Here is a 114,195-nt window from a genome sequence, read left to right on the forward strand (position 1 = left end):
GGTGCACCCAGGGGGCGAGCAGGTTGCGGGTCAGTTCGTGCAGTTGATAGAGCATGCCGACCGAATATGTATGGTCATATGTTGCCTCGCAGCATATCCCATCCCAGTGTCCCGCGGGTTAAGTTGGCTGAAAAAAATGAATCCGGATTCACATCCTTTCCAGCGCCGCCGCCTCGCCGGCCAACCCGGGGCCCAGCCACAGGTGCGAACCCACGGCCTGCAGGCCCTGGCGGGCCAGCTCGCGCCGGTACCAGCGCGCCGGGCGGGCCTGGAAGCCCTCGTGGTCGCCGTCGAATTCATCCTCGGCGGCGAAGGTTTCCAGGAAGGCCACGCCAGCGGTCAGCTCGGCCAGGCCGGCCAGGCCGGCGCGCAGCTCGCGGTCGGGCACGTAATGCATCACGTCCGAGCACACCAGCAGGTCGACCGGAGCGCAGGGCCGCAGCCAGGCGAAATCGCCGAATGCGGCCAGGTGCAGGTTGCGGGTACGGCCGTAGCGGCGCACAGCGTACTCGCTGCTGTCGAAGCCAAGGTATTGGACCTTCGGACGCAGTTTCAGCAGCGGTGCGCGCCAGGCGCCTTCGCCGCAGCCGATATCCAGCACGCTGCGGATCGGCCGTTCCAGGTAGTACTCGGCGCTGGCCACGGCCAGGGCCACCTTGCGGGCCAGACGGGCGCTGCCGCCGATATCGGCGCGGCGGTACCAGCGTTGGAAGTAGGCGGCGTCGTAAGTTTTGTCCATGGGCAGGGCACGGTGATGAAAGCGGCGCCTATCGTACGGTGTCGCGGCCACGGGTGCGTCGATTGGCCGCGGCAGCCACCCATGGGGTGGCTCTGCTGCGACAATAGCCCCTTCCCGCCAGCCGCCGGAGCGAGCGCATGCAGAGCTACTACTGGGTCAAGACCTTCCACATCGTCTTCGTGGTGGCCTGGATGGCCACGGTCTTTTACCTGCCGCGCATCCTGGTGAACCTGGCCGAGACGACCGGGCAACCGGCGGTGCTGGCGCGCCTGCAGCTGATGGGAATGCGCCTGTACCGCTTCGGCCATTCCATGTTCGGCCTGGCCTTCGTGCTGGGCCTGGTGCTGTGGCTGGGCTACAAGGTCATTCCGGACTTCCCGACCATGGTCGCGCCGGGCGGTGCCGGCTGGCTGCACGCCAAGCTGGGCCTGGTGGTACTGCTGCTGGCGTACTTCATCTGGACCGGCCGCCTGCTGAAGGGTGTGGCCAAGGGCCGCGCACTGCCGTCCTCGCGCGCGCTGCGCTGGATCAACGAGATTCCGCTGCTGGCCTTCATCCCGATCGTCTGGCTGGTGCTGGCCAAGCCGTTCTGACCGGTAGATCCACGCCATGCGTGGATAAGCTCTTTGTAGAGTCGAGCCATGCTCGACTGATTCGATCAACAGCAGTCGAGCATGGCTCAACCCTACAGACAGACAACGCGGCCGATCAGGCCGCGTCGCACCGGCCTGATCAGGCCGCTTCGTACGTACCGTAGCTGCGCAGGCGCGCGTAGCGCTGCTCGATCAGCTGTTCGGTGGACAGCGTGTCCAGCGCGTCCAGCTCGTTCAGCAGCACGGCCTTCAGGCGCTTGGCCATCTGGGTCGGGTTGCGGTGGGCACCGCCGGTCGGCTCACGCACCACCTTGTCCACCAGGCCCAGGCTCTTCAGGCGCGGCGCGGTCAGGCCCAGCTGTTCAGCGGCATCCTTGGCCTTGCCGGCGTCCTTCCACAGGATCGAGGCGCAGCCTTCCGGGGTGATGGTCGAATACACCGCGTATTCCAGCATGACGGTGCGGTCGCCCACGCCCAGCGCCAGCGCGCCGCCGGAACCGCCTTCGCCGATCACCGTGCAGATCACCGGCACCTTCAGTTCGGCCATCTCCATCAGGTTGCGGGCAATGGCTTCGGACTGGCCGCGCGATTCGGCATCGATGCCCGGCCAGGCGCCGGCGGTGTCGATCAGGGTCAGCACCGGCAGGCCGAAGCGTTCGGCCATCTTCATCAGGCGCAGGGCTTTGCGGTAGCCCTCCGGCTTGGGCATGCCGAAGTTGCGCTTGATCTTCTCCTTGGTGTCGCGGCCCTTCTGGTGGCCGATCACCATCACCGAGCGGCCATTGATGCGGGCCAGGCCGCCCATGATGGCCTTGTCGTCGGCAAACGCGCGGTCGCCGGCCAGTTCCTGGAACTCATCGCAGATGATGCGGATGTAGTCGGCGGTGTACGGGCGCGACGGGTGGCGGGCCAGCTGCAGCACCTGCCACGAGGTCAGGTTGCGGAAGATCTGCGCGGTGCGCATGCGCAGCTTGTCCTGCAGCGCGTGCACTTCGGCCTCGACATTGACCGCCGGACCGGCACTGGCGTTGCGCAGTTCCTGGATCTTGGCTTCCAGGTCGGCGATGGGTTGCTCGAAGTCGAGGTAGTTCGGATTCATCGGAAGCCGTCGTGTAAAGAAGAGGGGAATTCTAGCCGAATGCGCCGGAACGCCCCGTACGCCTTCGTCTGGAAGGCGACGGTAACCCAGCCGGGCAGGCCGCGCCAGTCAGCGCGGCAGGCAATCAGGGGGCGTCAGGGCATGACCAGCGCGCTGCGCGCCATCTCGGTGCTGCGGATCGTCACGAAGTCGTTGTAGGCCTCGTTGGCGGCCACCGGCAGGGTCGAGCCCAGGGTCATGGTGGCCTGGGTGAAGGCCATGCTGACCTTGAAGTCTTCCTTGCGCAGGGCTTTCTGCTCCGAGGCGGTGCTGGCCTTCAGCCAGCGCGCATACAGATCGCGCATCGGGCCGGCATGGGCCTCGAAGGCGGGGTCCAGCGCGGGCAGGGTGGCCGGGGCCGGTTCCAGCGTGTAGACCGGGGCCACGTAGCCGGCCGGCTGCTCACGCTTGAAGGCACCCGGTTCGCCCATGCTCTGTTCCACGTAGTCGATGAAGTCCGGGGCGGTGAACACCTTGGTGCTGATCTTGCCGCCGCTGGCATCCACGTGGGCCACGATCTGTTCTTCCGGGAACGGCTGGCGCACGCCGAAGTTCCAGTTCTTGTCGATGAACAGGCCGTGGTGCTTCTCGTACGGGCCCTTGAACTGCACCCCGCCCAGTTCCATGCCCAGGCCGCTGCTGCCGAAGTTCTTCAGCTTGTCCTCGCCGGTCACGTAGATCTCGCGCGCGGTCACGTACTCGCTCAGGGTCGGGTTGATCAGACCGCCACGGCCGTCGGCATACACGATGAAACGCACATCGCCCAGGCGTTCGGTGTGCAGGTGGTGCTCACCCGGGGCCAGGCTGATCGCACGCGATGCGTTGGCGGCCACCGGCAGGTCCTTGCCGTCGATGCTGATGGCCAGCGGCGTGGCGGTGGGGTTGTCGATCTCGAAATCGACCTTGGACGAGCATGCGGACAGCGCCAGCGCAGCGACGAGGGGGAACAACAGCGTTTTCATGACGGGAAATCGTCCTTGATACAGACAACGGAAAAGAAAATCAGGTGTGCGCTCAGTTGGCCCACGGCGGGCTGTAGCGCACCTTCAGCGTGCGCACCGCCGGGTCGGCGCGCAGCGCCTCCATCAGCTTGGAATCGATGCGCACCGCGCTCTGCCCGGACACGTCGAGCATGCCGGCCACGCCGCCCTGCGGGCTCTTCAGCAGCAGGTCCAGGCGCAGCGGCGTGCGCCCGGGGCGATGGCGGTCGAGCACGGCATTCACGCGTTCCCAGACCGGGCGCTGCTGGCGCAGGTCCAGGCGCAGCGACAGGCGCGTGGCGTAGTTGGCGCAGACTTCATCGAAGTCCCAGCACTGACGGATGCGCAGGGCGAAACCGCCGTTGAATTCGTCCTCGCGCAGGCCGCCCTTGACCACCAGGATGCGGTCCTTGGTCATCAGGTGGCCGAACTCGGCCATGGCATCGGAAAACGCGCTGCATTCGACCCGGCCGCGGCCGTCTTCCAGCTGGATGAAGATCTGGCTTTCGCCCTTGCGGCGCACGCCCACCACCTGGCCGGCCAGCACGGTCTGCACTTCCGGGCGCCAGCGCTTTTCGCCGCCGCCACCGCCGCCACCGCTGTTGGCGCTCCAGATCTTTTCCACCGCGCCCAGATCGTTGCCGACCAGGTCGCGCACGTCGTCGCGCCACGGGTCGAACGGGTGGCCGCTCAGGTAGAAGCCCAGGGTGTCGCGCTCCCCGTTCAGACGCTGCAGCAGCGGCCATTCCTCGGCTTCGGGCAGGTCCAGCTGGATGCTGGCCGTGCTCGGGTCAGGGCCGCCGAACAGCGAGTTCTGGCCCGAGGCGCGCTCGCGTGCCATCTGGTCAGTGGCCTTGATCACTTCCGGCAACTGCAGCATCAGCGAGGCGCGGTTGTGGCCCAGTTCGTCCAGCGCGCCGCAGTTGATCATCGCTTCCAGCGTGCGCCGGTTCAGCTTGGCCGAACCCACGCGCGTGCAGAAGTCCAGCAGGTCCTTGTAGTCGCCGCCCTTCAGGCGTTCGTCCACCACCGCTTCGCAGGCACCCTGGCCCACGCCCTTGATCGCGCCCAGACCGTACTGGATGGTGTCCGGGGTGACCGCTTCGAACATGAAGGCCGAGTGGTTCACCTTCGGCGGCAGCACGGTCAGGCCGAGGTTGCGCACCTCGTCCAGGAAGCCGACCACCTTCTCGGTGTTGTCCAGGTCCGAGGACAGCGTGGCTGCCATGAACTCAGCCGGGTAGTGGCGCTTCAGCCACGCGGTCTGGTAGCTGACCAGCGCGTACGCGGCGGCGTGCGATTTGTTGAAACCGTAGCCGGCGAACTTTTCCATCAGGTCGAAGATCGCATCGGCCTTGGCTTCGTCCACGCCATCCTTGGCCGCACCCTCGCGGAAGATCTCGCGGTGCTTGGCCATTTCCGCCGGCACCTTCTTGCCCATCGCGCGGCGCAGCAGGTCGGCGCCGCCCAGCGAGTAGCCGCCGACGATCTGCGCCATCTGCATCACCTGCTCCTGGTACACCATGATGCCGTAGGTGTCTTTCAGGATCGCTTCGGTGCGCGGATCGGGATAGATGATTTCTTCCTGGCCGTGCTTACGCGCGTTGAACGATGGAATCAGGTCCATCGGGCCCGGTCGGTACAGCGACACCAGGGCGATGAGGTCTTCGAAACGGTCGGGGCGCGCGTCCTTCAGCAGGCGGCGCATGCCCGAGGATTCGAACTGGAACACCGCGCCGGTGTTGCCGTTGGCGAAGATGTCCTTGTAGGTGGGCGCATCGTCCAGCGGGATCGCGGCGATATCCACCGGCGGAATGCCGGCGCGCTCGTGGCGCTTGTTGATCGCCTTCACCGCCCAGTCGATGATGGTCAGCGTGCGCAGGCCCAGGAAGTCGAACTTCACCAGGCCCACTTCTTCCACGTCGTTCTTGTCGAACTGGGTGACCGGGTTCTTGCCCAGGCCGTTCTCATCGTGTTCGGCGTACAACGGGCAGAACTCGCTCAGCGGCTCGGGCCCGATCACCACGCCACCGGCGTGCTTGCCGGCGTTGCGGGTCAGGTCTTCCAGCTGCAGGGCCAGGTCGATCAGGTCGCGGACATCGTCCTCGGTCTCGTAGCGCTGGATCAGTTCCGGCGAGGCCATTTCCGAGCTGGGGCCTTCCTTGCCCTTGCCCAGCGCATCCTTCAGGTGGATGCCCAGGATGTTCGGAATCAGCTTGGAAACGCCGTCGACCAGGCCATACGGGAAGCCCAGCACGCGGCCGGAGTCGCGCACCACCGCCTTGGCCGCCATGGTGCCGTAGGTGATGATCTGGCTGACACGTTCGCGCCCGTACTTGCGCGCCACGTAGTCGATCACCTCGTCGCGGCGGTCCATGCAGAAGTCGATGTCGAAGTCGGGCATCGACACGCGTTCGGGGTTCAGGAAGCGCTCGAACAGCAGGTTGTACGGCAGCGGGTCCAGATCGGTGATCTTCAGCGCCCACGCCACCAGCGAACCGGCACCGGAACCACGGCCGGGGCCGATGGGAATGCCCTGGTTCTTGCCCCACTGGATGAAGTCGGCCACGATCAGGAAGTAGCCGGGGAAGCCCATCTTGATGATGGTGTTGAGCTCGAACTCCAGGCGCTCGAAGTAGTCCTCGCGGGTCTTGCCCGGCGCCAGCGGATTCTTTTCCAGGCGCTCGGTCAGGCCGTCGCGCGACATCTTCTGGATCCAGGTGTCCAGCGTTTCGTCGTCGGGTACCGGGTAGTTGGGCAGGAAGTAGGTGCCCAGGCGCATTTCGATGTTGCAGCGCTCGGCCAGTGCCAGCGTGTTGTCGATCGCATCGGGAATGTCGGCGAACAGCGCGCACATTTCCTCGGCCGACTTCAGGTACTGCTGGTCGCTGTAGTCGCGCGGGCGCTTGGGGTCATCCAGCACGCGGCCGGTGGAAATGCACACGCGAGCTTCGTGCGCGCTGAAGTCGGTCGGCGCCAGGAAGCGCACGTCATTGCTGGCGATCACCGGCAGGCCGCGCTGGCCGGCGGCCATCAGCGCGAAGCGGTTGAAGGTTTCCTCGCCTTCGCGGCCGGTGCGGGTCAGTTCCAGGTGCAGGCCATCGCCGAACACGCGCTGCCAGTCGGCCAGCTGCTGCTCGGCCAGGTCGTGCTTGCCATCCAGCGCCAGCCGTCCGGCCAGGCTTTCGCGCCCGGCCAGGGCGAACAGGCTGGCGTTGCCGGCCTTCAGCCAGTCCGGGTGCACGGCCACGCCACCTTCGGCGCGGTGGCCTTCCATCCAGGCGCGGGTCAGCAATCGCGACAGGCTCAGGTAGCCCTCGCGGTCGCGGCACAGCAGGGTCATCCGCCACGGGTCCTGGCCTTCCTCGGCAATCATCACGTCGGCGCCTGCAATGGGCTTGATGCCCACGCCTTCGGCGGCCTTGTAGAACTTCACCAGGGCGAACAGGTTGTTCAGGTCGGTGACCGCCAGGGCGGGCAGGCCGAGCTCCACCGAGCGCGACAGCAGGTTGGCCTGCTTGGCTTTTTTCGGGTCCGCCTGGTCGGGCTTGGCCGGCACGCGGATGGTCGAGTCCGCCAGCGAGAACTCGGTGTGGACGTGGAGATGTACGAAGCGAGAGTTGGACATGCCGGACCAGGTTGGAGCGCGCGGGCCCCGGGAGCTGACGGGGAATCGTCGCCGGGGTCGGAATGCGCTGGAATGCCCGGTCAGGGTACCGAGGGCAGGGGGTGGCGACAAGGACTTGACGGGGGGGGATAGCGCATTCGCGCTATCGCCCCCCACGGTTCGCACGCGAAACGCGGGCCCCGTCTTACCACGCTCCCAGACCCCCGCGCCGTTGGCGCGTCCCCCTGACTCAGGGGGACTCTGCTCCAGACGGGTTGCGTGCGATGTTCAGGCAATCGCGGCGCTGGCCGGCGGCGCGGATTCCAGGCAGTCACGCACCGGGGCGAAACTGCGCCGGTGCTCGGCGCAGGGGCCGTGCGCACGCAGCGCGGCCAGATGCGCCGGGGTGCCGTAGCCCTTGTGCTGGTCGAAGCCATATTCAGGATGGCGCGCATGCAGATCCTGCATGTAGCGGTCGCGCGAGACCTTGGCCAGGATCGAAGCGGCCATGATGGCGCGGTCGATGCCATCGCCGCCCACCAGCGCCTGTGCCGGCAGCAGCAGGCCCTTGGGCACGACGTTGCCATCGATGCGGGCGAAGCCGGCCACGTGGGCCACTGCGGCCACCACATCGCGCATGCCCTGCAGGGTGGCCTGGTAGATGTTCAGCCGATCAATGGCCTGCACATCCACCAGCACCACGTGCCAGGCCAGTGCCCGTTCCATGATGCGGTCGTACAGCTGGTCGCGGCGCGCGGCGGTCAACTGCTTGGAATCGTCCAGGCCGTTGATGCGCGGGCGCGACGGGTCGAACACCACCGCCGCGACCGCCACCGGGCCGGCCAACGGGCCGCGGCCGGCCTCGTCCACGCCGGCCACCAGGCGTTCGGGCTCGACCACCGCCGCGCCGTCGAACAGCGCCAGACTGGCCGCAGCGGCCGCACGGCGGCTCATGCGGCTTCCAGCTTGCGCAGCAGCAGCTCGCCCACCGCGTCGGCCGCCCGGGCCGAGGCATTGCGGCGCAGGCGTTCATGCAGGCGGGCATAGGTATCCTGCAGGTCGGCCACCCGCTGCGGGTGGTCGAACCATTGCTGCACGGCCGCCGCCAGCGCGTCGGGCGTGCAGTCGTGCTGCATCAGCTCCGGTGCCAGGTCCTGCCCGGCCAGGATGTTGGGCAGGGCGAAACGATCCACCTTGATCAGGCCCAGCGCCTTCACCAGGCGATAGGTCAGTTCGTTCACCCGGTAACCGACCACCATCGGCCGCTTCACCAGCATCGCTTCCAGGGTGGCCGTGCCCGAGGCCAGCACCACGACGTCGGCGGCGATCATCGCCGCACGCGCCTGGCCATCGAGCACATGCGAATAGGCCACCGGCAGCGCCGAGCGGGACAGCTGCTCTTCGATCAGACGGCGGCAGGCCGCATTGGCGGCGGGCACCACCACGTGCAGGCCCGGAATGCGTTCGGAGACCTGCCAGGCGGCTTCGAAGAACGGCTCGCCCAGGCGCGAGATCTCGCCCAGGCGGCTGCCAGGCAATACCGCCAGCACCTTGGCCGAGGCCGGCAGGCCCAGCTCTGCACGCGCCGCATCGCGATCGCCGTGCAGCGGAATATCGTCGGCCATCGGGTGGCCGACGAAGCGCGCGTCGATGCCATGCCGGGCATAGATGGGCGGTTCCATCGGGAACAGGCACAGCACCAGGTCGGCGCTGCTGCCGATCTTTTCGGCACGCTTCTCGCGCCAGGCCCAGACCGAGGGGCTGACGTAATGCACGGTGGGCACGCCACGCTGCTTCAGCCAGCGCTCGATGCCCAGGTTGAAGTCGGGCGCGTCGATGCCGATGAACACGTCCGGCTGCCATTCCAGCGCACGCTGGCGGAAGGCCGAGCGCAGCTTCAGCAGGCGCGGCAGGTGGCGCAGCACTTCGGTCAGGCCCATCACCGCCAGTTCGCTGGCATCGTGCCAGGTCTGGCAGCCGGCGTTGCGCATGGCATCGCCGCCGATGCCGGCGAATTCGGCATGCGGGAAGCGCGCCTTCAGCTCGCGCACCAGACCGGCACCGAGCAGGTCGCCGGAAGCCTCACCGGCCACCAGCGCGATGCGCAACGGGCGCTCGCTGAGCACCCGCTGTGCAGGCACGCTGCCGGCCATCGAGGCCAGCGGGATCACGTCGGCGCCGGCCGGCGCCTGGCCGGTCGTGCTGCTCATCGCAGCAGGGGCCTCTCGGCATGCTCGATGAAGTCCAGCATGGCCTTCACGTCGTCGCTGCCCTGTGCCTGTTCGGCCAGCTGCTGCTTGGCCTCGGCCAGCGGCAGGCCCGCCACGTACAGCGTACGGTAGGCACGCTTGATGGCGGTGATGCGGCCGGCATCGAAGCCGCGGCGCTTCAGGCCTTCGCTGTTGATGCCGCGCGGGCGGCCCAGCGAATCGGTGCCGACCATGGTGAACGGCGGCACATCGCCATTGGTCAGCGCACCCATGCCCAGGAAGGCATGCGCGCCGATACGGCAGAACTGGTGCGCACCGGCGAAGCCGCTGATGATCACGTAGTCGCCCACGGTCACGTGGCCGGCCAGGGTGGTGTTGTTGGAAAACACGCAGAAATTGCCGACGTGGCAGTCATGCGCCACGTGCGTGTAGGCCAGCATCCAGTTGTCGTTGCCGATGGTGGTGATGCCACCGCCGCCGCCGGTGCCGCGGTTCAGGGTCACGAACTCGCGGAACACGTTGCGGTCGCCGATCACCAGTTCGGTGCGTTCGCCGCTGAACTTCTTGTCCTGCGGTTCGCCGCCCACGGCCACGTGGCCGATGAAACGGTTGTCGCGGCCGATCCGGGTCGGGCCGTGCACGCTGCAGTGCGGACCGATCTCGGTGCCGGCGCCGATTTCGACATCGGCGCCGATGAGGGTGAACGCACCCACGCGCACATCGTCGGCCAGGCGCGCCGAGGGATCGATCACGGCGGTGGGATGGATCAGGGGGGCGTTGTCGCTCATCTAGCTCCTCCGGCCAGGGTTATTCGCGGGTGCCGGCGCACAGCACCTCGGCGCAGGCGACCACTTCGCCATCGACCTTGGCCACGCAGTCGTACACGGCCATGTTGCGGATCACGCGCTTGATCTCCACGTGCATTTCCAGCACGTCGCCCGGCACCACCTGCTTGGTGAAGCGGGCCTTGTCCACCTTCACCATGTAGAACAGCTTAGACTGCGAATCGCGGCCCAGAGTGAGCTGGGTCAGCACGCCACCGGCCTGGGCCATGGCTTCGATGATCAGCACGCCCGGCATGATCGGCTGGTTGGGGAAGTGGCCCTGGAAGAACGGCTCGTTGATGCTGACGTTCTTGGTCGCCACGATGGTGCGCTTTTCGTAGTCGATCGACAGCACCTTGTCCACCAGCAGGAACGGGTAGCGGTGCGGCAGCAGGGCCTGGATCTGCGTCATGTCCGGCAGGGTCTGGGTCTGGCTCATTCTTTCTCCTTGCTTACAGACAGGATGCGGCGGGCCAGTGCATCAAGCTGCTTGAAGCGCGCGGCGTTCTTGCGCCACGTGCGGTTGTCGGTGAGGGGGGTGCCGGACGAGTATTCGCCCGGTTCGGTAATGGAGTTGCGGACCACCGATTTGCCGGTGATCACGACCTTGTCGCAGATTTCCAGGTGGCCGACCACGCCGACAGCGCCGCCAAGCAGGCAGTAGCGGCCGATCTTGGCGCTGCCGGCAATGCCGGTGCAGCCGGCGATGGCCGAGTGCGCGCCGATCTGCACGTTGTGGGCGATCTGCACCAGGTTGTCCAGGCGCACGTCTTCGGCCAGCACGGTGTCTTCCAGCGCGCCACGGTCGACGCAGGTATTGGCGCCGATCTCGCAGTCATCGCCGATACGCACGCCGCCCAGCTGCGGCACCTTGATCCACTTGCCGGCATCCATGGCCAGGCCGAAGCCATCGGCGCCCAGCACGGCGCCGGGGTGGATGCGCACGCGCTTGCCCAGCTTCACCCGGGTGACCAGGGTGACCCGGGCAATCAGTTCACAGCCGCTGTCCAGGCTGCAGTCTTCGCCGATGATGCTGCCGGCGCCGACGATGCAGTTCTCGCCCACCACGCTGCGTGCGCCGATGGTGACGAACGGGCCGATGTGGGCGCTGGCAGCCACCTGCGCCTGCGGGTCGATGACCGCGCTGGGGTGGATGCCGGGCTCGCGCAGCGGCGCGCTGTCGAACAGCGCGGCGATCTTGGCGAAGGTGGTGTAGGGATCCTTGGCGATCAGTGCCGCGCCGGGGGCGGCCTCGGCATCGTCGGCACGCAGCACGACCAGCGAGGCGTGGCTGTCGGCCAGCTGGGCGCGGTAGCGCGGATTGGCAAGGAAGGTCAGCTGGCCGGCACCGGCATGGGCGAGGGTGGCCACGCCATGGATGGCGGTGGCGGGGTCGCCATGGACCTGCAGGCCGAACTGATCGGCGAGTTGCTGGGCGGTGTAGGTAGGAGTATTCACGGCGGGAGTTTACCGTGTGACGCCAATCCAGTCATGCGGGGCGGTTCTGCGGCCAACGCCAGGGGCCCTCGTGGGCTGTCGCACAAGGCTCCGTGGCAGGGTCGGACGGGTGGGGCCAGCGGGGGGCGGCGCAAGTACCTCCATGTAGCCTTGGTCGCCGCATCCATGCGGCTCACACCCCCGCCGGTCCCACCCGTCCGACCCCCGACAGTCTGGCGCGAGTGCCAGCCACGGAAAGACAGAAAAAATCAAAAGCAGCTCGCCCGCAGCGTGCGCGCTGTCCCCACAAGCGAAAACGCCGGGCAGAGCCCGGCGCTTCGTAACCCGTCTGGTGGCGCGCCCCCCTTCTGTTAAGGGGGGCGCGCCAGCGGCGCGGGAGATAGGTGGAATGCGGGGGCAGTTCTGGCGAACCGCCACGCGGTTCGTCAGAACTGCCCGCCGAAGGTGAACTGCAGGCGTTCGATTTCGTCGCCGTCTTCCTTCTTCAGCGGGAACGCGTAGCTGATCGAGATCGGGCCGACCGGGGCGCGCCACAGCAGGGCCACACCGGTGGACACGCGCAGCTCGTTGGCCTTGAAGTTGTCCACGCCGTTGTAGACGTTGCCGAAGTCGACGAAGGCCGACACGCGTGCCGACGGGCTGTCGAACAGGCGCGGGAAGTAGGCTTCGATCGAACCGACGGTCTTCAGCGAACCACCCAGCGGCTGGCCGTCGGGGTAGCTCAGGGTCACTTCGCGCGGGCCCAGGGTGTTGTCTTCGAAGCCGCGCACCGAGTTGGTGCCGCCGGCGTAGAAGTTCTCGTAGAACGGCAGGCCCGATGCGGTCACTTCGCGCATGTTGCCTTCGGCATCCGGCACGATGGCGGTCTTGTCCTTGCCATAGCTGTCGCCATAGCCGATTTCGGCGCGGGTGTTGATGACCAGCGACGGAATGATCGGCCAGTACTTGCTGATCTGGTAGTTCAGCTTGAAGTACTCGACGGTCGAGCCGGGCAGGGTGGTTTCCAGGCCCACGCGCTGGTAGGTACCGCGGGTCGGCATGAAGTAGTCGTTGCGCGAATCGCGGGCCCAGCCCAGTTCCGTGCGCCAGGCATGGAAGGTCTTGCTGCCCATCACGTTGATGTAGTCAACGATCGACTGCGGGGTGGTGCCGGTGTAGGTGGTGATCTGGTTGCTGTCGATGCCGAACATCAGCGAGACGGTGTCGGTCTCGGTGAGCGGCACGCCGAACACCACCTGCGCGGCACCGTTGGTGCTGTTGTACTGCGCGGTGTTGAAGTCGGAGTAGTCCAGTTCGCGCCAGGACAGGTTGTAGCCCAGCGACACGCCGTCATCGGTGAAGTACGGGTTGGTGTAGCTGAAGCCGTAACGCTGCAGGTAGCTGCTGCGCGAAGCTTCCACCGACACGCGGTTGCCGCCGCCCAGGAAGTTGTTCTGCGACAGCTGCACCGAGGTGGTCATGCCGTAGGACTGCGAATAGCCCAGGCCGAACACGAAGCTGCCCGACGTGGTTTCCTTCACGTTGTAGACCACGTCCACCTGGTCGTTGCTGCCGCTGACCGCCGGGGTTTCCACGTCCACCGATTCAAAGTAGCCCAGGCGCTGCAGGCGGATCTTGGAACGGTCGATGGCGGCCTGCGAATACCAGGTGTTCTCGAACTGGCGCATTTCGCGACGCATCACTTCGTCGGAGGTGCGGGTGTTGCCCTTGAAGATGATGCGGCGCACCGACACGCGCGGGCCCGGCACGACCTGCATGTTCACCGCCACGGTCTGCTCGGCGCGGTTGGTGGTCGGGATCGGGTTCACCTTGGCGAACGCGTAACCGATGTTGGACAGCGAGTTGGTGATCGAGTCGGAGCTGAACTCCAGCAGGGCGCGCGAGAACGTATCGCCGGCCTTCTGCACGACCATGCGCTCGACATCTTCCTGCGGCAGGATGGTGTCGCCGCTGACCTTGATGTCGGAGATCTTGTACTGGTTGCCCTCGGTCACGCCGGCCGTCACGAACATGTCGCGCTTGTCCGGGCTGATCGAGACCTGGGTGGAGTCGATGCTGAAATCGACGTAGCCACGGTCCAGGTACCAGGAATTGAGCTTTTCCAGGTCGCCGGACAGTTTTTCCTTGGAGTACTGGTCATCGCGGCGGTACCACGAGGCCCAGTTGTGCTCCTTCGATTCCCAGATTTCCAGGATGTCGCGGGCATCGTACTTTTCGGTACCGACCAGGTTGACGTGGCGGATCTTGGCCGCCTTGCCTTCCTTGATGGCGATGGCGATGTCCACGCGGTTGCGGTCCAGCGGGCTCACCGTCGGGGTGATTTCCACGTTGTACTTGCCGCGGTCGTTGTACTGGCGACGAAGTTCCTGGGTCACGCGGTCCAGGCTCAGGCGGTCGAAGGTGCCGCCTTCGGTCAGGCCGATGTCGGACAGGCCCTTCAACAGCTGGTCGCTCTTGATGTCCTTGTTGCCGGTGACGGTCAGCTTGTTGATCGCCGGGCGTTCCTTCACGGTCACCACCAGGATGCTGCCCTGGCGGTCCAGCTGCACGTCCTCGAAGAAGCCGGTCTTGTACAGGGCGCGGATGGTGTCGCCGATCTTGCTGTCGGTCACCGTCTCGCCGCGTTCCACCGGCAGGTAGGTGAACACCGTGCCCGAGCTGATGCGCTGCAGGCCGTCGACGCGGATGTCGCTGACAGTGAAGGGCTCGGCAGCCTGGGCCAGCACGGGGGCGCCGGTGACGGCGGCGAGGGCGAGGGCCAGCAGGCGGCGATTGGGGAGTCGCGTCATGTCACGTCCGGTAGGAAGGTCGATTTCATTGGTGCGGGATGCCGACGCTGTAGACGGCAACAACGTGGAAAAGTTCATCGCGGGACCAGGCCGAGGATGTCGTTGTAGAACGCCAGTCCCATCAGCCCGGCCAGCAGCGCCAGACCGATGTACTGTCCGGCGGCGATGGCACGCTCGCTCAGCGGGCTGCCCTTGACCAACTCAATAAGGTAATACAGCAGGTGCCCGCCGTCCAAGATGGGAATGGGCAGCAGGTTGATGATGCACAGGCTGAGCGACAGCAGCGCCAGGAACTGCAGGAACCAATCGAAGCCGCGCTTGGCCGAGATGTTGGCCACGCGGGCGATGGTGACCGGCCCGGAAACGTTCTGCAGCGAGGCCTTGCCGGTGACGATGCGGGCCATCATGGCCAGCGAATCGGCACCCAGGCGGCCGGTTTCGCGCACCGCGGCGGTCACCGCATCCAGCGGGCCATAGCGCATCAGGGTGTCGTAGGGCGGGCTGTAGGTGCTGGCGAAGCCCACGCCGATCTGCCACTGCGGCTGGCCCTTGCCGTCCTTGCCCTGGCGCGGGGTGACTTCCAGTGCCAAGCGCTCGCCACCGCGCAGGACTTCAATCATGCCCGGGCCGCCATGGCGACCCAGCGCCTGGATTTCCGGGCTGACCTGTTCGGCGCTGTCGATGCGCTGGCCGTCGATGGCCACGATCAGGTCGCCGGCCTGCAGCTGCCCGGCCACGGCCGAATCGGCGGTCAGGCTGTCCACCAGCGCCGGCTGCATCCACGCCTGCCAGTGCAGGCCGGCCAGCAGTGGCACGCGGCGTTCGTCGAAACCGGCTGGCAGCTGCGACAGCGGCAGGGTGCGGGTCTGCACCTGGTCGGCCAGGTCGACCACCTCCAGCGTCACGTCGCGGCGGTCCATCGCAGCGGCGGTCAGCGCCATGCTGGCCTCGCCCAGGGTGACCACGCTGCGGTCATCCACGCGCAGCAGGCGGTCGCCGCTGACCAGCCCTGCGGTGGCAGCCATGCCGGTGGCGCGGCCCAGGGTGGCCGAATAGTCCTGCTTGCCGATCACGAACATCGCCCATAGCAGCAGGATGCACAGCAGCAGGTTGGCGGCGGGACCGGCGGCGACGATGGCGATGCGCTGCCATACGGTCTTGTGGTTGAAGGCCTGGCCGCGCTCGTGCGGGTGCACTTCCACCTCGCGCTCGTCCAGGAACTTCACGTAGCCGCCCAGCGGCAGGGCGGCGATGGCGAATTCGGTGCCGTGCCTGTCGCGGCGCGACCACAGCGGCCGCCCGAAGCCGACCGAGAAGCGCAGCACCTTCACCCCGCACATCCGGCCCACCCAGTAGTGGCCGAACTCGTGGAAGGTGACCAGCAGCCCGAGGCTGACAATCATCCACCAGACCGATCCGATGAAGTCAGTCATGCAGGCTCACAGTGGCGGACAAGTTCGGAAGCGTCATGCGGTTCGTCGAGGCGTTCAGGCTGCGGCGATGGCGTTCAGGGTGAGCTGGCGTGCCCGCTGGTCGGCGGACAACAGGCCCTCCAGTGTATCGGCTGGCTCGCTGGGCAGTGTTGAAAGAGCGTTAGCAACCAGCGCCGGAATGGTCAGGAAACCGATCCGGCCCTGAAGAAACGCTGAAACCGCCTCTTCGTTGGCGGCGTTCAGCACTGCCGGGGCGGTGCCGCCGGCCTGCATGGCCTGCCAGGCCAGAGCCAGGCAGGGGAAGGCTTCGGTATCGGGGGCCTCGAAATCCAGCCGGCCCTGGGCCAGCAGATCCAGCCCGCCCACGCCCGATTCGATGCGCTGCGGCCAGCCCAGGCCCACGGCCAGGGTGGTGCGCATGTCCGGCAGGCCCAGCTGGGCCAGGGTTGAGCCGTCGACGAATTCGACCAGCGAATGCACCAGGCTCTGCGGGTGCACCAGCACCTCGATGCGCTCGCCCGGCACGGCGAACAGGTGGTGGGCCTCGATCACTTCCAGGCCCTTGTTCATCAAGGTGGCCGAATCGACCGAGATCTTCGGGCCCATCGACCACTTCGGGTGCGCTACGGCCTGGGCCGGGGTGACCTGGGCCAGCTCGGCGCGGCTGCGGCCACGGAACGGGCCGCCCGAGGCGGTCAGCAGGATGCGGCGCACGCCGGCGCCGTCCAGGCTGGCATCGCGCGAGCGCAGGCACTGGAAGATGGCGCTGTGTTCGCTGTCGATGGGGATGATTTCCGCGCCGGCCTGCTCGGCGGTGCGGGTCAGCAGTTCGCCGGCCAGCACCAGCGATTCCTTGTTGGCCAGCAGGATGCGCTTGCCGGCGGCAGCCGCGGCCAAGGTCGAGGACAGCCCGGCGGCGCCGACAATGGCGGCCACCACGGTATCGCAGGCGTCGCTGGCGGCCAGCTGGTCCAGGGCAGCGGCACCGGCGTGCGCCTCGGTGGCCAGGCCGGCCTCGCGCAGGCCGTCGCGCAGCGGCGCGAACAGGGTCTCATCGGCAATGACCGCGTGCGCCGGGCGGTGCACCCGGCACAGCGCCAGCAGCGCCTCTACCTGGCGGCCGGCGGCCAGCACAGTGGCCTGGTACTGCTGCGGGTGGCGGGCGATCACGTCCAGCGTGGAGGCGCCGATGGAGCCGGTGGCGCCGAACACGGCGACCCGGCGGGGGTGTGCAGCAACGTCCATGGTCAGAACCCGAAGATTTCCTTGCCCAGCGCGAACACCGGCAGGGCGGCCAGCACGCCGTCGATGCGGTCCAGCACGCCGCCGTGGCCCGGAATGAGGTGGCCCGAATCCTTGGCACCGGCGTGGCGCTTGATCAGGCTTTCATACAGATCGCCCAGCACCGAGGCGAACACAGCCACCACCGCCGTGACCAGCAGGCCCGGCAGGTGCGCGGTGTCGATCCCGGCCAGCAGGCCCAGGCCGACGGCGACGGCCACGCCGGCCACCAGCCCGCCCAGCAGGCCTTCCCAGGTCTTGTTGGGGCTGATGCGCGGGGCCAGCTTGTGCTTGCCGAAGCGGCGGCCGGCGAAGTACGCACCGGAATCGGCGGCCCAGACCAGGGCCAGCGCGGCGAACAGCCACAGATGGCCGTTGCCGCTGCGCGTGGAGTCAACATCGCCACCGGCGTGGATGAGCACCAGCGCCGCCCACGACGGCACGATGGCCAGGGTGCCGGCCAGCAGCTTCAGGATGCGGGCCGGGCTGCCCGGCTGCGCGCCGAACTGGTAGAAGCGCAGCCACAGCAGGGCGCACAGCCACCAGCCCACGCCCACCAGGGTGGCGATCTGGTACAGCACCAGGCTGCCGGCATCGGCCCAGACCAGCAGCACCATCAGCAGCAGGTTCAGCACCAGCAGCACGGTGCGGGCCAGGGTGTCTTCCACGTCGGCCAGCTTCAGCCATTCCCACAGGCCGACAAGGAACACGGCGGCCGCGGCGGCGGCCAGCCACTGCGTGGGCAGCAGCAGGATCGCGGCGATGGCGACCGGCGCCATGATCAGCGCGGCGAGGACTCGGGTCTTGGTCATGGGTTGGACGTCTCGGTGGCCATGGCGGCGATCTGGGCGCTGGTCAGGCCGAAGCGGCGCTCACGGCTGGCATAGGCGTCCAGCGCCTGTTGCAGCAGGGCGGCGTCGAAATCCGGCCACAGCGCTTCGGTGAACCACAGCTCGGTATACGCCAGCTGCCACAGCAGGAAATTGCTGATCCGGGTGTCGCCACCGGTACGGATGAACAGATCCGGCGGCGGCAGGTCGGCCAGGGCGACCTGGCGGCCCAGCAGCGCTTCGTCGATCTGCTCGGGCAACAGGCGGCCGGCGGCCACTTCCACCGCCAGTGCGCGGGCGGCACGGGCGATGTCCTGGCGCCCGCCGTAGCTGGCGGCGATGGACAGGGTCAGGGTGGTGTTGTCGGCGGTGCGCTGTTCGGCCAGCTGCATGCGGCTGACCAGCCCGGCGCCGAAGCGCTCGCGTTCGCCGATGAAGCGCACGCGCACGCCGCGCCGATGCAGCTCGTCCACTTCGCGATCAAGCGCGCCGAGGAAGAGCTTCATCAGGGCATCGACTTCGTCCTGCGGCCGGCCCCAGTTCTCGCTGGAAAACGCGAACAGGGTCAGCGCCGGAATGCCCAGTTCAAGGCAGCGCTCGATGGTGCGGTTGACCGCGCGGGCGCCGGCACGGTGGCCGATGACGCGCGGACGACGGCGCTGCTGTGCCCAGCGCCCGTTGCCATCCATGATGATGGCAACGTGGCGGGGCAGGGCGGCCGGCAGAGGTGGCGGGACTGAAGGCATCGACTTCAGACCGACAGCAGTTCCTTTTCCTTGTCGGCCACGACTTTGTCGACATCCTTGATGTTGCTGTCGGTCAGCTTCTGGATGTCGTCTTCGCCGCGCTTCTTCTCGTCTTCGCTGATCGCCTTGTCCTTGACCAGCTTGGCGATTTCCTTGTTCGCATCCTGGCGGATGTTGCGGATGGCGATCTTGGCGCCTTCGCCTTCCTTCTGCACCTGCTTGGCCAGTTCCTTGCGACGCTCTTCGGTCGGCGGCGGCATGTTGATGCGGATCGCGGTGCCCAGGGTGTTCGGGGTGAACTCGGCGTTGTACAGGCCCTTCTCGATCTCCTTGATCATGCTCTTGTCGAAGGGCGTGACCAGCAGGGAGTGGGCGTCGGCATTGGAAATGGACGCGACCTGGTTCAGCGGGGTGCTGGCATTGCCGTAGGCATTGACCGTCACGCGGTCCAGCAGGGCCGGCGTGGCGCGGCCGGTGCGGATGGAGGTGAGGGTGTGCTTCAGAGCGTCGATGCTCTTGGCCATGCGCGTCTGCGCGTTGTTCTTGATGTCGTTGAGCATCGCCCGGGTCCTGGATGTAACTGGAATCGGGCGATTATAGGCGAATACGGGACGCTGCCGGGCCTGGATCGGCCCGGGGCCCGGTTGCCGCTCAGGCTCAGGCCGGGTCGCGGCCCTGCACCAGGGTGCCGATGTTGGCGCCGTTGAGGATCTTCAGCAGTTCGCCGGGCTGGCCCATGTCGAACACGCGCATCGGCAGGTCGCTGTCGCGGGCCAGGGCAAAGGCGGCGGTATCCATCACTTCCAGGCCGCGACGGATCACTTCGTCGTAGCTCAGGCTGTCAAAGCGCACCGCGTCGCTGTACTTGTTCGGGTCCTTGTCGTACACGCCATCGACCTTGGTCGCCTTCAGCAGCAGGTCGGCGCCGATTTCGATGGCGCGCAGGGCGGCACCCGAATCGGTGGTGAAGAACGGGCTGCCGACGCCGGCAGCGAAGATCACCAGGCGACCCTTTTCCAGGTGGCGGATGGCGCGGCGGCGGATGTAGTCCTCGCACACGTCGTTGATCTTGATGGCGCTCATCACGCGGGCCTTGGCGCCCAGCTTTTCCAGCGCGTCCTGCATGGCCAGGGCGTTGATGACCGTGGCCAGCATGCCCATCTGGTCGCCGGTGACCCGGTCCATGCCGCCTGCGGCCAGGCCGGCGCCACGGAAGATGTTGCCGCCGCCGATCACCAGGGCCACTTCGGCACCGGCCTGCTGGGCCTCGATCACTTCACGGGCCAGGCGGTTGATGATCTTCGGGTCGATGCCGTAGTCCTCATCTCCCATCAGCGCCTCCCCGGACAGTTTCAGAAGGATGCGGCGATAGGCGAGCTTGGACATGAGGACCTCGGGTGCGTGGAAATCGCGGGCGATTCTACGCGCATGCAGCGCGCGGCCAAAGCGTTTTGTGCGCTGCGGCGCGATTTGGCGTGATCCCCCGGCCCGGGCCAGGGGATCCATTCAGCCAAGCTCGAGGCCCGCAGTCGCCGACAGCTCATCATGCCCCAGTTCGCCGGGCGAGCGGGCGATGACCCGGTTGCGGCCCAGGTTCTTGGAGCGGTACAGCACGTCATCGGCCGCGCGCAGCAGGTCCTGCACGGTGGCAAAGCGCTCGTAGCCGCCCTGGGTGGCCACGCCGGCGGAGAAGGTCACGAACAGGGGCCCGCTTTCGGCTTCGGTCATCGGGGTGGCCACGATGTTCGCCAGCACCCGGCGGATCACGTCCAGGGCCATCGCTTCGCTGGTGTTGGGCAGCAGGGCCACGAATTCCTCGCCGCCGAAGCGGGCGACCGTGTCGCTGTTGCGCAGCTGGCCCTGCAGCTTGGCGGCGAAGGCACGCAGCACTTCGTCGCCGGTCAGGTGGCCGTGGGCGTCGTTGATCTTCTTGAAGTCATCCAGGTCGATGAAGGCCACCGACAGCGGCCAACCGTGGCGCCCGGCGCGCAGGAATTCCTGCTCGAGCACGGCTTCCAGCTGGCGGCGGTTGAGCACGCCGGTCAGCGCATCGCGGTGCGCCTGGTCGGCCAGGCGCTTGGCCCGGGCCTCGAACTCGTCGGCGCGGCGGCGCGCCTGTTCGGCATCCTGCATTTCGCGCAGGTTGCGCAACGTGGTCAGTTCCTGTGCGTGGTCGATCAGTTCGCGCACGCGCTGCGGCGAGCTCAGCCCGGTTTCGAACAGGCTGGCGATGTCGGGCAGGGCGTCACTCATGCGCGCCAGCACCTGGTCGAAGCGGGCGCTGTCCAGCTGCAGCTGGTCGTGCACCTGGTGCAGGGCGCGTTCGCGCGCGGCGTCGGCATCGCTGTCCAGCCAGATATCGGCAACCGCACCAGACAGCTGCACGCAGGCCTGGAACGGGGTGGTCGCCGCTTCGGCATCTTCGCTGTGGCGGATGCTGTCCACCAGGTAGCGCGGCAGGCCCCATTCCTCGGCCACCCACGCGCCCACGTCGGCATGGCTGCAGCCCAGTGCCTGGCGCTCGCGTGCCACCAGATCGGGGTTGTCCTGCGCTTCGCGCAGCAGCGGCAGGTAGCGCTCGGATTCGGCCTGGGCCAGGCACAGCACGCCCATGTCCTGCAACAGGCCGGCCAGCATCAGCTCTTCCAGCCGGCGCAGGCCGCGGGCCTGGCCCAGTTGGCTGGCGGCCAGGGCGCTGAGGATGCTGCGCTTCCAGGCGCGCTGGCGCAGGTCGTGGTCGGCGCCGCCGCCGGCGGTCAGGCCCTGGGTGACGGTGAAGCCCAGCGCCAGGCTGATGGTGGCGTTCAACCCCAGCATGGTCAGCGCCTGGCCGAGGTTCTCGATGCGGCGGCGGCTGGCGTACAGGGGAGAGTTGGCAATGCGCAGCATGCGAGCACTCAGCGCCATGTCGATGGCGATGATGTCGGCGGCGGTGGCGATGTCCGCTTCCGGGTCCTGCGCCAGTTCGATGATGCGCAGGGCAATACCGGGGGGCGAGGGCAGGTTGCGGCACAGCGCCAGGGCAGCAGTCAGCTCAGGAGGCATGTCGGATCGTCAAATTCCATTAGGACAAGAATACTTAGGAATGCATCACAGTTTGCGCTTTTCGTTCCTGCTATGTGACTGCGAATTCCCCTGTGCCGAGTATCGGCTTGAATCGCAAACAACGCAAAGGTATCTGGCGTTTGAATGCGCGCCGACGGTGCGCAGCCACGGTGCCACCGGGGCCACAGGCATAAAAAAAGAGCCGCGGTTTCCCGCGGCTCCTTCTGGTCAGCTCACAGCCGGTGGGCTGGAATCAGACCTGCATGGCCTTGGCAACTTCGGCGGCGTAGTCTTCCACCACCTTCTCGATGCCTTCGCCCACGATCAGCAGCTGGAAGCCCGCCACGTCGGCGCCGGCGGCCTTGACCACCTGCTCGACGGTGGTTTCGCCCAGCACGTAGGTCTGGCCGTACAGGGTCACTTCGCTGACGATCTTGTTGATCTTGCCGCTGATGATCTTTTCCAGGATGTCGGCCGGCTTGGACTTGTCCTTCTCGGACATCTTCGCCAGTTCGATTTCCTTTTCCTTCTCAACGAAGTCGGCCGGAACATCGGCAGCCTTGTTGTGCGGCGGCTTCAGCGCAGCCACGTGCATGGCCAGGCCACGGGCCAGCTCGACGTCGCCGCCGATCAGGTCGACCAGCACGCCGACCTTGCCGTTGGTGTGCACGTAGGCACCGATGTTGCCGGTGGTGTCGACCTTCACCAGGCGGCGGATCTGGATGTTCTCACCCAGGGTCTGCACGGCGGTGGCGCGGGCTTCTTCCACGGTGCGGCCGTCGGCCAGCTTGGCAGCCTTCACGGCTTCGACGTCGGTGGCGCCAGCGGCCAGGGCGGCAGCGGCGACGGAGTCGACGAAGTTCTTGAAGTTGACGTCGTTGGCGACGAAGTCGGTTTCCGAGTTGACTTCGACCAGCACGGCCTTGCCGCCGTCCTGGGCCAGGCCCAGGCGACCTTCGGCAGCCACGCGGTCAGCCTTCTTGTCAGCCTTGGCAGCGCCGGACTTGCGCAGGGCTTCAGCAGCGGCGTCGATGTCGCCGCCGGCTTCGGTCAGCGCCTTCTTGCATTCCATCATGCCGGCGCCGGTGCGCTCGCGCAGTTCCTTGACCAGGGAAGCAGTGATTTCCACGGGATTTCCTCACGAAAGAAAGGGGTTGGGCCGGCATGGTGGCCGGCCCGTGTGACACGGTCCTGTCACGCGCCAAGGGCTGCGCGCAGGGAGGGTGGACGCCGGGGGTCCACCCCGGGGCCTGGATCAGGCCTGGGCGTCGTCGCCCTTCTTGGCAGCCTTCTTCGCCGGAGCGCGGCGGGCGGCCTTGTCTTCGCCTTCGGCAGCAGCGGCGTCGGCGAACTCTTCTTCACGCACCGAAGCAGCGTGCGGAGCAGCAGCCTTGCCTTCCAGCACGGCGTCGGCAGCGGCGCGGGCGTACAGCTGCACAGCGCGGATGGCGTCGTCGTTGCCCGGGATGGCGTAGTCCACCAGTTCCGGGTTGTAGTTGGTGTCGACCACGGCGATGACCGGGATGCCCAGCTTCTTGGCTTCCTTGATCGCGATGTCTTCGTGGCCGATGTCGATCACGAAGATGGCGTCCGGCAGACGGTTCATGTCCTTGATGCCGCCCAGCGAGGCTTCCAGCTTGTCGCGCTCGCGACGCAGGCCCAGCACTTCGTGCTTGACCAGCTTCTCGAAGGTGCCGTCGGTTTCACCGGCTTCCAGCTCCTTCAGGCGGGCAACCGACTGCTTGACGGTACGGAAGTTGGTCAGGGTGCCGCCCAGCCAACGCTGGTTCATGAACGGCATGCCGCAACGCTCGGCTTCTTCACGGATGGTTTCGCGGGCGCTGCGCTTGGTGCCCAGGAACAGGACGGTGCCGCGCTTCTGGGCCACCGACGAGATGAAGTTCATCGCGTCGTTGAACAGCGGGACGGTCTTTTCCAGGTTGATGATGTGGATCTTGCCGCGGGCGCCGAAGATGTACGGAGCCATCTTGGGGTTCCAGTAGCGGGTCTGGTGGCCGAAGTGGACGCCGGCTTCCAGCATCTGACGCATGGTGACCTGGGGCATTGCAATACTCCTGATGGGGAACCTGCATTTCCGCCCGCGGTAATAGTGTGCGGGACGCGTGGAAACGCGATCGGTTCCGGGGTTGGGCTTCCCTGTTGCCTCCGTGGCCGAACTCCTTGCGGAGCACCCCGGCACGGATGGGGGCAGCAGGTGTGGATTCACCGGTGACGTCCGGTGTGGACGGTGTCCCGCGCACGGGGCGGCAGGGCATCCGGAGGATTATAGCCAGATCCCGGGGCGCTGGGCAAATGGCCCGGCCGGGCGGGATCAGTAAGTGATGGTCACGTTGATCACATCGCTGTAGGTGCCGGCCGGCGGCTGGCCCGCCACCGGCGGCACCCGCCCGTAGATGGTCAGCTGCTGGGCCGCGCCGGTGCCGACGCCGCCCACCGTATCCACGGTGAGGGTGTTGCCCCAGCGCTGGCTGCGGCCGGCATCGCGGTACAGCTCGTAGCCCAGATAGTAGCTGGTGCCGGCCACGGTGGTGCGCATGCGCCGGGTACTGGTGCCGGTGGGGTTGTTCTGGCCGTTGTCCAGGCTCACCTGGTAGGCAGTGTTCTTCAGGCAGGTCAGGGTCAGCCGCGCGGTCTGGTCGATGTTGGCGGCGATGCTGCCGGTGACGTTGCCGAAGTTCATGGCCGTGGTGACATAGCTGCCGCACTGCGGCAGCACCGTGGCCGTGGCAGTGAAGCTGAACGCAGCGCTGGCACTGTTGGTGCCGGTGGCGCCGCCATTGCAGGTGGCCGGCACCGTGGCGTTGCCCAGCAGCACTTCATTCCAGGCCCAGGTCAGCACCACGTTGGCACCACTGAAACTGCTGCTGTAGTTGCCCGAGGCCAGGGTCTGGTTGGCCGGTATCTGCGCGAACAGCTGGGTGGTCTGCGCGCCGCTGCCGCCGGTCAGCAGGGGCACGTTGTAGGTCATGGTCAGTTCCTGCGCCGGCGGCGTGCCACGCGGCAGCAGGCCGGTGGCCTGGCTGTAGCTGGCGTTGTTGTAGATCTGGAAGTTCAGGCTGTCGCCGCTGCTGGTGGTCATGGTGCGCCCGCTGGCCGGGGTGCCGCCGCCACTGCCGGCGCCGATGCCCACGCAGACCCGCACCCCGGTGGTGGCCAGCAGGCTCAGCGCGGCGGTGGTGCAGTTCACGGTGATGTTGAGCGTGCCGGTGCTGGGCGCGGCAGCGCCGCTGTTGACGTTGTTGAAGGGCAGGGTGGGGTTGGCCGTGGCGGTACAGGTGGCAGTGGCCCACGCCGGCGTGGCCAGGGACAGGCTGGCGACCATCAGCAGCAGTGCCAGCAGCCCCTTCATGGCGTCGCGCCCGGCAGGCAGCGCAACGGCGTGGGACGCGGCGTGGCGCCGGCGGCCTGCACGTTGGGCCGATCGGGTATCCGCACGCTGCACGCGCCCTCGTTGGTGATGACCTGCAGCACGCTGCCGGCGGCCACGGCTTCCAGGTACAGCAGGCCGTCGTAGCCCACCGTAGCCTGGCGCCCGTCCGGCAGCTGCACTTCGCTGCCAACGTCCAGCGGCTGCCCGGCGGCATCCTGCAGGGTCAGCCGCAGGGAGGCGCGCGCGCGCAGGTTGAAGGTGACCCCGGTGCCGGCACCCTGTGGCGGCGTCACCCAGTCTTCAATGCGGTCGGCGCGCATGTCCTGCGGCAGATCCAGCGTATCGATCGACACCCGGTTGCGCTGCCACGACAGCAGTGGGCTGACCAGCAACAGCCCACGGTCGTCGGTCACCCCGATCAGGCGGTTTTCCAGCCGCACCGGCACCCCGCCCACGCCATTGGTGCTGACCACTGCAAACGCGTCGGCCACCTCGCGGGTGGCGAAGCTGTGGCCATCCATCCAGACCACGCTGCCGCTGGCACTGCCGTAGGCGAAATTCAGCCCGCTCTGGCGCGAGGCGCCCAGCGCGTAGCGGCCGACGCTGTTGAGCACGCCCACTTCGGCCAAGCCGCCCAGGCCGTCATCGCCCTGCCGCAGCTGTGCGCGCCAGCCCATGCCGCCAGCGCTGCCGTCGCCCGGCACCGGCTGGGTGATATCGGCCACCCAGGCCTGCGCGCCGCCGTTGCGCTGGGTGGACAGGCTGGCCTGGCGGTTGTTGCCCAGGGTGGCGGTCAGGGACAGATACACGCTGCGGTCGTTGCTGCGGTCCAGGTTCTGGTTCAGCGACAGGTAGGCCGACCAGCGCGGGCTCCAGCTGCGCGACCAGAACAGGCTGGCGTAGCGGTTATCGTCGCCCTCGGGGTAGCGCAGCCGCAGGTAGCTGGCGCTCACCGTGCCCAGCCGGACCAGGTCGATGCCGGCGGTGGCCTGTTCGCTGATGCTGGGCGGCAGGCTGCCCTGCAGCGCGCCCAGGTCGCGGTAATCGCCGTGGCTGCGCACGCTGCGCAGGTTCAGGTTGAAGCGCCGGTTGTTCCAGCTGTAGCCCACGGCCCATTGGCCACCGCGCAGGCTCTGGTAGCGGCTGCGCGCATAGGCGGCGTTGACCACGCCCAGCCGGCCGATCTGCCACCAGCCGCCCATGCCGGCCTGGGCAAGGCCGCCGCCGCCCTCGGCATGCGCCTCGCCGGTGAAACGGTCGCTCAGACCGCCGCGCCAGCTGGCACTGGCCACGGTGCGGTGGTCGTAGGCGAAGGATTCCTCGCCGAAGCTCTCGCGCAGCCGGCCCACGCCCAGCGACCAGTCCGACAGCCCCTTGGCCAGCAGCTGCTGGGTGCCGTAGAAGCTGAAATCCAGCGTCTGCATCCGACCGAATGCATCGGTCAGCACCACCTGGGCGCTGCCGTTGCCGCTGATGCCCGGTTGTGCCGCCAGCTGGAATGGCCCCACCGGCACCTGCCCGCTGTACTGGCGCAGGCCATCCACGTACAGCTCAACGCTCGACGGCACCACGGCCTGGCCCAGGAACGACGGCGTGGGGGTGAGCACGCGGTAGGGCTGCAGGCCGTAGTTGCGGCCGATCTGCAGGCCGCCCAGGCGGACCTGGCGGGACCAGTCGACGAAGCCACTGTAGAAGTCGCCCACCTCCAGGCTCAGCGCCTGGTCGGGGAAATCCAGGGTCCAGCGGGTGTCCAGGCGCACGCTTTCGCTGTGCCAGCGGCGGTCGTCGCTGCGCTGGTAGCGGCGGGTCACCGCAGTGTTCTCGAACGTGCCGCGACCGATGCCGAAGACCCGGGTTTCCGAGGTCAAGGTCAGGTTGCCGCGGCCATCCACGTGGCTGCCATACAGGTCGTAGTTCAGCAGCACGCCCGGCGCGGCCGCGCTGACGTCGGGGCGCGCCTGCGGCCGGCTGAGCACGGTGGTGGGCAGGGTCAGCTGTTCCAGCGGCACGTCCAGGGCCAGGGTCTGCTGCTGGGCGTCATAGCGCACCACCACGCCGCTGATCTGGTCCAGGAAGACCGGTGCCTGCCCGGGCGCGCTGAAGCCGAGCTGGCGCAGCACCTCGGGGCTGGCCTGCAGGCGCCCGGCGGTTTCGGTGAAGGGCAGCAGGCCGCGCGGCGTGCTGTTCAGCACCACCGCCAGGTACAGGGTCTGCTGCGCGGTAAGCGGCGTGGGCGGCGGCAGCAGGGCATCGGCGGAAACACCGGACACGTCGGCGGCCGAGGCGGCCGTGGGAACCAGTGCCATGCCCAGCAGTGCGCTCACCAGCGCCTCAGCGAGCCGGTGTGGGGGGCAGGGGCGTCTGCTTGGGCGCGCCATTGAGCTTGGCCGAAATCTGGTCGTTGTCGCGGTCGATCGCCGTGCGTTCCAGTGGCCAGCGCATCACCTGCCCGGGCAGCACATAGCCCAGCAGGCCCGGGTGGACGATGCGCGGACGGTCGGCGCTGCCCAGCGCAAGATCGGCGATCTGCGCATGGGCCGTGCCGCTGTTGCGCACTTCCACCCCGTCGCGGCCGTCGTCCAGGCGTACCAGCCCTGCCTGCAGCTGCGGCTTCAGGCGACCGGGCGACGGCGGCTGGATGAACACCGGAATGGAGTAGCGCAGGACGAACTGCATGCCGCTGGCACGACGGGCCAGGTCCGGCACTTCGTCCACGATCAGGCGGAAGTACTGCGGCGCGTCCGGCGGCTGGTTGTCCGGGCGCATCACCCGCACCAGCTGCTGTTGGCCGGCGGCCAGTTCCTGCATGGGCGGGGTGGCCAGCAGGTCCTCGGTGGGCAGCAGCTGTTCCTGGCCGTCCTGCTGCACCCAGCGGAACACGCGCACCTGCAGTTTCACCGGCGCAGTGCCACTGTTGGTCAGCCACAGCTCGCCGGCGCGTTGGCGTGCATCCAGCTGCAGGGTGGTCGGGGCGACCTGCAGGCTGGTGGCGGCGCGGGCCGGCGCCAGCAGCGCAAGGGCGAGCAGCAGCGCCGCGCCGGTGGCGCACCACGGGCGGATCGGGTTCATCGGCACCACCCCGTCAGTAGGTGATCGTGGCGGTGACGGTATCCAGGTAGTTACCGGCAGAGGCGTTGTTGGTGCTCAGGTTGCCGATCTGGCCATACACCGTGTACGGCTGGGCCAGGCCGGTGCCGATGCCGGCCTGGGTATTGGTGCCGGACGTGGCACCCCACACCAGCGTGTGGGCCGCATCGCGGTAGAGCTGGTAGCCCACGTAGTTGTTGGTCGTCACCGTGGCGTCGGTGTTCTTCATGCGCCGGGTGGTGACGTCGTTGGCGGTGCCTGCATTGGCACCGGCGTTCAGCGAGATGGTGTACGGGGTCAAGGCCGAGCACTGGGCGGTGACCGTGCCCTGGCCGTTGGTCGGCGTGGCCGTGGTGGAGGCGGCGGTGCCGAAGTCGACGTTGGTGGCGGCGGCGGCCGTGATGGTGCAGGCCTTGGTGACGATCAGGGTCACGTTGAAGGTGGTGGTATCGGCGGCGGCGGCGGGGCCGGCCAGCAGCAGGGCCAAGGCCCATGGCAGGGTGGAACGGGCTGCGGATCGCATGGACAACCTCCCTGACCCGAAGGTCTGTTGAACAGGGCGAGAGCGGTGCGGGGGCACCGCGCTGACGTCAGTGTCCCCAGAGTTAAAACACTAAGTGTCTGTATTTCGTGAGAAAAATGCGTGGAAAAAGGCCAATCGCATCACGCTTTCACATTCCTTGCCGGAACCGTGCATTGGCCACACCCTCAGTTGGCCGGCGTTCGTTCAGATTGCGGCTGGATCGGCGATAATGGGTGCCATGAGCGTGAATCTGAAAACCCCGCAGGAAATCGAGATGATGCGCATCGCCGGCCGCTTGGCCAGCGAAGTGCTCGACATCGTCACCCCCCACGTCAAGCCCGGTGTCACCACCGAGGAACTGGACCGCATCTGCCACGACCACATCGTGAACGTGCAGGGCGCCACTCCGGCCAACGTCGGCTACCGCGGCTTCCCCAAGACCGTGTGCACCTCGGTCAACAATGTCATCTGCCACGGCATCCCCAGCGAAGGGAAGGTGCTGAAGGACGGCGACATCATCAACATCGACGTGACCGTCATCAAGGATGGCTGGCACGGCGATACCAGCCGCATGTATTTCGTCGGTACGCCGTCGGTGATGGCCCGCCGCCTGGTGGAAGCCACCTACGAAGCCATGTGGCGCGGCATCCGCGCCGTGCGTCCGGGGGCCACCCTGGGCGATATCGGCCATGCCATCCAGAGCTATGCCGAAGGCGAGCGTTTCAGCGTGGTGCGCGAGTACTGCGGCCATGGCATCGGCAAGGTCTACCACGATGAACCGCAGGTGGTGCACTACGGCCGCCCGGGCCAGGGCCTGGTGCTGCAGCCGGGCATGACCTTCACCATCGAGCCGATGATCAACGAGGGCACCCGCTACAACAAGGTGCTGCCGGACGGCTGGACCGTGGTGACCAAGGACCGCAAGTTGTCGGCGCAGTGGGAGCACATGATCGCGGTCACCGAGACCGGCGTGGACGTGCTGACACTGTCGCCCGGCGAATCGCAGGTCTCCTGACCATGCTGCCGGCGGGTTCACTGCTGGACGCGCCGGCCGATTCGCTTGACGATCCCGAATGGGCGTCTGCCGCACGGCAGGCGCTGCAGCAGGCCGATGCGCGGCTGTACCGGCGCTTCGACCAGGGCGACAACATCGAGCGGTTGATCGCGCTGCGCGCGCGCGCGGCCGATCACCTGATCCGCCTGGCCTGGCTGCGCTGCGTGCCCGCCGACAGCGGCCTGTCCCTTTTTGCGGTAGGTGGCTACGGGCGCGGTGAACTGTTCCCGCGCTCGGACATCGACCTGCTGGTGTTCGGTGAGTCGTCCGCGCAGATGGCGCACGAAGCGGCGCTGTCGCGGCTGTTCGCCCTGCTGTGGGATTGCGGCCTGGCCGTCAGCCACGCCGTGCGTTCGGCCGTCCAGTGCCGTGAGGCCGCCGCTGACCAGACGGTGCTGACCGCCTTGATCGAGGCCCGCCCGATCCTGGCCGACGACGGTGCCCGCCGCGCGCTGCGTGCAGCGGTGGACGATCGCGAGCTGTGGCCGGCGCGGGCCTTCTTCCTGGCCAAGCTGGACGAACTGCGCGGCCGCCACGAGCGCTTCGGCGACACCGCCGACAACCTGGAGCCGGACCTGAAAGACGGCCCTGGCGGCCTGCGCGATCTGAACACGCTGGGCTGGATGGCGCTGCGCGCGTTCGGCGTGCGCGATCTGGAAGCGCTGGTGGGCCTGGGCCATCTGGGGGCCGATGAAGCCGCCGCGCTGAAGCGCGAACGTGCGGTGCTGGCGCGCCTGCGCTTCGGCCTGCACCTGGTGGCACGGCGCCCCGAAGAGCGCCTGCGCTTCGATTACCAGAAGACCCTGGCCGCGCGCCTGGGCTTCGAAGACGACGCCGAGAACCTGGGCGTCGAGAAGATGATGCAGGGCTTCTACCGCGCCGCATCGGTGGTGCGGCGTATCAGCGACCGCCTGCTGCAGCGCTTCGAGGAACAGTTCGATGGCGAAGCACAGCCGGAACCGTTGACTGTTGGTTTTTCCCTGCGCCGCGGCTACCTGGCCGCCAACGACGCCGACTGGCCGTGCGGTGATGTCGGCCAGGTGTTCGCCCTGTTTGCCGGGTGGGCCAACAACCCGCAGGTGCGTGGCCTGCATTCGTTGACCGCGCGTGCGCTGGCCGAATCGTTGCCGCTGCTGCCGGCCTACGACCAGGCCGATGCCGATGCGCGCGAACAGTTCATGGCCCTGCTGCGCGGCCAGCGGCCGGTCGAAACCCTTTCGCGCATGGCCCGGCTGGGCGTGCTCGGGCAGTGGATTCCAGCCTTCGCCCAGGTCAGCGGGCGCATGCAGTTCGATCTGTTCCATGTCTACACGGTCGACCAGCACACGTTGATGGTCCTGCGCAACATCGGCCTGTTTGCCAGCAGCCGCGCCGACGAGCGTTTTTCCATCGCCCACGAAGTGTGGCCGCGCCTGCGCAAGCCGGAGCTGCTGCTGCTGGCGGGCCTGTTCCATGACATTGCCAAGGGCCGCGGCGGCGACCATTCCGAACTGGGCGCGGTCGATGCGCGTGCGTTCTGCCATGCGCACGCGCTGAGCGGCAGCGATACCGAACTGGTGGCCTGGCTGGTGGAACAGCACCTGCGCATGTCGGTGACCGCGCAGAAACAGGACATCGCCGATCCGGTGGTGATCCATCGCTTCGCCACCCTGGTGGGCAGCCGCGACCGTCTGGATTACCTGTACCTGCTGACCTGCGCCGACATTGCCGGCACCAGCCCCAAGCTGTGGAATGCGTGGAAGGACCGGCTGCTGGCCGATCTCTACTTCGCCACCCGGCGCGCGCTGCGTGATGGCCTGGAACACCCGATGCCAGCGGCCGAGCGCGTGGCCGAAGCGCGCGACAGCGTGCGCGCGCTGGTGCGTGAGCGCGGCTACGACGATGCCACCATCGACCGCCAGTTCGCGGTGATGCCCGATGAAGGCTTCATGCGCCTGCGCCCGGAACAGCTGGCCTGGCAGGCGGCGGCGCTGGTGCCGATCAAGCAGGGCCACACCCTGGTGAAGGTGCGCCGGATCAGCGTCGATGACCCCGCGCTGGAAGTGTTCGTGCACTCGCCCGACCGCGACGGTCTGTTCGCCGCCATCGTGATGACCCTGGACCGCAAGGGCTACGGCATCCACCGCGCGCGCGTGCTGGACGGCCCGTCCGACACCATCTTCGATACCTTCGAAGTGAGCCCGGCCGACAGCTTTGCCGATGGCAGCAGCGCCAATCTTGAAGCCGCGCTGCGCGAGGCGCTGGGCGGCGATCTGACCCGCCTGCGCCCCTCGCGCCGGGCCGTGCCGCGGCAGCTGCGCCACTTCCGTTTCGCCCCGCGCATCGAGTTCCGCGACGAGCCCGGTGCCACCCGTTTCGCCCTGGTTGCCCCCGACCGCCCCGGCCTGCTGGCCGACGTGGCGTTCGTGCTGCGCAACCAGGGTCTGCGTGTGCATGACGCACGCATTGCCACCTTCGGCGAACGCGCCGAAGACACCTTCGTGATCAGTGACGAACACGACCTCCCCCTGACTGAACCTGCCCGGCAGCAGCTGCATGACGCGATGCTGGCCTGCCTGGACCCTGATCGAAACGCCGGAGACACCGCCTGATGGCCACCAAGCCCGCCAAGAAGACCGCCGCCACCGCCAAGGGCGCAGCGGCGAAGAAAACCGCTGCCGCCGCGACGGCCGCCAGGAAAACTGCTGCACCGGCGAAGAAGGCGGCGGTGAAAATGCCGGCGGCAAAGAAGCCGGCGGTGAAGAAGGCCCCGGCCAAGAGCGCCGAGGCTGCACGCGCCGAAACCATCGCCCGCAAGTCGCTGCGCAAGCCGCAGGTGCCGGGCGTGGAAGAACTGAAGTTCGGCATCGAGAGCGCCTTCGAGCGCCGCGCCACGCTGACCCTGCACGAGCTGGAAGGCTCGACCCGGCCGCTGGTGAACCGCGTGATCGACGGCCTGGAAACGGGCGAATTCCGCGTGGCCGAGCCCGACGGGCAGGGCGGCTGGAAGGTCAACGAATGGCTGAAGAAGGCCGTGCTGCTGTACTTCCGCGTGAACGACATGGCCGTGGTCGACGCGCGACCGGCGCCTTTCTGGGACAAGGTGGAATCGCGCTTTGCCGGCTATGACGAGGCGAAGTTCCGCCGCGCCGGCGTGCGCGTGGTGCCCGGTGCGATTGCCCGCCGCGGTACCTACTTCGGCAAGGACGTGGTGCTGATGCCGAGCTTCACCAACATCGGCGCCTACGTGGGCGAAGGCACCATGGTCGATACCTGGGCCACCGTGGGCTCCTGCGCGCAGATCGGCCAGCACTGCCACCTGTCCGGCGGTGCCGGCATCGGCGGCGTGCTGGAACCGCTGCAGGCCAGTCCGACCATCATCGAAGACCACTGCTTCATCGGTGCCCGTTCGGAAGTGGTGGAAGGCGTTGTCGTCGGCCACCACAGCGTGATCGGCATGGGCGTGTTCCTCAGCCAGAGCACCCGCATCTACAACCGCGCCACCGGCGAAATCACCTACGGCTACATTCCGCCGTACAGCGTGGTGGTGTCCGGTTCGCTGCCCAGCAAGGACGGCACCCACTCGCTGTACTGCGCGGTGATCGTCAAGCAGGTCGATGCCAAGACCCGCAGCAAGACCAGCGTGAACGATCTGCTGCGCGGCCTGGCCGACTGAGCGGGGCGCCTGCATGACCACCATTGTCTACGGCCTGAAGAACTGCGACACCTGCAAGAAGGCCACCAAGTGGCTGGACCGCTTCGGCGTGGCGTACACCTTCGTTGACTACCGCGACAACAAGCCCAGCCCGGAAACGCTGCTGGAATGGGCCGCGCAGCTGGGCGGCCTGGCCGCGATGGTCAACAAGTCGTCCACCACCTGGCGGCAGTTGCCGGACAACCGCAAGGCGGCCGAATCGGACGCCGAGTGGAAGCTGCTGCTGCGCGAATACCCGCAGCTGATCAAACGTCCGCTGGTGGTCACCGCCGACGGCACGGTCAGCCAGGGTTTCAGTGACAACGGCTTCAAGGCGCGCTTCGGCGTGGGCGGCGCGTGAGCGCCGTCCTGGACCTGGCCTGCGAGCTGATCGCGCGGCCGTCGGTCACCCCTGACGATGCCGGCTGCCAGGCGCTGCTGGGTGATCGCCTGGCCGCCGCCGGCTTCCACTGCGAGCATCTGCGCCTGGGCGAGGTCGACAACCTGTGGGCCACCCACGGCAGCGGCGCACCGGTGCTGGTGCTGCTGGGCCACACCGACGTGGTGCCACCGGGCCCGCGCGAGGCCTGGCAGAGCGATCCGTTCGTGCCGCAGATCCGCGACGGTGTGCTGTACGGGCGCGGCGCGGCCGACATGAAGGGCAGCGTGGCCGCGTTCGTGGTGGCCGCCGAGCAGTTCGTTGCCGCCCACCCCGACCATCCCGGCACGCTGGCCGTGCTGCTGACCAGCGATGAGGAAGGCGATGCCATCGATGGCGTGCGCCACGTCGCGCGTCTGTTCGCCGAACGCGGGCAGCGCATCGATTGGTGCATTACCGGCGAGCCGTCGTCCACCGCAACGCTGGGCGACCTGCTGCGCGTGGGTCGACGCGGCAGTCTGTCGGCGAAGCTGCAGGTGCAGGGCGTGCAGGGCCACGTGGCCTACCCGGACAAGGCGCGTAACCCGATCCACCAGGCCGCGCCGGCGCTGGCCGAACTGAGTGCGCGGCGCTGGGACGAGGGCTATGAGAGTTTCCCGCCGACCAGCCTGCAGATCTCCAACATCCACGCCGGTACCGGTGCCAACAACGTGATTCCCGGCGTGCTGGAGGTGGATTTCAACATCCGCTACAACCCGCACTGGGATGCACCGAGGCTGGAAGCGGAGATCAGCGCGCTGCTGGACCGCCACGGCCTGCAGTACAGCCTGAAGTGGCACCGCAGCGGCGAGCCGTTCTATACCCCCGAAGGTGCCCTGCGCGCCACCGCGCGTGCGGTACTGGCCGAGCACATCGGCCGGGCGCCGGAAGAAAGCACCGGTGGCGGTACGTCGGATGCACGTTTCATCGCGCCGCTGGGCGCACAATGCATCGAAGTGGGGCCGGTGAATGCCAGCATCCACCAGGTGGACGAGAACGTGCGCGTGGACGAGCTGGACGCGTTGCCTGGGCTGTACCAGCGCCTGCTGGAACGACTGCTGGCCTGATCCAGCGCCTGCACTGGCCGGTGCCCGTTGGCGGGCGCCGGCGCGGTTTCACACCCCGGTCAAGTCATCCCACGATCAAGCCGAACGCGGCCATCGCCGCAGCCGCCTGCGCATGCGAGATGCGCGCCTTGCGGAAGTGCTTGGCGTCCATCACGTTCAGGCCGCTGATATCGGTATCGCGCAGGTCGGCACCATCGAAGCGCGCCAGTCGCGCCTGCACGTTGCGCAGGCTGCCGCCCTCGAACACCGCATCGCGGAAGTCGCAGCCGGAGACATCGGCTTCGGAAAAATCATTGCCGCACAACGTCGACTTGCGGAATGACAGTCCGCGCAGGTCGGCGCTGACCAGCAGGCAATCGCGGAACGACAGCAGCCAACCACCGGCTTCCTGCAGCTGCGCGCCGGTCAGCTTGCAGCCCAGGTACTGCACCGACGACAGCGTCGAGCGCCGCCAGTGACTGTTGTTCAGATCGCAGTGTTCAAAGCGCGAATCGCTCAGCTGGGCAGAGGTGTAATCGGCACCTGCGCCACGGCAGCGGCTCCACTGCGTTTCCTCCAGCGATGCCGCCAGCCACTGCGAACCGGCCACTGCACATTGGTCGAACTGGAATCCGTCCATGTCCAGGCGGGAAAAATCGCCGTGCTCGAACGAACATTCCTCGAAGCGTGCCGCGCGCGGATGGGCGGCGACAATCGCCTGCATGCGCGCGCGGTCGATGGTTTCGCCATGGAAACGAGCCTGGGCCATGTGTACTGCCGTTGTTTCAAGCCAAAGTCCATTCTCGCCAACTCTGCGGCGCAGGGGCAGTCTTGTGATGCCGGCGTGGCTGTGTACAGCGCCGTCGTCATTCCGAAAAGTTGAACATCGGCGGTTCCACTGCACGCTGCCAGTACGACGGTGCAGCCATGTAGAAGCGCTGTGCTTCGGCACGCGCGAACCAGGCCGCGGCGGCATCGCGGTCGCGCGGTACGCCCGGTGCGCCGCGGCCCAGCAGCAGCCCGGCGAAGTACTGGCCAAAGACATGGCCGTGCTCGCCGGCCTGCTGGTACAGCTGCAGCGCCCGCGCGGGATCACGCGGCAGGCCCACGCCGCGTTCCAGCACCGCACCCAGGTCCACCTGGGCATCGGCATCGCCACGGGCGGCGCGCCGCTGCAGCTCCACAACCTGCGGGTGCGTTGTGCCGTCCTGCGTTGCCAGTGCGGCCGGCAGCCCGGACGCGCGGGACGGCAGGCGCTTGTAGACCATCTGCCGCAGGTCCCAGCGCAGCGCCTGCGCGGCGTCACCACGCTCGCGGTAGGCATGGGCCAGGTCGGAGAATGCATAGGGATTGCCATGCAGGGCGGCCGCCAGATACCAGCGCTCGCCACGTCGCCACGACGGGCGGATGGCCGGCGCGGTGACCACGTCCGGCGCCGTGCCGTGGCGCAGCGTGCCCTCGCTCCAGATCCGCCCCAGCGCTGCTTCGGCCCGGGTGTTGTTGAACGTCCATGGCTGCGCGGCGGCCGCCCGGGCATACAGGTCCAGCGCACGTGGGTCATTGCGCACCTCGAAGTACTCGGCGGCGCTGAAGGCGCTCTCGAAGCGGCCATCGGCGGCCCCGCGTTCCCAGTTCGCGGCCAGTGCGGGCGGCGTGCGCGGCGCGGGACTGCTGCATGCGGCCAGGGCCAGTGCACAGGCCAGGACGAACAGGTGGGGCAGGGGGCGTCCAATGCGGTGTGGCATTCCAGTGGTCGATCAATGGCGGGGCCGCAGTATGCCGTTGCGGCGCTGTCCGTGGCCTGCACTGGTTGCCGACGCAACTGTTGCACGGCCGCGGAAAGCGGGGTAGCTTCAAGCCCATGTCGATCCGCCCTGCCACCGCCGTCAATACCAACCGCAATAATCTGCGCACGAATAATCGTGCGCGGCCGATGCGGGACTGCGCCCTGGGTAGATAGACAGCTTCATACGCCCGGACACCAGAAAACCCGCATCGGTCGATGCGGGTTTTTTTGTGCCCGGGCGCAGCCTGCCCGGGCCTGGTTGGCCGGTCGAACACCTTCCCCCCGTGTAATCCCCCACAACAGGAGCCTCCCATGTGTTCGATCTTCGGCATCTTCGGCCTGCAGGCCGGTGACGATCTTCCCGCCCTGCGCCGCCACGCGCTGGAACTGTCGCAGCGGCAGCGCCACCGCGGCCCGGACTGGAGCGGGGTGTACCTGGACGAAGGCGCACTGCTGGTGCACGAGCGCCTGGCCATCGTCGATCCGGCCGGCGGTTCGCAGCCGCTGCTGTCGGCCGACGGGCAGCTGGCGCTGGCGGTGAACGGCGAGATCTACAACCACCAGGCGCTGAAGGCGGGCCTGACCCAGCCCTACGACTTCCAGACCGGTTCGGACTGCGAAGTGATCAACGCGCTGTACCGCCAGGGCGGCGCGCCGGCGCAGTGGCTGGAACAGATCAACGGCATCTTTGCCTTTGCCCTGTGGGATCGCGATGCCGGCCGCGTGCTGGTTGCCCGCGATCCGATCGGTGTGGTGCCGCTGTACTGGGGCCACGATGCCCAGGGCCGCTTGCGCGTGGCCTCGGAAATGAAGGCGCTGGTGGACACCTGTGCCGACGTGGCGCAGTTCCCGCCGGGCCATTACTACGACAGCGCCAGCGGCGAACTGGTCCGCTATTACCAGCAACCGTGGCGCGACTACGCCGATGTGGAAGGGCGCCAGGCCGACCTGGCCGAGCTGCGCCAGGCCTTCGAACAGGCGGTGGAACGCCAGCTGATGAGCGACGTGCCCTACGGCGTGCTGTTGTCCGGCGGCCTGGATTCGTCGCTGGTGGCGGCGGTGGCCGCACGCTTTGCCCGCCGCCGCATCGAAGATGGCGGCCAGAGCGAAGCCTGGTGGCCGCGCCTGCACTCCTTCGCCATTGGCCTGCAGGGATCGCCGGACCTGGCCGCCGCCGCGGTGGCCGCCGAAGCGCTGGGCACCGTGCACCACGGTTTCGAATACACCTTCGAAGAAGGTCTGGACGTACTGCCGGAAGTGATCCGCCACATCGAAACCTACGATGTAACCACCATCCGCGCGTCCACCCCGATGTTCCTGCTGGCACGGCGGATCAAGGCGATGGGGGTGAAGATGGTGCTGTCCGGCGAAGGCAGCGACGAGATCTTCGGCGGCTACCTGTACTTCCACAAGGCACCCGATGCGCGCGAATTCCACCAGGAACTGGTGCGCAAGCTCGATGCCCTGCACAACTACGATTGCCTGCGTGCCAACAAGTCGATGATGGCCTGGGGCGTGGAGCCACGCGTGCCATTCCTGGACCGCCAGTTCCTGGACGTGGCCATGCGCTTCGATGCCGTCCACAAGATGGTCGGCGCCGGTTTCGGCGGCCGCCGCATCGAGAAGGCGGTGCTGCGCGAGGCGTTCGATGGCTACCTGCCCGACAGCATCCTGTGGCGGCAGAAGGAGCAGTTCAGCGATGGCGTGGGTTATGGCTGGATCGACGGGCTGAAGGCACATGCCGAAGCGCAGGTGAGTGACCGCGTGCTGGCGGCCGCCGACAAGCGCTTCCCGCACAACCCGCCGCAGACCAAGGAGGCTTACTACTACCGCCACCTGTTCGAGCAGTTCTTCCCCAGCCACGCGGCCGCGGAAACCGTGCCGGGCGGCAAGTCCATTGCCTGTTCGTCGCCGGCGGCCATCGCCTGGGATGCCAGCTTCGCCGCGGCCGCCGATCCATCCGGCCGCGCCATCGCCGGCGTGCACGAACAGGCCCTGGCCTGAGCGATGACCGGCAACGCCGGGCCATGCCCGGCGCAAGCAAGTATCATCGGCCCCCTGCGCATTGGGGAATGTTCATGGACGTACAGAACGGAGGCCACGCGCCGCCGATGAAATGGGGGTGGCGCTACCTGGCCTGGGCCGGTCTTCCGCTGCTGGCCGGCCTGTTGCTGGCCCGCTATGCCGGCCCGGGCGTGCCAGTGGCGGCAGCCAAGGCCGAAGCCGTGGTCGGCGCCGACTGGGCCCATCACCTGACCTCGCCGCTGGGGCTGTTCCTGCTGCAGCTGCTGGTGCTGCTGCTGGTGGCCAAGGGCGCCGGTGCGCTGCTCAAGCGCCTGGGGCAACCGGCGGTGATTGGCGAAATGGCAGCCGGCTTGATGATGGGGCCGTTGGTGCTGGGCAGTCTGCTGCCGCAGGTCCATGGCCTGCTGTTCCCGGCCGCGTCGCTGGGGCCGCTGGGCATGCTCAGCCAGTTGGGCGTGTTGATGTTCCTGCTGGTGGCCGGTGCCGAACTGGACCTGGGCGCACTGCGCGGGCGCCGCCGGTTCGCGTTCACCGTCAGCCACGCCGGCATTGCCGTGCCGTTCGTGCTGGGCGTGCTGCTGGCGGTGTGGCTGTACCCGCAGCATGGCCCGCAGGGCGTGGGCTTCACCGCGTTCGCGCTGTTCGTGGGCGTATCGATGAGCATCACCGCCTTCCCGGTGCTGCTGCGCATCCTGGCCGACCGCGGCATCACCCACAGTCCGCTGGGGCAGACCGCCATTGCCTGCGCTGCACTGGGCGATGCTACGGCGTGGTGCCTGCTGGCATTGATCGTGGCCGCCGCGCAGGCCACTGGCTGGCTGACGGCCAGCCTGAACCTGGTCTGCGTGGTGCTGTTCGTGGCGATCATGCTGGGCGTGGTCAAGCCCTGGTTCGCCCGCCAGCAGATTGTTGCCGGGCGCGAGGGGCGCTGGCTGCTGGGCATCCTGCTGCTGGCCCTGGCCAGCGCGCTGGTGACCGAAGTGCTGGGCATCCATGCCTTGTTCGGTGCGTTCGCCGCCGGCGTGGCGGTGTCGTCCAACGAGCAGTTGCGGCACCTGCTGATGGCGCGGGTGGAACCGTTCGCGGTGACCCTGCTGCTGCCGCTGTTCTTCGCCATGACCGGCCTGCGCATGCGCGCCGATGCGCTGCAGACCCAGGACATCCTGCTGTGCCTGGTGGTGATTGCGGTGGCCACGGCGGGCAAGCTGCTGGGCACCTTCAGCGCCGCACGCAGCACCGGCATGCCCAGCCGCGAGGCGTGGCGCCTGGGCGCGCTGATGAACACCCGCGGCTTGATGGAGCTGATCGTGTTGAATCTGGGCTACGAACTGGGCCTGCTGGGCGATCGTCTGTTCGCGGTGCTGGTGATCATGGCGCTGGTGACCACCGCCATGACCGGGCCGCTGTTGAACCTGATCGAGCGCCGCCGCACCGCGCGGTAGAGCCGAGCTTGCTCGACTTCCGCAGTTGTAGAGTCGAGCCATGCTCGACTGAACCAGAACCAGCCAAGCATGGCTCGGCTCTACAACAAAGCTGTCGAGCAAGCTCGACGCTACGGTTGCCTGTCCGGCACCAGGGTCATCGTGTGCTGCGCCGGCCCGGGCAGGAACGGGGTCGGGCGGCCGTGTACCCAGTCTTCGTGGCCGGCGCCCCAGTACGGCGACAGCGGGTGTCCGCTCTGCCCGCCGGGCATGTGCACGATGCCGTCGGCTTCGTGGCCGGGCGACACCACCATGCGCTGCGATGCGCCGAAGTTCGGCCCCTGCACACGCGGCATGTCGCGGTCGCCCGGCAGCGGATCGGCCGGCATGCACAGCCAGCGCTGGGCGAAGGCGGGCAGGGCGCGTGCCACCGGCTGGCAGATCGCGGCGGTGTTGCGTTCGCCCCAGCTGCGCTGCTGCAGCGGCCCTTGCTGCGACAGGTCGGCCTCCAGTTCGCGTGCGGCCGTGGCCAGCAGGTCATCCCAGCTGGCCACGCCCGGCGGCAGCAGATTCGCCGGGCGCTGTTCCAGCATCGGCCAGACCACGCCTTCCAGCTGTGCCAGCCGTGGCGGCAGGAAGTCATCGCCCAGCTGCGCCTTGGCCGGTGCCAGCAGGGCGCCTTCCACGGCATCGAGCACCTTGCCGCGGAAGCCGCGGGTAATGCGGTAGCTGACCGAATCGACCGATGCGCGGCCATCCCAGTGCGCGTTGGCCGCGTGCAGCCGCTGCAGCGCAGGGTCGCTGCTGTTGGCGGTCACCTCCTGCAGCAGCGCCCACCAGCGCTGCAGGAATACCGCGCGATCATCCAGCTGGATGGCCAGCAGCGCGTGTTCGTCGAAGCGATCGCGCGCGACCAGCAGGTCGCGGATCTGCTGGCCCCGTGCGCCCAGGTCGTAGCCGCCATTGCCGACGGTGGCCAGCCGTTGTTCGTCGACCACCCGGCTGTTGGCGGTCCACAGCCGATGCTCAGGCGGGTCGATCAGCGCTGGAGCGGCATCGCTGCGGATGCCCCAGGGCGCGCAGTCGGACGTGTCCAGGTTGTCGTTGAATCCTTGTGGCAGGCAGCCCAGGCCGCGGTCGGGCCGCGCGCCCACCAGCCGCCAGGCGATACGCCCGCTGCGATCGGCAATGACCAGGTTCTGCGCCGGAATGCCGGCGTGGTCGGCCACCTGCAGCGCCTGCTGCAGCGTGCCAGCGCGTGCCATATCGGCGAAATCCATGCGCACCGCACCCGGCAGCTGCGCGACCCAGCGCAGCGCGTCGCCGCTGCCGTCCGCATGGGTGTGCACGATGGGCCCCCAGGCGCTTTCGCGCACCGGGAAGCGGACCGGCGCCTGCCCAGCCACGTCGATGCGCTCCTCGTGCACGGTCACGGCCGCATCGGCCGGTTCGCGGCGGAAGTCGGCCGTGTCGATGTAGCTGTTGGTGAAGCCCCAGGCCACGTGGCCGTTGCTGCCCACGATCACCGCCGGCACCCCCGGCAGCGAGAAGCCGCTGATGTCGACCCGGCCGCCAGGTGCATCGGGATCGGGATAGCGCAGCCGCACCCGGAACCACAGCGCCGGCGCGCGCAGGCCCAGGTGCATGTCGTCGGCCACGATGGCGCGGCCGTCGCGGGTCAGCGTGCCGTCCACGGCGAAGTTGTTGCTGCCCACCGCATCGGCGTCCGCCGCACCGGTGGCAGGCACGGCGGCCAGGGCGCGCAGGTCCAGCTGGGTGGCGTCAGGCAGTGTCGCGTTGCCGCGCGGTTCGCCCAGCAGCGGCGCATCCCACTGGCTGCCATCGTGGGCCAGCAGCGCGTACAGCGCCGGCGGCACCGCCGCGCGGATGCGCGCCAGCGCCAGTTCGTTCTGGTTGGCCGGGTCCTGCAGGTCGGCATACATGGCCAGCCCGGCCAGCACGCTGTCGCTGGCCTGCCAGGGCTGTGGCGCCTGGCGCAGCAGCAGGTAGGCCCACGGCCGCACCGGCAGCGCGGCCAGTCCTTCGTTCACGCCGGCCACGTAGGCCTGCACCACGGCCGGCTGGCTGCCCAGCGCCTGCGCAAGATGGGCGTCGGTGCGCGCGCGCAGGCGATGCACGCGCATGCGCTTGTCTGCCTCGATGGCCGCCGGCCCGAACAGTGCCGACAGCTCGCCGGCGGCACTGCGCCGCATCAGGTCCATTTCGAAGTAACGCTCCTGCGCGTGCATGCGGCCCAGCGCACGCATGGCGTCGGCCTGGTTGGCCGCGGTGATGGTGACCACGCCCCGCGCGTCGCGCTCCACGCTGACGGCCGCGGACAGGCCGGGCAGGGCGCGTTCGCCGTCCAGCTCGGCCAGGCTGCCGCGCAGCAGCAGCCAGATCGCCAGGCTGGCCAGTACCACCAGGGACAGCACACACCACAGCAACCGCAGCAGCCAACGACGCATGGACAGGGCCCGTGAGCAGGTGAACCCCGATTCTAGCCACAGCCGGTGACCGGCCGCATCGCGAGCGCAACTGCGACTGATTCTGATTAGATCACGGTGATTTCAGATGGGGCACCATGGGCGCCATCGATTCACAGGAGCTCCCCCCATGAAAGGCAATCCGGACGTCATCGCCTGCCTGAAGGAACTGCTGCGCGGCGAACTTGCTGCCCGCGACCAGTACTTCATCCACTCCCGCCGCTACGAGGACCAGGGCCTGTTCGCGCTGTACGAACGCCTGAACCACGAGATGGAAGAGGAAACCCAGCACGCCGATGCCCTGCTGCGCCGCATCCTGTTCCTGGGCGGCGACCCGGACATGCGCCCGCATGCCAGCGAGCCGGGCAAGACCGTGGAAGAGATGCTGCAGAAGGACCTGGACACCGAGTACGCCGTGCGCAACAACCTGGCGGCCGGCATGAAGCTGTGCGAGGAGAACGGCGATTACGTCAGCCGCGACATCCTGCTGGCACAGCTGAAGGACACCGAAGAAGACCACGCCTGGTGGCTGGAACAGCAGTTGGGCCTGATCAAGCGCATCGGCCTGGAGCTGTACCAGCTGAGCAAGATCGAAAGCGGCGGCGCCCCGGCGCATTGAGCCGCAGGTGGCGCCGGGCCATGCCCGGCACCGCCGACCACGCAACGTCGCCCGCCAGCACTGGAGCATCGCGCGCCCGCTTTCGCCAGCCAGCCGCTCCACCGCACGCCAGCCGACAAACGAAAAAGCCGGGGAATGCCCCGGCTTTTTCGTGTCTGCTGGCCGCCGGGGCGTGTCAACCAAGGTTGACACCTACCGAAGCGGTGGGCCGGGGTCGCGGGGCCGGGGTCGGATCCGTTTTCAACGAAAACGGCTCTGACCCCATGGGTTGAAGCGGGGGCCGGGGTCAGAGCCCTTTCCGTGGGAAAGGGATCCGACCCCATGGGTTGAAGCGCAGGGCCGGGGTCAGAGCCCTTTCCATGGGAAAGGGATCCGACCCCATGGGCGTCACTCCACCGACAGGCCTTCGACCTTCTGCCAGCCGCGCGGCAGCAGGTGGCCGCGGGTGGCGCGGGCGCCCAGGTAGGCTTCCAGTTCGTTGAACTTCAGGCCCATGGTGCGCTGGCCACTGCGCACCTGCAGGGTCTGCCCCGGGCTGATGGCCACCACGGCCACCACGCGTTCGGTGGCGAGCTTGGCCTTGGGGATCTCGATGATCTTGTTGCCCTTGCCCTTGTCCAGTTCCGGCAGGTCGCTGGCGGTGATCGCCAGCAGGTTGCCCGAGCTGGTGACCGCCACGATGCGGTCGGTGGCCACGTTGGCCACCACCGCCGGGGTCAGCACCGACGAACCGGCCGACAGGTTCAGCATGGCCTTGCCGGCCTTGTTGCGGCCGATCAGGTTCTCGAAGCGGGTGACGAAGCCGTAGCCGTGGGTGGACGCCAGCACGAAGCGGGTGTCCGGTTCGGCGCTGGCCAACGTGACGAAGCTGGTTCCCGGCGCCGGCGAGAAGCGGCCGGTGAGCGGTTCACCATTGCCGCGCGCCGAGGGCAGGGTATGCACCGGCGTGGAATAGGCGCGGCCTTCGCTGTCCAGGAACGCAACCTGCTGGGTGCTGCGCGCGCGTACCGCGCCCTGCAGCGCGTCGCCATCGCGGTAGGACAGGGCGGACGCATCGACGTCGTGGCCCTTGGCGGCACGGATCCAGCCCTTCTCCGACAGCACCACGGTCATCGGCTCGCTGGGCACCAGCTCGGTTTCATCGATCGCCTGCGCGGCCTGGCGCTGCACCAGCGGTGAACGGCGTGCATCGCCGAACTTCTTGGCATCGGCCTGCAGCTCGTCGCGGATCAGCTTCTTCAGCTTGGCCTTGCTGTCCAGGATGCCCAGGATCTTCTCGCGTTCCTTGGCCAGCTCGTCCTGCTCGCCACGGATCTTCATTTCTTCCAGGCGGGCCAGCTGCTTCAGCTTGGTTTCCAGGATGTACTCGGCCTGGTCTTCGGACAGGCCGAAGCGCGCGATCAGCGCCGCCTTCGGTTCGTCCTCGGTACGGATGATGTGGATCACCTCGTCCAGGTTCAGGAATGCCACCAGCAGGCCTTCCAACAGGTGCAGGCGGCGCTCGACCTTCTGCAGCCGGTGCTGCAGGCGGCGGGTGACGGTGCTGCTGCGGAAGGCCAGCCACTCGCTCAGCAGGGTCTTCAGGTTCTTCACCTGCGGACGCCCGTCCAGCCCGATCACGTTGAGGTTGACGCGGTAGCTGCGCTCCAGGTCCGTGGTCGCGAACAGGTGGCCCATCAGCTGGTCGGCGTCCACGCGGTTGGAACGCGGAACCAGCACCACCCGCACCGGGTTGGCGTGGTCGGATTCATCGCGGATGTCTTCCAGCCACGGCAGCTTCTTGGCGCGCATCTGCGCGGCGATCTGTTCGATCACCTTCGACGGCGACACCTGGAACGGCAGCGCGGTGACCACGATGTTGTTGGCTTCCTTGGTGAAGGTCGCACGCGCACGCACGCTGCCGTTGCCGGTTTCGTACATGTTCCGCAGGTCGTTGGCCGCGGTGATGATCTCGGCGTTGGACGGATAGTCCGGGCCCTTCACGTGTTCGCACAGGTCGCGCACGCTGGCGTCGGGATCGTCCAGCAGGTGCAGCAGGGCGCTGACGATCTCGTTGAGGTTGTGCGGCGGCACGTCGGTGGCCATGCCCACGGCAATGCCGGTGGTGCCGTTCAGCAGCAGGTGCGGCAGCCGCGCCGGCATCCAGGTCGGTTCCTGCAGGGTGCCGTCGAAGTTCGGCGCCCAGTCGGTGGTGCCCTGGCCCAGCTCGCCCAGCAGCACTTCGGCGATCGGGGTCAGCTTGGATTCGGTGTAACGCATGGCCGCGAACGACTTCGGGTCGTCGCTGGAACCGAAGTTGCCCTGGCCTTCGATCAGCGGGTAGCGGTACGAGAACGGCTGGGCCATCAGCACCAGTGCTTCGTAGCAGGCGCTGTCGCCGTGCGGGTGGTACTTACCGATGACGTCACCGACAGTACGCGCGGACTTCTTCGGCTTGGACGCGGCGTTCAGGCCCAGCTCGCTCATCGAATAGATGATGCGGCGCTGCACCGGCTTCAGGCCGTCACCGATGAACGGCAGGGCGCGGTCCAGGACCACGTACATGGAGTAGTCGAGGTAAGCGCGTTCGGCGTACTCGCGCAGCGGCAGTTGTTCGAAACCGTGGAACACGGGGCGGGCAAGTTCGGTCATGCGGCGTTGTTACCTATGTCGGGAGGCGAAGACGGCGGTCGGCGCTCTCAATACGCTGATTATCCGGATGCGGCGGGGGATGCCAAGCCGCGCGCGGGGTCCAGGGTCGATTCCAGGCCGTTGCCGACCCGCGCCAGGTAGCGCCCGGGGGGCAGGCCGAAGTGGCGGCGGAACACGGTGACGAAGGCGCTGGCGCTGCTGAAGCCCAGTGCGTGGGCGATGTCGGCCACGCTGTGGCCCTCGCTCAGCCGGCGCAGGGCCTCGGCCAGGCGCGCCTGCTGCCGCCACTGGGCGAAGCTGAGGGTGGTCTCGTCGCGGAAGTGCCGGGTCAGGCTGCGCGGCGACAGCCCGGCCCAGTGCGCCCAATCGGCCAGGCTGCGCTCGTCGGACGGTTCGGCCAGCAGCTGCGAGGCGATCTTCAGCAGGCGCCGGTCGCGCGGCATGGGCAGGTGCATGCGCTGGCGCGGCGCGTTGCGGATCTCGTCCAGCATCACTTGGATGATGTGGCGGCGGTCCTCGCTGCCTTCGTATTCCAGCGGCCACTCACAGATGCGCTCGGCCACCGCCTGCGCCAGCCGTGACAAGCCCAGCACGCACGGGTCGGCGGGCAGGTCGCTGCACAGGGGCGCGGCCAGGGCCATGCCCCAGCCGCGCATCGGCCCGTCCAGGCTGACCGTGTGGGCTTCCAGCGGCGGCATCCAGCCGGCCGAACCCGGCGCCAGTGACCAGGTGCCGTGCGAGGTGCGGGTGGTCAGCAGGCCGCGTTCCACGCAGATCAGCTGCGCCCGCGCATGGTGGTGCCAGTCCACTTCACGGGCCAAGCCCTGCGGGCTGTCGAAGCGGAAGGCGATGATCGGCGGGCCATCGTTGCGCTCGAACCAGTCCAGCGCGACCTCGCGCAGCAAGGTGGGCGGGCCGGGTTCACCGGCGTTCACGCGCGCCGGGGGTGGCTGGAATGTGACATTCATTGGCTGGATTGTACTACCGGGCCAGTGCAGGGGCCCATTAAGGTGTGCGCCTTCATCGAATCCAGCCCATTGCTGCAACACAGCATTTGATGCCAGATCGAATATTTCCATTGAGAAATATTTTTTTTGGAAGAAAATGCTCTCCCATGATCTGTCCTCCCTCGACCCCGGCCGGCTTCGGCCCCCCCAGCTTTGGCCTGCTGCTGCGCCAGGTGCGCGACGGCCTGGTCCGCCAGCTCGATGCGTCCATGGCCGAAGAAGACCTCGGCATCGGCTTCACCCATTACATCGGCCTGAAGCTGCTGGCGCGCATGGCCCCGTGCACGGCCAACGAACTGGCCCAGGCCATCGACCAGGTGCCCAGCGCGGTGACCCGCCTGCTGGACAAGCTGGAAGCCCTGGGTTGCGTGCGCCGCGAGCCGCACGCGCAGGACCGCCGGGCGCTGCAGATCGTGCTGACCGATGAAGGCCGCGCCCTGTGGGCACGGCTGCAGAAGCGCGGCGACGCGGTGATGGATTTCGCCCTGCGCGATCTGTCCGCCGACGAACGCGCGCTGTTGTTGTCCCTCCTGACCCGTATCCGCGATTCCCTGACGAACCCATGAACCCGACCCCGTCCCTTACTCTCCGCCGGCCCGGGCGCGCGCTGCTGGTATCTGCGCTGGCCCTGGCCCTGGCCGCCTGCGCCAGCAGCCGCGGCCTGACCCCGCAGGGCCACGTCCTGGACGTGGACAGCCTGCACAGCGAACGCACCCTGGCCGACAGCGACCTGAGCGCGGCCGGCTTCCCCGCCCAGGACTGGTGGAAAGCCTTCGGTGACGCGCAGCTGGATGCGCTGATTGCCGAAGGGCTGGCCAGCCACCCCAGCCTGGACGCGGCCGACGCGCGCCTGCGCCAGGCCCAGTCGCAGGCCGGCACCGCACGTGCTGATCGCCTGCCCAGTCTGTCGGTGTCCGGTGGCTACACCGGCGTGCGCCTGCCCGAATCGATGGTGGGCGATGAAGTGGGTGGCCATTACGCCGGCAGCGGCCAGGTCGCCTTCGATTTCAGCTACGGCATCGACCTGTGGGGCGGCAAGCGCGCCGCCTGGGAAGCGGCCGTGGATGGCGCACACGCAGCCACCGTGGACGCGCAGGCCGCACGCCTGAACCTGTCCACCGGCATTGCCCAGGCCTACGCCGAACTGGCCTATGCGTGGCAGCTCAACGATGTGGCCGAGGAAGAACTGGCGCGTTCGCAGAAGTCGCTGGAGCTGACCCGCCAGCGCCGCCGCGCCGGCATCGACAGCGACCTGCAGGTGCGCCAGGCCGAGGCCCGCGTACCGGCCGCGCAGCAGCAGCTGCAGGCCGCCCAGCAGCGCATCGACGCCGGCCGCACCGCACTGGCCGCGCTGGTCGGCAAGGGCCCGGACCGTGGCCTGTCGATTGAACGCCCGCAGCCGCTGAACCCGCTCGCCCTGCAGTTGCCGGGCGTGCTGCCCAGCGAGCTGCTGGGCCGTCGCCCGGACATCGTCGCCGCGCGCTGGCGCGTGGAAGCGGCCGACAAGCAGATCAAGGTGGCCAAGACCAAGTTCTACCCGAGCTTCAACCTGACCGCGCTGGCCGGCGTGGTGGCGCCGAACGTGGGTGACCTGCTGCAGAGCAGTTCCACCTTCGCCTACATCGGCCCGGCGCTGAGCATGCCGATCTTCGAAGGCGGCAAGCTGCGCGCGAACCTGGCCAACACCGATGCGCAGTACGACCTGGCCGTGGCCAACTACAACCAGGCCGTGCTGGATGCGCTGCGCGACGTGGCCGACCAGGTCAACGCGGTGCGCTCGCTGGGCCAGCAGGCGCAGTCGCAGCAGCAGGCGGTGGATACCGCCCGTGCCGCCTTCGATATCGCCCAGCAGCGCTACCGCGCCGGCATCGGCAGCTACCTGGACGTGCTGAGCGCGCAGTCCACCCTGCTGCAGTCGCAGCAGCAGCTGGCCGGCCTGCAGTCGCAGCAGGTGCAGACCTCGGTGCGCCTGAGCAAGGCGCTGGGTGGTGGTTTCCAGCCCAGCGACGCCGACCGCGCACCGGTCGCCTCCCATTCCGATTCCTCGCATTCCTGAAGATTCCTGCCATGAGCCAGACCCAGACTCCTGCGGCACCCGCCGCCCCCAACCGCCGCGGCAACCTGCTGCGCGGCCTGTTCGTGATCGTCGTGCTGCTGCTTGCGGCACTGGCGCTGTGGTACTTCATGTTCGGCCGCTGGTTCGAAGAAACCGACGACGCCTACGTGCAGGGCAACCTGGTGCAGATCACCCCGCTGGTGCCCGGCACCGTGGTCGCCATCAATGCCGATGACGGCATGCGCGTGGAGCGCGGCCAGCTGCTGGTGCAGCTGGACCCGGCCGACACCTCGGTGGCGCTGCAGCAGGCCGAAGCCAACCTGGCCAAGACCGTGCGCCAGACCCGTGGCCTGTACCGCAGCGTGGAAGGCGCCCAGGCGGACTTGAACGCCCGCCAGGTGACCCTGAAGCGCGTGCGCGAAGACTTCGCCCGCCGCAAGGACCTGGCCGCCACCGGCGCCATTTCCAACGAAGAACTGGCCCACGCCCGCGACGAGCTGGCCGCCGCCGAAGCGGCCGTGGCCGGTTCGCGCGAGACCGTCGAGCGCAACCGCGCGCTGGTCGATGACACCGTGATCGCTACCCAGCCGGACGTGCAGGCCGCCGCCGCACAGCTGCGCCAGGCCTTCCTCAACAACGCCCGCGCCGGCATCGTTGCGCCGGTGACCGGCTACGTTGCCCGTCGTTCGGTGCAGGTGGGCCAGCGCGTGCAGCCGGGCAATGCCCTGATGGCCGTGGTGCCGACCGAACAGATGTGGGTGGAAGCGAACTTCAAGGAAACCCAGCTGCGCCACATGCGCCTGGGCCAGGAAGTGGAGCTGAAGTCGGACCTGTACGCCGGTGATGTGAAGTACACCGGCCGCATCCAGAGCCTGGGCCTGGGCACCGGTTCGGCGTTCTCGCTGCTGCCGGCGCAGAACGCCAGCGGCAACTGGATCAAGATCGTGCAGCGCGTGCCGGTGCGCATTGCCATCGATGCCAAGCAGCTGGCCGAACACCCGCTGCGCATCGGCCTGTCGATGAAGGCCGAAGTGAGCCTGCGCGACCAGAAGGGTGAAGTGCTGCCGACCGCTGCCGCCAAGGGCACCGTGTTCGACACCGATGTGTATGCCAAGCAGTTGCACGATGCCGACGAGGTGATCCACACGATCATCCAGGGCAACCTGCCGCAGCAGGCCAAGGCGAGCTGAGGTCGGCCATGTCCGCACAAGCTCCAGCCGCGCCCGGAACGCCGGGCGCACCGGCGGCGCCGGGTGCGGCCGCCGGATTCCTGCCGCCCAGCGTGGCCCTGTGCACCGTGGGCCTGGCGATGGCCTCGTTCATGCAGGTGCTCGACACCACCATCGCCAACGTCTCGCTGCCCACCATCGCCGGTAACCTCGGCGCCAGTTCGCAGCAGGCTACCTGGGTCATCACCTCGTTCGCGGTCAGCACGGCCATCGCGCTGCCGCTGACCGGTTGGCTCAGCCGCCGCTTCGGTGAGCGCAAGCTGTTCATCTGGGCCACGCTGGCTTTCGTCATCACTTCGCTGCTGTGCGGCCTGGCGCAGAGCATGGGCATGCTGGTGGTATCGCGTGCCCTGCAGGGTTTCGTGGCCGGCCCGATGTACCCGATCACCCAGTCGCTGCTGGTGTCGATCTATCCACGCGAGAAACGTGGGCAGGCGCTTGCCCTGCTGGCGATGATCACCGTGGTGGCGCCGATCTGCGGCCCGATCCTGGGCGGCTGGATCACCGACAACTACAGCTGGGAGTGGATCTTCCTGATCAACGTGCCGCTGGGTATCTTCGCTGCGCTGGTGGTGGGCAACCAGTTGAAGGGCCGCCCGGAGCAGATTGAAAAGCCGAAGATGGACTACGTCGGCCTGGTCACCCTGGTGATCGGTGTAGGCGCGCTGCAGCTGGTGCTGGATCTGGGCAACGACGAAGACTGGTTCGCGTCGACCAAGATCGTGGTGCTGGCCTGCGTGGCGGTGGTGGCGTTGGCGGTGTTCCTGATCTGGGAACTGACCGACAAGGACCCGATCGTCGACCTGAAGCTGTTCCGGCACCGCAACTTTCGTGCCGGTACGCTGGCGATGGTGGTGGCCTATGCGGCGTTCTTCAGCGTGTCGCTGCTGATCCCGCAATGGCTGCAGCGTGACATGGGCTATACCGCCATCTGGGCGGGCCTGGCCACGGCGCCGATCGGCATCCTGCCGGTGATCATGACCCCGTTCGTTGGCAAGTACGCCTCGCGCTTCGACATGCGGATGATTGCTTCGTTTGCGTTCGTGTTCCTGTCCTTCACCAGCTTCATGCGCTCGGACTTCAACCTGCAGGTGGACTACGCACACGTGGCTGGCGTGCAGTTGATCATGGGTATTGGCGTGGCGCTGTTCTTCATGCCGGTGCTGCAGATCCTGCTGTCGGACCTGGACGGTCGCGAGATCGCGGCGGGCTCGGGCCTGGCCACGTTCCTGCGTACGCTGGGTGGCAGTTTCGCCGCATCGTTGACCACGTGGTTGTGGGCGCGGCGTACCCAGGTGCACCACGCCGACTTGACCGAACACATCTCGGCCTACCAGCCGGGCATGCAGGACCAGGTGACCGCGATGGGGCAGGGCGACCTGCAGCATGGCGCCGCAGTGCTCAACAACATGATCAACCACCAGGCCTCGCAGATGGCGTTCAACGACATCTTCTACCTGCTGGGCTGGACCTTCCTGGCGATCATCGCGTTCCTGTGGCTGGCCAAGCCGCCGTTCGGTGCCGGTGCCGGTGCCGCGTCTGCCGGCGGGCATTGATCGATCATTGCCGTTGAAATGCAGAAACCCCGCCGCAAGGCGGGGTTTTTGTCTGGTAGATCCACGCCATGCGTGGATGAATCCTGGGGCCGTGCAATCTGCAAACCCCGGAAACGAAAAAACCCGCTTTCGCGGGTTTGATCATCTTGAGTCATGGTGCCCAGGAGAGGACTCGAACCTCCACGGTTTTACCCGCTAGTACCTGAAACTAGTGCGTCTACCAATTCCGCCACCTGGGCGACTCAGGAGAGAAATTGTGCGGTAAGCACGCCGATGTGTCAACACAATTTCACACTTATTTTTCAGTGCGAACGCCCAGGTGCTGCAGCAGGCTGCGCATCGGTGCCGACAGTGCCTGCGCGTCGGCAATGCACGCGCAGAGGCGGCGCTGTGCCCAGCCATCTTCCAGTGGAACGGCAACGGTGCCGGTGCTGCGCCGGTGCTGCCGGGCCAGCGTGCGCGGCATGATGCCCACGCCGATGCCGTGGCCGACCATCGTGCACAGGCCCTCGAAGGTTTTCATGCGGATGCGCACATCCAGCACGCGACCGGCGGCAGCGGCCAGTTCTTCGATGTAGGTCTGCAGGGCATTGCCGTCGGCCAGCGCGACGAAGGTTTCACCCAGCACATCGGCGAAGGACACGCTGCGGCGCTGGGCGAAGCGATGGTGACCGGGCAGCAGCATCACCAGCGGATCTTCGGCCACCACGTGGCGCTGCAGCCCCTCGGCCGGCACGGCGTCGCTGATGATGCCGGCCTCGGCCTGGCCCGCGCGCAGTGCGCGCACCACTTCGTTGCTGGTGCGCTCGTGCAGTTCCACCCGCAGCCGTGGCCGCTGGGCCAGCCACGGTGCCAGGCGCGACGGCAGGTAGTTGGTCAGCGCAGCGGTGTTGGCATACAGGTGCAGGGTGCCGCGCGCGCCCTGTGCAAATGCCTGCAGCTCGCCGCGCAGCTGCGTCTGCTGCTGCACGATCAGCCGCGCGTGGTGGGCGAGGGCGGCACCGGCTTCGGTCAGGCTCACCCCGCGCGGGTGCCGGTCCAGCAGCGTGCTGCCGGCATCGGCTTCGATGGCGCGCAGGCGCTCGCTGGCAGACGCCAGCGCCAGGTTGGCCTGCGCCGCACCGGCGGTGATGCTGCCAGCGTCGGCAACGGCCAGGAACAGGCGCAGATCGGCAATGTCCAGTCGCATGGGAATGACCTCGGCGCGGCGGCTGCCTTCGGCTGGTCCGAAGGGTGGGGCTGCAAAGCCGCATTGTGCGCCGTTGTCGCGGCCGCTCCAATGGCGGCATGAACGAGACGATGTACTTCTATGGGTTGCTGGTGGTGGTGTTCGTGCTGGCCGGCGTGGTCAAGGGCGTGACCGGCATGGGGCTGCCGACGGTGGCGATGGGCTTGTTGGGCGGCGCGCTGTCGCCGGTGGCGGCCGCATCGATGCTGTTCATTCCCACCTTCGTGACCAATGCCTGGCAGTTGCTGTCCGGCCCATCGCTGGGCCATACCGTGCGGCGGCTGTGGCCAATGATGCTGGCGGTGGTGGTGGTGACGCTGGGCTCGGCGGCGCTGCTGGTGCGGGTGGACCGCGATCTTTCGCGCATGGCGCTTGGCGTGGCGTTGGTGGTCTACGCGCTGTACGCACTGGTTGCGCCGGTCTTCCATGTACCGCAGCGGCGCGAGCGTTGGCTGGGGCCGCTGGTCGGGGCGATTTCCGGCGTGGTGACCGGTGCCACCGGCGTATTCGTGATGCCGGCGGTGCCTTACCTGCAGTCGCTGGGCCTGCAGCGCGACGAACTGGTGCAGGCGCTGGGGCTGGCGTTCACCGTATCGACGATTTCGCTGACCACCGGCCTGGTACTGCATGGCGCCTTTGGCGTACAGCAGCTGGGCATGAGCGCGTTGGCGGTGCTGCCGGCGCTGGCGGGCATGTGGCTGGGGCAGGTGATCCGGCAGCGCATCAGCGCGCGTGTATTCCGCGCCTGTTTCCTGGGGTTCCTGTTGCTGTTGGGGTTGGAGCTGGTGCTGCGGTCGTTGTTCTGACGTCTTTGTAGAGTCGAGCCATGCTCGACTGATCGCCACAGCAGTCGAGCAAGGCTCGACGCTACAGGCCGGCGTGGCCCGGATCGCGGGCATGAAAAAACCCGCTTTCGCGGGTCTTTTTCATTCTCGACGTGGTGCCCAGGAGAGGACTCGAACCTCCACGGTTTTACCCGCTAGTACCTGAAACTAGTGCGTCTACCAATTCCGCCACCTGGGCGTCGAGGAGCGAGATTATGAGGTGTTGTTACGGGGGTGTCAACACCTTTCGCAGCGCCGGGGCCGGATCCCGTTTCGCTTGCGAAAGGGGCTCTGACCCCAGGCCAGAGCGCCGGATTGCAGGCAAAAAAAATCCCCGCCGAAGCGAGGAGTTTTTTCGTTGGTGCCCAGGAGAGGACTCGAACCTCCACGGTTTTACCCGCTAGTACCTGAAACTAGTGCGTCTACCAATTCCGCCACCTGGGCGTTCCAGAGGCGCAATTGTGAAGATGAATCGGCAGGCTGTCAACGCTTTCGCGCAAAAATTTCACGCCCGCCTGCAAAGGTGGCCGCTGACCCGCCGTGCACGCCTGCAACGGCTACCATGTAGGGCGATGACTACTAAAAAACCAAGCAAGGGCGGGAGCAAGTCCCGCAGCCAGGCCCCGACCAAGGGTGCCAAGGCGGGCGCAGCCCGCACCGCCAAGCCGGGCAAGCCGTTGCCGGGCTGGTTCCCGGAATTGAATGAAGGCGGTGCACCACCGCGCGGTCGCAAGGGCCTCAGCGCCGATGCCGCCACCCGGGGCCCGGCCCCGGGCCGCAAGCTGCCGCCGGCCGGCAAGGTGATCGATGATCCCTATGCGGCCCGCGAAGCAGAAAAATACGAACAACCCATTGCCAGCCGCGAGGCCATCCTGGCGCTGCTGGAACGCTGCGAAGGGCCGCAGACCGCCGAAGAACTGGGCGCGCGCCTGGGCCTGACCGCCGCCGACCGTGCCGAGGCGCTGTCGCGCCGGCTGGGCGCGATGGTGCGCGATGGCCAGCTGGTGCAGAACCGCCGCGGCGGCTTCGCGCCGATCCAGACCCTGAACCTGGTCACCGGCGTGGTGATCGCCAACCCGGAAGGGTTCGGCTTCCTGCGCCCGGTCGAGGGTGGCGACGATCTGTTCCTGCCGCCCTATGAAATGCGCAAGGTCATGCACGGTGACAAGGTGCTGGCGCGGGTGACCGGCATCGACCACCGCGGCCGCCGCGAAGGCAGCATTGCCCGCGTGCTTGAGCGCGGCATGACCCGCCTGATCGGTCGCTTCAGCATTGAAATGGGCATCAACTACGTGGTGCCCGATGACAAGCGGATCCAGCGCAACGTGCAGGTGCCGCCGGACCAGACCGGTGGCGCGCGCGATGGCCAACTGGTGGTCTGCGAACTGACCCAGGCACCGGATAGCCGCCGCCCGCCGATCGGCCGCATCATCGCCGTGCTGGGCGACAAGCTGACCGCCTCGCTGGTGGTGGAAACGGCCATCCACGGCCATGAGCTGCCATTCGAGTTCCCGCAGGAAGTGCTGGACGAAGCCGCCTCGGTGCCGCTGGTGGTCGAGCCGGCAATGATCGGCAACCGCGTCGATCTGCGCAGCACGCCGCTGGTCACCATCGACGGCGAGGACGCCAAGGACTTCGATGACGCGGTGTACTGCGAACCGAATGCCGACGGATTCCGCCTGGTGGTGGCCATCGCCGATGTATCCAACTACGTGCGCCCCGGCACGCCGCTGGACGAGGAAGCGCAGAAGCGCGCCACGTCGGTGTATTTCCCGGGCTTCGTGGTGCCGATGCTGCCGGAGACGTTGTCCAACGGCATCTGCTCGCTGATGCCCAAGGTCGACCGCATGTGCTTCGTCTGCGACATGCAGATCGACCGTGACGGCGTGGTCAGCCACTCGCGCTTCTACGAAGCAGTGATGAACTCGCACGCGCGCCTGACCTACACCCAGGTGTGGAAGGCGGTGGGCGAGGACGATGCCGATACCAAGGCCTGGATGGGCGAACTGCTGCCGCAGGTGCAGCGCCTGCACCAGCTGTACAAGGTGCTGGCCAAGGCGCGTGCCAAGCGCGGTGCCATCGAGTTCGAAAGCAGCGAAGTGCGCTTCGTGCTGGACAACCGCGGCGAAGTGACCCAGGCCGGCATGCTGGTGCGCAACGATGCGCACAAGCTGATCGAGGAATGCATGATTGCCGCCAACGTGGAGGCGGCCAGGTACCTGTTGTCGCGCCACGTGCCGGCGCCGTACCGCATCCACGAGAAGCCGCCGGAAACCAAGTACGCCGACCTGCTGGAATTCCTCAAGGAATTCAAGCTGAGCCTGCCGCCGTGGTCGAAGGTGCGCCCGGGCGACTACACCAAGCTGCTGAAGAAGATCCGCGACCGCCCCGATGCCACGCTGCTGGAATCGGTGCTGCTGCGCAGCCAGAGCCTGGCCATCTACAGCCCGGACAACCAGGGCCACTTCGGCTTGGCGCTGGAGGCGTACGCGCACTTCACCTCGCCGATCCGCCGCTACCCCGATCTGCTGGTGCACCGTGCGATCAAGCACGCGCTGTCCGGCAAGCCGCTGGACACCTTCACCTACAACGCCCGCGAGATGGCTGCGCTGGCCCTGCAGTGCTCCGAACGCGAGCGCCGTGCCGACGAGGCCGAGCGCGAAGTGGACGAGCGTTACCGCGCGGCGTGGATGGAAAAGCACGTGGGCGGACAGTTCGACGGCGTGATCAGCGGCGTGACCAGCTTCGGCCTGTTCGTGGAACTGGACGATTCCAAGGTGCAGGGCCTGGTCCACGTGACCCAGCTGCCGCAGGACTACTACAAGTTCGACGCGACCCGGAAAACGCTGAGCGGCGAGCGCCGTGGTGCCAGCTATCGGCTGGGTGACCGCGTGCGCATCCTGGTGCTGAAGGCCAGCATGGAAGAACGCAAGATCGACTTCCGCTTGGTCGAGCACAAGGGCGAGGACGAGGGTGACGGCCTGCCGCCGTTGCCCGAGCGCGGCAAGCCGGCCAAGCGCAAGAAAGAGAAGTATTGACGGTAGCGCCGGGCCATGCCCGGCGGCAGGGACAGAGCGTGCCAACCAAGGTTGGCACCTACAGAGGTTCTCTTCACCCGGTAGGTGCCAACCTTGGTTGGCACGATGTTTCCGAGGAACCCACCATGCAGGGCCATCCCGAATACAGCGGCGGCTGCCAATGCGGCGCGATCCGCTTCCAGGTGCGCGGCGAACTGACCGACAGCTCGATCTGCCATTGCCGCATGTGCCAGAAAGCCTTCGGTGCCTACTACGCGCCGCTGGTCTCGGTGCGAGGCGCGCAGTTCGCCTGGACCCGTGGGCAGCCGCGCCATTTCCAGTCCTCCAACGTGGTGCAGCGCGGGTTCTGCGCCGACTGCGGTACGCCGCTCACTTACGAAGCGCCCGATGGCATGGCGGTGGCGGCCGGGGCGTTCGACCAGCCCGAGCTGTTGCCACCGACCATCCAGTACGGGGCCGAGCGCAAGCTCCCCTTCGTGGATGATCTGGCCCGGTTGCCGGCGCGGCGCACCGAGGAGGACGTGGCCGCGCTGGAGTTCCTGGCCACGATCGTGTCCCACCAGCACCCCGACCACGACACCCCGCATTGGCCAGCGCGCAGCCGTTCAGCCGAAGGATGAACGGCGGGTAGCGCCGGGCCATGCCCGGCGGGCACGCAGCGCGGCCGCCGCCGATGCTCTACCATAGCCACCCCCTTTCCGGTCCCCGCCCGCATGAGCAAGAACAGCCAGTGGATTGTCGGCGTCAACGCCGTCGCCTCCTCCATCGAGAACGACGCCGACAACGTCCGCGAAGTGCTGGTCGAGGCCGGTGCGAAGAACCCGCGCCTGACCGAGATCGAAGAGAACGCCCGCCGCAAGGGCATCGACGTGCGCAAGGTCAACAGCCAGGCGCTGGACGGCGTGGGCGGTTCGGTGCGCCACCAGGGCGTGGCCGCGCGTTACGCCGCTGCCCGCACCTACAGCGAGAACGAGCTGGAAGGCCTGGTGACCGCCGCCGAGGGCAAGGCCCTGCTGCTGGTGCTGGACGAGGTGCAGGACCCGCACAACCTGGGCGCCTGCCTGCGCTCGGCGGCAGCGTCCGGTGCCACGGCGGTCATCATTCCCAAGGACAAATCGGCCACGGTGAACGCCACCGTGCGCAAGACCTCGGCCGGCGCCGCCGACCGCATTCCGGTGGTGGCGGTGACCAACCTGTCGCGCTGCCTGAAGGATCTGCAGAAGCAGGGCGTGTGGATCTACGGCCTGGCCGGCGAAGCCACCGCCTCGCTGTACGACCTGGACCTGAAGGGCAACATCGCGCTGGTGCTGGGCGGTGAGGCCGACGGCCTGCGCCGCCTGACCCGCGAGAACTGCGATGGCCTGGTGAAGATTCCGATGCCGGGCGAGATCGAGAGCCTGAACGTCTCCGTCGCCGCCGGCATCAGCCTGTTCGAAGCCGTACGCCAGCGCGGTTGAGTGCGGGGTCGGATCCCTTTTTCCTGGAAAAGGGCTCTGATCCCTTCCCATGTGCCGTGTCGACCAAGGTCGACACCTACCTGGTAGGCGCCAACCTTGGTTGGCGCTCCTGCCGCGTCACCCCGCGCTGCCGCCCAGTGCCTTGAACAGGGTGACATCGTTGTTCAACTGGCTCTGCCGCACGCGCGCCAGCGACAGTTCGGCATCGCGCCGGGTCTGCTGTGCCTCCAGCCAGGTGCGCAGATCGGTGGCGCCCACCCGGTAGCGCACTTCCTGCGCGCGTTCCACTTCCACCGCCTGGTCGTACGAGGCCTGCGAGGCTTCGACCTGGCGTGCCAGCTGTTCGCGCGCCGACAGCGCGTTGTCCACTTCAGACAGTGCCGTGTACAGCGTCTTGCGGAAGTTGGTGGCGTCGATCTGGTAGGCGGTGCCGGCAATGTCGGTATCCAGCTGCGCCCGCTGCAGGTTCAGGAACGGCAGCGACAGGCCTGCGCCCAGGGTGGCCACCGGGTTGCGCAGCACATCGCCCAGTGACGTGGCGCTGGAGCCGACGCTGCCGGTCAGGCTGAGCGCGGGGTAGTACTGGGTGGCCGTCACCTTGATGGTCTTCAGGCTGTTGCGCAGGCGCAGCTCGGCCGCGCGCAGGTCGGGGCGGCGGCCCAGCAGATCGGCCGGCAGGCCCTCGGCAATGGCCGGGCTGCGTGCATCGTCCAGGTTCTGTGGCTCGTCCTGCTGCGGCCACGGCGTGCCATCGAGCAGCACGGTCAGCGCATTGCGCACTTCCACCCGCTGCTGTTCCAGCGCGCTCTGCGCCGAGCGCTGCGACTGCAGGTTCTGCTCTGCCTGACGTACTTCCAGCCGCGATACTGCACCGGCGTCGAAGCGCGCCTGCACCAGGTCGCGCGTGCGCTGCAGGCGCTCCAGGTTGGCTTGGCCGCTGGCGATGGACTGGTTCAGATAGGCCAGGGTCCAGTACTGGGTGATGGTGTCGCCGATCACCAGCAGCGCGGTGTTCTGCCGGTCTTCCTCGCTGGCCTGGGCTTCCCAGCGGGCGATGTCGCGCTGGGTGCGCAGGCGTCCCCACAGGTCGATTTCCCAGCCCAGCGACACGCCGGTGGAATAGCTGCGGCTCCAGTCGTCGGCCTGGTCGATGGCGCGGCTGCCGCTGCCACTCACGCCCGACGAGGACGGCTGCGGCCACAACGCGTTGCTGGCCAGCCCGGCCTGCAGGCGCGCGCGCTGCACGGCCAGCCCGGCGGCGCCCAGGTCACTGTTGGCCTGCAGTGCGCGTGCGACCAGCCGGTCCAGGCGTTCATCGCCGAACCCCTGCCACCAGGTGTCCTGGCGGATATCACGGCTGGGCGTGTCCAGGCTGCTGCGCGGGTCGTCGGCGGGCGCGTTGAGGGTGGCGTCGCCGCGCCCCCAGGTGGCCGCCACTTCGGGATCCTGGGTCGGGTAGCGGCCCACCGATGCGCAGCCGGACAGGGCCAGCAGCACGGCGCCAGCCAGCAGCAGACGGGTAGGGGCAGGGAAGGGCAGTCGGGTCATCATCATCTTCATTCGCGGGCCAGTGCCTCCACCGGGTCGAGCTGGGCGGCACTGCGTGCCGGCAGGAATCCAAAGGCCACGCCGATCAGGGTGGAACAGGCGAACGCAGCAACGATCGAGGCGGTGGAGAACAGCACCTGGAAATCAGTGGAGAAGCGTCCGATCAGCGCGCCCAGCAGCAGTGCCAGGCCTACGCCGAGCAGGCCGCCCATCAGGCAGACCAGCACCGCTTCGATCAGGAACTGCTGGCGGATGTCGCTCTGCCGTGCGCCCACGGCCATGCGCACGCCGATCTCGCGGGTGCGCTCGGTCACCGACACCAGCATGATGTTCATCACCCCGATACCGCCCACCAGCAGCGCGATGGCAGCAATGGCGCCGATCAGCAGGGTCATGGTGCGGGTGGTCTGCTCGATGGTCTCGCGGATTTCCGCGCTGTTGCTCAGGAAGAAATCCTCGGTGCCATGGCGCAGCGTCAGCAGGCGGGTGATGGCCTCCTGCGCGGCATCCATCGGCGTTTTGTCATTCACCCGCACGGTGATGCTGGACACGTGGCTCTGCCCCAGCATGCGCGACATCACCGTGGTGTAGGGCACGAACACGCCCAGGCTGGTGCTGCCGCCGAAGCCGAAACTCTGCTTCTTGGCCACGCCGACCACGCGAACCGGCACGTTGCCGAGCAGGATAACCTGGCCGACCGGGTCGCTGTCGGGGAAGAACTGGGTCTTGGTGTTCTCGTCGATCACCGCTTCCTGCGCCAGGCCCTTCACCGCGTCGGTGTCGAAGAAGCTGCCGCTGAGCAGCGTAATACCCTTGACCCGGAAGTACTGGTCGCCCACGCCACTGATCTGCGCGGTGGCCGACTGGTTGCGGTAGCGCGCGGTGACCGAGGTCGACACGCTGGGGGTGGCACTGTCCACGTAGCTCTGCGTTGCCAGTGCGTCGGCGTCGGTGGCCTTCAGGGTCTGCACCCGCGCCGACCGCATGTCACCAAACCCGCGACCGGGGTAGACGTCGATGGTGTTGGTGCCTAGCGCGCTGATGTTCTGCAGGATCTGCTGCTGCGAACCGTTGCCCAGGGCCACCACCGAAACCACCGAGGCAATGCCGATGATGATGCCGAGCATGGTCAGGAAGGTGCGCAGGCGGTGCGCGTTCATGGCCAGCAGGGCCATGCGGAAGGCTTCGGTGAAGCGGTCGCGTGCGGCGCGCCAGCTGCTTCCGCGGGCCACGCCGATGCTCGCTTCGCGCTGCGCCCGATGGCTGGGCGCCTTCGGGTTGGCGCGGTCGGCGATGATTTCTCCGTCGCGGATTTCGATGATGCGCTGGGCGTGTTCGGCCACGCTCATGTCGTGGGTGACGATGATGATGGTGTGGCCTTCGGCGTGCAGCTCGCCGAGGATGGCCATCACTTCTTCGCCGGATTTCGTGTCCAGTGCGCCGGTCGGTTCGTCGGCCAGGATCACCTCGCCACCGTTCATCAGGGCGCGGGCGATCGACACGCGCTGCTGCTGGCCACCGGAAAGCTGGCCGGGCTTGTGGTGCATGCGATCGCCCAGGCCCAAGCGCTGCAGCAGCTGTTCTGCACGCGCGTTGCGCACCGGGCCGGGGCTGCCGGCGTAGACGGCCGGCACTTCCACGTTGCCGCGCGCGTCCAGGTCGCCCAGCAGGTGGTAGCGCTGGAAGATGAAACCGAAATGTTCGCGGCGCAGTTCGGCCAGCGCATCCGGTTCCATGTTGCCGGTCTCGCGGCCGGCCACCTGGTAGCTGCCACGGGTGGGCCGGTCCAGGCAGCCCAGGATGTTCATCAGGGTGGACTTGCCGGAGCCGGACTGGCCGACGATGGCCACCTTTTCGCCGGCATGGATATCCACGTTGACATCGCGCAGTACGGCGATCATCTCGTCGCCGGCGGGAAACTCGCGGCGCAGATCCCGCAGGCGCAGCAGGGGGGCGCCGTGGCTCATCGGCGCGGCCCCATGCCACCGGGCGGGCCCATGCGCATGCCGCCGCTGCGGTTGCTGTTGCCGCTGCTGGCCGCCACGGCGCTGGCTTCACCCACCACCACGCGTTCGCCTTCCTCCAGCCCGGACAGGATCTGTGCGCTGGCGCCGTTGCTGATGCCCACCTTCACCTTGCGCGGCTGCGGCTGGCCGTTCTCGCCCACCACCCGCACCATGCGCTGGCCATCGCGGGTCTTCGGGCCCAGCGCCACGGCCGGAACAAGCAGCGCGCCCTTGGCCTGGTTCAACAACACCGAGACCTGAGCGGTCATGTCGATGCGCAGGGTGCCGTCGGGGTTTTCCACGTCGAACAGGGCGTTGTAGTACACCGCGCTGCTGGAGCTGGAACTGGACGAACTGCTGGAGCTGGACGAGCTTTCATTGGCGATGGACGACGGCGCCGGATTGATCTGCCGCAGCGTGGCGTGGTACTTGCGGTCCGGGTCGCCCAGGGTGGTGAAGTACACCGGCATGCCGGCCTTGATCTTCACCACATCGGCCTCGGACACTTCGGCGTTCACGGTCACCACGTCCAGCCGCGCCAGCATCACGATGGTCGGCGCGGTCTGGTTGGCGTTCACCGTGCGGCCTTCTTCGGCCACCACGGCCACCACGGTGCCATCCATCGGCGCGGTGATGCGGGTGTAGGCCAGGTTGGCGCGGGCGGTGCCCAGTTCGGTTTCGCGGCCCTTGATCTGCGCCTCGTAGGATTGCAGCTGCGCGCGAGCGGTCTTCAGCGTGGCTTCGGCGGCATCGTATTCCTGGCGCGAGGTCGCCTCGGCGGCCAGCATCTGCTTCTGCCGGGCGAAATCCAGTTCGGCCTGGCGCAGGGTGGCCTGCTGCACGGCGCGCTGGGCGATCACCTGGTCCAGCGATGCCTGCGCATTGAGCACCTGGTTCTGCTGGGTGGTGGCATCGATCTCGGCAATCAGGTCACCTTCCTTCACCGTGTCGCCCAGCTGCACCTTCAGCGATTTGATCTGGCCCGAGGCCTGGGCACCCACGCTGACCAGCTTGTAGGCATCGATCACCCCGGTGGCTTCCACGGTCTGTTCGATATCGCCACGGCTGACCGCGGTGGTGGCCAGGGCCGGTGCGGCCGGCTTGCGCAGCAGCCACCAGGCGGCCACGGCAGCGACCAGGACAAGCACGGCGATCAGCATCAGGCGACCTTTGCGGGTCGCGGGCAACAGGCGGGAGATCACGTCGGGGGCTTCACTCTGGGGGCCGCGGGGCGGCGTTGGCAGGCATTGTGAAGAGCCGACGAGGCCGCGCTCAATCCTCGGGGTGTGTCTGTATGTAACACTGTCGGGCAGAGTGCGTAACCGCAGGTATCCGGCCCTGCCGTGGATACAGTGCTACGCAATGGCCAGGATGCGGTTCAGCTCCCGACACGGGAAAATCGCCACATGGAGACCGAAACCCCGATGCATCGACTGCTGATCGTCGACGACGACAACGACATCCGTACCCTGCTGGCCGAACAGCTGGGCCGGGCCGGCTATCTGGTCAGCACGGCCGCCGACGGCACCAGCATGCGCCAACTGCTGGACCGCGAGCATGTGGACCTGATCGTGCTGGACCTGAACCTGCCGCGCGAAGACGGGCTGACCTTGTGCCGCGACCTGCGCGCACGGTCCAATACGCCGGTGATCATGCTGACCGCGCGCGCCGAGCCGATCGACCGCGTGCTGGGCCTGGAAATGGGCGCCGACGATTACCTGGCCAAGCCGTTCGAACCGCGCGAGCTGCTGGCCCGCATCCGCAACGTGCTGCGCCGGACCGAAGCGTTGCCGGCCAACCTGGAGCCGCTGGCGGTGCGCCGCGCGCGTTTCTCGCGCTGGGTGTTTGACCTGGAGCACCGGCATCTGGTGGATCCCGATGGCCGCGTGGTGGTGCTGTCCGGCGCCGAGTTCCGCCTGCTGCGCGTGTTCATCGCCCATGCCAACAAGGTGCTGTCGCGCGAGCAGCTGGTGGCACTGAGCAGTGGCCGCAACTATGAAGCGCAGGACCGTGCGATCGACCTGCAGGTCAGCCGCCTGCGCAACAAGCTGGCCGATGACGGCGGCCCGGACGGCCTGATCAAGACCGTGCGCAACGAAGGCTATGTGCTGGCCTCGTCGGTGCAGATGGAATAACCCCGATGCAGCGCCTGCGCCATTTCCTGTCCTCGATGGTGGGACGCCTGTTCGTGATCCTGCTGCTGGGCATGGCGGTGGCCGCGATCGGTGCGACCATGCTGGCCTCGTCGAAGCGCCAGCAGGAGTTCGAGCGGCAGAACCTGAACCGCGTGGCCGATCGCCTGCAGGGCTACGTGAACATGCTCGACGGCAACCCGGAGCTGCGCGAGCGCCTGCTGGAGACCGGCGGGCCGAGCGTGCGTTCGTTGCCGCCGGATGCGCGCCTGGGGCGGCAGGACACCGCGTTGATGCAGGTGCTCGATGACCGCGCCGGGCCGGTGGCGCGCGCGCATGTGCACTTCACCTCGTTCCGTTCGTGCATTCCCCGCCTGCAGGAATTCCTGCCGCCACCGCCGCCGCCGAATGGCCATCGCCGTCCGCCGCGCGAGCGCGATCCGTCCTTCATTCCGCCCAAGTGCCGGGCCGTGGATGTGACGTTGAGCGACGGCACCCTGCTGAAGCTGGCGCTGGATTCACCGGCCGTGGCGCACAACGGCATCCTGGCAGTCGATCCGTTGTTCCTGACCCTGCTGGTGCTGGCCATCGGCGTGCTGGCCTATATCGTGGCGCGCATGTCCAGCAAGCCGCTGCAGGAACTGGCGTCGGCGGCCGAAGAACTGGGCGACGATCTGCAGCGTGCACCGCTGCCGCTGCGCGGCCCGCGCGAGGTGCAGCGCGCCGCCGAGGCCTTCAACGCCATGCAGCAGCGCCTGCAGCGGCATCTGGCCGAGCGCACGCAGATGCTGGCGGCGATCACCCACGACCTGCAGACGCCGCTGACCCGGCTGCGCCTGCGCCTGGAAAACGTGGGCGACGAAGCCCTGCGCGAACGCCTGATCGGCGACCTGGCCGCGATGCAGGCGCTGGTGCGCGAGGGCCTGGAACTGGCGCGCAGCGCCGAAAGTTCCGAGCAGCGCGCCGCCCTGGACCTGGATTCGCTGCTGGAAAGCATTGTCGAGGACACCGCCGAGGGCGGTGCCGACGTGGCCTTCCAGGGCCGCAGCGGGGCGGTGCTGATGCTGCGCCCGCTGGCCATGCACCGGCTGTTCTCGAACCTGGTGGACAACGCGGTGATGTACGCGCAGCGGGTGCGGGTACGGGTGGAGCGCGATCAGGAGGGCATCACCGTGGTGGTGGCCGACGATGGCCCCGGCCTGGCCGACGACCAGCTGGAAGCGGTGTTCGACCCGTTCGTGCGGGTGGAGACGTCGCGTTCGCGCGAGACCGGCGGCGCCGGGCTGGGCCTGACCATCGCCCGTGCCCTGGCCGAAAAGGATGGCGGCCGGCTGTGGCTGCGCAACCGGCCGGCCGGCGGCCTGGAGGCCGTGGTGCACTGGCCGGCCAGCACCCAGGCCCGCCCGTAGATCCACGCCATGCGTGGATCGCATTACGCCCGGGCGCCGGGGCTGCGGTGACGCCGAAGGGGGTGTTTGCCCTATCATTCGCGTCAACTTCCCAGCGCTTGACCGATGACCCAGCCCGTTCGTGCCGGCGTGCGGCCCCGTGCCGCCCCGCTGCCCCCGTTGCTGCCTGTTGCCCGCCCGGGCAACCGCACCTGGCCCTTGCCCCTGCGGTAATGGGCGGAACGGGGGCTGGCAGGCGCCTGGCGGGGCGCCACCCGGGAACCTGGATCGCACCGCTGCTGCGGTGGGCGCTGCTGTGCCTGCTGCTGGCCCTGGCGCCGCCACTGGCCGCGGCCCACGAGGGCGCGCCGCCGCTGCGCGATTACGCCATCGACGTGTGGACCTCGCGCAACGGGCTGCCGCACAACTCGCTGCGCGACATCGCGCAGACCCCGGAAGGGCACCTGTGGTTCGCCACCTGGGAAGGGCTGGTGCGCTACAACGGGCTGGACTTCACCGTCTTCGACCGCAGCACCCGGCCGGGGCTGCCGGACAATGGCGTCGGCGCGCTCTACGTGGATCGGCAGGGCGGCCTGTGGGTCAGCGATTCGCGCGGCAACGTCAGCTACCGTTCCGGTGATGGCCGCTGGCGGGTCTGGGAGCACGGGCCGAACAGCCCGCAGGTGCTGATCCAGGCCATGCAGATGGACAGCCAGGGCCGCCTGTGGCTGCTCTATGAGGGTAAGGGCCTGGGCTACCTGACCCCGGACGGCGGCATGGTGTTCGAGACCCCGCCGCCGGGCCTGCCGGTGGCGATGAGCTTCACCAAACTGGTGGTGGACGCCCAGGACCGGGTGTGGATCGGCACGCTGGACGGCCTGCTGCTGCGCGACACCGACGGCGACATGAAGCGCGCGCCGCCGGGCTGGGGCGTGGGCAGTGGCCTGTCCTGGCCGTACCGGGCGCCCGATGGCGCGCTCTGGATCGTGGCCGGTGAGCGCCTGTACCGGGTGGAAGATGACCGCCTGGTGCTGGTACACCGCCTGCCCGGACAGCTGCACATGACGGCCATGCTGCAGGACCGCCATGGTGATATCTGGCTGGGCACCGAGAACCAGGGCCTGCTGCGCATTTCCGCGCACGGCATGGAGCGCCTGCCGGCCGGCCTGAACCTGCCGGGCGGGCGCGTGGTCAGCCTGCGCGAGGATGCCGAAGGCAGCATCTGGGTGGGCGCCAATGGCGGCCTGTACCGGCTGCGCGAAACCCTGTTCAGCAGCTACACCGAGCGCGATGGCCTGAGCGGCGATTACGTGCGCACGGTGTTCGAGGACCGCGACCGTCGCCTGTGGGTGGGCAGTGCCAGTGGCCTGGACGTGCAGACCGATGATGGGCACTTCCGTGCCATGCCGCTGCACAACCGCGGCGGCAAGGCGCCGTCGGTGCTCAGCCTGGCGCAAGGGCCCGATGGCGACCTGTGGGTGGGAACCTTCGGCGACGGCGTGTACCGGCTGGATGCGCAGGGCCAGCTGCGGCACAACTACGATGCGGCCGACGGCATGCCCGGCGGCAACATCCGCGCGATCAGCGTAGGCGCCGACGGTGTGGTGTGGGCCGGCACGCAGAAGGGCGTGGTCTCCATCGAGGGCAGCCGTGTGCAGGTGTCACGCGTGCCGGGCATGCCCAGCGGCCTGATCACGGCGCTGGAGCACGACCACCGGGGCAACCTGTGGATCGGCACGATCGAAGGCATCCATGTACTGCGCGGCGGCAAGGTGCAGCGCATCGACCTGACCGCGCTGGGCGGCGGCCGCAGTGTGTTCGGCTTCCGCCAGATCGGCGAGGCCATGTGGATCAGCAGCGACCGCGGCCTGTACCGCTGGCAGGGCGGGCGCCTGTCGCGGGTGGGGCTGGAACAGGGCATGCCGGTGGATACGGTGTTCCAGCTGGTGCCCGACCGCCTGGGCAATGTCTGGGTAAGCAGCAACCGCGGCGTGCTGCGGACCGACATGGCCACCCTCAACGCGGTGGCCGATGGGCGCGCACCGCGGGTTTCGGTGGAGCGTTACAACGAGATCGATGGCATGGCCAACGCGCAGGCCAACGGCAGTTCCGGTCCGTCGGCGATCCTGCGCCAGGACGGCACCTTCTGGGTGGTGACCGCCGGCGGCCTGAGCACGGTCGACCCGCAGCGCCTGCAGCGCTTCCGCGAGCGCCCGGCGCCGCCTGCCGCCATCGAGAGCGTGCAGGTGGATGGCGTGCCGGTGCACTGGGAAGGCACCGACCACAATTCCATTCCGGGCGGGCGCCGGCTGGCGGTCAGCTTCGTTGGTCTGAGCTACCTGATGTCCGACCGCATCCGCTATCGCACGCGCCTGGAAGGGCTGGACCATGGCTGGGTGGAACGCGGCGCCCAGCGCAGCGTCGAATTCATCGGCCTGCCGCCGGGGGATTACACCCTGCATGTATCAGCCGCGCATCCGGGCGGCGCCTGGGGCCAGCAGGAAGCCGTCTGGAGTTTCAGCGTGCAGCCGTTCTGGTGGCAGCGGCACAGCGTGCAGGCACTGATCGCGCTTCTGTTGATTGCCGGGCTGGTGGCCCTGTACCGGTTCCTGCTGCAGCGCTACCGCTCCAGCAACCTGCGCTTGGCCCAGCGCGTGGATGAGGCCACCTTCGACCTGCAGGCGCAGACCGTGCACCTGCAGGCGCTGAACCAGGAAAAGACCGAGCTGGCCGAGCGCCTGGCGCGGCAGGCCGAAGCATTCGAACGGCAGGCGCGCGAGGATGCGCTGACCGGCCTGGCCAACCGCCGTGGTTTCGATGAAACGCTTGCGCGTGACTTCGCCCGTGCCCAGCGCAGCGGCCACCCGATGTGCCTGGTGGTGCTGGATATCGACCACTTCAAGGATGTGAATGACACCTACAGCCACAGCATCGGCGATGCCGTGCTGGTGGAAGTGGCGCAGTTGATTGCCGCAGCCAGCCGCGATTCCGACCTGCCGGCGCGTACCGGCGGCGAGGAGTTCGCGCTGCTGCTCAACGACACCCGGCTGGAAGAAGCCGCACAACTGTGTGCGCGCCTGCGCGGCCTGTTCCATGATCACGCGGACTGGGCCGGCGTGGCCGCATTGCGGGTGACCTTCAGTGCCGGTCTGGTGGAGCTGGCAACCGACGATCGTACGCCCGCGCTGTTGTACCAGCGCGCCGACCGAGCGCTGTACCGCGCCAAGAGCGACGGTCGCGACCGTACCAGCATCGGTTGATGCCCCTCCACAGCCCGGTGGGCGGTGGGTGCGGACCGTTGGTCCGCACGACCGATGCATTCATCCACGCATGGCGTGGATCTACTGCACTTTGTTTTTCTGATCTTTCCGTGGCGGGCACAGGAAACTGTCCGTGGCCGGGCGGGTGGGCTGCGCAGGGGCGTGAGCCGCATGGATGCGGCGACCGAGCTTACAGGGACGTACTTGCAGCGTCCCCTGCGCAGTCCACCCGCCCGGCCCAGCCCAACCTCTGCCGGGCGCGCCGCGAGGGGCGCCGCCGTTGGCCGTTTACCGCGGCCAGGCGTTGGCGATGGTGCAGAACAGCCGTGCGGTCTGTTCGGTGTCGTACACCGCGCTGTGCGCTTCATTGGCATCCCAGCCCAGCCCGGCGGCATTGGCCGCGCGTGCCAGCACGGTCTGCCCGTAGGCGATGCCGGCCAGGGTGACGGTGTCGAACACGCTGAAGGGATGGAACGGATTGCGCTTGTGGCCGGTGCGGGCCACGGCAGCATTGACGAAGCCCAGATCGAAATGGGCGTTGTGGCCCACCAGGATCGCGCGCTGGCAGCCGTACTTCTTCATGGCCGCGCGCACCGGGGCGAAGATGTGGTCCAGCGCCGCCTTTTCTTCCTTGGCCAGCCGGAACGGGTGGTCCAGGATGATGCCGGTCACTTCCAGCGACTTGGGATCGATTTCCAGACCTTCGGCGGGAACCACGTGCGCGCTGGCGGTCTGGCCGGGGTAGAGCAGGCCGTTCTCGTCCATCTCGATCGGCACGGCAGCGATTTCCAGCAGCGCGTTGCGCTGGCTGTCGAAGCCGCCGGTTTCCACATCGACCACCACCGGCAGGAAGCCGCGGAAGCGTTGCGACATCGCGCGCTGCGCCGGCGGTGCTACGGAAACGGGGGCGGCGTCAGCTGCGGGGATGGGGTCATTCATGCGCGGATTCTAGCAGAGCGACCCTGAGCGCCCGGCCACGCATCGCATGGCCGGGCGTTGCACCGGGATCAGCGACGGGCCAGCACGACATCGGCGATCACGCCCGTGGCCACGGCAATCAGCACGTAGCGGCCGTCGACCTTGCGCCATTCCTGGCCGCGTGCCGGGGCACGCAGGCCATGGTGGCGGTAGTCGCGGACGAACTCGCCGCGGTGGTCATGGGCAAGCTTGTGGCCGCGACGCGGCGGATCGCGACGGTCGTCGTGGTGATCCTTGCGGCCATGGTGGTCGTCGCGGCCACCAGCGCCATAGGGTGCGGCCATGGCGGGCGAAACGGCGGTGGCCAGCAGGGTCAGTGAAAGGGTGGCGGCAATCAGGCGCTTCATGGGGTAACTCCGGGGGAAGGACGTGGTCGTCAAGGCCACGGATCCAGCATCGGATTTTTTTAATGAATAGGCGATTAAATCGGCCGATCCCGCGGTTTCGGTGCGTATCGGCATGTAACGGGGCGGCGCGACTGCCAGCGTGTCATCCACGCATCCACGCTCAATGGTCCTGCACCGTTGAACAGCAGCGGCAGCAGCATGGCCATGAACAGCACCGGCAGTTTGAAGTTGCCATATCCCTGTTCGCTGATCGCATAGCCCATCGCCAGGTCGCCCAGCGATTCCCAGTGCATCGGCCAGTGCACGGCGTAGGTGGCCACCGCGGTAAGCACCAGCAGGCTGGCGGCGGCGTAGCGGGTACCCACGCCGAACAACAGGCAGGCCGCACCGACCAGTTCGAACCAGGTGGCCAGCTGCCAGTTCACGCTGGCCGGCAGCTGGTTGAACGGAAACGGAAAGGCGTGCTGCAGTTCGCTGAACCAGTTCTGGCCCAGTAGTTTCTCGCGGCCGGATTCAAAGTACTCCCAGGCCAGCAGAAGGCGGATGCCCAGTGGGGCCAGCCAGGGGCCGCAGCGGTCCAGCTGGCCGCTCAGGGCGGCCAGGGAGGGGGTTTTCATCGGGAAATCTCCTTGGGCCGATCAGGCCACGGTGGGAAGCGGGCCGATCACACCGGCCTGCAGGAACTGCTGCAGCAATGCGCTGCCGGCGTCGGTCAGACCTTTGGCGTCGAGCTGGTACAGGCGGGCCAACTGTTGCAGGTACTGCTGGCCGGTGCTGCCGGGCGCCTCGACGATCAGCATCAACAAGTGCGCGGCCAAGGGGCTGAGCTGGGCAAAGCGCACCACGCCGTCGGCATCGCGGCGGACCAGCAGCCCGGTCGGTTCGGCGGGCACGTCGGCAGGGGCATCATCGCTACCCAGCCGGTGCACCGGCCAGGCGTACAGCAGCGGCCAGGCCAGCGCCGAACAGCGCAGCGGCACCTGCATCGGGTCAATGCCGGTGGCCGGTGGCAGCGGCTCGGCCGCGCGCTGGTATAGCTCGGTCTCCACCCATTCGTAGTGCGCCAGCTCGGCCAGCGCGGGGTGGGGCAGCTGCGGCTGCGCCTGCAGCCATTGCACGAACTCGGCCGCCACCGCGGTGAACAGCGGCGTGCGCGCGCGATGGTGGGCGAAGTAGTGCCGCACCAGGTCGGCCCAGGCCGGTTCGCCGAGCAGGCGCACGCAGACCGGGAAGCCATTGCCGAGCAGGCCCAGCAGGTTGTTGAACAGCAGCCGCTGGTACACCGCCACCCGTCGCGGATCCAGATCGGCGGGCGCGGGCACGTGCTGCGGGTCGCGCAGGTGCGCGGTGAACGCGTGCTGCTGCGCGCGCAGGGTGGTTGGAGCGTCAGCCATGTGCAGCTTCCCCATGGCGGGCCTGCAGGCGGCGGATGGTGTGCAGTTCGCCCAGCAGTTCGGCATAGGGCGGGAAGTTGAAGTCGCGCTCGAGCAGGGTGGGGCGCGGGCCGAAGCGGGCGTAGCTGCGTTCCAGCAGCGCCCACACCGGGTCGATCACCGCGCTGCCGTGGGTATCGATCTTCAGGTCCGGGGCCTCGTCCAGGTGGCCGGCCACGTGCAGACAGACGATGCGCTGCGCCGGCAGGCCCGCGATGAACGCGTCGGCATCGTAGCCATGGTTGCAGGCATTGACGTACACGTTGTTGACGTCCAGCAGCAGGTCGCAGTCGGCCTCGGCCAGCACGGCGTTGGTGAAGGCCAACTCATCCATCGCCGGCTGCGGGGCCAGGTAGTAGGACACGTTCTCCACGGCAATGCGGCGGCCCAGCAGGTCCTGCACGCGGGCGATGCGTGCCGCGGTGTGGCGCACGGCCTCTTCGGTGAACGGGATCGGCAGCAGGTCGTACAGCTGGCCTTCGTCGCTGCAGTAGCTCAGGTGCTCGCTGTACAGCGGCACGCGGTGGCGATCGAGGAAGCGGCCGACCTGCTGCAGCAGCTGGGTGTCCAGCGCAGCACTGCCACCCAGCGACAACGACAGGCCGTGGCAGCTCAGTGGATGGCGCCGGGCCAGTTCATCCAACGCCTCGCCGGCAGGTCCACCGACGTTGATCCAGTTTTCCGGCGCGCACTCCAGGAAATCGAAATCACCGGCCGGGGCATCGCGCAGGTCCTGCAGCAGCGCCCGCCGCAGGCCCACCCCGACGGCTGCCGCGGGCAGCGGCAACCGTGGGTGGACGACGCTGGCCGCAGCGTCAGTGCTTGCCACCGCACTTGCCTTCGCCGCACTTGCCTTCGGCCGCCTTTTTGCCGGCGTCGGTCTTGGCCTTGCCCTTGTCGGCGCCACACTTGCCTTCGCCACACTTGCCCTCGGCCGACTTCTTGTCGGCGCCGCACTTGCCCTCGGCACCGCACTTTCCTTCGGCGTGCTTTGCATCGGCAGCCTTGGCCGCCTGGCCGGCCACCAGATAGCCCTGGGCAAGGTCGGTCATGCTCAGGGCCGAAGCACTGGCAGTCACGCCGAGGCCCGCGGCCAGTGCAGTGGCGGTCAGCAGGGACAGGGTCTTGTTGGAACTGCTCATCGGTCGAACTCCTTGGGTGGTGGGCGGGCGCCCGGGGTGAAACGATGGTGCAGTCATCCTACTCACCGAATCCTCGCCGAGGACTCAAATTTTCGTGAGAATTGTTACAGACGGCGTGCGCGCAAACGAAAAGGCCCCCGTCATTCCGACAGGGGCCTTCAGACGCGCATCTGCTGTTGCAGCGCAGTATCAGATGTGGTCTGTGCTCGAGGTCTCGTCGCGCTTCTCACGCGGCGGCAGCGGCTGCTCACCGTGCACCAGGAACCAGACGTTCTCGGCGATGTTGGTGGCATGGTCGCCCACGCGCTCCAGGTTCTTGGCCATGAACAGTAGGTGCGTGCACGGGGTGATGTTGCGCGGGTCTTCCATCATGTAGGTCAGCAGCTCGCGGAACAGCGCGGTGTACTGGGCGTCCAGGCGGGCGTCGTCCTGGCGCAGTTCCAGCGCGGCGTCGGCATCGTTGTCGCGGTAGGCGGCGATGGCGCGGCGCACCTGCTGCGCGGCCAGGCGGCCCAGCGCACGCAGGCCCTGGATCTGCGGCAGCGGCGGCACCTTGCCCAGCGCGATGGAACGCTTGGCCACGTTGGCGGCGTAGTCGCCAATGCGCTCGATGTCGGCCGGAATGCGCAGGCCGGCCAGGATCTCGCGCAGGTCGCGGGCCATCGGGCCACGCAGGGCCAGGCGCATCACGTCGTGGCTGATCTGCTGCTCCAGCTGGTCGATCGCTTCATCGTTGGCGATGATGCGGTGGGCGGCGTTCTCGTCGCGCTTCTCGATGACGTCCATCGACGCCTCCAGCTGGGCGACGGCCATCTCGCCCATGCGCACGATTTCGGCCACCAGGCGCTGCTGCTCTTCGTCGTAGCTCTTGACGATATGGTCGTTGGGAAGATTCATGGTTGTTCCGCTCGGTAGAGTCGAGCCATGCTCGACTGACGTGATGTGTAGAGTCGAGCCATGCTCGACTGACATTGTCTGTCTGTCGACTGCTGCTTCAGCCAAAACGACCGGTGATGTAATCCTCGGTCTGCCGCTGCGACGGCTGCGAGAAGATCACTTCGGTACGGTCGTGCTCGATCAGGTCGCCCAGGTACATGAAGGCGGTGTAGTCGGACACGCGCGCTGCCTGCTGCATGTTGTGGGTGACGATGACGATGGTGTACTCGTGCTTGAGCTCTTCCACCAGCTGCTCGATGCGGCTGGTCGAGATCGGGTCCAGCGCCGAGGTCGGCTCGTCCAGCAGCAGCACCGACGGGCGCAGGGCCACGGCACGGGCAATGCACAGACGCTGCTGCTGGCCACCGGACAGGCCCAGCGCGCTCTGCCCCAGCTTGTCCTTCACTTCGTCCCACAGCGCGCCCTGGCGCAGCGCCTGCTCGACGCGGTCGGCCATGTCGGCCTTGCTCAGCTTCTCGTGGTGGCGGATGCCGTAGGCCACGTTCTCGAAGATGGTCATCGGGAACGGCACCGGCTTCTGGAACACCATGCCGACCTTGCTGCGCAGGCGGTTCATCGGGTACTTCGGCGACAGGATGTTTTCGCCGTCCAGCAGCACCTCACCACGCGCCTCCAGCTTCGGGTACAGCGCGTAGATGCGGTTGAAGATGCGCAGCAGGGTCGACTTGCCGCAACCGGAGGGACCGATCAGCGCGGTCACGCGCTTTTCCGGGATCTCCAGGTTGATGCCCTTCAGGGCGTGGAACTTGTCGTAGTAGAAGTCCAGACCACGCGCGGCCAGCTTGACCGGCGACGGCGTGTGCAGGTTCTCGTGCGAGGCCGGCACCGCGATGCGCTGCATCGGCACGGCGTTGGAGAGGTCGTTCATGGCGGTATCCACGGAAAGGTCAGTCATGGGAGATACGGTTGCGCAGCAGGATGCCGCGGGCGGCAAGGCTGACCAGCAACACGAAGACAGTCAGCACCAGGGCGCCGGCCCAGGCCAGCACCTGCCAGGATTCATACGGGCTGCCGGCGAACTGGTTCATCACCACCGGCACCGAGGCCATCGGCTGGAACACGTTGCTGTTCCAGTACTGGTTGCCGAAGGCGGTGAACAGCAGCGGCGCGGTTTCGCCGGAAATGCGGGCCAGGGCCAGCAGGATGCCGGTAATGATGCCGGCCGATGCACTGCGGTACAGCACCTGCACGATCACCTTCCACTGCGGGATGCCCAGCGACAGGGCCGCTTCACGCATCTGCGAAGGCACCAGTCGCAGCATTTCGTCGGTGGTGCGCACCACCACCGGCAGCACGATGAAGGCCAGCGACAGCGCACCGGCGAAGGCGGAGAAGCTGCCGCCGGTCTGCATCACGTACAGGGTGTAGACGAACAGGCCCAGCACGATGGACGGTGCCGACAGCAGGATGTCGTTGACGAAGCGGACCACGGTGCCGGCCTTGCGGGCGTTGCCGTACTCGGCCAGCCAGGTACCGGCCAGCACGCCCAGCGGGGTGCCGATGCCGATCGCCAGCGCACACATCACCGCGCTGCCGAAGAAGGCATTGGCCAGGCCGCCTTCCTGCATGGGCGGCGGGGTCATCTTGGTGAACAGATCCCAGTTGATGCCGGCAAGGCCCTTGGCGGCCAGGGTGAACAGGATCCAGCCCAGGAAGAACAGGCCGAACAGCGCAGTGGCGCAGGACAGTGCGATGGCAACGACATTGCCGATGCGGCGGCGCAGGTACAGCGAATCAGCGGTGGTGGACATCAGTTGCCCTCCTTGCGGGACAGGCGCATCAGCATCAGGCGGGCGATGGCCAGCACCACGAAGGTGACGATGAACAGGACGAAGCCGAGCAGCAGCAGCGCCGAGCGGTAGGTTTCAGTGGCTTCGCCGAAGTCATTGGCGATCAGCGCGGCGATGGTGGTGCCCGGTTCCAGCAGCGACGGCGACAGGCGCACGCTGTTGCCGATCACGAACGCCACGGCCATCGTTTCGCCCAGCGCACGGCCCAGGCCCAGGAAGATGCCGCCGATCACCGCCGAGCGGGTGTAGGGCAGCACGATGTCCCAGCTCACTTCCCACTTGGTGGAACCCAGCGCATAGGCCGATTCCTTCAGGCGGGTAGGTACGGTCAGGAACACTTCGCGCATCACCGACGAGATGAAAGGAATGACCATGATCGCCAGCACGAACCCGGCGGTGAGCATGCCGATGCCCAGCGGCGGGCCCTGGAACACCGGGCCGATGATCGGCCACTCGCCCAGGGTTTCATTGAGGAACGGAGTCACGTACTCGGTCATCACCGGCACCAGCACGAACAGGCCCCACATGCCGTAGATGATCGAGGGAATGCCCGCCAGCAGTTCGATGGCGGTGCCGACCGGGCCACGCAGCCAGCGCGGGGCGACCTCGGTCAGGAAGAAGGCGATGCCGAAGCTGACCGGCACGGCGATGACCATCGCGATGAGCGCGGTGACCAGGGTGCCGTAGATCGGGGCCAGCGCACCGAACTTGTTTTCGACCGGGTTCCAGTCGGAAGAGAAGAAGAAGCTCAGGCCCTGCATCTGCAGGGCGTGGCGACCACCCCACAGCATCGACAGCGCGGCGCAGGCCAGGGCGATCAGGACGAAGATGACGGTGCCGACCAGCACCCATCGGAACAGTTTGTCGTTGCGGGCATCACGCGTGTCACGCGTGGACGGGGCGGCTACAGGCTGGGCGATGGCATTCATGGGGACGGCAGGGCCAGGAAAGGGCGGGGCGGCACGGCGTGGTAGAGACGGTGCCCGCGCAGGGCGGGCACCGTCGGGTCCGTCACTTCAGCTCGGTGCCCCAGTAGGCCTCGATCTGCTTGACCAGCTCGGCCGGCAGCGGCACGTAGTGCAGCTCGTTGGCCTGGGCCTGGCCGTTTTCGAAGGCCCACTTGAAGAACGCCAGGGCGTCCTGGTTGCGCTTGGCATCCTTGGGCTGCTTCTGCATCAGCATGAAGTTGGTGGCAGTGATCGGCCACGCCTGCTCACCCGGTGCGTTGGTGATGACCAGGTTGAAGTCCTTGGCGCTGGCCCAGTCGGCGCTGGCGGCAGCCGCGGCGAAGGTTTCAGCGTTCGGCTGCACCCAGGTGCCGGCCGCGTTCTGCAGGGCGGTGTAGGGCATGGCGTTCTGCAGGGCATAGGCCAGTTCGACGTAGCCGATCGAACCCTTGATCTGCTTCACGTACGAGGCCACGCCTTCGTTGCCCTTGCCACCCACGCCGTCCGGCCACTGCACCGAGGTGCCTTCGCCGACCTTGGTCTTCCATTCCGGGCTGACCTTGGACAGGTAGTTGGAGAAGTTGAAGGTGGTGCCCGAACCATCCGAACGGTGCACCAGGGTGATCTTGTCCTCCGGCAGGGTCACGCCCGGGTTGGCGGCGACGATGGCCGGGTCGTTCCAGGTCTTCACCTTGCCCAGGAAGATGTCGGCCAGCAGGGCGCCGGTCAGGCGCAGCTTGCCCGCTTCCAGGCCTTCGATGTTCACCACCGGCACCACGCCGCCGATGGCCGAGGGGAACTGGGCCAGGCCGGCCTGGGCCAGTTCGTCGCTGGCCAGCGGCTTGTCCGACGAACCGAAGTCGACGGTACCGGCCTTGATCTGCGCGATGCCGCCGCCCGAACCGATCGACTGGTAGTTGATCTTGGCGCCGGTGGCGGTGTTGTAGTCAGCCGACCACTTGGACACCAGCGGGAAGATGAACGAGGCGCCGGCGCCGGACACTTCAGCGGTCACCTTGTCGCCGGCAGCGGCCGGGGCGGCGGCGCTGTCGGCGGTCGGCTGCTGCGCGGCCTGCTTGTCGCCACCGCAGGCCGACAGGCCCAGGGCGATGGCCAGGGAAAGGGCGGCGAGGCCGGCCGAGTGCAGTTTCATGGTCACTCCATAGCGGGGTAGAGCCGACACCGTCGGCGGATGCGGCTATGAAATGATGTTTTTGTTACAGCCGTATGACGTCCATGACAGAGGTGTCGGACATCACGTTCTGACGGGGGTTTCACGGGGGCGGTAACGCCCGGGGCGGGGCTGCCCGGGGCCACCGCGGCCCTGGACTGCGCTCGGTGGGCGGGATTCTGCCCGTGTAGAGTCGAGCCATGCTCGACTGCTTTTCGCCGTTGTAGAGTCGAGCCATGCTCGACTGCTTTTCGCCGTTGTAGAGTCGAGCCGTGCTCGACCTGCTTTTCGCCGTTGTAGAGTCGAGCCGTGCTCGACTACGGCCCATCAGTCGAGCATGGCTCGACTCTACAGAACCGGTGCACCCCAAAAAAGAAAGGCGCCGGACCCGAAGGTCCAGCGCCCGTTGGGGCCGGCGGGGGAGAGAGGACCCGCCGGCCCCCGTTCCTGCGGGGGAACGCCTTGCTACGCCACTCAGTACTTCAGGTTCTGGGTCCAGTAGGTTTCAATCTGCTTGACCAGGGTGTCCGGCAGCGGCACGTAGTCCAGCTGCTTGGCCTGCGCATCACCGTTCTTGTAGACCCAGCGGAAGAATTCCTGGGTGGCCTTGGCGCCGGCCACGTTCTTCGGCTGCTTGCGCACCAGGATGAAGTTGGTGGCGGTGATCGGCCACGCTTCGGCGCCCGGGGCGTTGGTCATGACCAGGTAGAAGTCCTTGGCGCTGGCCCAGTCGGCGCTGGCGGCAGCGGCCGAGAACGAGGCATCGGACGGCTGCACGATCTTGCCGGCGGCGTTCTTCATCGCCGCGTAGGACATCTTGTTCTGCAGCGCGTAGGACAGTTCGACGTAGCCGATGCCGCCCTTGATCTGCTTCACGTAGGCGGCCACGCCTTCGTTGCCCTTGCCGCCGATGCCGGCCGGCCACTGCACCGAGGTGCCTTCACCGACCTTGCTCTTCCACTCCGGGCTGACCTTGGACAGGTAGTTGACGAAATTGAAGGTGGTGCCCGAGCCGTCCGAACGGTGGACGATGGTGATCTTGGCGTTGGGCAGGGTCAGGCCGCTGTTCAGGGCGGCGATGGCCGGGTCGTTCCAGGTCTTGATCTTGCCCAGGAAGATGTTGGCCAGGGTCGGGCCGTCCAGCTTCAGCGCGCCCGGGGCAACGCCGGCCACGTTGATCACCGGCACCACGCCGCCGATCACCGACGGGAACTGGGCCAGGCCGGCGGCTGCCAGTTCTTCCGGCTTCAGCGGGGCGTCGGAAGAACCGAAGTCCACGGTCGCCGCCTTGATCTGGGCAATGCCGCCGCCCGAACCGATCGACTGGTAGTTCACCTTCTTGCCGGTGGCGCCGCTGTAGTCGGCCGACCACTTGGACATGACCGGGTAGATGAACGATGCGCCCGCGCCGGTCACATCGGCGGCATTGGCGGCAAACACGGACGATGCGGCCAGGATGGCGACAGCGGCGCGCGACTTGAAGGCGTGGATCACGGGAGAGACTCCTGGGGTGGTCGAAGGGCGGCTGCCCGACGTTTCGGTGCACATTCCATAACGGTTGCGTGACACCCCTGCGTCTGTCACATGACGCATCCATGACAGCGTGGGTGGCGGTGGCCGCAACAAAAAAGGCACGGCCGAAGCCGTGCCTTGGGTGCGCGCAGCGCGGGCGCCGCAGCGCTCGCTGCTTACCAGAAGAACTGGGCGCGGGCTTCCAGGATGTTCGGATCGTCATTGACGAAGCCGCGGGCGCTGGAGCTGTACTTCTTGCTGTCCACCATCACGTAATTCAGCATCAGCTTGAAGTTCGAACGCCAGTACCAGTTGGCGCCGACGGTCCAGATGTCCATCTTGCCGCCCAGCACGCCATCGACGATCGGCGGACGGCCGGCCACCGGGTTGGCACTTACATTGCCGTCGTTCAGATCCATGTGGTCGTAGCGCACGCCCAGCTGCCACTGGCCGCTGGCCGGGTTGTCCGGCAGGCCGGTGCCCGGGGTGCCGCCCTTGTAGCTCCAGGTTTCGCCGGTCACGTTCCACACGCCGCTGACGTAGTAGCCGTCGCTGGTGTAGTTGTCGTGGTCATAGCGCTTGGCTTTGCTGCTGTAGTACTCGGCCTGGGCCTTGAACGGGCCCTGGAAGTACATGGCTTCGGCGCCGACGGTGCTGACGCGGTCGGTGTCGGTCATGTTGCCGCTGTCGACCAGGCGCGCGGTGGCCAGGTCGGCGTTGGGGCGGGCACGCACGCGCAGGGTGTCGGCGTCGGCGTCGTAGTCCACATAGCTCAGGCCGAAGTGCAGCACCTGGCCCTTGTCGTTGATCGGCGCCCAGGTGCCACGTGCGCCGTAGCCGCTGCCGTGGGCCAGGTTGCGGGTCAGTTCGCGGCCGAAGGCGCTGGCGGTGACCGACCAGTTGTCCTGGCCGTAGCTGTACGCGCCACCCAGGCGGCGGGCGACGGCGTAGGTGTTGGTCACCGCGGCCTTGGAAATGAAGTCGTTGTTCTTGGTGCTGGACAGTTCTTCCAGGCTGTTGGGCTGCTTGAACTGGCCCAGCTGCAGGAAGTGGCTGCTGTTGCCGGCCAGCTTGTACTTCACGTTGGTGTCCAGGAACTTGTCAGCCTTGGCGTCGTAGCCGACCACCCATTCCACGTTGCCCGGGCCCTTGCCCTTCAGCACCAGCTCGGCGCGGCGCAGTTCGAATTCGCTGTCCTTGCCGTTGCCGGCGTCACCGCCGTTGAGGTCCACGACGTCATTGTCGAACCAGTTGCCGTCGGCCTGGACCAGGCCTTCGAAGGTGATTTCCGAACCGCCGATCACATCGATGGCGACTTCAGCGTGGGCGGCCGGCACATACAGCGCAGCAGCCACGGCCACCGTCAGGAGTTGGTGATGCAGTTTCATGGGAAGGAGCCTTGCAGGCAGGTGGGAAGATGCGCGCAGGCTAGAAGGTGAAGATTGCGTAAATGTGACAGTTCACGCGCAACTGCACGCCCCGCCACGGCAGGGCCTGCCGATGTAAACGCTTGCATGTGACGCTGCGGTTGCGCCCCGATTGCAATAGATCCACACCACGCGTGGATGCTGTCGGTGGCGGGTCAGAGCCTCTGCGAAAGGGATCCGACCCTGGGTACGCCCGCCTACGCGGCGGTTTTTTCCTTGAACCGGCACAGATCGGCAATCACGCAGCCCGGGCAATCCGGTTTGCGTGCCTTGCACACATAGCGCCCGTGCAGGATCAGCCAGTGGTGCGCATCCAGCAGGAACTCGGCCGGAATGGCCTTCACCAGCCGGTCCTCTACTTCGCGCACGTTCTTGCCCGGGGCCAGCCCGGTGCGGTTGGCCACGCGGAAGATGTGCGTGTCCACCGCCATCACCGGCTCGCCGAACGCGGTGTTGAGCACCACGTTGGCGGTCTTGCGGCCCACGCCGGGCAGGGCTTCCAGTGCGTCGCGATCGCGCGGCACTTCGCCGCCATGCTTTTCCAGCAGGATCGCGCAGGTGGCGATCACGTTCTTCGCCTTGGCGTTGAACAGACCAATCGTGGCGATGTACTTCTTCAGGCCTTCCTCGCCCAGTGCCAGGATCGTTGCCGGTGTATTGGCCACCGGAAACAGGCGGCGGGTGGCTTTGTTCACGCCCACGTCGGTGGCCTGTGCGGACAGCGCCACCGCCACCAGCAGCTCGAAGGGCGTGCTGTATTCCAGTTCGGTCTTCGGGTGCGGATTGAGTTCGCGCAGACGGGTGAACATTTCCACCACGTCGGCGCGCGGCATCACGCTGCCGCGGCGCGCCGGTGCGCGCGGGGTCTTCTTCGCGGTGGCCATTACTGTTCCTTGCCTGCCGCGCGGGCCTTGGCCCGGGCCAGGATGGCGGCGGCGGCGGAAGGCAGGGCAGGTTTCACGTCCGGCGCCGGTGCCGGCATGCGCCGTGCATCGCGCTCGGCTTCGCGGCGGGCCAGGCGCACGGCACGGTCGCGATAGCGCTCGCGTGCGGCCCAGGCGCGCTGCAGCTGCTGCTGGGCGTGCAGCAGGCGCTGCGCAAGTTCGGGGTGCTCAGGCAACAGGCGCGCATCGTCTGCGCGGGCCACGTAGTCCATCAGGCCTGCCTGCAGCGCGCCGTCGAGATCGTCTGCCTGGACCCGGGCAAACAGCTGCACGGGGTTGGGTCGGGATGCCATGGCGTCAGCGGTTCTGGAAGGCCGGCGGGCGGCGCTGCAGGAACGCGCTGGTGCCTTCGCGCATGTCCTCGGTGGCGAACAGCAGGCCGAACTGCGCGCTCTCGTATTCCAGGCCGGATTCCAGGCTGCATTCGCCACCCACGTGTACCGCGTCCAGCAGGCCACGCAGGGCCAGCGGCGCCGACTGCGCCAATTGCCGCGCCACGGCCTGCACGCGCGCGTCCAGCGCATCGGCGGGCACCACTTCGTTGACGATGCCCAGGGCCAGCGCACGGGCCGCGTCGATCGGGGCGCCCAGCAGGCACAGTTCCAGGGTGGCGGCGCGGCCGCACAGGCGCAGCAGGCGCTGGCTGCCGCCGAAACCGGGAATCAGCCCCAGGTTGATCTCCGGCTGGCCGACCTTGGCGGTATCGGCCGCGATGCGCAGGTGGCAGGCCATGGCCAGTTCCAGCCCGCCGCCCAGCGCGAACCCGTTCACCCGGGCGACCACCGGCTTGGGCATGCGCTCGATCTGCCGCATCAGCTGCTGGCCCAACAGCGAGAAGTCACGTCCCTGAACCGCGCTGAGGGTGTTCATTTCCGCGATATCCGCCCCGGCCACGAAGGCCTTGGGGCCCGCTCCGGTCAGCACCACCACCCGCACCGAGGGCTCGGCGGCCGCGGCGCTGAACGCCTGCGCCAGGGCCTGCAGGGTGGCCGCGTTCAGTGCATTGAGCTTCTCCGGGCGCTGCACGGTGAGGGTGCGGATGGCACCGTCGTCGGCCACGGTAACGGGGTGCTCGGCGGGGGCTGGGGCCACGGAAGACTCCTGAAACGTTAAAAAAAAGTGAGATTGAACTCTTGAAACGCAGACAGGTCATAGCCTGCGTGGTCAGTGGCGGTTCCACCTTATGGCCGCTATCCTAACCCGTCGCCTCAGGGCGGCGCAGAACGTCCCTGAGTTACCACCCCTGGAGAACTGTTTGATGAAGTTGCGTTCTATCGCGGTCGCCGTCGCGGCCCTGGCCCTGACGGGCAATGCCTTCGCCCAGGACGTCTCGTCCGAAAAGGGCAAGCTGAGCTACTACTTCGGTTACGACTACGGCAACAACCTGGCAGAGCTGACCGCCCGCGGTGAGCAGCTGGACATCAACTCGGTGGTGAAGGGTCTGCAGGACGCCTACGCCAAGAAGCAGCCGGCGATCACCGCCGAGCAGCTGAAGCCGGCCGTTGAAGCGTTCCAGAAGCGCGAGCAGGGCCGTGCCCAGGCTGCCAAGGCCGAGTACGAAAAGGCTGCTGCCGAAAACAAGACCAAGAGCGACCAGTTCGTTGCGGCCAACAAGGCCAAGGCGGGCGTGCAGTCGCTGCCGAGCGGTGTGCAGTACCGCGTGATCGAAGCCGGCAAGGGCGCCAAGCCGACCCAGGCCAGCACCGTGCAGCTGGAAGTGGCCGGTCCGTACCCGTTCGGCCAGCGTCCGACCGAAGCGCGTCCGGCTCAGCAGATTCCGTCGATCAAGGTCAGCGAAGTCGAAATGAAGGCCATGCGCGAGACCCTGCTGCAGATGCCGGCAGGCTCGAAGTGGGAAATCACCCTGCCGCCGGACCAGGCGTACGGCGCCGACCCGCGTACCGGCTTCCCGCCGAACGTGGCGGTGCAGTTCGAAGTGAAGCTGGTCAGCGTCAAGTAAATCGAAGTAGTGAACCGAACGCGCCGGTGGTTTCCACCGGCGCGTTTTTATTTGCGCGCCACACGGTGGCCGACGCTGCCCCAAACATGGCCATTCGCGCTACTGTTGCAGGGGTGCAAACTATGGAAGAAACGTCGCGTGTTGTCGCAAGCCCCTGCATCGGCGTGTGCAAGCTGGACCTGGCCCGGCGCTGTACCGGTTGCGGGCGGACCCTCGATGAAATCGCGCGGTGGTCGTCGATGAGCGACACCGAACGCGACCACGTGCTGCATCGGCTGCTGCCGCTGCGCGAACAACTGCAGCACTCACTGCGGGGTTCGCTGGCCGACCACGAACGCCTGCTGCGCGCGCTGCATCCGCTGGCCGAGCCGCCGCAGGGCGATGGCTGGAACCGCAGCGAACTGATCGACCTGCTGCCGCCGGGCCCGGCGGTGGAGGCGGCCGTGCTGGCCGGCATCGTGCCGCGTGCCAACGGCGCGCAGGTGATCCTGACCCGCCGCACCGAAACCCTGCGCCAACATGGCGGCCAGGTCGGTTTTCCCGGTGGGCGCACCGAACCGGATGACCGCGACGCGCTGGCTGCTGCGCTGCGCGAAAGCCAGGAAGAGATCGCGCTGGCGCCCACCCAGGTGCAGGCGCTGGGCTACCTGGACCCGTTCGTGACCATTACCGGTTACCGGGTCACCCCGGTGGTGGCGGTGATCGATCCGGACTTCGTGCCGGTCGCCCAGCCCAGCGAAGTAGCCGAAGTATTCGAAGTACCGCTGGATTACCTGATGGCGCCGGACAACCTGCACCAGGTCGAGATCAACCATCGCGGACGCGTGCGCCACGTGCTGGAATACGGCTGGCCCGGTCAACGGATCTGGGGCGCCACGGCCGCCATCCTTTACAACCTGCGCCGCCGCCTGGAGCAAGTGACATGACGCCGAACGACACGACGTGGACCACCCTGGTCGATGTGCCCCGCCTGGCCGCTGCACTGGGCGAATCCATCCGCGTGGTCGATGCCCGCGCCACTGCCAGCACCGCCGTGCGCGTGGTCGATGCACGTGCATCGTTGGCCGACCCGCAGGCCGGGGCAGGGCAGTACGCCGCCGGGCATATTCCCGGTGCGGTGTACGCCGATCTGAACCACGATCTGTCCAACCTGGCCCGCACCGGCCACGGCCGCCACCCGCTGCCGGACAGCGATGCCTTCGCCGCAACGCTGGGGCGATGGGGCATCACCCCTGAAACCCAGGTGGTGGTGTACGACGGCAGCGATGGCAGCATGGCCGCCGCGCGCCTGTGGTGGCTGCTTCGCTTGATCGGGCACACCCGCGTGGCCGTGCTCGACGGCGGCATGGCGGCCTGGCTGGCGGCCGGCCAGCCGGTGGTGACCGGCCGCAGCGAGGTGGCCGCCCAGCCGCCCTATCCGGGACGCTTCGACAGCACCCAGGTGGCCAGCGCTGATGAGATCGCCACGCGCCTGAAGCACGCCCCTGGCTGGCTGGTGGACGCCCGTGCCGGCGAGCGTTTCCGCGGTGAAGTGGAGCCCTTGGATCCGGTGGCCGGGCATGTGCCCGGTGCAGTCAACCGCCCCTTTGCCCTGAACGTGGCCGACGGTCGCCTGCGCGATGCACAGGAACTGCGCGCCGAACTGCAGAGCGTGATTGGCAGCCAGGACCCGCAGCGGGTGGTGCTGATGTGCGGCTCGGGCGTGACCGCCTGCCACCTCCTGCTGGCGATGGAAAGCGCCGGCCTGAGCGGCGCCCGCATCTACGCCGACTCCTGGAGCGGCTGGGTCAGCGACAGCAGCCGCCCGGTCGCCACCGGCGCCTGAGTCGCGCGGGGTCGGTAGCCGTGCAAGGCGCAGTCGAGCGTGGCTCGACTCTACAAAAGCGCATTTCGATTGATTTGACCCCGTACCGACCAACGGTCGGCACCCACCATCAGCAGCAGGTTCCAACAGATTGCGGCGAACTGTCGAAGGCGGCGTAGGTCCGGTTGAGGGGGCGTGAGCCGCATGGATGCGGCGACCGAGCTTACATGGGTGAGGGCGCTTTGCTTGCGAAGCACTGCTTCGCAAGCGCCCGAACGCCCAGCCGCCAGCGGCTGGGCCGGGCCCCGGAGGGGGACTTGCAGCGTCCCCCGCAGCCAGACCCACCTCGCCTCCCACGGAAAGCCCGCTTTTGACGTTGCCGTTGCCGGTGCCGTTGCCTCGGCAGGTGCAGGGCGCAGCCCTGCCAGCTACTCCCCCAACCCCTGCAACGGCACCTTCGCCAGCACCCGTGCCCACGGGAACAACGGGCCGGGATCACGTTTACGCGCCACCGTCAGCGTTGGATCATCGCTGGCCGGCACCTGTTCCAGGTCCAGCTGGTCATGCCCGGCAATCTGCCGCAGCGACGGATAGCGCGCCACCAGCGCCTGCAGCAGGGCCTCCAGCGCCTGCAGTTGCGCCTCGGTATACGGCTCGTCCATCGCCTGGTGACGGCTGTCGAACCAGTCCGGGTAACGCCCGGTATTGACCAGTTCGATGCCCACCGTGTCCGCGTTCATGCCGCGCACGTGATGGGCGATGCGTTCGGGCGCCACGTACTGCACCACGCTGCCGTCGCGATCGATGTAGAAATGCCCGCTGTTGCCCGCGCCGCTGTCGTACAGCACACGCTCGCCATACTCGCGGGCCATCGCCAAGTCGGGCAGCTCGGTGCAGTGGATCACCACCATCCGCAGGCTGACGGCATCACGCAGGGGCAGGCGGTCGTGGTAGGGCAGTGGCTGCAGCTGCAGGCCGGGCAGGAGCGGGGTGGGCATGCGGCGATGCTAGCATTGCAGGATGAACCTGCCTTCCCGATCGACGTTGAACCGCTCCCTGGGAGCGCATGCATGAGCCGCGGCCACTGCATCCTGTCCCACGGCTTCGAGAGTGGCCCGGAGGCGACCAAGGTCACCGCGCTGGCCGAAGTCGCCCAGCGCCTGGGCTGGACCCACGAGCGCCCCGACTACACCGACCTGGACGCCATGAGCGAGGTCAGCCGCGTGGGCGACGTGCGTACCCGCCTGCAGCGCCTGGTGGAACGGGCCGCCGCGGCCGCCGCGCAGGGGCCGGTGGTACTGGCCGGCTCCAGCCTGGGCGCCTACATCTCCGCCATCGCCTCGCTGCAGGTGCCGGTGGCCGGCCTGTTCCTGATGGTGCCGCCCACCACCATGGGCCCGATGCCGGCGCTGGACGCCGCCGCCGTGCCGACCAGCGTGGTCCAGGCCTGGCACGACGACGTGGTGCCCGCCGCCGGGGTGATCGCCTGGGCGCAGGCGCGCTCGGCGCAGCTGCTGCTGGTGGACGATGGCCACCGCCTGGAACAGCACGTGGAGGCCTCCGCCCAGGCCTTCGAGCGCCTGCTGCGGCAGCTGTGAAGCCCGGGCGCACGGCGCGCCCGCCCGCATTGACTACAATGGCAGCCCCGCCGCCCCCGGCGCGGGCCTGCTGGCCGTTCCCGCGGCCCTCCCTTCCGAAAGGCCTGGCGCTCGCGCCGCGCCCGTCCACCTGCGAACCGATCCCGTGAAATTCTTCGTCTCCTGCGCCAAGGGCCTGGAATACCTGCTTGCCGACGAACTGTCGGCCCTGGGCCTTGGCAAGGCCACCGCCACCATCGCCGGCGTCAACGCCGAAGGCGAGCTGGCGCAGGCCCTGCGCATCGTGATGTGGTCGCGCCTGGCCAGCCGCGTGCTGTGGCCGATCGACGAGTTCGACTGCCCCGACGAGCAGGCCCTGTATGACGGCGTGCGCGCCCTGCCGTGGCACGAGCACATCAAGCCGGAGATGACCCTGGCGGTGGACGCGCACGTGTCCGGCGACAAGATCACCCACGCGCGCTTTGCCGCGCAGCGGATCAAGGACGCCATCGTCGACCGCATGCGCGATGAAGGCCTGGAACGGCCGTCGGTGAACACCGATCTGCCCGATGTGCGCGTGAACCTGTCGCTGCGCAAGGGCCGTGCGTCGCTGTCGATCGATCTGGGCGGTGGCCCGCTGCACCGCCGTGGCTGGCGCGGTGCCGCCCACGAGGCGCCATTGAAGGAAAACCTGGCGGCCGCGCTGCTGCTGCGCGCGCAGTGGCCGCGCCTGCACGCCGCCGGCGGTGGCCTGCTGGACCCGATGTGCGGCAGTGGCACCCTGCTGATCGAAGGTGCTCTGATGGCCGCCGACGTCGCCCCCGGCCTGATGCGCCACGGCAGCCTGCCGCCCAGCCGTTGGCTGGGCTTCGACAAGGCCGCCTGGAAGGCGATCCAGACCGAAGCGCGCGACCGCGAAGCGGCCGGTCTGGCCGCACTGAAGCCGGTCATCCACGGCAGTGACATCGATCCGGTGGCGATCCAGGCCGCGCGTGAGAACGCCGAAGTGGCCGGCGTGGCCCACGCCATCCGCTTCACCCGTGCCGACGTGGCCGACCTGGCCGCACCGGAGCAGGAGATCGGTGCGGTGGTCTGCAATCCGCCCTACGACGAGCGCCTGGCCGCCGATCCGGCGCTGTACCGTGCGCTGGGCAACGCCCTGCAGAAGGCGGTGCCGCAATGGCGCGCCAGCCTGCTGTGTGGCAACGACGAGCTGGCCTTCGCCACCAGCCTGCGTGCGTCCAAGAAGTACCAGATGTTCAACGGTGCGCTGGAATGCGCGCTGATCGTCTGCGACCCGATTGCCGTACCGGGCCGCGACCCGGCGCAGCCGCGCGAGCTGAGCGAAGGTGCGCAGATGGTGGCCAACCGCCTGCGCAAGAACCTGAAGAAGTTCAAGAGCTGGCGCGCGCGCGAGGACATCACCTGCTTCCGCGCCTACGATGCCGACCTGCCGGAATACGCGGCCGCCATCGACGTCTACGAAGAAGACGGTGGCCAGCGCCGCACCTTCCTGCATGTGCAGGAATACGCGGCACCGGCGGCCATTCCGGAAAACGACGTGCGCCGCCGCCGCAATGAACTGCTGGCCGCCGCGCGCGACGTGTTCGGCGTGCCGCCGGAACAGGTGTCGATGAAGTCGCGCGAGCGCGGCAAGGGCGGCAGCAAGTACGGTCGTTTCGAGCAGCGCGACGAGTTCATCGTGGTGCGCGAGAACAATGCGCTGCTGCAGGTGAACCTGTTCGATTACCTCGATACCGGCCTGTTCCTGGACCACCGCCCGCTGCGACGCATGATGGCCGAGCAGGTGCGTGGCAAGCGCTTCCTCAACCTGTTCTGCTACACCGGCGTGGCCAGCGTGCAGGCGGCGGTGGCCGGTGCGGCCAGCACCACCAGCGTGGACCTGTCGGCCACCTACCTGCAGTGGTGCTACGACAACCTGGCGCTGAACGGGCAGGGCGGCAACCAGCACCTGCTGGTGCAGGCCGATGCCATGGCCTGGCTGGAAGGCGATCGTGGCCAGTACGACGTGATCTTCTGCGATCCGCCGACGTTCTCCAACTCGGCCCGTGCCGACGACTTCGACGTGCAGCGCGAGCAGCTGAAGCTGCTTCGTGCAGCGGTGGCGCGCCTGGCGCCGGGCGGCGTGCTGTATTTCTCCAACAACTTCCGCCGCTTCAAGCTGGAAGAAAACGCCATCGCCGAGTTCGCCCAGTGCCGCGAGATCACCGCGCGTACGATTGGCCCGGACTTCGAGCGCAACGCGCGCATCCACCGCGCGTGGGAACTGAAGCGGGTGGGGTGAGCCCCCGCTTGGGGTCGGAGCCCCTGCGCTGCGCGCACGGGATCCGACCCCAGGATGATCGCGGAGCTCTTCGGAACCGGCTTCTGTAGCGTCGAGCCTTGCTCGACTGCGCTTTGCAGGGACCCGTGTGGCCAGCAGATCCACGCCATGCGTGGATGGCCCTAGAGCACCAGCAGGCGCCCCGGCGCATGCGCCAGCGGCCAATGCCCCTGTTCGTACAGCGCAAGCACCGGTTCCCAGTGCGCCGGCAGGCCAAGGTGTATTTCCAGCAGCCGCTGCCGGCAGGCGAACATCGCCGCATCGCGGGCGACCAGATGCAGGTCATGCGCACCGCAGCGCAGCGCCGGCTGATCCAGTGCGGAAAGCGCGCGCATCAGCGTGCGGTTGAGTTCGCGCCGGGCCTCGGCCAGTTCGGGCGGGCGGGGCAGGGCGCCATGGAATGGATCGGGATCACCGAACGTGCCGGGCATCCAATCGAAGCCATCGCTATCGATGGCCTGCAGCGCCTGGGCCAGCGACGGAACGGCAACCACGCCCGCGGTTACGGGCAATGCTTCGCCCAGTCGGGAAAAGAAGCCGATTCCAGCGATCCGTTGCAGCACGCATTCCATGCAGCCATTGTAGCTCTGGGGGGCTCTGGGGTCAGAGCCCCTGCGCTGCGCGCACGGTATCCAACCCCGGGCGGGGCTAGAGCAGCGCCACCAGCAGGCCCAGCAGCGGCAGGGCGATGGCCAGCGGTGCGATCCACTGCGGGCGGTACGGGTACAGGCCGAAGGCCAGCGGCACGCCGGCCAGGGTCAGTGCACCCAGCCACAGCACCGGGCCCATCGCCCAGCCGTGGTCGACCACGCACAGGGCGAAGGCCACCCCCAGCAGCACCCAGCCCAGCACGCGCCATTGCGTGCGCCGTGCCGGTGCCGCCGCGGCCTTCCCATGCAGGTCCTGCTGGTGTTTTTCCATCGCCAGCGACAGCGCGGTGAACGCAGAGAACGACAGGGTCAGGGCCAGCAGCATCATGCGCCGGCCTCCACTTCGGCCGCCGCAACCGGCGCCTTGGTTGCCGCTGCCGCCGCCGCGCGCTTCTTCTTCTCGGCCGCGCTCATCGGCGGCGTCCAGCGCTGCATGCGCCAGCCGCACAGGGCCAGCATCGCGCCGAAGGCAACCATCGACAGATCGAACCCGGCCAGCACCCAGTCACCGCTGCGCAGGGTCACGCCCAGGTGCGCGTGGGTGGTCAGGGCATTGACCACCGGCACCAGCGCGAACAGGGCCGCACCCAGGTACAGCTGCCAGGTCCACATCATCCGCTTGGGCCAGATGAAGGCAGCCAGCAGCGCCGCGCCCCACGCGTAGAAGAACACGTTGGCTTCGGCGCTGGAGCGTTCGGCCAGTTCCAGCGGCAGCAAGCGGTTGCCCCAGAAGTACGCAGCGAAGGCGATCGGCAGGCCGGCCACCGCGCCGATGTTCAGCGCATCGACCAGGCGCAGGCCGAAACCGATGCGGCCACTCTTGGCATGCTTGGGCCGTTCCTTCACCGCCCACAGCACCACGCCGCTGGCCACCATCAGGCAGCCGGTCAGGCCGGACAGGAAGAACAGGGCGCGCAGGCCCCAATCGGCAAAACGCGCCAGGTGCAGGCCGTACAGCACGCCGCGGGTAGCCGTGGCACCGCCGGAAGGCGGGCTTTCCTGCAGCAGCGTGCCGTTGACCATGTCGTAGCGCAGCGAGGGGGTGTCGATGGACAGGCGCTTGCCATCACGCTGGCGGATGTCGATCACCGCATTGCCCGCACCGGGGTTGGAAATGGTGAAGCCGGCCACTTCGACGCCGTGCCAGTGCGCGCGGGCGCTGTCGAGCAGGCGCGCGATGTCCACCGGCGCGGCCTTGCCCTGGGCCGGCTCGCTGACCTCGGCCATGCCACCGAACGCTTCGGCGAAGAACTTGTCCTCATCCTGCGGGTAGGCCACCTTCACCCCCCACGGCAGGTACATGATCATCAACGTGACGATGCCGGTGTAGGTGATCATGGCGTGGTACGGCAGCGCCATCACCGCGCTCACGTTGTGGAAATCCAGCCACGAGCGCAGGCCCTTGTCCTTGCGGAAGGTGAAGAAGTCCTTGAAGATTTTCTTGTGGGTGATCACCCCGGTGATGATCGCCACCAGCATGAACATGGCGCAGAAGCCGACCAGGTAGCGCGCCCAGTACACCGGAATGTAGTGCAGGTCGAAATGCAGGCGATAGAAGAAATCACCGCCGCGGGTTTCGCGCGCCTTCAGTTCGCCGCCGGTGTTCGGGTCCAGCGTTGCATCGCCGAAGGCACCGCGACGGCCCTTGGACGGATCGGCCTGGTCGGCCGGCACGCGCCAGAAGGTGCTCATCGCCGGGTTGCGCGGCTGCGGCAGCGTCACGTACCACATCTCGGCATTGCCGGCGTTGGCCTGCAGGTAATCGACGGCGCGCTGCGCGGCCACGTCGGTGCTGACCCGCGCGCTGGGCAGTTCCGGGCGCATCCAGCGGCTGATCTCTTCGCGGTAGTAGCTTGCAGTGCCGGCCATGAAGATCAGCAGCAGCAGCCAGCCCACCAGCAGGCCGGTCCAGGTGTGCAGCCAGGCCATCGATTGGCGGAATCCGTTCTTCATGCCCAGGCCCCCAGCAGGCGCGCGATCGCGGCCATCAGCAGGGTAGGCAGCAGGATGCCGACCCAGGCGCGAAGCGCACTGCGCGTGGCAAATGCCCACAGTGCGGCGCAGGCGGCCATCAGGATGCCCAGCATCATGCCGGTCAGCACGGTCTGCCCGCGCGCGCCGGGCAGGGCGACCACGCAGAACACACTGCTGACCGAGGCCAGCGCGTAGCCGCCGAAGATGGCGGCCAGCGAACGGGACAGCACGCCCCAGCGTGGGCTGGCGAAGAAGGCGCTGAGGCGGGAGCTGGCAATAGCGGGCGAGCGATCCACGGCAATCCTGCAGGTTGGTTGAAAGAAGGCCGGCGCACCGAAGTGCGCCGGGGGGCCATCCCTGGCCGGGTGCCGGTCGCAGAACCGGCACCATCCATCAGGTCATCAGAGCTTCCAGCGCAGGGTCATGGTGACATTGCGCGGTTCGCCCCAGTACACGCCGTTGTAGAAACCGACGTTGTCGTAATACTTCTTGTCCAGCAGGTTGTTGACGTTCACCTGCGCACTGAAGTTCTCATTGAAGCGGTAGCCACCGCCCAGGTTCAGCAGATAGAACGCGTCCTGGGTGATGCGTGCGCTCTGCGTGCCACCGCCGGCGACCGGCCGGGCGCTGTTGTTCCAGATGCTGCTCTGCCAGGTCACGCCGCCGCCCAGCCAGTAGCGGCTGTCGGCACCGCCGGGGCGCCAGCTGGCGTTGAGGCGGAAGGTGTCCTGCGGGGTGGTGGTCCGCTGCAGCACGCCGGCGGCGTTGCGGATCTTGGTATGGGCGAAGCCGGCCGATACGTTCCACTGCTCGCCGATGCTGCCCTGGGTTTCGATTTCCCAGCCCTTCACCTTGTTGCCCTGGCCGGTGGAGCGGTAGGCCTGGCCACCATCGGGCAGCGAGTTCAGCGGCACCGAATCATCGATCTCGGCCACGTTATCCTGCTTGCCTTCGAACACCGCTGCCGAAGCATTGAGCAGGCCGCCGAAGAACTCGGCCTTCACGCCGGCTTCGTACATGTCGCCGACCACCGGCTCCAGGTAGTTGCCGTTGCGGTCGCGGTAGTTCTGCGGCTTGAAGATGTCGGTGTAGCTGACATAGCCGCTGAAGATGTCGTTGAAGTCGTAAACCAGACCGGCGTACGGGGTCAGGGTGTCATCGGGCTTGTAGCCGGTGCGGGTGGTGCGGTTGCGGTTGCCGTTGGCATCGTAGCCGTAGGCCCACTGGCGCGTTTCCCAGCTGCCGTAGCGGGCGCCGACCACGGCCAGCAGCGGGTCGGCCAGGCGCAGGCGCGCGGCGACGTAGGCGGCGCGCTGGCGCAGTTCGTTCTCCGAGGCCAGGCGGCCGTAGCGGGTGACCGGTAGCACCGGCACGTCGCCGGTCCAGTGGCGCCAGTCGGCGACCTGCATGTAGCCCGGCGCGCTGGTATCGAACGAGGTCGCCTCCGATTCGCCCTTGCGCACCGCCTGGCCCAGGCCGAACACCAGTTCATGCTCGCGCCCGAACAGCTGGAACGGGCCGCCGACATTCACATCGAACACGTCCATCGTGCTGTGTTCGTTGAAGTGCGAGACATAGGCGGTCACGCCGGTGCCATCCGGACGCGGATTGCCGGCCGCGCCGTACCAGACGCTGCCGTCGGTATCGCGCACGGCATGGGTCACGTTGCCCTTCAGCGACCAGCCATTGCCCAGATGCTGTTCCAGGCGGGCGAAGGTGGTCTTTTCCACCATCGGCCAGCTGCTCCACGAGGCCGACAGGTTGGTCGAGCGCGGCAGGTTGGCCGGGTTGCCATCGGCGCCCCAGTACGGCACCACGCCCCAGGTGACACCGGTGGTGCGCGGCGACTGGTATTCGTAGCCCAGTTCGAACAGGGTGCTGTCGCTCAGGTCGGCCTGCACGATGCCGTAGAACACGTCCTTGTCGAGCTTGTAGACATCGCGGAACGAATCGCTCTGCTGCTTGGCGGCGACCATGCGTGCACGGATGCGGCCGTCCCAGGCGATCGGGCCGCCCAGATCGACTTCCATGCGCTGGTTGCCCCAACGACCAAGGATCAGGTTGGCGCCCATCTGCACGGTATCGGTCGGGCGCTTGCGCACCATGCTGATGGTGCCCGACGGATCGCCGGCACCAGTGGTCAGGCCGGTGGCGCCGCGAATCACTTCGATGCGCTCGTAGATCACGTTGTCGGTGTTGGTCTTGATCGAGCCACCGAAGGTGTTGAGCATGCCATCGATCTGGAAGTTCTCGATGGTGTAACCGCGCGAGACATAGTTGATGCGCTCACTGTCGGTGACCGACACGGTGACGCCGGTGACCTGGCCCATCACATCGGACAGCGAGAACAGGCCCATGTCGTCCAGGCGCTGGCGGGTGATGACCGTGACCGACTGCGGCGTCTCGCGCAGCGACAGATCCAGCTTGGTCGCACTGCGCGTGTTCTTCACCGTGTAGCTGTTCTGGATTTCGCCATCGGCGGTCACCTTCACCGTGTCCAGGGTGCGCGCATCGGCGTCGGCCGGCACATCGGCGTGGGCCAGCGGCGCGCAGAACAGCATGGCCAGCGCCAGCGCCAATGGAGAAACAACGGGAACGTTCGGTCGGGGCATACAGTGCGATTCCATGCAGGAGAAAAACATCGGCGATGGAATCCATGCGTGCGGGCGCCCGCGCGGAATCGCGCGCCCCGAGGCATCTCCCATCGCCACGCGCTGACGGCCAGGGCCGTCAGCGCACGAGGAGCCGGGGATGTACACGGGCGGAAGCGCGGTGGGGGCGCCGGGTGGCTGAGCGTACAACCGATCAGTAAATGATAGGCATTCGCATTTCGTTAATCAAGTGTGTACGCGCGCGTTGCGACGTGGCCGCGCTTCAGCGTGAAGCGCAGCTGCGCGTGACGTCGTCGTTGAGCTGGCGCGCGGGCGTGCGCGAACCGAACCACTCGGCCAGCTCGCGGCGCGTGCGGGCCTTGTCGCAGGCTTCGGCATTGCTGGCCGCCTCGATCACCGTGCCGGTCACCGGCGCGGCACCACGGCCGGCATTGGCCTGCAGTTCGCGCCGGGCCACGCGCAGTTCGCGGTCCACGCGCTCGGCCTCCTGCCAGCTCAGTTTCGGGTCACGCACGATCGGGCGGGTCACCCCGGTGTCCTGCCCGGCCGGGCAGGGCGTGCTCTGGTAGATGGTGCGGCCGCCATCGTTGCACTTGTACACGCGCTGCGCGCACGCCTCACCGGCCGCCAGCAGCAGCGGCAGCAGAACCAACATCCTTTGCATGGATCCCCCCGTGGGCCACCCTGGCCCACATGGCGCGGGAGCATACGGAGTGTGACCCCCGTCGCGCAATATGCCGTCGCCATCCACCACAGCTGGGGTCAGAGCCCGCTGCTGCGCAACGGGATCCGACCCCGTGCCGTTCCGACAGATCGCGGGAAACTGTCGAAGGCGGGGTGGGTCCGGTTGCGGGGGCGTGAGCCGCATGGATGCGGCGACCGAGCTTACATGGACGTACTTGCAGCGTCCCCCGCAGCCGGACCCACCCCGCCATCCTACGGAATGCCAGCTTTTGACGTTGCTTCAGTCGAGCATGGCTCGACTCTACATGGGTACAGGGCGCCGCCCTGTCGCCCCCCCTCAGAACCAGAACACCACCGTGGCGGCATGCAGCAGCAGCCCGATCAGCCCACCCACCAGGGTGCCGTTGAACCGGATGAACTGCAGGTCGCGGCCCACGCTCAGTTCCAGCTGTTCCACCAGGTGGCGCTCGTCCCAGCCCTTCACCGTCTGCGCGATGTGGCTGGTCACCCCTTCGCGCAGGCGCCCGGTCAGGCGCTGCGCACCTTCCAGCAGATGCTGGTTCAGCGCCTCGCGCAGGGCCGGATCGGCCTGCAGGGTCTGCCCCAGCGAGGCCAGGCTGCGCTGCAGATGCCCCACCAGCGCCGAATCCTCGCGCTGCAGATCGGCGCGCAGCGTGGCGTGGATGCGCGCCCAAAGCCCCTGCACGTACTCCTGCAGGGCAGGGTGGTCGATCATTTCCTGCTTCAGCTGTTCGATGCGCTCGGCCAGCGCCGGATCATCGCGCAGGCGCTGTACGTAGTTCTGCAGCCAGGTCTCGTAATCCTGGCGCAGCGGATGCTGCGGCTCGGCCAACACCTGCTGCAGTTCCTCCAGCACCGCCCGCGCCAACCGCTCGGCCAGACTGTCGCCGATCTCGTCGATCGGCTTGACCCAGTTCACCGTGCTGGACAGCGTCGGCCACTCGCGCTGGATGTAGCGCACGATCAACTGCGAGGCGCGTTCTTTCACCTCCGGCTGCTCCAGCCAGCGGCCCAACCGCTGCAGGCCTTCGTCCAGCACGCGCTGGTGGCGTCCATCGGCAGTCAGCAGGGCCAGCAGTTCGCCAGCGGTGGCCGCCGCGTTCCACTGCCGCAGCTGCTGCACCACGAAGCCATGCAGCTGCCGGCGCACCGCACCTTCATCGAAGAAATCCAGCGCCTGCAGGGCCCAGCCGCGGGCCATGTCGGCCAGCATGCGCGCGCGTTCGGGTTCGGCCAGCCAACTGCCCAGGCGGCTGGCCGGATCGAACACCTGCAGGCGCGCCAGCAGCACGCCCGGTTCCAGGAACTGGTCGCGCACGAACAGGGCCAGGCTGTCGCCGATGCGCTCCTTGCTTCGCGGAATGATGGCGGTATGCGGAATGGGCAGTCCCATCGGCCGCCGGAACAGCGCGACCACCGCGAACCAGTCGGCCAGCGCGCCCACTGCGGCGGCTTCGCAGAAGGCCGACACCCAGGCCCAGATGCCCCGTTCACCCTGCCAGTGGCTGACCGCGAAACCGGCCAACATCAGCAGCAGCAGGCCCAGGGCCAGGGCTTTCAGGCGCCGCAGCTGGGCGCGACGCGGATCGATGGCAGACGTCATGGCCGCAGTCTAACCGGCACCGGATGACGCCAACGCAACGGTGGCGCCGGGCAGGGCCCGGCGCCAGCCGCTTACAGGGCTTCCAGCTGCTTTCGCAGCGCGGCCAGCTGCGCGCGCAGCGTGTCGTTCTCGCGGGTCAGGGCCACCACCCGGCGGCGCAGGGCCGGCGCGTCTTCGCCCAGCTGCTCCAGCGCCGACAGCACTTCCGCATCGCGGCTGGCTACTTCGTCCTCGCTTGGCTCTTCGAAAGCCATCTCGGCCGGTTCGGGCTTCGGCGCACGCGGCTTGCGCTTGGATTCGCGCACGCGCTTGGCCGCCTGCTTCAACTCATCCTTGCCACCGGCCGCAGCCGCGCGCTGTTCTTCTTCCGGCAGGTCGGCCACGGCGGCGGCCGCGCTGATCGAAATCACCCCGGCCTTCACTGCCTCCACCACTTCGGCCGCGGCCTGGGCGTGGATGCGCTCGATCATGCCCACCTGGCTGGTGCTCAGCTTGGCTTCGCGGGCCAGTTCGGCGCGGCTGACCTTCGGTGCCGGTTCCCACGGCGGGCTGTCTTCACCCACGTCGTCGGCCGGTTCGGCGGTGCCATCGCTTTCGCGCTGCAGCTGCGCCTGCTCCACCTGCTTGCGCGCGGACAGGATGTCGCGCTTGCGCAGGGCCAGCACGCCGCGCTGGAAATCGGACACGCTGCGGCGGCCCAGGTGCTGCTCGATCATCCACAGGTGCACGTCTTCCATGCTCTGGAAGCGGGTGTTCTGTACGGTGTTGAACGGCAGGCCGTGCTTCTGGCAGATGCCGAAACGGTTGTGGCCGTCCACCAGCACATCGCCCCACAGCACCAGCGCATCGCGGCAGCCTTCGGCCAGGATGCTGCGCTCCAGCGCGTCATGCTCGTCGGCGGTCAGCGGGTCGATGTAGGCCTTCAATTCTTCTTTGACGACGATATCCATGGGCACGGCAACAGGCAGGAGCGGAACCGACCATTGTACCCGCTCGCCCGGGCCGGCCCCGGCTCAGGCGGTGGCCCGGATCATCTCGCCCAGGATGCCGGTGATCTGGTCGATCTGTGGCTTGTCCACGATCAGCGGCGGCGACAGCGCGATGATGTCGCCGGTGCAGCGCACCAGCAGCCTGCCATCGTGGAAGCAGCGCCGGAACACTTCGTAGCCACGGCTGCCGGGGGCATCGCGGCGCGGCGCCAGCTCCACCGCACCGACCAGGCCGAAGTTGCGGATGTCGATCACGTTGGGCAGGCCCTGCAGCGCGTGCAGGCGGTCCTGCCAGTACTCGCCCAGCTCGATGGCGCGTTCGAACAGCCGTTCTTCGGCGTAGATGTCCAGCGTGGCCAGGGCCGCCGCGCAGGCCAGCGGGTGGCCCGAATACGTATAGCCATGGAACAGTTCGATCGCCTGCGCCGGGCCCTGCATGAAGCTGGCATGCACCGTATCGCTGACCAGCACCCCGCCCAGCGGCACGGCGCCGTTGCTGGCGCCCTTGGCGAAGGTCAGCAGGTCCGGGGTGACCCCGAAGCGCTGTGCCGCGAAGGGCATGCCGACCCGCCCAAAGCCGGTGATCACTTCGTCGAACACCAGCAGGATACCGTGCTGGTCGCAGATCTCGCGCAGCCGTTGCAGGTAGCCGGGGGCGGGCAGGATCACCCCGGCCGAGCCGGCCACCGGCTCGACGAATACCGCGGCGATGGTGGACGGGTCGTGCAGCGCGACCAGCCGTTCCAGGTCATCGGCCAGTTCGGCGCCCTGCCGCGGCAGGCCCTTGCTGAAGGCGTTGCGCTCCAGGTCCAGGGTGTGCCGCAGGTAGTCCACGCCGCCCAGCTGCAGGCCGAACTGCTTGCGGTTGTTGGGCAGACCGCCCAGCGCCATGCCGCCGAAGCCGACCCCGTGGTAGCCCTTTTCGCGGCTGATGAAGCGGGTGCGCTGGCCCTCGCCGCGCAGGCGATGGTGGGCCAGCACGATCTTCATCGCGGTATCCACCGCTTCCGAGCCGGAACTGGTCAGGAACACATGGTTCAGGCTGGCCGGGGCCAGTGCGGTGAGGCGCTGGGCCAGGGCGAAGGCCGGCGGTGAACCCATCTGGAAGCCGGGCGCGTAGTCCAGCGTAGCAGCCTGGTCGGCAATGGCCTTGATGATGCCCGGACGGGCGTGGCCGGCATTGCAGCACCACAGGCCGGCGGTGCCATCCAGGATGCTGCGCCCGTCCACATCTTCGTAGTGCATGCCGGCCGCGCGCACCAGCATGCGTGGCGCACCCTTGTACTGACGGTTGGCGGTGAACGGCATCCAGTACGCATCGAGCGATTCGGGGCGCTGGGTCGCCAGCGCGTGCGGGTCGATCGCGGGATTCTTCATGCCGCCTCCGTCGGGTCCGTTGCGCTGACTGTAGCGCAGCCGGTGGGCGCGATGCCCGCTCACGGGCGGAATGCGGGCGTGGCGGTATAACCGTGGCAGATCTTCACCCGGAACCGGACATGGCCGACTTCCCCGACCGCAGCCATTGGCAGGCACTGGCCGGCCAGCTGACTCTGCCATCGCAGGCCTTCATCGATGGCCGCTACGTGGACGCGGCCAGCGGCGCCCGCTTCGACTGCATCAGTCCCATCGATGGGCGCGTGCTGGGCCAGGTGGCTGACTGCGATGCACACGACGTGGACCGTGCGGTACTGGCCGCGCGCCGCGCCTTCGATGCCGGCCACTGGTCGCAGGCCAGCCCCTCCCAGCGCAAGCGCGTGCTGCAGGCGCTGACCGCGCTGGTGGAACAGCATGCCGACGAACTGGCGCTGCTGGAAACGTTGGACATGGGCAAGCCGGTGCGCGATGCGCGGCGCATCGACCTGCCCGGCGTGGTGCGCTGCCTGGCCTGGACCGCCGAAGCGGCGGACAAGCTGTACGGCGGCATCGCGCCGACTGGGCCACACGAGCTGGGCCTGGTCAGTCGCGAGCCTGCCGGTGTGGTGGGCGCCATCGTGCCGTGGAATTTCCCACTGCTGATGGCCTGCTGGAAGATCGCGCCGGCACTGGCGATGGGCAATTCGGTGGTGCTGAAGCCGTCCGAGCGCTCACCGTTGAGCGCGTTGCGGCTGGCCGCGCTGGCCGCCGAAGCCGGGCTGCCGGACGGTGTGCTGAACGTGCTGCCGGGCCATGGCGAACGCGTGGGCGAACCGCTGGCCCTGCACATGGACGTGGACGTGCTGGCGTTTACCGGTTCCACCGCCACCGGCGCGCGCCTGCTGCAGTACGCCGGTCGTTCCAATCTGAAGCGGGTCTGGCTGGAATGCGGTGGCAAGAGCCCCCACCTGGTCTTTGCCGATGCACCGGATCTGGATGCCGCGGCCAAGGGCGTGGCGCAGGGCATCTTCTTCAATCAGGGTGAGGTCTGCACGGCGGGCTCGCGCCTGCTGGTGGAGCGCTCGATCCGTGATGATTTCGTGCACCAGGTGCTGGCGTACGCGCGGCACATGCAACCGCGGCACCCGCTGGACCCGGACGCGCCGATGGGCGCGCTGGTGGATGCGGCGCACGTGGAGAAAGTACTGGCCGATATCGCCCGCGCCGAGGCCGACGGTGCGCGCCTGCTGCTGGGCGGGCAACGCGCGCAGGTCGAGGCGGGCGGATGCTACGTGCAGCCCACCGTGTTCGACCAGGTGCGGCCAGAACAGGCGCTGGCCCGCGAGGAAGTGTTCGGCCCGGTGCTGGCGGTGCTGGGTTTCGACAGTGAAGCCGAGGCCGTTCGCCTGGCCAATGACAGCCGTTATGGACTGGCCGCAGGACTGTGGACGCGCGATCTGGGCCGCGCCCACCGCGTGGCCCGCCAGCTGCGCGCGGGCAGCGTGTGGGTGAATGGCTGGGATGGCGGTGACATGACCGCACCGTTTGGCGGCTACAAGCAATCGGGCAACGGCCGCGACAAGTCGCTGCATGCGTTCGACAAGTACAGCGAGATCAAGGCGACCTGGATCCAGCTGTAGCGTCGAAGCGCCGGGCATGGCCCGGCGCTACCGCCTTTCTGTAGAGTCGAGCCATGCTCGACTGCTCTTCGCGCAAGGCAGTCGAGCATGGCTCGACTCTACAGGGAGCGAAGTCGAGCATGGCTCGACTCTACAAAGAAGCGCGCTACCGGCACCGCGCGCTCACCACCAGCACTGCGTCGCGTAGCGCCTGCCGGTCCATTTCCTTCACCGCGCCCTGGAAGTAGGCCATGTCCTGCTTCCCCAGTTCGCACGGATCGATCATGTAGCCTGGCGGCCACAGCCCCAGCAGTTGCGCGACGCCCTGCACGATCTGCTCGGGTGACATCTGCGGCCGCATGTGGAAGTAGTTGCGGCGCGGGGCGAATGCCGCGTGTACCTCGCGGCGGCCCAGCAACCTGGGGGCTACCCCCGCCGCAGTGATGCCATCACCTCCCTCGATGCTGCCGGCTGGCAGGCCCAGCGACAGCGGTGCCGTCGTTGGCGCCTCGTCGCGCTCCATGGCGACAACGCGGGGTGCTGCGGAGGGCAGACGCTGCGGCCTGGCAGACCGCGCCGTGGATGCGGCAGCAGGTTCAGCGCGCAGCGGCATGGGCGGTGGCAATGCCGGCGCCGCTGGCAGCCAGCGCAGGCTGATGCGTGCTTCATCGGCAGGCGGCGGGTCGATGCGGCCGCTACGCCACAGCCAGGTACCCAGCAGCGCATGCAGCAGCACCACCAGCAGGCAGGCCACGCCGCGCGGCAGCTGTGGCGAATCGGACCAGCGCAACACCACAACAGGGGCCATCGGCAGCGCATCCATGCAGTAACCGGTGGCGCAGCGTAACGCCCGGCCAGAAAAATTCCGTTGTCTTGGTGTCGGCTGAAACCATCGTCCCGTCAGGCCGTCCGCGCGTGGCAGAATCGGTCGATCCACCTTCCACGCCTCGCCGATGTCCACGCTCTCCACCGCTGCAGCCCCCGTCAATTCGCCCCGCCGTGTGCTGCTGGCCAGCCTGATCGGCACCACCATCGAATTCTTCGATTTCTACATCTATGCCACCGCGGCGGTGCTGGTATTCCCGCATCTGTTCTTCCCGGAAAGCAGCGACCAGGCGGCCCTGCTGCAGTCGCTGGCGACCTTCGCGGTGGCCTTCATCGCGCGGCCGGTGGGCTCGGCGGTGTTCGGCCACTTCGGCGACCGCATCGGTCGCAAGGCCACGCTGGTGGCGGCGCTGCTGACCATGGGGCTGTCCACTGTCGCGATCGGCCTGCTGCCGACCCATGCGCAGATCGGGCTGTGGGCGCCGGCGCTGCTGGCCCTGTGCCGTTTCGGCCAGGGCCTGGGGCTGGGCGGCGAATGGGGTGGGGCGGTGCTGCTGGCCACCGAGAACGCACCGCCGGGCAAGCGCGCCTGGTACGGCATGTTCCCGCAGCTGGGTGCGCCGCTGGGGTTCCTGTTGTCGGCGGGTATCTTCCTGCTGCTCGGGCGCTGGCTCAGCCAGCAGGATTTCCTGCAGTGGGGCTGGCGCATTCCGTTCGTAGCCAGCGCGCTGCTGGTCACCCTGGGGCTGTGGGTGCGGTTGAACATCCACGAGACGCCGGATTTCCAGAATGCGCTGGATCGCAAGGCGCCGGTGCGCCTGCCGATGTGGACGGTGCTGCGCCACCATGCCGTACCCATGCTGTTGGGCACGCTGGGCGCCTTTGCCACCTTCGTGCTGTTCTACCTGATGACGGTGTTCAGCCTGGGCCACGGCACCGCGGTACTGGGCTACAGCCGCGAGCAGTTCCTGCTGATGCAGATGGTGGCCATGCTGTTCTTCGCCATTGGCATCCCGTTGTCGGCGCGCTATGGCGATCGCTGGGGCACGCGCCGCACCATGATCATCGCCAGCGTGCTGATCCTGGGCTTCGGCGTGTTGTTCGCGCCGCTGTTCCAGGCGCACAGCCCGTGGCTGGTGCTCACCTTCCTGTGCCTGGGGCTGTTCCTGATGGGCCTGACCTACGGCCCCTGCGGCACCTTCCTGGCCGAGATCTACCCGGTGGAGGTGCGCTACACCGGCGCGTCGCTGTCGTTCAACCTGGCCGGCATCCTGGGCGCGGCGCCGGCACCGTACCTGGCCACTTGGCTGGCCGAACGTTTTGGCCTGGTCGCGGTGGGCTACTACCTGTGCCTGACCGCGGTGGCCACGCTGTGCGCGCTGGTGGCGCTGCACCGGCGCGGTCGTTGACGGCCTTCAGCCGAAGATGCGCTTGAGCGTGCGGCCCAGCCAGCCGCCGCTCTGGTGCTCGCGGGTGAACTGGTTCAAGTGCGCCTTCACCTGTTCGGCATAGGCCTGGTCGTCGCCACGGATGTGGTTGAACAACCAGCGCGACAGCATGGTGCGCAGCTCGTCGCTGACATCCTCGCCGGCCTGGAATCGCAACCGGTACTCGGCCACGCGCTTGATGAAGATTTCATGCACGCGCTTGTGCGCCGCGCAGAACGGGTAGCCCGCTTCCTCCATCAACTCCTCTTCGAACGCGAAGTGAGACATGGTGTAGTCCACCACCTCGTCGATCACCTCGGCCACCGCCACGCGCTGCAGGCTGGACTGCGCCACGTGCAGGTGGTTGAGCATTTCCACGATGCGACGATGCTGCTGGTCGATCACATCGATGCCCGTGTTCAGATCGTCCTGCCAGAGCAGTAGTGCCATCCGTGCGCCCCCTTCATGCTGATGTCGGGTGCGACTGTAGGCGCGCGCCCAGCAGGCGGCGTTGATCTGGATCAAAGCATGCGTGTCAGGATAAAGCAGGCTCACGCGCGCGCTGTGGCGGTGCCACCGTGGTGCTGCTGACCCGGTTGCGACCGCCGGCCTTGGCCAGGTACAGCTGCCGGTCGGCTTCGGAAATCAGCCGGTGCAGCGAATCGCGCTGCGGCTGCAGGCAGCACAGGCCAATGCTGACGGTCATGCGCAGGGTGGCGGTGCCGATATCCACTTCCAGCGCGGCGATGCGCTGGCGCAGTTCCTCGAAGTACTGCAGCGCTTCATCCTGTTCCATGTCCGGCACCAGCAGGCAGAATTCTTCGCCACCAAAGCGTGCGATCAGGTCCTGGCTGCGTGCGTGGTCGCCCACCGCGCGGGCGACGGCGCGCAGGGCATCGTCGCCGGCTTCGTGGCCGTAGGTATCGTTGATGTGCTTGAAGTGGTCGATGTCGATCATCGCCACCGCCACGCTCTGGCCATGCAGCTGCAGCTGCGGCAGCTGGCGCTGGCTCTGTTCCAGGAAACAGCGTCGGTTGGGCAGGCCGGTGAGGAAATCGCGGGTGGCCAGATCCTGCAGGGTGCCGATCAGTTCCAGCTGGTCCACGTTCTGCGAAACGCGGCAGAAGAACTCTTCGCGCGAGAATGGCTTGCGCAGGAAATCGTTGGCGCCGTTCTTCAGGAAGCGCGGAATCAACGAGGCGTCGGTGTTCCCGGAAATACCGATCACCGCCACCTTGTCGCGCGAGCGCAGGGTGCGCAGGCGGCGGGTGAATTCCACGCCCTGCATGCCCGGCATTTCCTGGTCCACCACCGCCAGGCGGATGGCCGGATGGGCCTCGATGGCGGCCAGGCCTTCGCTGCCATCGGCCGCTTCATACACTTCATGGCCGTACATGCGCAGCAGCGCTGCCGCATAGCCGCGTGCGGACGGCGAATCGTCCACCACCAGCGCGGCGATGCGCCGGTTGCGCTCCAGCCGCTGTACCAGCCAGACCAGGTAATCGATGCTGCCCGGCGTGTTCTTCAGCACGTAGTCGATGATCTGCTGCTGCAGCACCCGCTTGCGCAGGTCTTCGTCATACACGCCGCTGACCACCACGGTGGGCAGATCGCGCTTCAGGAAGAACTCGACCACCGCATCGCGGTCACCATCGGCCAGCACCAGTCCGGTCAGCACCAGGAACCAGCCGTCTTCCTCGCTCAACAGGCGGCCGGCCTCGGCCAGGGTGGACGCCACCACCACAGGCAGCTCCAGGCGCTGTTCGATCGCCTCGCGCAGCATGCCGGTGAACGCACGTGAATTTTCCACCAGCAGGATCCGCTGCGGCAGGGGATCGGCCAGGTCGCCATCGACAACGACCTGCGGCAGGACGGGCATGGTGCGGTGGCTCACATGGGAGGGCTTGGCCGGGGTAGCGGCCGTTGCAGGCGAAACTTTAGCCTGGGGCGGCCAGGGGCAGGTCGGGGCGGCACATGGCTGCGCTGGCCCCGGACCGGTATGCTCGGTGCCGCTACCCGGCCGTCCTGGCCGGGGGCCCTCGGAGTTTCTGGGCACCGCCGGTGCCCGCGCCGATGCACACCGGTTGTGCCAGGCGAACGCGGCAGTGCCTGGCCGCCCACCAACATTCAATCCACAAGGGGGTTGCCCGTGCGTTTTTCCCGTATGCGTATCGCAATTGCAGCGGCTGCGCTGCTGTCCACGCCGATGATTGCTGCAGCCGCCTGCTGCCCCAGCGACGGCAACGGTATCCAGCTGGCCAAGAGTGGCCTGGGCGAAGCGCTGCCCGCCGCGCTGAACCTGAGCCAGGATCCGGCCTGGCAGGTCTATGGGTTCCAGCGCGACGGCATCACCTATTTCCAGGTGAATGACCTGACCGGGCAGGTGAAGCTGATCGTCGGCACGCTCGACAACGTGTTCTGGACCTTGCCGGCCGGCAAGTCACCGGCCAAGACCTCGCTGCCCTCGCAGCGCCTGGTGATCCCGGCCAACGCGTCGCGCCAGGTGGTGTACCGCCGCGCCGAGTTCTCGCTGGTGGTCTACGGCAAGGGCGCCGATGCGATCTGGTCGGTGGAACTGCCGGGCGAAGGCCAGTAAGCAGCGTGGATGGCCGGCCCTGCTGCATGCGGGGCCGGTCGTTGCAGCGCTCAGCCCAGGCCGTGCGGCGCCAGCCGCGCCTGCAGCGGAGCGTCCTGTTCCACCTGCGCCGGTGAATCCAGCAGCAGCATGCGGATGCGGTTGCCACGGCAGTCCACGCGACCGCCGTAGGCGATGGCCCGTGCGCTCAACCGGCGCCGCGCCAGTGCCATGGTTTCCTCCGACAGCGTGCGATGGCGGTCCAGCAGGCCCACCGTCACCACGATGCCGCGCTGCGCGCCGTGTCGGCCGCAGCGTGCACGCACCTGGATCTGCCCACGCTCGCCGTTCAGCAGCAGCGACACGGCCTCGGCCAGGGTGCGGTAGGTCGCCAGCTGCAGGCCCAGGTTCAACTGGCAGGGGTCGCCCTGCAGCTGGTGACGGCCCAGCCGATCTGTAGCGTCCCAGGCCTGGTGGATGCCGCTGGCCTGCAGCGCCAGGTACAGCCCCAGCTGCTCCAGCTCGGCCGGGTAGACCATGCTGGTCAGCTCGCGGAACTGCCGTGAATGGCTCGTCGCGGTGCCCAGCAGCTGCCGTGCGGGCTCGTGGTGGCCATGCAGCTTCAGCAGTTCGGCGGTCTCGCCCAGCGACGTTTCGATATCATCGGCAATGCGCCGCAGCGCCAACGCACGCTGGCGCAGGTCCATTTCATTGGCGATGTGCGCGTTGCGGGAAAAGTCGGCAGCCTGGCGGCCGGCCTGGTCGTGGTGGGCGTACTGGTGGTAGTGCTGGCTGATGCGCGAGCCGAGCGCCAGCAGCGCGGTACCGGCGACCGCCACGATCTGCACGGTCATGAAGGTGCGCTCGTCGAACGAGCCGGGCAGGCCACTGCTGGGCGTGCCCACGCTGATCAGCATGTTCAGCAGCGGCACGGCCACCGCTGCCCCACGCCAGCCGTGCATGCAGGTCAGGGCGACGGCGGGCAGGGCCATCAGAAGTTGCAGGCTGGTCTTGGCCGGGTCGGAACTGGCGCCGGCCCAGATCGCCGTGCCGCCCAGCAGCAGCAGGGCCGCCAGCGACGCCAGCGTCGGCCACTGCCGCCAGCTGGACCAGTCATGGCCCGCACTGCGCTGCGACCACAGCAGGGCCAGCGGGACCACGGTGATGATGGCGATGTAGTCGCCCAGCACGTAGCGCACCGCGGTGCCCAGCACCGGATCGGACGGCGGGGCGGGCCACAGCAGATGGGCCAGGCCCAGCTTCAGTACCGCCGTGGCCAGCGCGGCCCACGCGGCAATGGACAGCACCCAGCCTTCACCGGCCGTGGCCAGGCGACGACGGTGCAGGCCCACCACCAGGGCGACCGCCGGGATCAGGCAGGCCGATGCCAGCACCACCCACGGCAGGCCATAGCGGTCGACCATGGGGTAGCGCATCTGCGCGAAGTAGGCGTACTCGCCCAGGATCAGATAGCCCCACAGGCGGGGCGGGCACAGCAGCAGCGCGGCCACGCGGATGCCGGCCGGCAGGTAGAACTGGTCCAGCGAAATCTGCCGGGTGGCCCAGCAGGCAAGCGCATACAGCGCCGCCAGAGCAAGTCCCGCCGGCCGGATACGCACATCCAGGCGAATTCCATTCGTCCACCAGTTCAATCGCAAGCCTCCCTTGCTGCTGCGCGTAAGCGCCACCCAGGCATCGCGCCCGGCCCCAGTCCGCGACAGTATCGGCTGACGCGGACGCTTGCAATTGCCTGCAACCGGCGTGCCGCGGCGGCCGGCCCCGACCGTAGGGCGCAGGTGCTGACCGGGTTCACACTTTCACATCAGGCGGTTACCACAGGGCATCCCGCAGCTTGTACCAGGACATGGCCGCCACCAGCAGCGGGGTGCGCAGCAGGCGCCCGCCCGGGAAGGGTGCGTGGTGCAGGCGCTGGTAGACATCCAGACGCTCGCTCTGGCCGGCGATCGCCGCGGCGATCACCTCGCCGGCCAACCCGGCCGCGGCTACGCCGTGGCCGGAAAAACCCTGCGCGAAGTACAGGTTCGGGTCCAGCCGGCCCCAGTGCGGGGCACGGTTGCGGGTGATGTCTACGAAGCCGCCCCAGACCTGCTCCAGACGTACGTCGGCCAGCTGCGGGAACACCTGGTGCATGCGCCGCTGCATCACCCCGCGCAGGCCCGGCGGCGGCAGCGCCGAATAGCTGGCGCGGCCGCCGAACAGCAGGCGGTGGTCGTGGCTGAGACGGAAATAGTCCAGCGCCCAGGCGGTGTCTGCCACCGCCATGTTGTTGGCGATCAGCGCACGCGCGCGCTCGGCGCCCAGCGGTGCGCTGGCCCCCACGTAGGTGCCGACCGGCATGATGCGGCGCTCCAGGTCGGGCAGCAGGCCCTGCAGCAGCGCATTGCCGGCCACCACCAGATGGCGGGCGTGCACGCTGCCGGCGGCTGTGTGCAGGGACGGCGCCGGACCGCGCTGCAGCCGCATGACGGGGGACTGTTCGTGGATGACCACCCCGGCCGCGCGCGCCGCGTCGGCCAGGCCGCGCGCATAGGCCAGCGGGTGCAGGTGGGCGCTGAGCGGGTCGAACATGGCCGCGCGGTAGCGCGGGCTGTCCAGTTGGGCGGCAAGGGTGGGGCGGTCCCACCATTGCATAGGGTAGTCGTAGTGGCGCTGCAGGTGTTCGCAATGCCCCTGCAGGTCGCGTTCGTGGCGGGCGCGGATGGCCACGCTGGCGTGGCCTTCCACCCAGTGGCAATCGATGGCGTGGCGATCGATGCGCTGGCGCATCGCCTGCACGGCCTCGCGTGACCAGTCGAACAGCCGGCGGGCGTCGGCGCGGCCGACCTCGCGTTCCAGCGTGTCCACTTCGCAGCCGTAGCCCACCAGCGCCTGGCCGCCGTTGCGGCCCGACGCTCCCCAGCCGATCCGCTGCGCTTCCAGCACCACCACCCGGTAGCCGCGCGCGGCCAGTTCCAGCGCGGCGGTCAGGCCGGTGTAGCCAGCGCCCAGCACCGCCACGTCGGCCTGCATCTGGCCCCGCAGGGGCGGCAGTGGCGACGGCTCGGGCAGGCTGGCCGCATACCAGCTGGGTGGGAAGGCCGCGCTCACAGAGGCTCTCGCAGGCGTGCGGTGGGCGGTTCGGACGGGGCAGGGGAGGCGCTGTTCACACCGGTAGTTTCGCCCAGCGGCGTGCCCGTGGACGTGATGGCGGCGGCTTGCCGCCCTGGCCATGCCGCAGGTACCGTGCAGGCACGCCAAGGAGTCCTGCATGCATCGCCTGCCCGCGGTGGGCCTGCCCACCGATAGCACCGTCATGGGCCATCATCGTTTCGCGGTGGCCGGCGAAAAGTACGTCCGCGCGCTGGTGGACGCCGCCGAAGTGACGCCGTGGCTGCTGCCCAGCCTGCAACCGCCACTGCCTGCCGCAGACTGGCTGCAGGATCTGGACGGGCTGCTGCTGACCGGCGCGGTCAGCAACATCGAGCCGCAGCACTACCAAGGCGGGCGCACCTGGCCGGGAAATCCGCATGACCCGGCGCGCGATGCCAACGCGTTCGCGCTGCTGCAGGCCGCCCTTGCGCTGGACCTGCCGGTGCTGGCGATCTGTCGTGGCTTCCAGGAACTGAATGTCAGCCTGGGGGGCAGCCTGCACCCGCAGGTACATGCCGTGCCGGGCCTGGCCGATCATCGCGAAGATCCGCAGGCCGCGGTCGAGGTGCAGTACGGGCCGGCGCACAGCGTGCAACTGGTCACCGGCGGCTGGCTGTCACAGTGGCACGGCGGGGACACAGCGCAGGTCAATTCGGTGCACGGGCAGGGCATTGCGCGGTTGGCACCGGCGCTGCAGGTCGAGGCCACCGCCGGCGATGGCCTGGTCGAAGCCGCACGCAGTGGCCACCACCGCTTCGTGCTGGGCGTACAGTGGCACCCGGAGTGGCGAGTCACGCAGACGCCGTTCTATCACGCTATTTTCCGTGCTTTCGGCCAAGCTTGCCGTCAGTACCAACAGAAACGACTGGATGCCTGATGAGTTCCCGACCGCGCCCGCGCAAGACGGCCACGCCCCCCGAGCCGCAGGAAAGCAGCCTGCTGCGCTGGCTGAAGGAACGGCGCATCACCGAAGTGGAATGCCTGGTGCCGGACATCACCGGCAACGCGCGCGGCAAGATCATTCCGGCCGACAAGTTCTCGCATGACTACGGCACGCGCCTGCCCGAGGGCATCTTCGCCACCACCGTCACCGGCGAATTTCCCGATGACTACTACGACCTGACCTCGCCGTCGGACTCGGACATGATGCTGCGCCCGGACCCGGACACGGTGCGCATGGTGCCGTGGGCGGCCGATGCCACCGCGCAGGTCATCCATGACTGCTACACCAAGAGCGGCGAGCCGCACGAGCTGGCCCCGCGCAACGTACTGCGCCGCGTGCTGGCCGCCTATGCCGAACTGGGCCTGCGCCCGGTGGTGGCACCGGAACTGGAATTCTTCCTGGTGCAGAAGAACACCGACCCGGACTTCCCGCTGCTGCCGCCGGCCGGCCGCTCCGGGCGCCCGGAAACGGCGCGGCAGTCGTACTCGATCGATGCGGTCAACGAATTCGATCCCATCCTCGACCTGATGTATGACTACGCCGATGCGATGAAGCTGGACGTGGATACCTTGATCCACGAATCCGGCGCGGCGCAGCTGGAGGTCAACTTCACCCATGCCGATGCGATGGACCTGGCCGACCAGGTGTTCCTGTTCAAGCGCACCATGCGGGAGGCGGCCATGCGCCACGGCGTGTACGCCACCTTCCTGGCCAAGCCGATGGAGAACGAACCTGGCAGTGCCATGCACATCCACCAGAGCCTGGTGCGGGTGAGCGACGGCAGCAACGTGTTCGCCGGCGAAACCCACGCCGAGGGTGAGTTCAGCCCGGTGTTCGGCCACTACCTGGGCGGCCTGCAGAAATACGTGCCGCAGGCGATGGCGTTCTTCGCCCCCAACGTCAATTCCTACCGTCGCCTGGTGTTCGGCGAAGTCTCGCCCAGCAACGTGCACTGGGGCTATGACAACCGCACCTGCGGCCTGCGCGTGCCGCTGGACACGCCGGAAAACATGCGGGTGGAAAGCCGCTTTGCCGGCTCCGATGCCAACCCCTACCTGGCGATGGCCGCGACCCTGGCCTGCGGCCTGCTCGGTATCCGCGAGCGGCTGGCGCCGGACGCGCCGGTGAGTGGCAGCGCCAAGGAGCTGGGCTACAACCTGCCGCGCTCGCTGGGCGAAGCGCTGGACGGGCTGGAACAGTGCAGCGAGCTGCAGGCCCTGCTGGGCGAGCGCTTCTGCCGCGCCTACATCTCGGTCAAGCGCAAGGAATACGAGACCTTCTTCCGGGTGATCAGCTCGTGGGAGCGCGAGTTCCTGCTGTTGAACGTGTGAAGACCCGTAATTGATGAATGAGCCGCCGGGGGGTAGGCTGGCACCCATCGCCGGCCCGGCCGGCCCCCCACCCGCATTCTGGAGCACCCGATGAAGCTGCGTATCCTCACGCTCGGCCTGGCCTCCGCCTTGCTCGCCGCCTGTGGCGGCGGTGGCAACGGTGGCGCGCAGGACAGCAAGGTCCTGAACGTCTACAACTACAGCGACTACATCGCCGAAGACACCATCCCCAACTTCGAGAAGGAGAGCGGGACCAAAGTCACCTACGATGTGTTCGACAGCGACGAGATGGTCGAAACCAAGCTGCTGGCCGGCAACAGCGGCTACGACGTGGTGGTGCCGACGCTGAACTTCTTCGGCCGCCAGATCCAGGCCGGCGTGTTCCTGCCGCTGGACAAGAGCAGGATCCCCAACCTGGCCAACCTGGACCCGTCGGTGATGCAGCGCATCGCCACCCAGGACCCGGACAACAAGTACGGCGTGCCGTACATGATCGGCACCACCGGCATCGGCTACAACGTGGACATGCTGAAGGAGCGCTTCGGCGGCAGCGCCGACATCGCCAACAGCTGGGACCTCATTTTCAAGCCGGAAAACATCGCGAAGATGAAGGACTGCGGCGTGACCATCCTGGACACGCCGGCCGACATGATCCCGATCGCCCTGCATTACCTGGGCCTGGACCCGCACAGCGGCGACCCGGCCGAACTACAGAAGGCCGCCGACCTGCTGAAGTCGATCCGGCCGTACGTGCAGAACTTCCACTCCTCGCAGTACGTTGGCTCGCTGGCCAACGGTGGCACCTGCCTGGTGGTGGGCTGGTCGGGTGACATCATCCAGGCCCGCGACCGCGCCGAGGAGGCCAGCAACGGCGTGCACGTGGCTTATTCGATTCCCAAGGAAGGTGCCCCGCAGTGGTTCGACATGCTGGCCATCCCCAAGGACGCCAAGCACCCGGAAGCCGCCTACGCCTTCATCAACTACCTGCTGGAACCGAAGGTTGCCGCAGCCAACACCAACTTCATCCACTACGCCAACCCGGTGACCGCCGCCACCCCGCTGGTGGACGAAGCGATCCGCACCGACCCGACCATCTACCCCCCGGCCGACGTCGCCGCGAAGATGTTCACCTACTCGATCAACACCCCGGAAACCGACAAGCTCTACACCCGCCTGTGGACCGAAGTGAAGACCGGCAAGTAAGTGAGGGCCGACCAACGGTCGGCCTCCACCAAGCAGAAAAACGGAGGCCAACGGCCTCCGTTTTTTTTGCCTTTGCTTCTGCTCTGCCGTTGACCTCCCGTCCGCCGCCGGGATGCGTGAGGGCAGGGTGCAGAGCCGGGGGCTTGGCCAGGACCGCAGGCGCCAAGGATGGCGCCTACGAGCCCCCATGGGTGAGGGCGCTTTGCTTGCGAAGCACTGCTTCGCAAGCGCCCGAACGCACAGCCGCCAGCGGCTGGGCCGGACCCCGGAGGGGGGGGCACCGCGTGTCCTGGCCAAGCCCCCGGCTCTGCACCCTGCCAACAGGGAACTCATCACTGGCACGCGACAAACGCTTTCACCTCACCTCCTCACTCCTTCCCCTACCGTCCCGTATGGCACTGACCACCGCCACGACGAGACGATGACCGACCAGCCCCAGCGCGAAGACGCTCCCACCGACCAACCTCATTCGGCCAGCGAGGACAAACCCTCGCCCCTGAAGAATCCCAAGGTCCGCTGGACCCTGGCGATCATCGGCATCGTGGTCGCCATCGCACTGATCATCTGGCTGGTCTACCACCTGCGCGTAGGCCGCTACCTGCAGGACACCAACAACGCCTATCTGCAGGCCGACGCCGTCGCCGTCGCCCCACGCATCAACGGCTACGTCACCGACGTCCTGGTGCAGGACAACCAATGGGTGAAGGCCGGGCAACCGCTGCTGCGCATCGACCCGCGCACCTACCGCGCCACCCTGGACCAGGCCGAGGCGGTCATCGCCGTGCGCGAAGCCGACATCGCCGCCGCCACCGCCGGCGTGCAGGGCCAGCAGTCCAGCCTGCTGCAGGCGCGCACGCAACTGGTGGCCGCCAGCGCCTCGCTGCGCTTCGCCCGCGCCGAACTGGCCCGCTTCACACCGCTGGCCGCCAGCGGTGCCGACACCCACGAGCACGTGGAAAGCCTGCGCCACGATCTGGAACGCGCACAGGCGCAGCACGATGCGGCCAAGGCGCAGATTGCCGGCGCGCAGAGCCAGATCGAAGCCAGCCAGGCCCAGCGCGAACAGGCCGAAGCCGGGCTGAAGCAGGCCCAGGCCGATGCCGCCCAGGCCCGGGTGGCCTTCGAAGACACCGAACTGCGCGCGCGCATCGACGGCCGCGTGGGCAACAAGACCGTGCAGGTGGGCCAGTTCGTGGCCGCCGGTACCCGCACCATGACCGTGGTGCCGGTAGCCGCGCTGTACCTCAGCGCCAACTTCAAGGAAACCCAGGTGGGCCTGATGCGTGCCGGGCAACCGGCCGAGATCAAGGTCGATGCGCTGCCGGGCACCACCCTGAAGGGCACGGTGGAAAGCATCTCGCCGGGCACCGGTTCGCAGTTCGCGCTGCTGCCGCCGCAGAACGCCACGGGCAACTTCACCAAGGTCGTGCAGCGCGTGCCGGTGCGCATCCGCGTGGATGCCGGTGCCGAGGCGCGCAAGGTGCTGGTGCCGGGCATGTCGGTGGAGGTGACCGTGGACACCCGCAGCGCGAAGGACGACGCCGAGCGCAGCCGCGACGAGGCCGAGGCACGCGGCGCCCGATGAACGCTGCAACCGCACCCGCCGCACCCGCTGCGGAAGGCAAGGCCGATGCCGCAGCGTGGCTGGCCGTGGCGGCCGGCACCATCGGCTCGTTCATGGCCACGCTGGATATCTCCATCGTCAACGCCGCGCTGCCCACGATCCAGGGTGAAGTCGGTGCCAGTGGCACCGAAGGCACCTGGATCTCCACCGCATTCCTGGTCTCGGAAATCGTGATGATTCCGCTGACCGGCTGGTTCGTGCGCACGCTCGGGCTGCGTACCTTCCTGCTGATCTGCGCCACCCTGTTCACCGCGTTTTCGGTGATGTGCGGGCTGGCCGATTCACTGCCGATGATGATTGCTGGACGCGTAGGGCAGGGCTTTGCCGGTGGCGCCCTGATTCCCACTGCGCTGACCATCGTCGGCACCCGCCTGCCGCCGAAGCAGCAGCCGCTGGGCACCGCGCTGTTCGGCATGACCGTCATCCTCGGCCCGGTGATCGGGCCACTGCTGGGCGGCTGGCTGACCGAGAACGTCAGCTGGCACTACGCGTTCTTCATCAACGTGCCAATCTGCGCCGGTCTGGTTGCGCTGCTGCTGCTCGGCCTGCCGCACGAGAAGTCGGACTGGGGCGGCCTGCTGCGCGCCGACTGGCTGGGCATCCTGGGCATGACCGCCGGCCTGTCCGCGCTGACCGTGGTGCTGGAAGATGGCCAGCGCGAGCGCTGGTTCGAATCCACCCTGATCGTGGTGCTCAGCATCGTCTCGCTGCTCGGCT

96 protein-coding genes, 3 tRNA genes and 1 pseudogene (2 of these 100 running past the window's edge) are annotated in these 114,195 nt (G+C 67.9%); 33 read left to right on the plus strand and 67 right to left on the minus strand.

Annotated elements, in window-relative coordinates; translation table 11 throughout:
• Together phaZ and C1922_RS06680 are read right to left on the minus strand one after the other, a co-directional pair.
• Nucleotides 1-55: the beginning of a polyhydroxyalkanoate depolymerase gene (phaZ, locus tag C1922_RS06675; protein WP_108749049.1), read on the minus strand. It extends 1,253 nt beyond the left edge of the window; 55 of the gene's 1,308 nt are visible here — the first part of the coding sequence; its start codon is at nt 53-55; its stop codon lies off the left edge, out of view.
• Nucleotides 56-148: 93 nt separating this feature from the next.
• Nucleotides 149-739 carry a class I SAM-dependent methyltransferase gene (locus C1922_RS06680; protein WP_108749050.1) on the minus strand — a complete coding sequence of 197 codons (591 nt, stop codon included), beginning with the start codon at nt 737-739 and terminating at the stop codon, nt 149-151.
• A gap of 137 nt (nt 740-876) precedes the next feature.
• Between C1922_RS06680 and C1922_RS06685 the strand changes: the two genes are divergently transcribed.
• A complete protein-coding gene (locus C1922_RS06685; protein ID WP_108749051.1) occupies nt 877-1,332 on the plus strand; it encodes a CopD family protein in 456 nt (151 codons plus the stop codon).
• Between the two features lie 139 nt (nt 1,333-1,471).
• Here the strand turns inward: C1922_RS06685 and C1922_RS06690 are convergent, their stop codons facing one another.
• From C1922_RS06690 to C1922_RS06795, 22 genes are all read right to left on the minus strand, one after another.
• Entirely contained in the window at nt 1,472-2,431 is a 960-nt protein-coding gene (locus C1922_RS06690) for an acetyl-CoA carboxylase carboxyltransferase subunit alpha (RefSeq protein ID WP_108749052.1), read from the minus strand.
• Between the two features lie 134 nt (nt 2,432-2,565).
• Nucleotides 2,566-3,432, minus strand: coding sequence for an ABC transporter substrate-binding protein (locus tag C1922_RS06695; protein WP_108749053.1), 867 nt, complete (start codon nt 3,430-3,432; stop codon nt 2,566-2,568).
• A gap of 52 nt (nt 3,433-3,484) precedes the next feature.
• Complete coding sequence (dnaE, locus tag C1922_RS06700; protein ID WP_108749054.1) at nt 3,485-7,078, minus strand: DNA polymerase III subunit alpha; 3,594 nt, start codon at nt 7,076-7,078, stop codon at nt 3,485-3,487.
• 267 nt (nt 7,079-7,345) lie between these two features.
• On the minus strand, nt 7,346-8,011 hold the full coding sequence (locus C1922_RS06705) for a ribonuclease HII (protein ID WP_108749055.1): 666 nt from the start codon (nt 8,009-8,011) through the stop codon (nt 7,346-7,348).
• Entirely contained in the window at nt 8,008-9,267 is a 1,260-nt protein-coding gene (lpxB, locus tag C1922_RS06710) for a lipid-A-disaccharide synthase (protein ID WP_108749056.1), read from the minus strand. Before lpxB ends, C1922_RS06705 begins: the two co-directional genes overlap by 4 nt.
• On the minus strand, nt 9,264-10,055 hold the full coding sequence (gene lpxA, locus C1922_RS06715) for an acyl-ACP--UDP-N-acetylglucosamine O-acyltransferase (RefSeq protein WP_108749057.1): 792 nt from the start codon (nt 10,053-10,055) through the stop codon (nt 9,264-9,266). Before lpxA ends, lpxB begins: the two co-directional genes overlap by 4 nt.
• Nucleotides 10,056-10,074: 19 nt before the next feature.
• Entirely contained in the window at nt 10,075-10,530 is a 456-nt protein-coding gene (fabZ, locus tag C1922_RS06720; RefSeq protein ID WP_108749058.1) for a 3-hydroxyacyl-ACP dehydratase FabZ, read from the minus strand.
• On the minus strand, nt 10,527-11,549 hold the full coding sequence (gene lpxD, locus C1922_RS06725; RefSeq protein ID WP_108749059.1) for a UDP-3-O-(3-hydroxymyristoyl)glucosamine N-acyltransferase: 1,023 nt from the start codon (nt 11,547-11,549) through the stop codon (nt 10,527-10,529). The genes fabZ and lpxD overlap by 4 nt, the downstream gene beginning before the upstream one ends.
• A 425-nt stretch (nt 11,550-11,974) precedes the next feature.
• Nucleotides 11,975-14,338, minus strand: a complete 2,364-nt coding sequence (bamA, locus tag C1922_RS06730) for an outer membrane protein assembly factor BamA (RefSeq protein WP_108749060.1) — start codon at nt 14,336-14,338, stop codon at nt 11,975-11,977.
• Nucleotides 14,339-14,412: 74 nt separating this feature from the next.
• Nucleotides 14,413-15,771, minus strand: a complete 1,359-nt coding sequence (gene rseP, locus C1922_RS06735; protein WP_108749061.1) for an RIP metalloprotease RseP — start codon at nt 15,769-15,771, stop codon at nt 14,413-14,415.
• 54 nt (nt 15,772-15,825) lie between these two features.
• Nucleotides 15,826-17,016 (minus strand): 1-deoxy-D-xylulose-5-phosphate reductoisomerase, encoded by a 1,191-nt coding sequence (dxr, locus tag C1922_RS06740; RefSeq protein ID WP_108749062.1) that lies wholly within the window; start codon nt 17,014-17,016, stop codon nt 15,826-15,828.
• A 2-nt stretch (nt 17,017-17,018) separates the two neighbouring features.
• On the minus strand, nt 17,019-17,864 hold the full coding sequence (locus C1922_RS06745) for a phosphatidate cytidylyltransferase (protein ID WP_108749063.1): 846 nt from the start codon (nt 17,862-17,864) through the stop codon (nt 17,019-17,021).
• Nucleotides 17,861-18,628 (minus strand): polyprenyl diphosphate synthase, encoded by a 768-nt coding sequence (gene uppS, locus C1922_RS06750; RefSeq protein ID WP_108749064.1) that lies wholly within the window; start codon nt 18,626-18,628, stop codon nt 17,861-17,863. The genes C1922_RS06745 and uppS overlap by 4 nt, the downstream gene beginning before the upstream one ends.
• A 5-nt stretch (nt 18,629-18,633) precedes the next feature.
• A complete protein-coding gene (frr, locus tag C1922_RS06755; RefSeq protein ID WP_108749065.1) occupies nt 18,634-19,188 on the minus strand; it encodes a ribosome recycling factor in 555 nt (184 codons plus the stop codon).
• Nucleotides 19,189-19,285: 97 nt separating this feature from the next.
• Nucleotides 19,286-20,014: a UMP kinase gene (gene pyrH, locus C1922_RS06760; protein WP_108749066.1), complete on the minus strand. Its 729-nt coding sequence runs from the start codon at nt 20,012-20,014 to the stop codon at nt 19,286-19,288.
• Between the two features lie 120 nt (nt 20,015-20,134).
• Nucleotides 20,135-21,673, minus strand: coding sequence for a GGDEF domain-containing protein (locus C1922_RS06765; RefSeq protein WP_108749067.1), 1,539 nt, complete (start codon nt 21,671-21,673; stop codon nt 20,135-20,137).
• 253 nt (nt 21,674-21,926) lie between these two features.
• Nucleotides 21,927-22,802 (minus strand): translation elongation factor Ts, encoded by an 876-nt coding sequence (gene tsf / locus C1922_RS06770; protein ID WP_108749068.1) that lies wholly within the window; start codon nt 22,800-22,802, stop codon nt 21,927-21,929.
• A 126-nt stretch (nt 22,803-22,928) separates the two neighbouring features.
• Nucleotides 22,929-23,738: a 30S ribosomal protein S2 gene (gene rpsB / locus C1922_RS06775; protein WP_108749069.1), complete on the minus strand. Its 810-nt coding sequence runs from the start codon at nt 23,736-23,738 to the stop codon at nt 22,929-22,931.
• A 267-nt stretch (nt 23,739-24,005) separates the two neighbouring features.
• Nucleotides 24,006-25,043 carry a spore coat U domain-containing protein gene (locus tag C1922_RS06780; protein WP_108751507.1) on the minus strand — a complete coding sequence of 346 codons (1,038 nt, stop codon included), beginning with the start codon at nt 25,041-25,043 and terminating at the stop codon, nt 24,006-24,008.
• The gene (locus C1922_RS06785) at nt 25,040-27,370 is read right to left on the minus strand and encodes a fimbria/pilus outer membrane usher protein (protein ID WP_108751508.1); all 2,331 of its coding nucleotides are present in this window, start codon (nt 27,368-27,370) and stop codon (nt 25,040-25,042) included. The genes C1922_RS06780 and C1922_RS06785 overlap by 4 nt, the downstream gene beginning before the upstream one ends.
• Nucleotides 27,371-27,395: 25 nt before the next feature.
• A complete protein-coding gene (locus C1922_RS06790) occupies nt 27,396-28,133 on the minus strand; it encodes a molecular chaperone (protein WP_108749070.1) in 738 nt (245 codons plus the stop codon).
• A gap of 13 nt (nt 28,134-28,146) precedes the next feature.
• Nucleotides 28,147-28,674, minus strand: a complete 528-nt coding sequence (locus tag C1922_RS06795; RefSeq protein ID WP_108749071.1) for a spore coat U domain-containing protein — start codon at nt 28,672-28,674, stop codon at nt 28,147-28,149.
• Nucleotides 28,675-28,912: 238 nt separating this feature from the next.
• Here C1922_RS06795 and map point away from each other — a divergent pair, with 238 nt between their 5' ends.
• The 5 genes from map to dapE are packed head-to-tail and all read left to right on the plus strand — an operon-like array spanning nt 28,913 to nt 34,886.
• The gene (gene map / locus C1922_RS06800; RefSeq protein WP_108751509.1) at nt 28,913-29,689 is read left to right on the plus strand and encodes a type I methionyl aminopeptidase; all 777 of its coding nucleotides are present in this window, start codon (nt 28,913-28,915) and stop codon (nt 29,687-29,689) included.
• A 2-nt stretch (nt 29,690-29,691) separates the two neighbouring features.
• On the plus strand, nt 29,692-32,319 hold the full coding sequence (locus C1922_RS06805; protein ID WP_108749072.1) for a [protein-PII] uridylyltransferase: 2,628 nt from the start codon (nt 29,692-29,694) through the stop codon (nt 32,317-32,319).
• Nucleotides 32,319-33,383, plus strand: coding sequence for a 2,3,4,5-tetrahydropyridine-2,6-dicarboxylate N-succinyltransferase (dapD, locus tag C1922_RS06810; RefSeq protein WP_108749073.1), 1,065 nt, complete (start codon nt 32,319-32,321; stop codon nt 33,381-33,383). Before C1922_RS06805 ends, dapD begins: the two co-directional genes overlap by 1 nt.
• 13 nt (nt 33,384-33,396) lie before the next feature.
• On the plus strand, nt 33,397-33,762 hold the full coding sequence (locus tag C1922_RS06815) for an arsenate reductase (RefSeq protein WP_108749074.1): 366 nt from the start codon (nt 33,397-33,399) through the stop codon (nt 33,760-33,762).
• Nucleotides 33,759-34,886, plus strand: a complete 1,128-nt coding sequence (dapE, locus tag C1922_RS06820; protein WP_108749075.1) for a succinyl-diaminopimelate desuccinylase — start codon at nt 33,759-33,761, stop codon at nt 34,884-34,886. The genes C1922_RS06815 and dapE overlap by 4 nt, the downstream gene beginning before the upstream one ends.
• Before the next feature lie 64 nt (nt 34,887-34,950).
• Here the strand turns inward: dapE and C1922_RS06825 are convergent, their stop codons facing one another.
• Complete coding sequence (locus C1922_RS06825; RefSeq protein ID WP_108749076.1) at nt 34,951-35,634, minus strand: pentapeptide repeat-containing protein; 684 nt, start codon at nt 35,632-35,634, stop codon at nt 34,951-34,953.
• A gap of 97 nt (nt 35,635-35,731) precedes the next feature.
• Nucleotides 35,732-36,610, minus strand: a complete 879-nt coding sequence (locus tag C1922_RS06830; RefSeq protein WP_108749077.1) for a tetratricopeptide repeat protein — start codon at nt 36,608-36,610, stop codon at nt 35,732-35,734.
• 353 nt (nt 36,611-36,963) lie between these two features.
• Here C1922_RS06830 and asnB point away from each other — a divergent pair, with 353 nt between their 5' ends.
• Nucleotides 36,964-38,655: an asparagine synthase B gene (asnB, locus tag C1922_RS06835; protein ID WP_108749078.1), complete on the plus strand. Its 1,692-nt coding sequence runs from the start codon at nt 36,964-36,966 to the stop codon at nt 38,653-38,655.
• A gap of 68 nt (nt 38,656-38,723) precedes the next feature.
• Nucleotides 38,724-40,118 carry a cation:proton antiporter gene (locus C1922_RS06840; protein ID WP_108749079.1) on the plus strand — a complete coding sequence of 465 codons (1,395 nt, stop codon included), beginning with the start codon at nt 38,724-38,726 and terminating at the stop codon, nt 40,116-40,118.
• A 110-nt stretch (nt 40,119-40,228) separates the two neighbouring features.
• Here the strand turns inward: C1922_RS06840 and C1922_RS06845 are convergent, their stop codons facing one another.
• Entirely contained in the window at nt 40,229-42,565 is a 2,337-nt protein-coding gene (locus C1922_RS06845; protein ID WP_108749080.1) for a penicillin acylase family protein, read from the minus strand.
• A 148-nt stretch (nt 42,566-42,713) separates the two neighbouring features.
• Here C1922_RS06845 and bfr point away from each other — a divergent pair, with 148 nt between their 5' ends.
• Nucleotides 42,714-43,202, plus strand: a complete 489-nt coding sequence (gene bfr / locus C1922_RS06850) for a bacterioferritin (RefSeq protein ID WP_108749081.1) — start codon at nt 42,714-42,716, stop codon at nt 43,200-43,202.
• Between the two features lie 387 nt (nt 43,203-43,589).
• On the opposite strand, the gene parC is transcribed toward bfr, so the two are convergent.
• The gene (gene parC, locus C1922_RS06855; RefSeq protein WP_108749082.1) at nt 43,590-45,833 is read right to left on the minus strand and encodes a DNA topoisomerase IV subunit A; all 2,244 of its coding nucleotides are present in this window, start codon (nt 45,831-45,833) and stop codon (nt 43,590-43,592) included.
• Nucleotides 45,834-45,892: 59 nt separating this feature from the next.
• Nucleotides 45,893-46,801 carry a helix-turn-helix transcriptional regulator gene (locus C1922_RS06860; RefSeq protein ID WP_108749083.1) on the minus strand — a complete coding sequence of 303 codons (909 nt, stop codon included), beginning with the start codon at nt 46,799-46,801 and terminating at the stop codon, nt 45,893-45,895.
• A 146-nt stretch (nt 46,802-46,947) separates the two neighbouring features.
• On the opposite strand from C1922_RS06860, the gene C1922_RS06865 reads away from it, so the two are divergent.
• Genes C1922_RS06865 through emrB form a run of 4 tightly spaced genes read left to right on the plus strand, consistent with a single transcriptional unit; the run spans nt 46,948 to nt 51,681 of the window.
• Complete coding sequence (locus C1922_RS06865; protein ID WP_108749084.1) at nt 46,948-47,406, plus strand: MarR family transcriptional regulator; 459 nt, start codon at nt 46,948-46,950, stop codon at nt 47,404-47,406.
• A complete protein-coding gene (gene emrC / locus C1922_RS06870; RefSeq protein ID WP_108749085.1) occupies nt 47,403-48,896 on the plus strand; it encodes a multidrug efflux transporter outer membrane subunit EmrC in 1,494 nt (497 codons plus the stop codon). The genes C1922_RS06865 and emrC overlap by 4 nt, the downstream gene beginning before the upstream one ends.
• 11 nt (nt 48,897-48,907) lie before the next feature.
• The gene (gene emrA / locus C1922_RS06875; RefSeq protein WP_108749086.1) at nt 48,908-50,086 is read left to right on the plus strand and encodes a multidrug efflux MFS transporter periplasmic adaptor subunit EmrA; all 1,179 of its coding nucleotides are present in this window, start codon (nt 48,908-48,910) and stop codon (nt 50,084-50,086) included.
• Nucleotides 50,087-50,094: 8 nt separating this feature from the next.
• On the plus strand, nt 50,095-51,681 hold the full coding sequence (emrB, locus tag C1922_RS06880) for a multidrug efflux MFS transporter permease subunit EmrB (protein ID WP_108749087.1): 1,587 nt from the start codon (nt 50,095-50,097) through the stop codon (nt 51,679-51,681).
• A 154-nt stretch (nt 51,682-51,835) separates the two neighbouring features.
• Here the strand turns inward: emrB and C1922_RS06885 are convergent.
• Both C1922_RS06885 and C1922_RS06890 read right to left on the minus strand, forming a co-directional pair.
• A tRNA-Leu gene (locus tag C1922_RS06885) sits at nt 51,836-51,920 on the minus strand.
• Nucleotides 51,921-51,976: 56 nt separating this feature from the next.
• A complete protein-coding gene (locus tag C1922_RS06890) occupies nt 51,977-52,870 on the minus strand; it encodes a LysR family transcriptional regulator (RefSeq protein WP_108749088.1) in 894 nt (297 codons plus the stop codon).
• A gap of 98 nt (nt 52,871-52,968) precedes the next feature.
• On the opposite strand from C1922_RS06890, the gene C1922_RS06895 reads away from it, so the two are divergent.
• Entirely contained in the window at nt 52,969-53,715 is a 747-nt protein-coding gene (locus C1922_RS06895) for a sulfite exporter TauE/SafE family protein (protein WP_108749089.1), read from the plus strand.
• Between the two features lie 132 nt (nt 53,716-53,847).
• On the opposite strand, the gene C1922_RS06900 is transcribed toward C1922_RS06895, so the two are convergent.
• Together C1922_RS06900 and C1922_RS06905 are read right to left on the minus strand one after the other, a co-directional pair.
• Nucleotides 53,848-53,932 (minus strand) — tRNA-Leu (locus C1922_RS06900).
• 160 nt (nt 53,933-54,092) lie between these two features.
• Nucleotides 54,093-54,177 (minus strand) — tRNA-Leu (locus C1922_RS06905).
• Nucleotides 54,178-54,305: 128 nt separating this feature from the next.
• On the opposite strand from C1922_RS06905, the gene rnr reads away from it, so the two are divergent.
• The 3 genes from rnr to rlmB all read left to right on the plus strand — a co-directional run bounded on the left by rnr (nt 54,306) and on the right by rlmB (nt 58,228).
• Complete coding sequence (gene rnr / locus C1922_RS06910) at nt 54,306-56,771, plus strand: ribonuclease R (protein ID WP_108749090.1); 2,466 nt, start codon at nt 54,306-54,308, stop codon at nt 56,769-56,771.
• Between the two features lie 125 nt (nt 56,772-56,896).
• Nucleotides 56,897-57,391, plus strand: coding sequence for a GFA family protein (locus C1922_RS06915; RefSeq protein WP_108749091.1), 495 nt, complete (start codon nt 56,897-56,899; stop codon nt 57,389-57,391).
• 93 nt (nt 57,392-57,484) lie between these two features.
• A complete protein-coding gene (gene rlmB / locus C1922_RS06920) occupies nt 57,485-58,228 on the plus strand; it encodes a 23S rRNA (guanosine(2251)-2'-O)-methyltransferase RlmB (protein ID WP_108749092.1) in 744 nt (247 codons plus the stop codon).
• 117 nt (nt 58,229-58,345) lie between these two features.
• Here the strand turns inward: rlmB and C1922_RS06925 are convergent, their stop codons facing one another.
• Genes C1922_RS06925 through C1922_RS06935 form a run of 3 tightly spaced genes read right to left on the minus strand, consistent with a single transcriptional unit; the run spans nt 58,346 to nt 62,984 of the window.
• Nucleotides 58,346-59,788: a TolC family protein gene (locus tag C1922_RS06925; protein WP_108749093.1), complete on the minus strand. Its 1,443-nt coding sequence runs from the start codon at nt 59,786-59,788 to the stop codon at nt 58,346-58,348.
• Nucleotides 59,785-61,743, minus strand: coding sequence for a MacB family efflux pump subunit (locus C1922_RS06930; protein ID WP_108749094.1), 1,959 nt, complete (start codon nt 61,741-61,743; stop codon nt 59,785-59,787). The genes C1922_RS06925 and C1922_RS06930 overlap by 4 nt, the downstream gene beginning before the upstream one ends.
• The gene (locus C1922_RS06935) at nt 61,740-62,984 is read right to left on the minus strand and encodes an efflux RND transporter periplasmic adaptor subunit (RefSeq protein ID WP_108749095.1); all 1,245 of its coding nucleotides are present in this window, start codon (nt 62,982-62,984) and stop codon (nt 61,740-61,742) included. The genes C1922_RS06930 and C1922_RS06935 overlap by 4 nt, the downstream gene beginning before the upstream one ends.
• A gap of 204 nt (nt 62,985-63,188) precedes the next feature.
• On the opposite strand from C1922_RS06935, the gene C1922_RS06940 reads away from it, so the two are divergent.
• From C1922_RS06940 to C1922_RS06950, 3 genes are all read left to right on the plus strand, one after another.
• Entirely contained in the window at nt 63,189-63,917 is a 729-nt protein-coding gene (locus C1922_RS06940) for a response regulator (RefSeq protein WP_108749096.1), read from the plus strand.
• A gap of 5 nt (nt 63,918-63,922) precedes the next feature.
• Nucleotides 63,923-65,323: an ATP-binding protein gene (locus C1922_RS06945; protein WP_108749097.1), complete on the plus strand. Its 1,401-nt coding sequence runs from the start codon at nt 63,923-63,925 to the stop codon at nt 65,321-65,323.
• Between the two features lie 212 nt (nt 65,324-65,535).
• Entirely contained in the window at nt 65,536-68,562 is a 3,027-nt protein-coding gene (locus C1922_RS06950; RefSeq protein ID WP_108749098.1) for a ligand-binding sensor domain-containing diguanylate cyclase, read from the plus strand.
• A gap of 288 nt (nt 68,563-68,850) precedes the next feature.
• Here the strand turns inward: C1922_RS06950 and rnt are convergent, their stop codons facing one another.
• The 16 genes from rnt to C1922_RS07030 all read right to left on the minus strand — a co-directional run bounded on the left by rnt (nt 68,851) and on the right by C1922_RS07030 (nt 82,302).
• Nucleotides 68,851-69,435, minus strand: a complete 585-nt coding sequence (rnt, locus tag C1922_RS06955) for a ribonuclease T (RefSeq protein ID WP_108749099.1) — start codon at nt 69,433-69,435, stop codon at nt 68,851-68,853.
• Nucleotides 69,436-69,569: 134 nt separating this feature from the next.
• Nucleotides 69,570-69,887, minus strand: coding sequence for an RcnB family protein (locus C1922_RS06960; protein ID WP_108749100.1), 318 nt, complete (start codon nt 69,885-69,887; stop codon nt 69,570-69,572).
• A gap of 74 nt (nt 69,888-69,961) precedes the next feature.
• Nucleotides 69,962-70,504 (minus strand): DoxX family protein, encoded by a 543-nt coding sequence (locus tag C1922_RS06965; protein WP_108749101.1) that lies wholly within the window; start codon nt 70,502-70,504, stop codon nt 69,962-69,964.
• Nucleotides 70,505-70,525: 21 nt separating this feature from the next.
• On the minus strand, nt 70,526-71,281 hold the full coding sequence (locus tag C1922_RS06970; RefSeq protein ID WP_108751510.1) for a putative DNA-binding domain-containing protein: 756 nt from the start codon (nt 71,279-71,281) through the stop codon (nt 70,526-70,528).
• Entirely contained in the window at nt 71,274-72,149 is an 876-nt protein-coding gene (locus tag C1922_RS06975) for a DUF692 domain-containing protein (protein WP_108749102.1), read from the minus strand. The genes C1922_RS06970 and C1922_RS06975 overlap by 8 nt, the downstream gene beginning before the upstream one ends.
• The gene (locus C1922_RS06980) at nt 72,136-72,462 is read right to left on the minus strand and encodes a hypothetical protein (protein ID WP_108749103.1); all 327 of its coding nucleotides are present in this window, start codon (nt 72,460-72,462) and stop codon (nt 72,136-72,138) included. Before C1922_RS06980 ends, C1922_RS06975 begins: the two co-directional genes overlap by 14 nt.
• Before the next feature lie 189 nt (nt 72,463-72,651).
• Nucleotides 72,652-73,359: a phosphate signaling complex protein PhoU gene (phoU, locus tag C1922_RS06985; RefSeq protein ID WP_108749104.1), complete on the minus strand. Its 708-nt coding sequence runs from the start codon at nt 73,357-73,359 to the stop codon at nt 72,652-72,654.
• A gap of 97 nt (nt 73,360-73,456) precedes the next feature.
• The gene (gene pstB, locus C1922_RS06990; RefSeq protein WP_108751511.1) at nt 73,457-74,287 is read right to left on the minus strand and encodes a phosphate ABC transporter ATP-binding protein PstB; all 831 of its coding nucleotides are present in this window, start codon (nt 74,285-74,287) and stop codon (nt 73,457-73,459) included.
• A 19-nt stretch (nt 74,288-74,306) separates the two neighbouring features.
• The gene (gene pstA, locus C1922_RS06995; RefSeq protein WP_108749105.1) at nt 74,307-75,170 is read right to left on the minus strand and encodes a phosphate ABC transporter permease PstA; all 864 of its coding nucleotides are present in this window, start codon (nt 75,168-75,170) and stop codon (nt 74,307-74,309) included.
• Nucleotides 75,170-76,138: a phosphate ABC transporter permease subunit PstC gene (gene pstC, locus C1922_RS07000; RefSeq protein WP_108749106.1), complete on the minus strand. Its 969-nt coding sequence runs from the start codon at nt 76,136-76,138 to the stop codon at nt 75,170-75,172. The genes pstA and pstC overlap by 1 nt, the downstream gene beginning before the upstream one ends.
• Before the next feature lie 82 nt (nt 76,139-76,220).
• Nucleotides 76,221-77,309 (minus strand): phosphate ABC transporter substrate-binding protein PstS, encoded by a 1,089-nt coding sequence (pstS, locus tag C1922_RS07005; RefSeq protein WP_108749107.1) that lies wholly within the window; start codon nt 77,307-77,309, stop codon nt 76,221-76,223.
• A gap of 492 nt (nt 77,310-77,801) precedes the next feature.
• Complete coding sequence (pstS, locus tag C1922_RS07010; RefSeq protein WP_108749108.1) at nt 77,802-78,821, minus strand: phosphate ABC transporter substrate-binding protein PstS; 1,020 nt, start codon at nt 78,819-78,821, stop codon at nt 77,802-77,804.
• 194 nt (nt 78,822-79,015) lie between these two features.
• The gene (locus tag C1922_RS07015) at nt 79,016-80,227 is read right to left on the minus strand and encodes an OprO/OprP family phosphate-selective porin (protein WP_108749109.1); all 1,212 of its coding nucleotides are present in this window, start codon (nt 80,225-80,227) and stop codon (nt 79,016-79,018) included.
• A gap of 236 nt (nt 80,228-80,463) precedes the next feature.
• Nucleotides 80,464-81,150 carry an endonuclease III gene (gene nth, locus C1922_RS07020; protein WP_108749110.1) on the minus strand — a complete coding sequence of 229 codons (687 nt, stop codon included), beginning with the start codon at nt 81,148-81,150 and terminating at the stop codon, nt 80,464-80,466.
• Nucleotides 81,150-81,503 carry a hypothetical protein gene (locus tag C1922_RS07025; protein WP_108749111.1) on the minus strand — a complete coding sequence of 118 codons (354 nt, stop codon included), beginning with the start codon at nt 81,501-81,503 and terminating at the stop codon, nt 81,150-81,152. Before C1922_RS07025 ends, nth begins: the two co-directional genes overlap by 1 nt.
• 4 nt (nt 81,504-81,507) lie before the next feature.
• On the minus strand, nt 81,508-82,302 hold the full coding sequence (locus C1922_RS07030) for an enoyl-CoA hydratase-related protein (RefSeq protein ID WP_199912236.1): 795 nt from the start codon (nt 82,300-82,302) through the stop codon (nt 81,508-81,510).
• A 166-nt stretch (nt 82,303-82,468) separates the two neighbouring features.
• On the opposite strand from C1922_RS07030, the gene C1922_RS07035 reads away from it, so the two are divergent.
• The 3 genes from C1922_RS07035 to C1922_RS07045 all read left to right on the plus strand — a co-directional run bounded on the left by C1922_RS07035 (nt 82,469) and on the right by C1922_RS07045 (nt 84,995).
• Complete coding sequence (locus C1922_RS07035) at nt 82,469-83,170, plus strand: FKBP-type peptidyl-prolyl cis-trans isomerase N-terminal domain-containing protein (RefSeq protein WP_108749112.1); 702 nt, start codon at nt 82,469-82,471, stop codon at nt 83,168-83,170.
• A gap of 122 nt (nt 83,171-83,292) precedes the next feature.
• The gene (locus C1922_RS07040) at nt 83,293-84,096 is read left to right on the plus strand and encodes a CoA pyrophosphatase (RefSeq protein ID WP_108749113.1); all 804 of its coding nucleotides are present in this window, start codon (nt 83,293-83,295) and stop codon (nt 84,094-84,096) included.
• Nucleotides 84,093-84,995, plus strand: a complete 903-nt coding sequence (locus C1922_RS07045) for a sulfurtransferase (protein ID WP_108749114.1) — start codon at nt 84,093-84,095, stop codon at nt 84,993-84,995. Before C1922_RS07040 ends, C1922_RS07045 begins: the two co-directional genes overlap by 4 nt.
• Before the next feature lie 407 nt (nt 84,996-85,402).
• Here the strand turns inward: C1922_RS07045 and C1922_RS07050 are convergent, their stop codons facing one another.
• Nucleotides 85,403-85,972 (minus strand): N-acetylmuramoyl-L-alanine amidase, encoded by a 570-nt coding sequence (locus tag C1922_RS07050; RefSeq protein ID WP_108749115.1) that lies wholly within the window; start codon nt 85,970-85,972, stop codon nt 85,403-85,405.
• A 72-nt stretch (nt 85,973-86,044) separates the two neighbouring features.
• Here C1922_RS07050 and C1922_RS07055 point away from each other — a divergent pair, with 72 nt between their 5' ends.
• Nucleotides 86,045-86,572, plus strand: coding sequence for a hypothetical protein (locus tag C1922_RS07055; protein ID WP_108749116.1), 528 nt, complete (start codon nt 86,045-86,047; stop codon nt 86,570-86,572).
• A gap of 145 nt (nt 86,573-86,717) precedes the next feature.
• On the plus strand, nt 86,718-88,856 hold the full coding sequence (gene rlmKL / locus C1922_RS07060) for a bifunctional 23S rRNA (guanine(2069)-N(7))-methyltransferase RlmK/23S rRNA (guanine(2445)-N(2))-methyltransferase RlmL (protein WP_108749117.1): 2,139 nt from the start codon (nt 86,718-86,720) through the stop codon (nt 88,854-88,856).
• Nucleotides 88,857-89,017: 161 nt separating this feature from the next.
• On the opposite strand, the gene C1922_RS07065 is transcribed toward rlmKL, so the two are convergent.
• The 9 genes from C1922_RS07065 to C1922_RS07105 all read right to left on the minus strand — a co-directional run bounded on the left by C1922_RS07065 (nt 89,018) and on the right by C1922_RS07105 (nt 98,805).
• Entirely contained in the window at nt 89,018-89,389 is a 372-nt protein-coding gene (locus C1922_RS07065) for a hypothetical protein (protein WP_234413473.1), read from the minus strand.
• Between the two features lie 154 nt (nt 89,390-89,543).
• Nucleotides 89,544-89,873 carry a DUF3325 domain-containing protein gene (locus C1922_RS07070; protein ID WP_108749119.1) on the minus strand — a complete coding sequence of 110 codons (330 nt, stop codon included), beginning with the start codon at nt 89,871-89,873 and terminating at the stop codon, nt 89,544-89,546.
• Nucleotides 89,870-91,498 (minus strand): PepSY-associated TM helix domain-containing protein, encoded by a 1,629-nt coding sequence (locus C1922_RS07075; RefSeq protein ID WP_108749120.1) that lies wholly within the window; start codon nt 91,496-91,498, stop codon nt 89,870-89,872. Before C1922_RS07075 ends, C1922_RS07070 begins: the two co-directional genes overlap by 4 nt.
• Entirely contained in the window at nt 91,495-91,815 is a 321-nt protein-coding gene (locus C1922_RS07080; RefSeq protein ID WP_108749121.1) for a DUF3649 domain-containing protein, read from the minus strand. The genes C1922_RS07075 and C1922_RS07080 overlap by 4 nt, the downstream gene beginning before the upstream one ends.
• A gap of 105 nt (nt 91,816-91,920) precedes the next feature.
• A complete protein-coding gene (locus C1922_RS07085) occupies nt 91,921-94,131 on the minus strand; it encodes a TonB-dependent siderophore receptor (protein WP_108749122.1) in 2,211 nt (736 codons plus the stop codon).
• Nucleotides 94,132-94,393: 262 nt separating this feature from the next.
• Entirely contained in the window at nt 94,394-94,786 is a 393-nt protein-coding gene (locus C1922_RS20340; RefSeq protein WP_159091884.1) for a DUF4124 domain-containing protein, read from the minus strand.
• Nucleotides 94,787-95,152: 366 nt separating this feature from the next.
• Nucleotides 95,153-96,439: a DUF445 family protein gene (locus tag C1922_RS07095; RefSeq protein WP_108749124.1), complete on the minus strand. Its 1,287-nt coding sequence runs from the start codon at nt 96,437-96,439 to the stop codon at nt 95,153-95,155.
• 71 nt (nt 96,440-96,510) lie between these two features.
• Entirely contained in the window at nt 96,511-97,389 is an 879-nt protein-coding gene (locus tag C1922_RS07100; RefSeq protein WP_108749125.1) for a plasmid replication/partition related protein, read from the minus strand.
• A 63-nt stretch (nt 97,390-97,452) separates the two neighbouring features.
• Nucleotides 97,453-98,805: an aspartate aminotransferase family protein gene (locus C1922_RS07105; RefSeq protein WP_108749126.1), complete on the minus strand. Its 1,353-nt coding sequence runs from the start codon at nt 98,803-98,805 to the stop codon at nt 97,453-97,455.
• A 119-nt stretch (nt 98,806-98,924) separates the two neighbouring features.
• Here C1922_RS07105 and C1922_RS07110 point away from each other — a divergent pair, with 119 nt between their 5' ends.
• Nucleotides 98,925-100,421, plus strand: coding sequence for an aldehyde dehydrogenase (locus C1922_RS07110; protein WP_108749127.1), 1,497 nt, complete (start codon nt 98,925-98,927; stop codon nt 100,419-100,421).
• Between the two features lie 145 nt (nt 100,422-100,566).
• Here the strand turns inward: C1922_RS07110 and C1922_RS07115 are convergent, their stop codons facing one another.
• Nucleotides 100,567-101,208: a hypothetical protein gene (locus C1922_RS07115; protein WP_234413474.1), complete on the minus strand. Its 642-nt coding sequence runs from the start codon at nt 101,206-101,208 to the stop codon at nt 100,567-100,569.
• A 145-nt stretch (nt 101,209-101,353) separates the two neighbouring features.
• On the opposite strand from C1922_RS07115, the gene C1922_RS07120 reads away from it, so the two are divergent.
• Nucleotides 101,354-102,634, plus strand: coding sequence for an MFS transporter (locus C1922_RS07120; protein WP_108749129.1), 1,281 nt, complete (start codon nt 101,354-101,356; stop codon nt 102,632-102,634).
• A 6-nt stretch (nt 102,635-102,640) separates the two neighbouring features.
• On the opposite strand, the gene C1922_RS07125 is transcribed toward C1922_RS07120, so the two are convergent.
• Nucleotides 102,641-103,102 (minus strand): bacteriohemerythrin, encoded by a 462-nt coding sequence (locus C1922_RS07125; RefSeq protein ID WP_108749130.1) that lies wholly within the window; start codon nt 103,100-103,102, stop codon nt 102,641-102,643.
• An 85-nt stretch (nt 103,103-103,187) separates the two neighbouring features.
• Nucleotides 103,188-104,531 carry a diguanylate cyclase gene (locus C1922_RS07130; RefSeq protein ID WP_108751513.1) on the minus strand — a complete coding sequence of 448 codons (1,344 nt, stop codon included), beginning with the start codon at nt 104,529-104,531 and terminating at the stop codon, nt 103,188-103,190.
• Between the two features lie 285 nt (nt 104,532-104,816).
• Here C1922_RS07130 and C1922_RS07135 point away from each other — a divergent pair, with 285 nt between their 5' ends.
• Entirely contained in the window at nt 104,817-105,248 is a 432-nt protein-coding gene (locus tag C1922_RS07135) for a hypothetical protein (protein ID WP_108749131.1), read from the plus strand.
• Nucleotides 105,249-105,298: 50 nt separating this feature from the next.
• Here the strand turns inward: C1922_RS07135 and C1922_RS07140 are convergent, their stop codons facing one another.
• On the minus strand, nt 105,299-106,879 hold the full coding sequence (locus tag C1922_RS07140; protein WP_234413475.1) for an MASE1 domain-containing protein: 1,581 nt from the start codon (nt 106,877-106,879) through the stop codon (nt 105,299-105,301).
• 178 nt (nt 106,880-107,057) lie between these two features.
• A complete protein-coding gene (locus C1922_RS07145) occupies nt 107,058-108,335 on the minus strand; it encodes an FAD-binding oxidoreductase (protein WP_108749133.1) in 1,278 nt (425 codons plus the stop codon).
• Between the two features lie 160 nt (nt 108,336-108,495).
• Between C1922_RS07145 and C1922_RS07150 the strand changes: the two genes are divergently transcribed.
• The 5 genes and pseudogenes from C1922_RS07150 to C1922_RS07170 all read left to right on the plus strand — a co-directional run.
• Nucleotides 108,496-109,254: a gamma-glutamyl-gamma-aminobutyrate hydrolase family protein gene (locus C1922_RS07150; RefSeq protein WP_108749134.1), complete on the plus strand. Its 759-nt coding sequence runs from the start codon at nt 108,496-108,498 to the stop codon at nt 109,252-109,254.
• Nucleotides 109,254-110,651 (plus strand): glutamine synthetase family protein, encoded by a 1,398-nt coding sequence (locus tag C1922_RS07155; protein ID WP_108749135.1) that lies wholly within the window; start codon nt 109,254-109,256, stop codon nt 110,649-110,651. Before C1922_RS07150 ends, C1922_RS07155 begins: the two co-directional genes overlap by 1 nt.
• A gap of 90 nt (nt 110,652-110,741) precedes the next feature.
• Nucleotides 110,742-111,854 (plus strand): polyamine ABC transporter substrate-binding protein, encoded by a 1,113-nt coding sequence (locus tag C1922_RS07160; protein ID WP_108749136.1) that lies wholly within the window; start codon nt 110,742-110,744, stop codon nt 111,852-111,854.
• A gap of 484 nt (nt 111,855-112,338) precedes the next feature.
• Nucleotides 112,339-113,439 (plus strand): annotated as a pseudogene (locus C1922_RS07165) (HlyD family secretion protein); the annotation flags it as partial.
• Nucleotides 113,436-114,195: the 5' portion of a DHA2 family efflux MFS transporter permease subunit gene (locus C1922_RS07170; protein WP_108749138.1), read on the plus strand. 797 nt of this gene lie beyond the right edge of the window; only the first 760 of its 1,557 coding nucleotides appear in the window; it begins with the start codon at nt 113,436-113,438; its stop codon lies off the right edge, out of view. The pseudogene C1922_RS07165 and the gene C1922_RS07170, both read left to right, overlap by 4 nt.

The sequence above is a fragment of the Stenotrophomonas sp. ZAC14D2_NAIMI4_7 genome, assembly GCF_003086675.1.
GTDB lineage: Bacteria > Pseudomonadota > Gammaproteobacteria > Xanthomonadales > Xanthomonadaceae > Stenotrophomonas.

What these genes read in the sequence shown, in the direction of transcription:
- C1922_RS06680 (WP_108749050.1), bottom strand. Translation starts at nt 739, where the DNA reads ATGGACAAAACTTACGACGCCGCCTACTTCCAACGCTGGTACCGCCGC.
- rpsB (WP_108749069.1), bottom strand. Translation starts at nt 23,738, where the DNA reads ATGCCCCAGGTCACCATGCGTCAGATGCTGGAAGCCGGCGTCCACTTC.
- C1922_RS06695 (WP_108749053.1), bottom strand. Translation starts at nt 3,432, where the DNA reads ATGAAAACGCTGTTGTTCCCCCTCGTCGCTGCGCTGGCGCTGTCCGCA.
- rlmB (WP_108749092.1), top strand. Translation starts at nt 57,485, where the DNA reads ATGAGCAAGAACAGCCAGTGGATTGTCGGCGTCAACGCCGTCGCCTCC.
- pyrH (WP_108749066.1), bottom strand. Translation starts at nt 20,014, where the DNA reads ATGTCCAAGCTCGCCTATCGCCGCATCCTTCTGAAACTGTCCGGGGAG.
- C1922_RS06945 (WP_108749097.1), top strand. Translation starts at nt 63,923, where the DNA reads ATGCAGCGCCTGCGCCATTTCCTGTCCTCGATGGTGGGACGCCTGTTC.
- pstB (WP_108751511.1), bottom strand. Translation starts at nt 74,287, where the DNA reads ATGAACGACCTCTCCAACGCCGTGCCGATGCAGCGCATCGCGGTGCCG.
- C1922_RS06970 (WP_108751510.1), bottom strand. Translation starts at nt 71,281, where the DNA reads ATGGCTGACGCTCCAACCACCCTGCGCGCGCAGCAGCACGCGTTCACC.
- C1922_RS07070 (WP_108749119.1), bottom strand. Translation starts at nt 89,873, where the DNA reads ATGATGCTGCTGGCCCTGACCCTGTCGTTCTCTGCGTTCACCGCGCTG.
- C1922_RS06765 (WP_108749067.1), bottom strand. Translation starts at nt 21,673, where the DNA reads ATGCCTCCTGAGCTGACTGCTGCCCTGGCGCTGTGCCGCAACCTGCCC.
- C1922_RS06830 (WP_108749077.1), bottom strand. Translation starts at nt 36,610, where the DNA reads ATGCCACACCGCATTGGACGCCCCCTGCCCCACCTGTTCGTCCTGGCC.
- lpxB (WP_108749056.1), bottom strand. Translation starts at nt 9,267, where the DNA reads ATGAGCAGCACGACCGGCCAGGCGCCGGCCGGCGCCGACGTGATCCCG.
- C1922_RS06960 (WP_108749100.1), bottom strand. Translation starts at nt 69,887, where the DNA reads ATGAAGCGCCTGATTGCCGCCACCCTTTCACTGACCCTGCTGGCCACC.
- C1922_RS06785 (WP_108751508.1), bottom strand. Translation starts at nt 27,370, where the DNA reads ATGGCACTGGTTCCCACGGCCGCCTCGGCCGCCGACGTGTCCGGTGTT.
- C1922_RS06845 (WP_108749080.1), bottom strand. Translation starts at nt 42,565, where the DNA reads ATGCGTCGTTGGCTGCTGCGGTTGCTGTGGTGTGTGCTGTCCCTGGTG.
- C1922_RS06805 (WP_108749072.1), top strand. Translation starts at nt 29,692, where the DNA reads ATGCTGCCGGCGGGTTCACTGCTGGACGCGCCGGCCGATTCGCTTGAC.
- dapD (WP_108749073.1), top strand. Translation starts at nt 32,319, where the DNA reads ATGGCCACCAAGCCCGCCAAGAAGACCGCCGCCACCGCCAAGGGCGCA.
- C1922_RS07125 (WP_108749130.1), bottom strand. Translation starts at nt 103,102, where the DNA reads ATGGCACTACTGCTCTGGCAGGACGATCTGAACACGGGCATCGATGTG.
- C1922_RS07085 (WP_108749122.1), bottom strand. Translation starts at nt 94,131, where the DNA reads ATGCCCCGACCGAACGTTCCCGTTGTTTCTCCATTGGCGCTGGCGCTG.
- C1922_RS07135 (WP_108749131.1), top strand. Translation starts at nt 104,817, where the DNA reads ATGCGTATCGCAATTGCAGCGGCTGCGCTGCTGTCCACGCCGATGATT.
- C1922_RS06745 (WP_108749063.1), bottom strand. Translation starts at nt 17,864, where the DNA reads ATGACCAAGACCCGAGTCCTCGCCGCGCTGATCATGGCGCCGGTCGCC.
- C1922_RS07115 (WP_234413474.1), bottom strand. Translation starts at nt 101,208, where the DNA reads ATGGCCCCTGTTGTGGTGTTGCGCTGGTCCGATTCGCCACAGCTGCCG.
- C1922_RS07160 (WP_108749136.1), top strand. Translation starts at nt 110,742, where the DNA reads ATGAAGCTGCGTATCCTCACGCTCGGCCTGGCCTCCGCCTTGCTCGCC.
- C1922_RS06940 (WP_108749096.1), top strand. Translation starts at nt 63,189, where the DNA reads ATGGAGACCGAAACCCCGATGCATCGACTGCTGATCGTCGACGACGAC.
- C1922_RS07110 (WP_108749127.1), top strand. Translation starts at nt 98,925, where the DNA reads ATGGCCGACTTCCCCGACCGCAGCCATTGGCAGGCACTGGCCGGCCAG.
- C1922_RS06815 (WP_108749074.1), top strand. Translation starts at nt 33,397, where the DNA reads ATGACCACCATTGTCTACGGCCTGAAGAACTGCGACACCTGCAAGAAG.
- C1922_RS06890 (WP_108749088.1), bottom strand. Translation starts at nt 52,870, where the DNA reads ATGCGACTGGACATTGCCGATCTGCGCCTGTTCCTGGCCGTTGCCGAC.
- C1922_RS06840 (WP_108749079.1), top strand. Translation starts at nt 38,724, where the DNA reads ATGTTCATGGACGTACAGAACGGAGGCCACGCGCCGCCGATGAAATGG.
- C1922_RS06915 (WP_108749091.1), top strand. Translation starts at nt 56,897, where the DNA reads ATGCAGGGCCATCCCGAATACAGCGGCGGCTGCCAATGCGGCGCGATC.
- C1922_RS07155 (WP_108749135.1), top strand. Translation starts at nt 109,254, where the DNA reads ATGAGTTCCCGACCGCGCCCGCGCAAGACGGCCACGCCCCCCGAGCCG.
- dnaE (WP_108749054.1), bottom strand. Translation starts at nt 7,078, where the DNA reads ATGTCCAACTCTCGCTTCGTACATCTCCACGTCCACACCGAGTTCTCG.
- C1922_RS07040 (WP_108749113.1), top strand. Translation starts at nt 83,293, where the DNA reads ATGGAAGAAACGTCGCGTGTTGTCGCAAGCCCCTGCATCGGCGTGTGC.
- C1922_RS06925 (WP_108749093.1), bottom strand. Translation starts at nt 59,788, where the DNA reads ATGAAGATGATGATGACCCGACTGCCCTTCCCTGCCCCTACCCGTCTG.
- C1922_RS06795 (WP_108749071.1), bottom strand. Translation starts at nt 28,674, where the DNA reads ATGCGATCCGCAGCCCGTTCCACCCTGCCATGGGCCTTGGCCCTGCTG.
- C1922_RS07075 (WP_108749120.1), bottom strand. Translation starts at nt 91,498, where the DNA reads ATGAAGAACGGATTCCGCCAATCGATGGCCTGGCTGCACACCTGGACC.
- frr (WP_108749065.1), bottom strand. Translation starts at nt 19,188, where the DNA reads ATGCTCAACGACATCAAGAACAACGCGCAGACGCGCATGGCCAAGAGC.
- C1922_RS06790 (WP_108749070.1), bottom strand. Translation starts at nt 28,133, where the DNA reads ATGAACCCGATCCGCCCGTGGTGCGCCACCGGCGCGGCGCTGCTGCTC.
- C1922_RS07050 (WP_108749115.1), bottom strand. Translation starts at nt 85,972, where the DNA reads ATGCCCACCCCGCTCCTGCCCGGCCTGCAGCTGCAGCCACTGCCCTAC.
- uppS (WP_108749064.1), bottom strand. Translation starts at nt 18,628, where the DNA reads ATGCCTTCAGTCCCGCCACCTCTGCCGGCCGCCCTGCCCCGCCACGTT.
- C1922_RS06950 (WP_108749098.1), top strand. Translation starts at nt 65,536, where the DNA reads ATGGGCGGAACGGGGGCTGGCAGGCGCCTGGCGGGGCGCCACCCGGGA.
- parC (WP_108749082.1), bottom strand. Translation starts at nt 45,833, where the DNA reads ATGACCGAACTTGCCCGCCCCGTGTTCCACGGTTTCGAACAACTGCCG.
- C1922_RS07015 (WP_108749109.1), bottom strand. Translation starts at nt 80,227, where the DNA reads ATGAAACTGCATCACCAACTCCTGACGGTGGCCGTGGCTGCTGCGCTG.
- C1922_RS07130 (WP_108751513.1), bottom strand. Translation starts at nt 104,531, where the DNA reads ATGCCCGTCCTGCCGCAGGTCGTTGTCGATGGCGACCTGGCCGATCCC.
- rseP (WP_108749061.1), bottom strand. Translation starts at nt 15,771, where the DNA reads ATGACTGACTTCATCGGATCGGTCTGGTGGATGATTGTCAGCCTCGGG.
- emrA (WP_108749086.1), top strand. Translation starts at nt 48,908, where the DNA reads ATGAGCCAGACCCAGACTCCTGCGGCACCCGCCGCCCCCAACCGCCGC.
- C1922_RS06685 (WP_108749051.1), top strand. Translation starts at nt 877, where the DNA reads ATGCAGAGCTACTACTGGGTCAAGACCTTCCACATCGTCTTCGTGGTG.
- emrB (WP_108749087.1), top strand. Translation starts at nt 50,095, where the DNA reads ATGTCCGCACAAGCTCCAGCCGCGCCCGGAACGCCGGGCGCACCGGCG.
- C1922_RS07120 (WP_108749129.1), top strand. Translation starts at nt 101,354, where the DNA reads ATGTCCACGCTCTCCACCGCTGCAGCCCCCGTCAATTCGCCCCGCCGT.
- C1922_RS07100 (WP_108749125.1), bottom strand. Translation starts at nt 97,389, where the DNA reads ATGGATATCGTCGTCAAAGAAGAATTGAAGGCCTACATCGACCCGCTG.
- pstC (WP_108749106.1), bottom strand. Translation starts at nt 76,138, where the DNA reads ATGAATGCCATCGCCCAGCCTGTAGCCGCCCCGTCCACGCGTGACACG.
- C1922_RS20340 (WP_159091884.1), bottom strand. Translation starts at nt 94,786, where the DNA reads ATGTTGGTTCTGCTGCCGCTGCTGCTGGCGGCCGGTGAGGCGTGCGCG.
- C1922_RS07035 (WP_108749112.1), top strand. Translation starts at nt 82,469, where the DNA reads ATGAAGTTGCGTTCTATCGCGGTCGCCGTCGCGGCCCTGGCCCTGACG.
- C1922_RS06965 (WP_108749101.1), bottom strand. Translation starts at nt 70,504, where the DNA reads ATGAAAACCCCCTCCCTGGCCGCCCTGAGCGGCCAGCTGGACCGCTGC.
- C1922_RS07105 (WP_108749126.1), bottom strand. Translation starts at nt 98,805, where the DNA reads ATGAAGAATCCCGCGATCGACCCGCACGCGCTGGCGACCCAGCGCCCC.
- C1922_RS06705 (WP_108749055.1), bottom strand. Translation starts at nt 8,011, where the DNA reads ATGAGCCGCCGTGCGGCCGCTGCGGCCAGTCTGGCGCTGTTCGACGGC.
- C1922_RS06780 (WP_108751507.1), bottom strand. Translation starts at nt 25,043, where the DNA reads ATGAAGGGGCTGCTGGCACTGCTGCTGATGGTCGCCAGCCTGTCCCTG.
- C1922_RS07150 (WP_108749134.1), top strand. Translation starts at nt 108,496, where the DNA reads ATGCATCGCCTGCCCGCGGTGGGCCTGCCCACCGATAGCACCGTCATG.
- bamA (WP_108749060.1), bottom strand. Translation starts at nt 14,338, where the DNA reads ATGACGCGACTCCCCAATCGCCGCCTGCTGGCCCTCGCCCTCGCCGCC.
- C1922_RS07095 (WP_108749124.1), bottom strand. Translation starts at nt 96,439, where the DNA reads ATGACGTCTGCCATCGATCCGCGTCGCGCCCAGCTGCGGCGCCTGAAA.
- bfr (WP_108749081.1), top strand. Translation starts at nt 42,714, where the DNA reads ATGAAAGGCAATCCGGACGTCATCGCCTGCCTGAAGGAACTGCTGCGC.
- pstS (WP_108749107.1), bottom strand. Translation starts at nt 77,309, where the DNA reads ATGAAACTGCACTCGGCCGGCCTCGCCGCCCTTTCCCTGGCCATCGCC.
- map (WP_108751509.1), top strand. Translation starts at nt 28,913, where the DNA reads ATGAGCGTGAATCTGAAAACCCCGCAGGAAATCGAGATGATGCGCATC.
- C1922_RS07045 (WP_108749114.1), top strand. Translation starts at nt 84,093, where the DNA reads ATGACGCCGAACGACACGACGTGGACCACCCTGGTCGATGTGCCCCGC.
- C1922_RS06865 (WP_108749084.1), top strand. Translation starts at nt 46,948, where the DNA reads ATGATCTGTCCTCCCTCGACCCCGGCCGGCTTCGGCCCCCCCAGCTTT.
- C1922_RS07025 (WP_108749111.1), bottom strand. Translation starts at nt 81,503, where the DNA reads ATGGCATCCCGACCCAACCCCGTGCAGCTGTTTGCCCGGGTCCAGGCA.
- asnB (WP_108749078.1), top strand. Translation starts at nt 36,964, where the DNA reads ATGTGTTCGATCTTCGGCATCTTCGGCCTGCAGGCCGGTGACGATCTT.
- rnr (WP_108749090.1), top strand. Translation starts at nt 54,306, where the DNA reads ATGACTACTAAAAAACCAAGCAAGGGCGGGAGCAAGTCCCGCAGCCAG.
- emrC (WP_108749085.1), top strand. Translation starts at nt 47,403, where the DNA reads ATGAACCCGACCCCGTCCCTTACTCTCCGCCGGCCCGGGCGCGCGCTG.
- C1922_RS06860 (WP_108749083.1), bottom strand. Translation starts at nt 46,801, where the DNA reads ATGAATGTCACATTCCAGCCACCCCCGGCGCGCGTGAACGCCGGTGAA.
- C1922_RS06980 (WP_108749103.1), bottom strand. Translation starts at nt 72,462, where the DNA reads ATGAGCAGTTCCAACAAGACCCTGTCCCTGCTGACCGCCACTGCACTG.
- rnt (WP_108749099.1), bottom strand. Translation starts at nt 69,435, where the DNA reads ATGTCGCAACGCTTCCGCGGCTTCCTGCCGGTGGTGGTCGATGTGGAA.
- nth (WP_108749110.1), bottom strand. Translation starts at nt 81,150, where the DNA reads ATGGCCACCGCGAAGAAGACCCCGCGCGCACCGGCGCGCCGCGGCAGC.
- C1922_RS06690 (WP_108749052.1), bottom strand. Translation starts at nt 2,431, where the DNA reads ATGAATCCGAACTACCTCGACTTCGAGCAACCCATCGCCGACCTGGAA.
- C1922_RS06895 (WP_108749089.1), top strand. Translation starts at nt 52,969, where the DNA reads ATGAACGAGACGATGTACTTCTATGGGTTGCTGGTGGTGGTGTTCGTG.
- fabZ (WP_108749058.1), bottom strand. Translation starts at nt 10,530, where the DNA reads ATGAGCCAGACCCAGACCCTGCCGGACATGACGCAGATCCAGGCCCTG.
- lpxA (WP_108749057.1), bottom strand. Translation starts at nt 10,055, where the DNA reads ATGAGCGACAACGCCCCCCTGATCCATCCCACCGCCGTGATCGATCCC.
- C1922_RS06825 (WP_108749076.1), bottom strand. Translation starts at nt 35,634, where the DNA reads ATGGCCCAGGCTCGTTTCCATGGCGAAACCATCGACCGCGCGCGCATG.
- dxr (WP_108749062.1), bottom strand. Translation starts at nt 17,016, where the DNA reads ATGGACGTTGCTGCACACCCCCGCCGGGTCGCCGTGTTCGGCGCCACC.
- C1922_RS07055 (WP_108749116.1), top strand. Translation starts at nt 86,045, where the DNA reads ATGAGCCGCGGCCACTGCATCCTGTCCCACGGCTTCGAGAGTGGCCCG.
- phoU (WP_108749104.1), bottom strand. Translation starts at nt 73,359, where the DNA reads ATGAATCTTCCCAACGACCATATCGTCAAGAGCTACGACGAAGAGCAG.
- C1922_RS06930 (WP_108749094.1), bottom strand. Translation starts at nt 61,743, where the DNA reads ATGAGCCACGGCGCCCCCCTGCTGCGCCTGCGGGATCTGCGCCGCGAG.
- pstA (WP_108749105.1), bottom strand. Translation starts at nt 75,170, where the DNA reads ATGTCCACCACCGCTGATTCGCTGTACCTGCGCCGCCGCATCGGCAAT.